112 protein-coding genes, 4 tRNA genes and 3 pseudogenes are annotated in these 109808 nt (G+C 70.7%); 66 read left to right on the top strand and 53 right to left on the bottom strand.

The features are described 5' to 3' along the window. Positions 1-400 precede the first annotated feature (400 nt). The 3 genes and pseudogenes from EIM48_RS12515 to rluB all read left to right on the top strand — a co-directional run bounded on the left by EIM48_RS12515 (position 401) and on the right by rluB (position 3562). Positions 401-1318, top strand: coding sequence for a ScpA family protein (locus EIM48_RS12515; protein WP_019397687.1), 918 nt, complete (start codon positions 401-403; stop codon positions 1316-1318). A gap of 35 nt (positions 1319-1353) precedes the next feature. Then, a pseudogene (gene scpB / locus EIM48_RS12510) lies at positions 1354-2127 on the top strand (SMC-Scp complex subunit ScpB); the annotation flags it as partial. 16 nt (positions 2128-2143) lie between these two features. After that, on the top strand, positions 2144-3562 hold the full coding sequence (rluB, locus tag EIM48_RS12505) for a 23S rRNA pseudouridine(2605) synthase RluB (RefSeq protein ID WP_019397685.1): 1419 nt from the start codon (positions 2144-2146) through the stop codon (positions 3560-3562). A gap of 230 nt (positions 3563-3792) precedes the next feature. Here rluB and EIM48_RS12500 read toward each other — a convergent pair whose 3' ends face one another. From EIM48_RS12500 to EIM48_RS12490, 3 genes are all read right to left on the bottom strand, one after another. After that, on the bottom strand, positions 3793-4242 hold the full coding sequence (locus EIM48_RS12500) for a hypothetical protein (protein ID WP_019397684.1): 450 nt from the start codon (positions 4240-4242) through the stop codon (positions 3793-3795). 89 nt (positions 4243-4331) lie between these two features. Further along, a complete protein-coding gene (locus EIM48_RS12495; protein WP_125111801.1) occupies positions 4332-5141 on the bottom strand; it encodes an amidohydrolase in 810 nt (269 codons plus the stop codon). A 122-nt stretch (positions 5142-5263) separates the two neighbouring features. Beyond that, the gene (locus EIM48_RS12490; protein ID WP_125111800.1) at positions 5264-6421 is read right to left on the bottom strand and encodes a pyridoxal phosphate-dependent aminotransferase; all 1158 of its coding nucleotides are present in this window, start codon (positions 6419-6421) and stop codon (positions 5264-5266) included. 67 nt (positions 6422-6488) lie between these two features. On the opposite strand from EIM48_RS12490, the gene EIM48_RS12485 reads away from it, so the two are divergent. The 13 genes from EIM48_RS12485 to EIM48_RS12425 all read left to right on the top strand — a co-directional run bounded on the left by EIM48_RS12485 (position 6489) and on the right by EIM48_RS12425 (position 16161). Then, on the top strand, positions 6489-6992 hold the full coding sequence (locus EIM48_RS12485; protein ID WP_125111799.1) for a DUF3293 domain-containing protein: 504 nt from the start codon (positions 6489-6491) through the stop codon (positions 6990-6992). Between the two features lie 190 nt (positions 6993-7182). Then, complete coding sequence (ccmA, locus tag EIM48_RS12480) at positions 7183-7821, top strand: heme ABC exporter ATP-binding protein CcmA (protein WP_125111798.1); 639 nt, start codon at positions 7183-7185, stop codon at positions 7819-7821. Next, complete coding sequence (gene ccmB, locus EIM48_RS12475; RefSeq protein WP_125076860.1) at positions 7818-8507, top strand: heme exporter protein CcmB; 690 nt, start codon at positions 7818-7820, stop codon at positions 8505-8507. Before ccmA ends, ccmB begins: the two co-directional genes overlap by 4 nt. 220 nt (positions 8508-8727) lie before the next feature. After that, positions 8728-9477 carry a heme ABC transporter permease gene (locus EIM48_RS12470; protein WP_125111797.1) on the top strand — a complete coding sequence of 250 codons (750 nt, stop codon included), beginning with the start codon at positions 8728-8730 and terminating at the stop codon, positions 9475-9477. Continuing rightward, positions 9474-9647 carry a heme exporter protein CcmD gene (gene ccmD, locus EIM48_RS12465; RefSeq protein WP_028915270.1) on the top strand — a complete coding sequence of 58 codons (174 nt, stop codon included), beginning with the start codon at positions 9474-9476 and terminating at the stop codon, positions 9645-9647. Before EIM48_RS12470 ends, ccmD begins: the two co-directional genes overlap by 4 nt. Continuing rightward, entirely contained in the window at positions 9644-10111 is a 468-nt protein-coding gene (gene ccmE, locus EIM48_RS12460) for a cytochrome c maturation protein CcmE (protein WP_019397676.1), read from the top strand. The genes ccmD and ccmE overlap by 4 nt, the downstream gene beginning before the upstream one ends. A 69-nt stretch (positions 10112-10180) precedes the next feature. Next, a complete protein-coding gene (locus EIM48_RS12455; RefSeq protein ID WP_125108244.1) occupies positions 10181-12103 on the top strand; it encodes a heme lyase CcmF/NrfE family subunit in 1923 nt (640 codons plus the stop codon). After that, positions 12100-12675, top strand: a complete 576-nt coding sequence (locus EIM48_RS12450; RefSeq protein WP_019397674.1) for a DsbE family thiol:disulfide interchange protein — start codon at positions 12100-12102, stop codon at positions 12673-12675. Before EIM48_RS12455 ends, EIM48_RS12450 begins: the two co-directional genes overlap by 4 nt. Before the next feature lie 5 nt (positions 12676-12680). Further along, on the top strand, positions 12681-13142 hold the full coding sequence (locus EIM48_RS12445; RefSeq protein WP_083852385.1) for a cytochrome c-type biogenesis protein: 462 nt from the start codon (positions 12681-12683) through the stop codon (positions 13140-13142). After that, entirely contained in the window at positions 13136-14158 is a 1023-nt protein-coding gene (locus EIM48_RS12440) for a hypothetical protein (RefSeq protein ID WP_019397672.1), read from the top strand. Before EIM48_RS12445 ends, EIM48_RS12440 begins: the two co-directional genes overlap by 7 nt. An 80-nt stretch (positions 14159-14238) precedes the next feature. Beyond that, entirely contained in the window at positions 14239-15384 is a 1146-nt protein-coding gene (locus EIM48_RS12435) for a homoserine O-acetyltransferase (RefSeq protein WP_125111796.1), read from the top strand. 98 nt (positions 15385-15482) lie between these two features. Continuing rightward, a complete protein-coding gene (locus tag EIM48_RS12430) occupies positions 15483-16043 on the top strand; it encodes a cysteine dioxygenase family protein (RefSeq protein WP_125111810.1) in 561 nt (186 codons plus the stop codon). A 32-nt stretch (positions 16044-16075) separates the two neighbouring features. Beyond that, a tRNA-Leu gene (locus tag EIM48_RS12425) sits at positions 16076-16161 on the top strand. A gap of 252 nt (positions 16162-16413) precedes the next feature. Here the strand turns inward: EIM48_RS12425 and EIM48_RS12420 are convergent. From EIM48_RS12420 to EIM48_RS12390, 7 genes are all read right to left on the bottom strand, one after another. Then, complete coding sequence (locus EIM48_RS12420; protein WP_037034918.1) at positions 16414-16653, bottom strand: hypothetical protein; 240 nt, start codon at positions 16651-16653, stop codon at positions 16414-16416. A 145-nt stretch (positions 16654-16798) separates the two neighbouring features. Next, positions 16799-17230 carry a hypothetical protein gene (locus tag EIM48_RS12415; RefSeq protein ID WP_125076941.1) on the bottom strand — a complete coding sequence of 144 codons (432 nt, stop codon included), beginning with the start codon at positions 17228-17230 and terminating at the stop codon, positions 16799-16801. 17 nt (positions 17231-17247) lie between these two features. After that, a complete protein-coding gene (locus EIM48_RS12410; RefSeq protein ID WP_037034920.1) occupies positions 17248-17454 on the bottom strand; it encodes a PspC domain-containing protein in 207 nt (68 codons plus the stop codon). Between the two features lie 29 nt (positions 17455-17483). Further along, a complete protein-coding gene (locus EIM48_RS12405; RefSeq protein WP_019397666.1) occupies positions 17484-17915 on the bottom strand; it encodes a DUF5329 domain-containing protein in 432 nt (143 codons plus the stop codon). A 55-nt stretch (positions 17916-17970) separates the two neighbouring features. Next, positions 17971-19044: a class III poly(R)-hydroxyalkanoic acid synthase subunit PhaC gene (locus tag EIM48_RS12400; protein ID WP_019397665.1), complete on the bottom strand. Its 1074-nt coding sequence runs from the start codon at positions 19042-19044 to the stop codon at positions 17971-17973. Further along, the gene (phaE, locus tag EIM48_RS12395; protein ID WP_125111795.1) at positions 19041-20378 is read right to left on the bottom strand and encodes a class III poly(R)-hydroxyalkanoic acid synthase subunit PhaE; all 1338 of its coding nucleotides are present in this window, start codon (positions 20376-20378) and stop codon (positions 19041-19043) included. Before phaE ends, EIM48_RS12400 begins: the two co-directional genes overlap by 4 nt. A 51-nt stretch (positions 20379-20429) precedes the next feature. Continuing rightward, on the bottom strand, positions 20430-21044 hold the full coding sequence (locus EIM48_RS12390; RefSeq protein ID WP_019398649.1) for a CDP-alcohol phosphatidyltransferase family protein: 615 nt from the start codon (positions 21042-21044) through the stop codon (positions 20430-20432). Positions 21045-21164: 120 nt separating this feature from the next. Here EIM48_RS12390 and EIM48_RS12385 point away from each other — a divergent pair, with 120 nt between their 5' ends. Continuing rightward, the gene (locus EIM48_RS12385; protein WP_019398650.1) at positions 21165-21923 is read left to right on the top strand and encodes a 3-hydroxybutyrate dehydrogenase; all 759 of its coding nucleotides are present in this window, start codon (positions 21165-21167) and stop codon (positions 21921-21923) included. A gap of 489 nt (positions 21924-22412) precedes the next feature. On the opposite strand, the gene EIM48_RS12380 is transcribed toward EIM48_RS12385, so the two are convergent. The 8 genes from EIM48_RS12380 to EIM48_RS12355 all read right to left on the bottom strand — a co-directional run bounded on the left by EIM48_RS12380 (position 22413) and on the right by EIM48_RS12355 (position 29029). After that, positions 22413-22901: an 8-oxo-dGTP diphosphatase gene (locus EIM48_RS12380; protein WP_019398651.1), complete on the bottom strand. Its 489-nt coding sequence runs from the start codon at positions 22899-22901 to the stop codon at positions 22413-22415. Between the two features lie 67 nt (positions 22902-22968). Further along, entirely contained in the window at positions 22969-24261 is a 1293-nt protein-coding gene (thrC, locus tag EIM48_RS12375; protein ID WP_199728426.1) for a threonine synthase, read from the bottom strand. Positions 24262-24343: 82 nt separating this feature from the next. Next, complete coding sequence (locus tag EIM48_RS12370) at positions 24344-25264, bottom strand: homoserine kinase (RefSeq protein WP_050992165.1); 921 nt, start codon at positions 25262-25264, stop codon at positions 24344-24346. Positions 25265-25275: 11 nt separating this feature from the next. Next, positions 25276-27795, bottom strand: a complete 2520-nt coding sequence (thrA, locus tag EIM48_RS12365) for a bifunctional aspartate kinase/homoserine dehydrogenase I (RefSeq protein ID WP_125111794.1) — start codon at positions 27793-27795, stop codon at positions 25276-25278. 86 nt (positions 27796-27881) lie between these two features. Beyond that, positions 27882-28022 (bottom strand): hypothetical protein, encoded by a 141-nt coding sequence (locus EIM48_RS15370; RefSeq protein ID WP_019398655.1) that lies wholly within the window; start codon positions 28020-28022, stop codon positions 27882-27884. 140 nt (positions 28023-28162) lie between these two features. After that, positions 28163-28339: a hypothetical protein gene (locus tag EIM48_RS15450; protein ID WP_019398656.1), complete on the bottom strand. Its 177-nt coding sequence runs from the start codon at positions 28337-28339 to the stop codon at positions 28163-28165. A 96-nt stretch (positions 28340-28435) separates the two neighbouring features. Next, positions 28436-28810: a GFA family protein gene (locus EIM48_RS12360; protein ID WP_125111793.1), complete on the bottom strand. Its 375-nt coding sequence runs from the start codon at positions 28808-28810 to the stop codon at positions 28436-28438. A 142-nt stretch (positions 28811-28952) separates the two neighbouring features. Then, a tRNA-Arg gene (locus EIM48_RS12355) sits at positions 28953-29029 on the bottom strand. 178 nt (positions 29030-29207) lie between these two features. Between EIM48_RS12355 and EIM48_RS12350 the strand changes: the two genes are divergently transcribed. From EIM48_RS12350 to EIM48_RS12310, 9 genes are all read left to right on the top strand, one after another. After that, entirely contained in the window at positions 29208-30740 is a 1533-nt protein-coding gene (locus EIM48_RS12350) for an aldehyde dehydrogenase family protein (RefSeq protein ID WP_125076867.1), read from the top strand. 89 nt (positions 30741-30829) lie between these two features. Continuing rightward, complete coding sequence (locus EIM48_RS12345) at positions 30830-31600, top strand: class I SAM-dependent methyltransferase (protein WP_233581690.1); 771 nt, start codon at positions 30830-30832, stop codon at positions 31598-31600. Between the two features lies 1 nt (position 31601). Next, on the top strand, positions 31602-32342 hold the full coding sequence (locus tag EIM48_RS12340) for a metallophosphoesterase family protein (RefSeq protein WP_125111791.1): 741 nt from the start codon (positions 31602-31604) through the stop codon (positions 32340-32342). A gap of 79 nt (positions 32343-32421) precedes the next feature. Continuing rightward, entirely contained in the window at positions 32422-32700 is a 279-nt protein-coding gene (locus EIM48_RS12335; protein ID WP_019398661.1) for a DUF4190 domain-containing protein, read from the top strand. 5 nt (positions 32701-32705) lie between these two features. Then, positions 32706-33758, top strand: a complete 1053-nt coding sequence (locus EIM48_RS12330) for a quinone-dependent dihydroorotate dehydrogenase (protein ID WP_028915281.1) — start codon at positions 32706-32708, stop codon at positions 33756-33758. Positions 33759-33768: 10 nt separating this feature from the next. Then, positions 33769-34815 (top strand): UDP-N-acetylmuramate dehydrogenase, encoded by a 1047-nt coding sequence (gene murB, locus EIM48_RS12325; RefSeq protein WP_125111790.1) that lies wholly within the window; start codon positions 33769-33771, stop codon positions 34813-34815. Continuing rightward, complete coding sequence (locus EIM48_RS12320; protein WP_019398664.1) at positions 34815-35735, top strand: DMT family transporter; 921 nt, start codon at positions 34815-34817, stop codon at positions 35733-35735. The genes murB and EIM48_RS12320 overlap by 1 nt, the downstream gene beginning before the upstream one ends. 64 nt (positions 35736-35799) lie before the next feature. Further along, positions 35800-35876, top strand: a tRNA-Pro gene (locus tag EIM48_RS12315). Positions 35877-35961: 85 nt separating this feature from the next. Next, positions 35962-37209, top strand: a complete 1248-nt coding sequence (locus tag EIM48_RS12310; protein ID WP_125111789.1) for an MFS transporter — start codon at positions 35962-35964, stop codon at positions 37207-37209. A 3-nt stretch (positions 37210-37212) separates the two neighbouring features. Here the strand turns inward: EIM48_RS12310 and EIM48_RS12305 are convergent, their stop codons facing one another. The 13 genes and pseudogenes from EIM48_RS12305 to EIM48_RS12245 form a co-directional block, all read right to left on the bottom strand. Beyond that, a complete protein-coding gene (locus tag EIM48_RS12305) occupies positions 37213-38487 on the bottom strand; it encodes a glutamate-5-semialdehyde dehydrogenase (RefSeq protein ID WP_028915284.1) in 1275 nt (424 codons plus the stop codon). A 61-nt stretch (positions 38488-38548) separates the two neighbouring features. Further along, positions 38549-39703: a glutamate 5-kinase gene (gene proB / locus EIM48_RS12300; protein WP_125111788.1), complete on the bottom strand. Its 1155-nt coding sequence runs from the start codon at positions 39701-39703 to the stop codon at positions 38549-38551. Beyond that, the gene (locus tag EIM48_RS12295; protein WP_019398668.1) at positions 39700-39978 is read right to left on the bottom strand and encodes a YciI family protein; all 279 of its coding nucleotides are present in this window, start codon (positions 39976-39978) and stop codon (positions 39700-39702) included. The genes proB and EIM48_RS12295 overlap by 4 nt, the downstream gene beginning before the upstream one ends. A gap of 84 nt (positions 39979-40062) precedes the next feature. After that, positions 40063-41355, bottom strand: a complete 1293-nt coding sequence (gene argH, locus EIM48_RS12290) for an argininosuccinate lyase (RefSeq protein ID WP_125076871.1) — start codon at positions 41353-41355, stop codon at positions 40063-40065. Beyond that, a complete protein-coding gene (gene argC / locus EIM48_RS12285; RefSeq protein ID WP_019398670.1) occupies positions 41348-42319 on the bottom strand; it encodes an N-acetyl-gamma-glutamyl-phosphate reductase in 972 nt (323 codons plus the stop codon). Before argC ends, argH begins: the two co-directional genes overlap by 8 nt. Next, positions 42316-42423: pseudogene (locus EIM48_RS15605) on the bottom strand (GNAT family N-acetyltransferase); the annotation flags it as partial. The pseudogene EIM48_RS15605 and the gene argC, both read right to left, overlap by 4 nt. Before the next feature lie 28 nt (positions 42424-42451). Then, a complete protein-coding gene (locus EIM48_RS12275; protein WP_125076873.1) occupies positions 42452-43783 on the bottom strand; it encodes an acetylglutamate kinase in 1332 nt (443 codons plus the stop codon). A 58-nt stretch (positions 43784-43841) separates the two neighbouring features. Continuing rightward, positions 43842-44945, bottom strand: coding sequence for an acetylornithine deacetylase (locus tag EIM48_RS12270; RefSeq protein ID WP_125111787.1), 1104 nt, complete (start codon positions 44943-44945; stop codon positions 43842-43844). 13 nt (positions 44946-44958) lie between these two features. After that, a complete protein-coding gene (locus EIM48_RS12265; protein ID WP_199728427.1) occupies positions 44959-45411 on the bottom strand; it encodes a GNAT family N-acetyltransferase in 453 nt (150 codons plus the stop codon). Beyond that, positions 45405-45858 (bottom strand): annotated as a pseudogene (locus tag EIM48_RS12260) (GNAT family N-acetyltransferase). Before EIM48_RS12260 ends, EIM48_RS12265 begins: the two are co-directional and overlap by 7 nt. Before the next feature lies 1 nt (position 45859). Continuing rightward, positions 45860-47104, bottom strand: coding sequence for an argininosuccinate synthase (locus EIM48_RS12255; RefSeq protein ID WP_125111785.1), 1245 nt, complete (start codon positions 47102-47104; stop codon positions 45860-45862). An 86-nt stretch (positions 47105-47190) separates the two neighbouring features. Beyond that, on the bottom strand, positions 47191-48204 hold the full coding sequence (locus tag EIM48_RS12250) for an N-acetylornithine carbamoyltransferase (RefSeq protein WP_019398677.1): 1014 nt from the start codon (positions 48202-48204) through the stop codon (positions 47191-47193). A gap of 304 nt (positions 48205-48508) precedes the next feature. Then, positions 48509-49063 (bottom strand): hypothetical protein, encoded by a 555-nt coding sequence (locus tag EIM48_RS12245; RefSeq protein WP_026010527.1) that lies wholly within the window; start codon positions 49061-49063, stop codon positions 48509-48511. A gap of 139 nt (positions 49064-49202) precedes the next feature. Here EIM48_RS12245 and cysS point away from each other — a divergent pair, with 139 nt between their 5' ends. From cysS to EIM48_RS12230, 3 genes are all read left to right on the top strand, one after another. After that, entirely contained in the window at positions 49203-50585 is a 1383-nt protein-coding gene (cysS, locus tag EIM48_RS12240) for a cysteine--tRNA ligase (protein ID WP_199728425.1), read from the top strand. Between the two features lie 95 nt (positions 50586-50680). Next, positions 50681-51118, top strand: coding sequence for a SufE family protein (locus tag EIM48_RS12235; protein WP_125111783.1), 438 nt, complete (start codon positions 50681-50683; stop codon positions 51116-51118). 1 nt (position 51119) lies between these two features. Then, positions 51120-52358, top strand: a complete 1239-nt coding sequence (locus EIM48_RS12230; RefSeq protein WP_125111782.1) for an MFS transporter — start codon at positions 51120-51122, stop codon at positions 52356-52358. Between the two features lie 347 nt (positions 52359-52705). Here EIM48_RS12230 and dksA read toward each other — a convergent pair whose 3' ends face one another. Next, positions 52706-53830: an RNA polymerase-binding protein DksA gene (gene dksA / locus EIM48_RS12225; protein ID WP_125111781.1), complete on the bottom strand. Its 1125-nt coding sequence runs from the start codon at positions 53828-53830 to the stop codon at positions 52706-52708. Between the two features lie 107 nt (positions 53831-53937). On the opposite strand from dksA, the gene yidD reads away from it, so the two are divergent. From yidD to EIM48_RS12200, 5 genes are all read left to right on the top strand, one after another. Further along, the gene (gene yidD / locus EIM48_RS12220; RefSeq protein ID WP_026010529.1) at positions 53938-54183 is read left to right on the top strand and encodes a membrane protein insertion efficiency factor YidD; all 246 of its coding nucleotides are present in this window, start codon (positions 53938-53940) and stop codon (positions 54181-54183) included. Beyond that, on the top strand, positions 54183-55535 hold the full coding sequence (locus tag EIM48_RS12215) for a dihydroorotase (protein ID WP_125111780.1): 1353 nt from the start codon (positions 54183-54185) through the stop codon (positions 55533-55535). The genes yidD and EIM48_RS12215 overlap by 1 nt, the downstream gene beginning before the upstream one ends. Continuing rightward, entirely contained in the window at positions 55535-56368 is an 834-nt protein-coding gene (locus EIM48_RS12210; protein WP_125111779.1) for a M23 family metallopeptidase, read from the top strand. Before EIM48_RS12215 ends, EIM48_RS12210 begins: the two co-directional genes overlap by 1 nt. A 179-nt stretch (positions 56369-56547) precedes the next feature. Next, positions 56548-56955 (top strand): hypothetical protein, encoded by a 408-nt coding sequence (locus EIM48_RS12205; RefSeq protein ID WP_125111778.1) that lies wholly within the window; start codon positions 56548-56550, stop codon positions 56953-56955. Between the two features lie 365 nt (positions 56956-57320). Further along, complete coding sequence (locus tag EIM48_RS12200) at positions 57321-60809, top strand: autotransporter domain-containing protein (RefSeq protein ID WP_125111777.1); 3489 nt, start codon at positions 57321-57323, stop codon at positions 60807-60809. A gap of 87 nt (positions 60810-60896) precedes the next feature. Here EIM48_RS12200 and folE2 read toward each other — a convergent pair whose 3' ends face one another. From folE2 to efp, 6 genes are all read right to left on the bottom strand, one after another. Next, positions 60897-61841, bottom strand: a complete 945-nt coding sequence (gene folE2 / locus EIM48_RS12195) for a GTP cyclohydrolase FolE2 (RefSeq protein ID WP_028915298.1) — start codon at positions 61839-61841, stop codon at positions 60897-60899. Between the two features lie 169 nt (positions 61842-62010). Next, on the bottom strand, positions 62011-62724 hold the full coding sequence (locus tag EIM48_RS12190; RefSeq protein ID WP_125111776.1) for a squalene/phytoene synthase family protein: 714 nt from the start codon (positions 62722-62724) through the stop codon (positions 62011-62013). A 58-nt stretch (positions 62725-62782) separates the two neighbouring features. Beyond that, positions 62783-63472, bottom strand: coding sequence for a phosphoglycolate phosphatase (gene gph / locus EIM48_RS12185; protein ID WP_125111775.1), 690 nt, complete (start codon positions 63470-63472; stop codon positions 62783-62785). Continuing rightward, the gene (ubiG, locus tag EIM48_RS12180; protein WP_125111774.1) at positions 63469-64191 is read right to left on the bottom strand and encodes a bifunctional 2-polyprenyl-6-hydroxyphenol methylase/3-demethylubiquinol 3-O-methyltransferase UbiG; all 723 of its coding nucleotides are present in this window, start codon (positions 64189-64191) and stop codon (positions 63469-63471) included. Before ubiG ends, gph begins: the two co-directional genes overlap by 4 nt. Positions 64192-64270: 79 nt before the next feature. Then, positions 64271-65608 (bottom strand): TRZ/ATZ family hydrolase, encoded by a 1338-nt coding sequence (locus EIM48_RS12175; RefSeq protein WP_125111773.1) that lies wholly within the window; start codon positions 65606-65608, stop codon positions 64271-64273. 456 nt (positions 65609-66064) lie between these two features. Beyond that, positions 66065-66631, bottom strand: a complete 567-nt coding sequence (gene efp / locus EIM48_RS12170; RefSeq protein ID WP_026010472.1) for an elongation factor P — start codon at positions 66629-66631, stop codon at positions 66065-66067. Positions 66632-66739: 108 nt separating this feature from the next. Between efp and epmB the strand changes: the two genes are divergently transcribed. Next, positions 66740-67786: an EF-P beta-lysylation protein EpmB gene (gene epmB, locus EIM48_RS12165; protein ID WP_026010473.1), complete on the top strand. Its 1047-nt coding sequence runs from the start codon at positions 66740-66742 to the stop codon at positions 67784-67786. Positions 67787-67799: 13 nt separating this feature from the next. On the opposite strand, the gene queA is transcribed toward epmB, so the two are convergent. Next, positions 67800-68831, bottom strand: coding sequence for a tRNA preQ1(34) S-adenosylmethionine ribosyltransferase-isomerase QueA (gene queA / locus EIM48_RS12160; RefSeq protein WP_028915301.1), 1032 nt, complete (start codon positions 68829-68831; stop codon positions 67800-67802). A 59-nt stretch (positions 68832-68890) separates the two neighbouring features. Continuing rightward, positions 68891-69322 (bottom strand): Lrp/AsnC family transcriptional regulator, encoded by a 432-nt coding sequence (locus EIM48_RS12155; RefSeq protein ID WP_019398388.1) that lies wholly within the window; start codon positions 69320-69322, stop codon positions 68891-68893. A gap of 197 nt (positions 69323-69519) precedes the next feature. On the opposite strand from EIM48_RS12155, the gene EIM48_RS12150 reads away from it, so the two are divergent. After that, on the top strand, positions 69520-71016 hold the full coding sequence (locus EIM48_RS12150) for an aminotransferase class III-fold pyridoxal phosphate-dependent enzyme (RefSeq protein ID WP_125111772.1): 1497 nt from the start codon (positions 69520-69522) through the stop codon (positions 71014-71016). 143 nt (positions 71017-71159) lie between these two features. Here EIM48_RS12150 and EIM48_RS12145 read toward each other — a convergent pair whose 3' ends face one another. From EIM48_RS12145 to EIM48_RS12135, 3 genes are read right to left on the bottom strand one after another with little or no spacing between them, the layout of a single operon-like run. Continuing rightward, the gene (locus EIM48_RS12145; RefSeq protein ID WP_125111771.1) at positions 71160-71777 is read right to left on the bottom strand and encodes an inorganic diphosphatase; all 618 of its coding nucleotides are present in this window, start codon (positions 71775-71777) and stop codon (positions 71160-71162) included. 55 nt (positions 71778-71832) lie between these two features. Continuing rightward, positions 71833-73209 carry an FN3 domain-containing metallophosphoesterase family protein gene (locus EIM48_RS12140; protein ID WP_125111770.1) on the bottom strand — a complete coding sequence of 459 codons (1377 nt, stop codon included), beginning with the start codon at positions 73207-73209 and terminating at the stop codon, positions 71833-71835. Beyond that, entirely contained in the window at positions 73197-74333 is a 1137-nt protein-coding gene (locus EIM48_RS12135; RefSeq protein ID WP_125076891.1) for a phytase, read from the bottom strand. Before EIM48_RS12135 ends, EIM48_RS12140 begins: the two co-directional genes overlap by 13 nt. Positions 74334-74497: 164 nt before the next feature. Between EIM48_RS12135 and EIM48_RS12130 the strand changes: the two genes are divergently transcribed. Further along, positions 74498-76903 (top strand): TonB-dependent receptor, encoded by a 2406-nt coding sequence (locus EIM48_RS12130; RefSeq protein ID WP_125111769.1) that lies wholly within the window; start codon positions 74498-74500, stop codon positions 76901-76903. Positions 76904-77001: 98 nt separating this feature from the next. Beyond that, positions 77002-77634 (top strand): uracil phosphoribosyltransferase, encoded by a 633-nt coding sequence (gene upp / locus EIM48_RS12125; RefSeq protein ID WP_028915305.1) that lies wholly within the window; start codon positions 77002-77004, stop codon positions 77632-77634. A 105-nt stretch (positions 77635-77739) separates the two neighbouring features. On the opposite strand, the gene EIM48_RS12120 is transcribed toward upp, so the two are convergent. The 7 genes from EIM48_RS12120 to rsmD form a co-directional block, all read right to left on the bottom strand. Beyond that, on the bottom strand, positions 77740-79467 hold the full coding sequence (locus tag EIM48_RS12120) for a glycoside hydrolase family 9 protein (RefSeq protein WP_233581691.1): 1728 nt from the start codon (positions 79465-79467) through the stop codon (positions 77740-77742). A 121-nt stretch (positions 79468-79588) separates the two neighbouring features. After that, positions 79589-80494, bottom strand: a complete 906-nt coding sequence (locus EIM48_RS12115; RefSeq protein WP_028915307.1) for an MBL fold metallo-hydrolase — start codon at positions 80492-80494, stop codon at positions 79589-79591. Between the two features lie 53 nt (positions 80495-80547). After that, a complete protein-coding gene (gene ggt, locus EIM48_RS12110) occupies positions 80548-82308 on the bottom strand; it encodes a gamma-glutamyltransferase (protein ID WP_019398483.1) in 1761 nt (586 codons plus the stop codon). After that, positions 82305-82586 carry a YfhL family 4Fe-4S dicluster ferredoxin gene (locus tag EIM48_RS12105; RefSeq protein ID WP_019398484.1) on the bottom strand — a complete coding sequence of 94 codons (282 nt, stop codon included), beginning with the start codon at positions 82584-82586 and terminating at the stop codon, positions 82305-82307. Before EIM48_RS12105 ends, ggt begins: the two co-directional genes overlap by 4 nt. Positions 82587-82697: 111 nt before the next feature. Next, positions 82698-83204 carry a hypothetical protein gene (locus tag EIM48_RS12100; RefSeq protein ID WP_019398485.1) on the bottom strand — a complete coding sequence of 169 codons (507 nt, stop codon included), beginning with the start codon at positions 83202-83204 and terminating at the stop codon, positions 82698-82700. Between the two features lie 28 nt (positions 83205-83232). Beyond that, entirely contained in the window at positions 83233-83751 is a 519-nt protein-coding gene (gene coaD, locus EIM48_RS12095; protein ID WP_037034931.1) for a pantetheine-phosphate adenylyltransferase, read from the bottom strand. Continuing rightward, entirely contained in the window at positions 83748-84389 is a 642-nt protein-coding gene (rsmD, locus tag EIM48_RS12090) for a 16S rRNA (guanine(966)-N(2))-methyltransferase RsmD (protein WP_028915308.1), read from the bottom strand. The genes coaD and rsmD overlap by 4 nt, the downstream gene beginning before the upstream one ends. An 84-nt stretch (positions 84390-84473) precedes the next feature. Here rsmD and ftsY point away from each other — a divergent pair, with 84 nt between their 5' ends. The 21 genes from ftsY to EIM48_RS11985 all read left to right on the top strand — a co-directional run bounded on the left by ftsY (position 84474) and on the right by EIM48_RS11985 (position 100559). Continuing rightward, positions 84474-85712 (top strand): signal recognition particle-docking protein FtsY, encoded by a 1239-nt coding sequence (gene ftsY / locus EIM48_RS12085; RefSeq protein ID WP_125111768.1) that lies wholly within the window; start codon positions 84474-84476, stop codon positions 85710-85712. An 84-nt stretch (positions 85713-85796) separates the two neighbouring features. Further along, complete coding sequence (gene mutY, locus EIM48_RS12080) at positions 85797-86858, top strand: A/G-specific adenine glycosylase (protein WP_019398489.1); 1062 nt, start codon at positions 85797-85799, stop codon at positions 86856-86858. Between the two features lie 14 nt (positions 86859-86872). After that, positions 86873-87148, top strand: a complete 276-nt coding sequence (locus EIM48_RS12075) for an oxidative damage protection protein (protein ID WP_019398490.1) — start codon at positions 86873-86875, stop codon at positions 87146-87148. Positions 87149-87893: 745 nt separating this feature from the next. Further along, positions 87894-89288, top strand: a complete 1395-nt coding sequence (locus EIM48_RS12065) for an integrase family protein (protein ID WP_158675216.1) — start codon at positions 87894-87896, stop codon at positions 89286-89288. A gap of 67 nt (positions 89289-89355) precedes the next feature. Further along, positions 89356-89577, top strand: a complete 222-nt coding sequence (locus EIM48_RS12060; RefSeq protein WP_125111766.1) for a hypothetical protein — start codon at positions 89356-89358, stop codon at positions 89575-89577. Positions 89578-89621: 44 nt separating this feature from the next. Then, positions 89622-89912 carry a hypothetical protein gene (locus EIM48_RS12055; protein ID WP_125111765.1) on the top strand — a complete coding sequence of 97 codons (291 nt, stop codon included), beginning with the start codon at positions 89622-89624 and terminating at the stop codon, positions 89910-89912. Positions 89913-90289: 377 nt separating this feature from the next. After that, positions 90290-90859, top strand: a complete 570-nt coding sequence (locus EIM48_RS12050) for a hypothetical protein (RefSeq protein WP_125111764.1) — start codon at positions 90290-90292, stop codon at positions 90857-90859. Positions 90860-90943: 84 nt separating this feature from the next. Then, on the top strand, positions 90944-91141 hold the full coding sequence (locus EIM48_RS12045; RefSeq protein WP_125111763.1) for a hypothetical protein: 198 nt from the start codon (positions 90944-90946) through the stop codon (positions 91139-91141). Continuing rightward, the gene (locus tag EIM48_RS12040; protein ID WP_125111762.1) at positions 91138-91371 is read left to right on the top strand and encodes a hypothetical protein; all 234 of its coding nucleotides are present in this window, start codon (positions 91138-91140) and stop codon (positions 91369-91371) included. The genes EIM48_RS12045 and EIM48_RS12040 overlap by 4 nt, the downstream gene beginning before the upstream one ends. Continuing rightward, positions 91368-91595 (top strand): hypothetical protein, encoded by a 228-nt coding sequence (locus EIM48_RS12035; protein WP_125111761.1) that lies wholly within the window; start codon positions 91368-91370, stop codon positions 91593-91595. The genes EIM48_RS12040 and EIM48_RS12035 overlap by 4 nt, the downstream gene beginning before the upstream one ends. Before the next feature lie 79 nt (positions 91596-91674). Continuing rightward, complete coding sequence (locus EIM48_RS12030; RefSeq protein WP_125111760.1) at positions 91675-92436, top strand: hypothetical protein; 762 nt, start codon at positions 91675-91677, stop codon at positions 92434-92436. Between the two features lie 200 nt (positions 92437-92636). After that, positions 92637-93152: a CHC2 zinc finger domain-containing protein gene (locus EIM48_RS12025; RefSeq protein WP_125111759.1), complete on the top strand. Its 516-nt coding sequence runs from the start codon at positions 92637-92639 to the stop codon at positions 93150-93152. After that, entirely contained in the window at positions 93142-94167 is a 1026-nt protein-coding gene (locus EIM48_RS12020; protein WP_125111758.1) for a helicase RepA family protein, read from the top strand. The genes EIM48_RS12025 and EIM48_RS12020 overlap by 11 nt, the downstream gene beginning before the upstream one ends. A gap of 338 nt (positions 94168-94505) precedes the next feature. After that, positions 94506-95321, top strand: coding sequence for a hypothetical protein (locus EIM48_RS12015; RefSeq protein WP_125111757.1), 816 nt, complete (start codon positions 94506-94508; stop codon positions 95319-95321). 9 nt (positions 95322-95330) lie between these two features. Beyond that, a complete protein-coding gene (locus tag EIM48_RS15600; protein WP_125111756.1) occupies positions 95331-95954 on the top strand; it encodes a phage tail tape measure protein in 624 nt (207 codons plus the stop codon). A gap of 11 nt (positions 95955-95965) precedes the next feature. Beyond that, positions 95966-96526, top strand: coding sequence for a hypothetical protein (locus tag EIM48_RS12005; RefSeq protein ID WP_125111755.1), 561 nt, complete (start codon positions 95966-95968; stop codon positions 96524-96526). Beyond that, positions 96513-97295, top strand: coding sequence for a terminase family protein (locus EIM48_RS12000; protein WP_125108275.1), 783 nt, complete (start codon positions 96513-96515; stop codon positions 97293-97295). Before EIM48_RS12005 ends, EIM48_RS12000 begins: the two co-directional genes overlap by 14 nt. Further along, positions 97292-97960, top strand: coding sequence for a hypothetical protein (locus EIM48_RS11995; protein WP_125108276.1), 669 nt, complete (start codon positions 97292-97294; stop codon positions 97958-97960). The genes EIM48_RS12000 and EIM48_RS11995 overlap by 4 nt, the downstream gene beginning before the upstream one ends. Further along, positions 97957-98115 (top strand): hypothetical protein, encoded by a 159-nt coding sequence (locus EIM48_RS15365; RefSeq protein ID WP_158675215.1) that lies wholly within the window; start codon positions 97957-97959, stop codon positions 98113-98115. Before EIM48_RS11995 ends, EIM48_RS15365 begins: the two co-directional genes overlap by 4 nt. Further along, a complete protein-coding gene (locus EIM48_RS11990) occupies positions 98105-99481 on the top strand; it encodes a DUF4055 domain-containing protein (RefSeq protein ID WP_125111754.1) in 1377 nt (458 codons plus the stop codon). Before EIM48_RS15365 ends, EIM48_RS11990 begins: the two co-directional genes overlap by 11 nt. Before the next feature lies 1 nt (position 99482). Then, entirely contained in the window at positions 99483-100559 is a 1077-nt protein-coding gene (locus EIM48_RS11985) for a minor capsid protein (protein ID WP_125111753.1), read from the top strand. Between the two features lie 967 nt (positions 100560-101526). Here the strand turns inward: EIM48_RS11985 and EIM48_RS11975 are convergent. Beyond that, a tRNA-Phe gene (locus EIM48_RS11975) sits at positions 101527-101602 on the bottom strand. A gap of 155 nt (positions 101603-101757) precedes the next feature. Here EIM48_RS11975 and EIM48_RS11970 point away from each other — a divergent pair. From EIM48_RS11970 to dxs, 6 genes are all read left to right on the top strand, one after another. Continuing rightward, positions 101758-102210 (top strand): DUF6491 family protein, encoded by a 453-nt coding sequence (locus EIM48_RS11970; RefSeq protein WP_125111751.1) that lies wholly within the window; start codon positions 101758-101760, stop codon positions 102208-102210. Positions 102211-102350: 140 nt separating this feature from the next. After that, a complete protein-coding gene (locus tag EIM48_RS11965; RefSeq protein WP_019398496.1) occupies positions 102351-102560 on the top strand; it encodes a hypothetical protein in 210 nt (69 codons plus the stop codon). A gap of 256 nt (positions 102561-102816) precedes the next feature. After that, positions 102817-103404, top strand: coding sequence for a lipocalin family protein (locus EIM48_RS11960; RefSeq protein ID WP_125111750.1), 588 nt, complete (start codon positions 102817-102819; stop codon positions 103402-103404). A 28-nt stretch (positions 103405-103432) separates the two neighbouring features. Then, positions 103433-103918, top strand: a complete 486-nt coding sequence (locus EIM48_RS11955) for an LEA type 2 family protein (protein ID WP_037034935.1) — start codon at positions 103433-103435, stop codon at positions 103916-103918. 45 nt (positions 103919-103963) lie between these two features. After that, the gene (locus tag EIM48_RS11950; protein ID WP_019398499.1) at positions 103964-104614 is read left to right on the top strand and encodes an HNH endonuclease; all 651 of its coding nucleotides are present in this window, start codon (positions 103964-103966) and stop codon (positions 104612-104614) included. A 99-nt stretch (positions 104615-104713) separates the two neighbouring features. Then, positions 104714-106627 carry a 1-deoxy-D-xylulose-5-phosphate synthase gene (dxs, locus tag EIM48_RS11945; protein ID WP_019398500.1) on the top strand — a complete coding sequence of 638 codons (1914 nt, stop codon included), beginning with the start codon at positions 104714-104716 and terminating at the stop codon, positions 106625-106627. Positions 106628-106708: 81 nt separating this feature from the next. On the opposite strand, the gene EIM48_RS11940 is transcribed toward dxs, so the two are convergent. Further along, positions 106709-107803, bottom strand: coding sequence for a TraB/GumN family protein (locus EIM48_RS11940; protein WP_199728424.1), 1095 nt, complete (start codon positions 107801-107803; stop codon positions 106709-106711). 178 nt (positions 107804-107981) lie between these two features. On the opposite strand from EIM48_RS11940, the gene EIM48_RS11935 reads away from it, so the two are divergent. Next, the gene (locus EIM48_RS11935; protein WP_125108282.1) at positions 107982-108326 is read left to right on the top strand and encodes a hypothetical protein; all 345 of its coding nucleotides are present in this window, start codon (positions 107982-107984) and stop codon (positions 108324-108326) included. Positions 108327-109509: 1183 nt separating this feature from the next. Here the strand turns inward: EIM48_RS11935 and EIM48_RS15360 are convergent. Then, a partial coding sequence (locus tag EIM48_RS15360; RefSeq protein WP_199728423.1) for a hypothetical protein occupies positions 109510-109808 on the bottom strand: 299 nt, incomplete at its 5' end.

The following is a 109808-nucleotide window of genomic DNA, read 5'->3' as shown; positions in this document are numbered from 1 at the left end:
CCCGCACGCGTTGGCCCGGATTGTATCTGCCGCCTGTCCGGCCATGCACCGCGGTGCTGGACACGCCGCCGGGCAGCGCTTACCCTTGGCACCACATGCGGCCGTGAAGCAGCGGCCCGTCGGCTCCAGACTGCAAGGGCTGCCAGCCCGTACAGGGGAATCCGGGCGCGGTATCCCGCTCCACACCCGGCCGACCGACGACCGATCCGCTGACCCGCGAACCGCCACGCAGACGACCTCCCCGGCACCCGGCCGCCGCCCCGCGCGACCTGGGCCTGTATTGATGTGCTTACAGGCGCCCGTCCCGTCCCCACGGCGACGTCCGCCATCCGCAGGTGGCACCGCGTTCCCGCCCCGGGGCGCTGCGTGCGCCCCTACCCGGGCATGGCTTTCCGAGCAGATGAGTTCCGAACCCGCGCAAGACGCGACCCTGCAAACGCCGCAGCAGCCGTCCGCACCGCAGCAGCAGGAAATGCCGCTGGCGATCGTGCACGGGCAGCCGCTGCTGCAGATCCCGCAGGACCTGTACATCCCGCCGGATGCGCTGGAAGTCATCCTCGACGCGTTCGAGGGCCCGCTTGACCTGCTGCTGTACCTGATCCGCCGCCAGAACCTGGACATCCTGGACATCCCGGTCGCCGAGATCACCCGGCAGTACGTGGACTACATCAACGTGATGCAGGACCTGCGCTTCGAGCTGGCCGCCGAGTACCTGGTGATGGCCGCGATCCTGGCCGAGGTGAAGTCACGGATGCTGCTGCCGCGGCCGGTGAACGAGGACGGCGAGGAAGCCGACCCGCGCGCCGAGCTGGTGCGCCGCCTGCAGGAGTACGAGCGCTTCAAGCAGGCGGCCGAGGACCTGGACGCGCTGCCGCGCATGGAACGCGACACCCTGCCGGTGCAGGCCCACGTGCCGGACCGCCAGGCCATCCGCCTACCGCCGCCGGTGGACCTGCGCGAGATGCTGCTGGCCCTGCACGACGTGCTGCGCCGGGCCGAGCTGTTCAGCGGCCACGCCATCCGGCGCGAGGCGCTGAGCGTCCGCCAGCGCATGGGCGAGGTGCTGCAGCGGCTGGACGACGGCCGCTTCCACCGCTTCGAGTCGCTGTTCACCCCCGAGGAAGGCCGCCTGGGCGTGCTGGTGACCTTCCTGGCCATGCTCGAGCTGGCCAAGGAGCAGTTGCTGGACATCGTCCAGGACGCACCGCTGGCGCCGATCTACGTCAAGTCGCTGGCGGTCGGCAACACCAACGCACCGCTCGAATTCCACAGCGAGTTCGACGAAGGCGACGACTCCTCCGCCGCGGCGGAAGAGTAAGCCCGCCCCACCCTTCAACCGATCCTGCGAGATTCATGGACCAGGCGCTGATCAACCGCATCGTCGAGGCTGCCCTGCTGGCGGCCAACCAGCCCCTGCCGCTGGCGCAGCTGCGCGGCCTGTTCCCGGAGGACGAACCGATCCCGCCGGGGGCCGTGGAAACGGCGCTGGAACAGCTACGCGAGGCCTGCGCCGACCGCGGCGTGGAGCTGGTGGAGGTTGCCTCCGGCTTCCGCTTCCAGGTCAAGGCCGAGGTCCACCCCTGGGTGGCCCGCCTGTGGACCGAGCGCAAGACCCGCTACACCCGCGCCACCCTGGAGACCCTGGCGCTGATCGCCTACCGCCAGCCGATCACCCGCGGCGAGATCGAGCAGGTGCGCGGCGTGGCGGTGAGCAGCAACATCATCCAGGCGCTGGAGGAACGGGAGTGGATCCGCGTGGTCGGCCACCGCGACGTGCCGGGCCGCCCGGCCCTGTACGGCACCACCAAGCAGTTCCTGGACTACTTCGGCCTCAAGCGGCTGGACGAACTGCCGCCATTGTCCGAACTGAAGGACATCGGCGAGCTGGAACCGGAACTGCCGCTGGATCCGGACGCAGCCCCGGCCGCGGCCGGCGTCTCCGCCAACGACGCCGGGGCGCAGCCGCAGGACGCGGACGCGAACCCCGCCGAGGGCCGGGCCGGCGCCAACGCCCAGGCGGCAACCGATGCAGGCGCGGCCGATGCCGCCGCCCAGGACACCCCCCACTCGCCGGAGGCCGCCGATACGGCCGCCGGTCCCGCAACCCAGGCCCCGGACGATACCGAAGGCCGGAGCAATACCCATGACTGAAACAACCCCACGCAAGACCCTCGGCAAGCTCTCGCTCAAGCGCAGCGAGGACGCCGCCCCGGCCGCGAAGATCGAGGAGCGCCTGCACAAGGTCCTGGCCCAGGCCGGCCTCGGCTCGCGCCGCGCGCTGGAGCAGCGCATCGCCGACGGCCTGGTGAAGGTCAACGGCGAGGTCGCGCAGGTCGGCCAGAGCATCCGCAGCGGCGACCGCGTCGAACTCGACGGCAAGGCCTTCGTGGCCTCGGCCCTGACCGAGCCGGCGCGCGTGCTGGTCTACAACAAGCCCGAAGGCGAAGTGACCACCCGCGAGGATCCCGAGGGCCGCCCGACCATCTTCGAGTCGCTGCCGCGGCTCAAGGGCGCGCGCTGGATCGCGATCGGCCGCCTGGACATCAACACCACCGGCCTGCTGCTGCTGACCACCGACGGCGAGATCGCCAACGCGATGATGCATCCCTCGCACGAGGTCGAGCGCGAGTACGTGGTGCGCGTGCGCGCACCGGAAGGCCAGGAGCGCGTGCCGGACAACGTGGTCGACCGCCTCGCCCGCGGCGTGGCCCTGGAGGACGGCCCGGCCAAGTTCGACCAGATCGAGCGCATCGGCGGCACCGACTCGCACGACTGGTTCAAGGTCGTGGTCAAGGAAGGCCGCAACCGCGAAGTGCGCCGCCTGTGGGAATCGCAGGGCTGCCAGGTCAGCCGCCTCAAGCGCGTGCGCTACGGCAACATCAGCCTGCCGCGCGAGCTGCTGCGCGGGCAGTCGCAGGAACTGCCGCAGGAGCAGGTCGACGCCCTGCGCCGCGAGCTGGGCCTGGACGCCAACGCGCCCTCCACCCTGACCCTGCAGCCGGTGATTGGCCAGCGCCGCGCGGCCAAGACCGCGCTGCACGTGCGCCAGGGCGGGCAGGCCTACGTCAACGGCCACAACACCGCCGACGAGGGCCGCGAACTGCGCCGCTTCGACCACGTGCGCGAGGACCGTCGCGGCGGCCGCGGCGGCAAGAAGCCGCACGGCGGCCTCACCGTCAGCGGCGAGATGGCGGCCAAGCAGTCGCAGAAGCCGTTCAAGCAGCGCAAGCAGAAGGGCGCGCTGAAGCCGCTGCCGGACGGCAACCCGGCCGCATTCCGCACCTGGTACGTGCCCGAGGGCGTGGCCACCGGCCCCAGCGGCCACCGCAACGCCGGCCCGGGCGGCAAGCGCTCCGGCAAGCCGGGCGCCGGCCAGGGCGCGCGCAAGGCGGCGCGTCCCTATGGCCATCCGGGCAACGCCGTGCACTTCCCCTCCGACCACGCCACCCCGGGCCAGGACCGCGGCCCACGCGGCAACGCCGGCAACCGCGCCAAGCGCCCCGGTGGCGGCGGCCGTCCGGGTGGCGGCGGCCGTGGCGGCCGCGGCCCGCGCCAGGGCTAAGCCCCGCTGGTCCGATCGCGGCTCCACGGAGCCGCACCCACCTGCCCGCCCAGCGCGGGCAGGTCCGTTTCCGGGGCCTGGAAACTCCGCTCGCGGCCGATGCGGAACCGGTTCCTGCCCGGTTATCGCCTGCGCATCACGAGCGCATCAGAAGAGCGATCGCGACCACTCCGCCAGCCCGGCGGCCCTCCGGACCCGGGCTCACCGAATCCCGAATCCCGAATCCCGAATCACTCGATCACAAACTTGCCAAACGCGACACCCAGGTCCCAGCCCTTGCCGGTGCCGGCCAGCGCCAGGGAAACATCGCCCTTGGTCATGACCTGGGCCTTGCTGGACTTGGCCGCGCCGGCGTGCACCTCGGCCGCGGCATAGGTGCCCAGGGTCTCGGCGATGCTGTTGACGCCGGAGAACTCGCCCACGCCGTTCTCGATCTTCGACTTGCCGAAGGTCAGGCCGCCGCCCTTGGCGGTGATCCTCACCGCGCGGCTGGCGCCGTTGTCGCAGGTAATGACGCCGGTGCCGGTGGCGGTCTTGTAGAACACCGACCAGCCTTCCAGGTTGAAGCGCAGCTTGCAGTCCACTTCGCCGGCCTGTGCCTGGGGCAGTGCCAGCACGCCGAGGCCAAGCGCCAGGGCGGTGGCCAGGAAACGGGAAGCGGAACGCGGACGTCGGATCATGGCAGCCTCCGGAAGGATCGTGCGCCGGAGCATATAGCAGGCTTCCGTCGCCGTGCCGTGCACCGGGGCCGCCATCCGTCGGCCGCGGTTCAGCGGGCCGGGTCGCGCAGTTCGAACGGGTCGGCGTCGAGCATGGCCGGGAAGTGCTCGCGATGCGCGGCCAGGGCCGCGGCCGAGAGCGTGGTGGTCAGCACCTGCTCGCGGCCATGGGCCTCGACCTGGTCCTGGCCGAGGAAGTCGATCACCGCGCTGTCGCCGCTGTACTCCAGGCCGTTGCCGTCGCGGCCGACGCGGTTGACCGCGGCCACGTAGCACAGGTTCTCGATCGCCCGCGCCCGCGCCAGGGTCTTCCAGGCATGCGCGCGCGGCGCGGGCCAGTTGGCGACGAACACCTGCAGGTCGAAATCCATCCCGTCCGGCCGCTCCACCCCGTAGCGGTTGCGGCAGAACACCGGGAAGCGCAGGTCGTAGCAGACCTGCGGATTGATCCGCCAGCCCTTCCACTCCACGGTCAGGCGCTGCCACCCCGGCGCATAGCGCCTGTGCTCGCCGGCGTAGCGGAACAGGTGGCGCTTGTCGTAGTGCGCCAGCGCGCCGTCGGGCGTGGCCCACAGCAGGCGGTTGAACACGCCCTCCTCCGTGCGCAGCTGCACGCTGCCGGTGACCGCCGCCCCCAGCCTGGCCGCCTGCTCCCGGATCCAGGCCACGGTCGGTCCGTCCATGCCCTCGGCGCGGTCGATCGCCTCGTTGGAGAAGCCGCTGGTGAAGGTCTCCGGCAGCACCACCAGGTCGGTGGCCCCGGCCAGCGGCGCCACCAGCGCCCCGTAGTACTCGCGGTTGGCCGCCGGATCGTGCCAGCGGGTGTCGCCCTGGACGAGGGAGATGCGCAAATCCTGCATTGCTGGGCTCGTGATTCGTAATTGGTGATTAGTGATTGGCGAAAGGGCGACTTGCTGGGGGTGTCGGACAGATAGCGATCATGTGGTTCCGCTCCTTCGAATCACGAATCACCAATCCCCAATCACAGTGCCTGGAGGCGCTCGATTGCCGCGTCCAGCGTTGCCTCGTTCTTGGCAAAGCACAGGCGGGCCAGGCGCTGGCCCGGGGGCGGGTTCTCGTAGAACGGGGACAGCGGGATCGCGGCCACGCCCTTCTCGATGGTCAGCCACTTCACGAACTCGTGGTCCGGCAGGTCGCTGACCTCCGAATAGTCCACCAGCTGGAAGTAGCCGCCCGGCACCGGCAGCGGCTTGAGCCGGGTGCCCAGCAGCTGCCCGCGGAAGCGGTCGCGCTTGGCCTGGTAGAACGCGCCCAGTTGCTGGTCGTGCTCCGGTTCGTCGCGGATCATCGCCGCGAAGGCGTGCTGGGCCGGGGCGAAGGTGCAGAACACGTTGTACTGGTGCACCTTGCGGAACTCGGCGCTCAGCGCCGGCGGGGCGATGGCGTAGCCCACCTTCCAGCCGGTGCAGTGGTAGGTCTTGCCGAAGCTGGACACGACGAAGGCGCGCTCGCGCAGCTGCGGCCAGCGCAGCACGGACTCGTGGCGGCGGCCGTCGAACACGATGTGCTCGTAGACCTCGTCGGACACCAGCAGGATGCGAGTGCCGTCCAGCAGCGCGGCCAGCTCGCGCATGTCGTCGGCGCTGAACATGGCGCCGGAGGGATTGTGCGGGCTGTTGATCATCAGCAGCCGGGTCTTCGGCGTGACCGCGGCACGCACCCGCTCCCAGTCCACGGCGAAGGTGGCCGGGTCCAGCGGCACGTGCACGCCGCGCGCACCGGCCAGCTCGATTGCCGGCTCGTAGCAGTCGTAGGCCGGGTCGAGCACGATTACTTCCTCGCCCGGGCGCACCACCGCGTGGATGGCATTGAAGATGGCTTCGGTGGCGCCGCTGGTGACGGTGATCTCGCCGTCCGGATCAACCTGCGCGCCGTAGCAGCGCAGTACCTTGGCGGCGATCGCCTGGCGCAACACCGGCGCGCCGGTCATCGGCGCGTACTGGTTGTGGCCCTCGCGCATGGCCCGGTCCAGCTCGTCCACCAGCCGCTGCGGCACCGGGAAGTCCGGGAAACCCTGGCCCAGGTTGACCGCCCCGTGCTCGGCCGCCAGCTGCGACATCACGGTGAAGATGGTGGTGCCCACCCGGGGCAGCTTGGTCGGCGGGATCTGTACTGGCATCTCGGCGTCGGGGGAGTCGCGTGGAGGGGCGAGTGTACGCAATGCGGCCGCCGGGGGATGATGGGCCATGGCGCATAAGCACATTCCCGCCACGCCGCCTGCCCCGGGGGAACTGCTGGCGGCTTACCTGGACGCCCGCTACGAGGTCCTGGCCCCGGGCGGAAGCTGCCTGCTCCGGCCCGGACACCGCGCCCCGCCGGCGCTGGCCGCGGCCCTGCCGGCCACCTGCTGGACCGTGATCACTGCCTGGAACCCCGGCTCGCGGCCGCGCCCCGAGGCGGACAACCGCCAGGCCGACGCCGCCCTGCAGGCGGAGCTGGATGCCCTCGGCCTGCGCCGCCTGCCCACCCTCGCCAGCGACGCCGAAAGCAACTGGCCGGAGCCGGGGTGGCTGGTCGCCGACCTGTCCACCGCCGACACCGATGCCCTCGCCCGCCGCTTCGGCCAGGCGGGCGTGCTGCACTGGCGGGCTGGCGAGGCAGTCAGGCTGCGGATGTACCTCGCGCCGCCGGCGGAAGGACTGGAGGGCATCGACACGGGCTGCGTGAAGTGGGTCGTCCCAGCCCCGTAGGCGCCCTCCCTCCCACTACGAGGGGATCGGAGGAGAGGGCCGGTCCCCCGGCGCAGCCCACACCCCGGCATCCCGCCCCCTGGCCTTCCTCCGTGGGTAGAGGACCGGCGGCTTGCTACCGGACGCGCCATCTCCACGCAATGCGTGCGGGCAAGTGCCACGCCAGCGCCCGCGGCTACAATGCGCAGCGATGACCGATACCGCCCACGCCCCGCTGCTGGCCGCCCATGGCCTGGCGTTCGCCCGCAACGAGGAGCCGGTGTTCGGCCCGCTGGATTTCGCCGTCGATGCCGGCGAGGCGCTGCTGGTGCAAGGCGGCAACGGCGTGGGCAAGACCACCCTGCTGCGGGTGCTGGCCGGGCTGCTCCGCGCAGACGCCGGCCAGGTCCTGGTCCAGGGCAAGCCCGCCTCGCCCGAGCTGCGCGCCCGCGCCGTGGCCTACCTGGGCCACCTCCCGGCGCTGAAGGGCGAACTGACGGTGCTGGAGAACCTGCGCTTCCTGTGCGGCCTGCACGGCCGCCGCGAGGGCCAGCAGATCGAGGCGGCGCTGGAGATCACGGGCATGGCCGGCTACGAGGACGCCCCGGCCCGGCAGCTGTCGGCCGGGCAGAAGAAGCGCGTGACCCTGGCCCGGCTGTGGCTGTCGCCGGCGCCGCTGTGGCTGCTGGACGAGCCCTACGCCAACCTCGACCTGGACGGCATCAACCTGGTCAACCGCATGATTTCCGCGCACCTGCGCGATGGCGGGGCCACCCTGGTCACCACCCACGGCGCCTATGCCGCGCCGCCGGTGCGCACCCGCATGCTGCTGCTGGGAGGCCAGGCATGAGCGCCGCGCCCGGCCTGCGCCAGTCGGCCCGCGCCCTGCTGCTGCGCGACCTGCGCCTGGTCTGGCGCCGCCGCGGCGACGCCCTGCAGCCGGCCCTGTTCGCCCTGCTGGTGGTGGTGATGTTCGCCCTGGCCATGGGCGGCGGGCGCGAGATCCTGCGCGACCACGTCGCCCCCTATGCGATCTGGGTGGCGGTACTGCTGGCCGGCCTGCTGTCGCTGGACAGCCTGTTCCGCGGCGATGCCGAGGACGGCTCGCTGGAGCAGTGGCTGCTGGCGCCGGTACCGCTGCCCTGGCTGGTGGCGGTGCGCACCTTCGGCCACTGGCTGACCACCACCGTGCCGCTGCTGCTGGTGGTGCCGGTCCTGGGCGAGTTCCTGTACCTGCCGCGGGCGCAGCTGCCGGTGTTGATGCTGACCCTGCTGCTGGGCACGCCGATCCTGAGCCTGCTGGGCGCGGTGGTCGCCGCCCTGACCGTGGGGCTGAAGCGCTCTGGCATCCTGGTCGCCCTGCTGGCGCTGCCGCTGTACGTGCCGGTCCTGGTGTTCGGCGCCGGCAGCGTGGCCGCCGCCGCGCAGGGCCTGGACCCCACCGGCGCGCTGCTGTTGATGGGCGCCGGCCTGGTCGCCAGCGCGGTGCTGGCGCCACTGGCCGCGGCCGCGGCGATCCGCATCGCCCAGGGCTGAACCGGCGCATTGCGCCTGATCAAGGCAGAATGTCGCCACGGGCCGCAGCATGGGCCGCGTACCGAACCGCCCCGCAGCGCCGGATGCGCCCGTCGGGGTGGACATTTTGTCCATGCGTCCGGCTTGGCCCATGGGGGCCAGTCTGGAAAAATGCCCTGAACGAGCCCGTCCGGCAGGCTTCCGCCCGCCGGCGCCAACTGCGAGCGATGCGACCCCTTCCATGAACCCGGTGATCCGCTGGTTCCACCTCCTCGGCTCACCGCCGTACTTCGACCGCTTCGCGGCGCGCTGGGCCCCGTGGTGCTGGGGCGCGGCGCTGCTGACCCTGGCCGTGGGCGCCTGGCTGGCGCTGTTCCAGGTGCCGGCCGACTACCAGCAGGGCGACAGCGCCCGGATCCTCTACATCCACGTGCCCTCGGCCTGGATGAGCCTGTTCGTGTTCGCGCTGATGGCCCTCTATGCGGCCATCGGCCTGGTCTGGCGGATCAAGCTGTGCGAGGTGCTGGCCATGGCCTGCGCGCCGATCGGCGCCGGCTTCACCGTGATCACCCTGGCCACCGGCTCGATCTGGGGCAAGCCGATGTGGGGTACCTGGTGGGACTGGGATCCGCGCCTGACCACCGAGCTGATCCTGCTGTTCCTGTACCTGGGCGTGATCGGCCTGTACCACGCCGGCGACGACCGCCGTGCCTCGGCCCGCGCCGCCGGACTGCTGGCCATCGTCGGCGTCGCCCTGCTGCCGATCATCCGCTACTCGGTGGAGTGGTGGGATTCGCTGCACCAGGGCCAGACCATCCGCGTGTTCGGCCAGTCCAGCATGGATCCGAGCATGATGGCGCCGCTGTGGTGGATGGTGGCCGGCACCAAGTTCTGGTTCGCCGGCTCGCTGCTGGCGCGCGCGCGCGCCGACAACCTGCGGCGCGAGGTCGGCAAGGACTGGGTGCGCAAGCTGGCCGGAGGCGACGCATGAGCTACCTGCCCTACGTGGTCGGCGCGTACGCCGTGTTCGCCGCCGTGTTCCTGTGGGATTTCCTCGCGCCGCGGCTGCAGGTCCGGCGCCAGCTGCGCGCCGCGCGCCTGCGCGCGCGCCGCGACCGCAAGTCGTCCGCCCGCCCGGTGGACGTGGAGTTGACCCGATGAATCCGCAACGCCGCCGCCGGCTGCTGCTGGTGCTGGTCGTGGTGCTGGCCTCCGGCCTGGTCACCGCCCTGGTCGCCATGGCCCTCCAGCGCAATGTCGCCTACCTGTACACCCCGGCCGAAGTGCTGCGGGGCGAGGCCGGCGAACGCGCCCGCTTCCGGCTCGGCGGCATGGTCGAGAAGGGCTCGTTCCAGCGCGCCGCCGGCTCCATGGAAGCCAGCTTCCGCGTCACCGACGGCGATGCGCAGCTGCCGGTGCGCTATACCGGCATCCTTCCCGACCTGTTCCGCGAGGGCCAGGCGGTGGTGGCCACCGGGCGCATGGAAGACGGCGTGTTCGTGGCCGAGAACGTGCTGGCCAAGCACGACGAGACCTACATGCCCAAGGAAGTGGCCGACAAGATGGGCGTGGCGCACCAGAAGCACGAGGTGCAGGTGCCGGCACCCGGGACCGAACAGCAGTGATGGCCCTGGCCCGCGTCGGGACGTCCGCCCGGGGAACGCAAGCTTCCTGTCATGCCGCAGGAGGCAGCCATGCTGCCTGAACTGGGCCAGGTGCTGATGGCCCTGGCGCTGCTGGTGGCCGCGCTGCAGGCGCTGCTGCCGCTGGCCGGCGCCCACCGCGGCGAACCGCGGCTGATGGCCGTGGCCCGCCCGGCCAGCTACGCGATGCTGGCCCTGGTCGGCGGCGCCTTCGCCCTGCTGACCTGGGCCTTCGTGTCGCAGGACTTCTCGGTCCGCTACGTGGCCACCAATTCCAACTCGCTGCTGCCCATGGTCTACCGCTACACGGCGGTGTGGGGCTCGCACGAGGGCTCGCTGCTGCTGTGGGTGCTGGTGCTGTGCGTTTGGAACGCGCTGGTGGCGGCCTTCTCCCGCGCCCTGCCGCAGGCGGTGGTGGCGCGGGTGCTGGGGGTGCTGGGCATCGTCGCCTGCGGCTTCCTCGCCTTCCTGATCTTCACCTCCAACCCGTTCGAGCGCCTGCTGCCGGCGGCGGCCGAGGGCCGCGACCTCAACCCGCTGCTGCAGGACCCCGGGATGATCATCCACCCGCCGATGCAGTACGTCGGCTGGGCCGGGTTCTCGGTGCCGTTTGCCTTCGCCATCGCCGCCCTGCTCGATGGCCACATCGATGCGCGCTGGCTGCGCTGGGTGCGGCCGTGGACCAACGTCGCCTGGGCGTTCCTGACCGTGGGCATCGCCCTGGGCAGCTGGTGGGCGTACTACGAGCTGGGCTGGGGGGGCTGGTGGTTCTGGGACCCGGTGGAGAACGCCGCGTTCATGCCCTGGCTGGTGGGCGCCGCGCTGATCCACTCGCAGGCGGTGACCGAGAAGCGCGGCAGCTTCCCCGGCTGGACCCTGCTGCTGGCCATCGCCGCGTTCTCGCTGTCGCTGATGGGCACCTTCCTGGTGCGCTCGGGCGTGCTGACCAGCGTCCATGCCTTCGCCGCCGATCCGTCCCGCGGCCTGTTCATCCTGGTGTTCCTGGGCCTGGTGATCGGCGGCTCGCTGCTGCTGTACGCGCTGCGCGCCGGGCGCCTGGACCCTGGCGCCGGCTTCCGCCCGGCCTCGCGCGAGACCCTGCTGCTACTGAACAACCTGCTGCTGGCCAGCGCCTGCGCGATGATCCTGCTGGGCACGCTGTACCCGCTGCTGGCCGATGCGCTGGAGCTGGGCAAGATCTCGGTCGGCCCGCCTTACTTCGGCCTGCTGTTCTTCGTGCTGATGGCGCCGCTGCTGGCGCTGGTGCCGCTGGGCCCGCTGGTGCGCTGGCAGCGCGACCAGGCCTCCAAGGTCGCGGCGCTGCTGCTGCCGTGGCTGGGCCTGGCCCTGGTCGCCGGCGCGGTGGCGTACTTCGCCGCGCCGCAGGGCAGCTGGAAGACCGCGGCCGGCGTCGCCGGCGCGGCCTGGGTCGGGCTGGGCACGCTGCGCTTCGTCTGGGCGCGGCTGCGCAACAGCGGCCGCCTGACCGCCGAGATGTGGGGCATGGTCCTGGCCCATCTGGGCCTGGCCGTGTTCGTGGTCGGGGCCCTGCTGGTCGAGGCGCAGAACGTGCAGCGCGAAGTGGCGCTGAAGCCGGGCCAGGCCCTGGAGCTCGGCCGCTATGCCTTCCGCTTCGAGGGCGTGGACCAGCTGCGCGGCCCCAATTACCTGGCCGACCGCGGCCACGTGCAGGTGCTGCGCGATGGCCGCCCGCTGGCGCTGCTGCACCCGGAGAAGCGCGCCTATGCCAGCGGCGGCCAGGTGATGACCGAGGCCGGCATCCGCCCCGGGCTGGCCGCCGACGTCTACGTCGCCCTGGGCGAGTCGCTCGGCGACGGCGCCTGGGCGGTGCGCGTGCACGTCAAGCCGTTCGTACGCTGGATCTGGGGCGGTGCGGCGCTGATGGCGCTCGGCGGCCTGGTGGCCGCCGGCGACCGCCGCTTCCGCCGCGCCACCAAGGAGAAGACCGCATGAACACTCCGCACAAACCGCAGGGCCTGCCGGTGGTCGCCGTGGTGATCGGCGCCCTGTTCTTCCTTGGCCTGCTGGGACTGATGCTGCACGGGGTGATGCGCTCCGGCGACGCCGACCGCGACGTGCTGCCCTCGGCCCTGATCGGCAAGCCGGCGCCGGAATTCGTGCTGCCGGTGCTGCACGACCCGTCGGTGCAGATGGGCTCGGCCGAGCTGCGCGGCGCACCCTACGTGCTCAACGTCTGGGGCAGCTGGTGCGTGGCCTGCCGCGAGGAGCACCCGGTGCTGACCCGCTTCGCCGAGACCCGCCGCGTGCGCGTGGTCGGCTACAACTGGAAGGACGAGCCGGAGGACGCGCTGCGCTGGCTGGAACAGTTCGGCAACCCGTTCTTCGTGGTGCTGGCCGACTACGAGGGCCGCTACGTGCTGGACTGGGGCGTGGCCGGCGCGCCGGAGACCTTCCTGGTCGACGGCGCCGGCGTGGTGCGCTGGAAGCACACCGGCCCGCTGACCGAGCAGGTCGTGGCCGAACGCCTGCTGCCGGCGCTGGAGCAGGTGGAGCGCGGCCGGTGAGCGCCATGGCCGCCCGCGCGCCGTGCCTGCTGCTGGCCGCGGCGCTGGCCCTGGCGCAAGCGCCGGCCGCCTTCGCCCAGGCCGCCGGCGACCAGGCACCACCGGGCTTCCGCGACGCCGCCGAGGAAACCCGCTTCCACGCCCTGACCTCCGAGCTGCGCTGCGTGATGTGCCAGAACCAGTCGCTGGCCGACTCCAACGCGCAGATCGCCCAGGACATGCGCCGCGAGGTGCTGGCGCTGATGCGCCAGGGCCGCAGCGACGCCCAGATCAAGCAGCACCTGGTCGAACGCTACGGCGAGTTCGTGCTGTACCGGCCCAGGGTGGACCGCCATACCTGGCTGCTGTGGTTCGGTCCCGGCCTGGTGCTGCTGGGTGGCGCGGCGGTGGTGTGGAGCATCGTGCGCCGCCGTGCCCAGGCCGCGCCCGCGCGCGAAGACGACGATCCCCCGGAGCAGGAATGGTGAACACCTCCGTGCTGCTGTTCGCCCTGCTGGCCGTGGCCGTGGTCCTGGCCGTGGCGCTGTGGGTACTGCGGCCGCTGGGCCGGCCGCTGGCGGTCGCGGTCGGCGCGCTGGCCCTGTGCGCCGGCACCGGCGGGCTATACCTGGCGGTAGGCACGCCGGCGGCGCTGCGCGCGCCGGTGGCCGCGGCGGACGCGCCGCAAAGCCTGGAGGACGCGGTGGCGCAGCTGGCCGCCGAACTGGAACGCAATCCGGCCCAGCCCGAGGGCTGGGTGCTGCTGGGCCGCTCCCAGGCCGCCCTGGGCAATGCCGCCGCCGCGCGCGACGCCTATGCCCGCGCCCTGGACTACGCGCCCGACGAACCCGACCTGCTGGTCGACGCCGCCGAGGCCCGCGCCCTGGCCCATCCGCAACGCCTGTTCGACGAACAGGCCGTGGCCTGGCTGCAGCGCGCGCGCCAGCTGGTGCCCGGGCATGCCCGCGCCGGCTGGTTCATCGGCGTGGCCCAGCGCCAGGCCGGCCAGGCCGCCGCGGCCGCGCGCACCTGGGAAGCGCTGCTGCCGGGCGTGGACGAGGCCACCGCGCGCAGCCTGCGGCTGCAGATCGACGCGGCGCGCGCCGATGCCGGCCTGCCGCCGCTGGATGCGCCGGCCGCGCCGGCGCCCGGCACCGGCCTGACCGTGAAGGTGGCGCTGGATCCGGAATACGCCGCACGCGCGCAGCCGGACGGCGAGGCGGTGGTGTTCGTGCTGGCGCGCGTGCCCGGCGGCCCGCCGATGCCGGTGGCGGTGGAGCGCCACCGCGTGCGCGACCTGCCGCTGGAGGTGGTGCTGGACGACCGCGACAGCCCGATGCCGACGCAGAAGCTGTCGGCGCTGCAGGAGGTCGAGGTGCTGGCGCGGATTTCCGCCGCCGGCAGCGCCAGCCGCGGCGAGGGCGACGTGGAATCGGCCCCGGTGCGGGTACGCCTGCCGGCCGGCGAGGCGGTCGAACTGGTCATCGGCGCGCCGGCACCCTGAGCGCCGCGCGGCCGCGCGGATCGTTTCAGCCGTCACCGGCGCCAGCGGCGCGCGGGCGATGCCGTTACACTGCGCCGCCTATGGCATCGGCGTCCGCATACGAGTTCATCCCGCCCGGCAGCCGCTTCCATGCGCTGCCCTCGCCCTTCCCGATGAAGCGCGGCGGCGTGCTGCACGGCGCACGCGTGGCCTACGAAACCTGGGGCACCCTGGCGCCCGGCCGCGACAACGCGGTGCTGATCCTCACCGGCCTGTCGCCGGACGCGCATGCCGCCTCCGGCCCGCACGATCCCGCGCCGGGCTGGTGGGAAGCCATGCTCGGCCCCGGCAAGCCGATCGATACCAGGCGCTGGTTCGTCATCTGCGTCAACGCGCTGGGCAGCTGCAAGGGCTCCACCGGCCCGGCCTCGCTGGATCCGGCCACCGGCCAGCCCTACCGACTGGCGTTCCCGGAGCTGTCGATCGAGGACGTGGCCGATGCCGCGGCCGCGGTGGTGCGCGGCCTGGGCATCGGCCAGCTGGCCTGCGTGATCGGCAATTCGATGGGCGGCATGACCGCGCTCGGGCTGCTGCTGCTCCACCCGGGCATCGCCCGCAGCCACATCAACATCTCCGGCAGCGCGCGCGCCCTGCCCTTCTCCATCGCCGTGCGCTCGCTGCAGCGCGAGGCCATCCGCCTGGACCCGAACTGGAACGGCGGCAACTACGACCACGACACCTGGCCCGAGTCGGGCATGCGCATCGCCCGCAAGCTGGGCGTGATCACCTACCGCTCGGCGCTGGAATGGGACGGCCGCTTCGGCCGCGTGCGCCTGGACCAGAGCTCGCCGTTCGCCAACGGCAATGGCGAGGAAGACCCGTTCGGCCTGGAATTCCAGGTCGAAAGCTACCTGGAAGGCCATGCCCGGCGCTTCGTGCGCCGCTACGACCCCAATTGCTACCTGTACCTGAGCCGCTCGATGGACTGGTTCGACGTGGCCGAGTACGGCAACGGCGACGTGCTGGCCGGGCTGGCCACGGTCCGCATCGAGCGCGCGCTGGCGATCGGCGCCAGCACCGACATCCTGTTCCCGGTGCAGCAGCAGCAGGAAGTGGCCGAGGGCCTGGCCCGCGGCGGCGCCGATGCACAGTTCCTGGGCATGGACTCGCCGCAGGGCCACGATGCCTTCCTGGTGGATTTCGGGCGCTTCGGCCCGGCGGTCCGCGGCTTCCTCGATCGGCTATGATCGTTTCCTTCGAAACATACTTCTAACGTCCGCGCCGCTACCCTGCCGCCGCGTACGTTCCGGCAGGCGATGGCGTGGACTTCCCGGGCAAGCACAAGATGGTGGCCGCGCTGGACGCGGCCGTGGCGCTGGGCGAATGCCAGGCGGTGACCGCGGCCCTGCGCCGCACCCTGGTCGCGCTGTTCGCCGACCGCGAGGTCGGCCTGCCGCCGCAGGTGCTGCAGCCGATCTCCGACCACTACGCCCGGCGCGAGCTCTACACCAGCCCGGACCTGGGCTACAGCGTGGTGGCGATGACCTGGGGGCCCGGCCAGGGCACCCATATCCACGACCACGACGGCGCCTGGTGCGTGGAGGGCGTGTGGCACGGGCGCCTGGCCATCACCCGCTACGAACCGGCCGAACGCGACGGCGAGCGCTGGCGCTTCGAGGCGGTGGACGACATCGAGGCCGCGCCCGGCTCGGCCGGTAGCCTGATCCCGCCGCACGAATACCACGCCATCCGCAATCCGCAGGCCGACGCGGTGGCCGTGTCGCTGCACGTCTACCAGCACCCGCTGCTGCGCTGCCACGTATTCGTGCCGGAGGACGGGGCCAGCGGCCCGGCAGGCTGGACCCGGCGCGAGGAACGCCGGCTGTGTACCGATCCGGCCGCTTAGCCGCCCCGCGGTCCGCTATACTGCGCGCCCGCGCCGAAGTGGCGGAATGGTAGACGCAGCGGACTCAAAATCCGCCGGCCTTAAAACCGTGTGGGTTCGAGTCCCACCTTCGGCACCAGATACGCGACGCCCCGGTCCGACGGCCGGGGCGTCCTCGTTTCCGCGCGCGAACCATGTCGCGGCCCACTCCCGACCGGCACCAGCGCCGCGCAGCCCCCGCCCCACCTTGCGCCACGCCAGGCCGGAACCCGGCCCGGCCGTGCCGTCAGGACCCTGCCCCCAACGAAAAGGGCCCGCTTGCGCGGGCCCTCCGGTTTCCCTGCCGCCGGGGGCGGCGGCCTTCGCGGGGCCGCCGCCCCCCTGGCCGAGGTCAGGCCGCCTGGGCGGCCGCCTCGAAATGCCTTCCGGCCAGCCGTGCGACCAGGTCTTCGCACAGGCTCTCCAGCGCCATGATCCGCACCGTCCCGTAGCGGGCCAGGCGCACCATCCGCTCGACGTAGATCTCGCGTCCATGTTCGGCGGTCTCCAGCATGGACTTGGTGAAGCCGTTGGGCACGAAGCCCCGCTTCCCGTCCTTGCTTCCGCCCACGTAAAGCACTATCGACGACATGGCCTTTCCTCTTCTTCTTGTTCTTGTCCGACCAGGCCGGGGAGTGTGGACACCTGGGCGTTAGGAACACGTGCAACAAACGTAGCCAGACCGTGTTTCCACCCGGGGACACGGTGGTTGCAGGCAGGGGACAGTCAGCCGGCGTTTAGCGGCGCCACGGCCACCAGCCATGGCCATGCAGGGCGTAGTGGTCGGCGGCGCGCTCCAGCGGGTTGCGCACCGAAATCCCGCCGCAGAGGAAATAGACCGGTACGAACAGCGGCCCCAGCAGCATGTACTGGTAGACGTGGGCGCGTTCGTGGTCGCCAAGGCGCACCTGCCGCTGGCGGCAGCGGCCGGCGCGGTGCTCGTAGGTGGCGCAGCTGGCGTCGAGGTCGGGTCCGGTGGACAGGATGACGTTGCCCAGGGTCATCGCCCCGCCCGGTCCCCATGGGTAGCCGGCAAACAGCAGCGCCCGTTCGCGTCGGGCAAGGCGGAGGCGCGCGCCCAGCGGCAGCCCCGCCAGCCCCGCCAGCAGTCCCAGCAGCGTCCAGGGCGAGGCCCACACCACGCCCAGCACCAGGGCAAGCCCACGCAGGACGCGGGCGGCGCGGCTCAATCGGACTCGTTCGGGATCAGCAGCCACAGGATCAGGTAGACCAGCACGCCCGGGAAGGCGGCGGATACGACCGAACCGACCACGTAGATGATCCGCAGCCAGGTCGAACTCCAGCCGAAACGGCGGGCAATGCCGCCCAGCACGCCGGCGATCATGCGGTCGTTGAGTGAGCGGGCCAGGCCGCTCGTGGACGTTGCACTCATGGCCGACTCCGATGGTACCTGGCCGGAGTCTAGCGCTGCCCCGCGTCGCCGCGCAGTCGTTGCAGGCGCTGCCGCAGCCACTCGCCTGCCGGGCGTTCAGGCTCGCCCGGGCAGGCCACCCGGTACGGGCGTCCGGTCAGGCTGCTACGGCTGCCGGCACGCTCGATGAACTCCTCGGCCGTACCCTCCAGGCCGCGGCGGCGGGCATGCTCGTACTTGCGCTGCAGGTGCTCGCGCGCGGCAGCGGCCTCGTGCCAGCGGCCGTTGCGCTGGAAGCGGCAGCCGGAGTCGCCCAGCGCCGCGATCAGGGCGCGGATTTCGGCATCGCTGCCGGCATTGGCCAGCGCGGCTGGCACCAGGGCCAGGGCCAGCAGGCAGGCGCTGGCCCGTGCCCGTCCGGGGGCACGGCGCGCGGCCCGCGGGAAGTGCTTGGTGAGGTCGGGATGGCCGGTGGCGCTCATGGTCGGCTTCCGGGGATGGCGCGAAGTCTGGCCGGGCGGCGCCGGGCGGCGGGACTCAGCCCTGCCGCGCCGCCAGCCAGCGCTGGATCGCCGCCGGCACCTCGCGCTGGGCACGGCTGGAGACGTACAGGCCGATGTGCCCGCCGCGGAAGCCCAGCTCGGTGTAGTCGTCGGTGCCGACCAGGCCGCCCAGCGCGCGCGAGGCCGAGGGCGGCACCAGGTGGTCCTGCTCGGCGTAGATGTTCAGCACCGGCATGTCGACGAAGCCCAGGTCCACCGGCTGCCCGCCGATGCGCGCGTTGCGGTTGATGAAGGCATTGCCCTGGTAGAACTGCTTGATGAACTCGCGGAAGGCCTCGCCGGCCTGGTCGGGCGAGTCGAAGATCCACTTCTCCATGCGCAGGAAGTCCTCGACCGCCTTCGGATCCTCCAGCGCGTCCACCAGGCCCACGTACTTCTGCAGGTTCAGGCGGAACGGCTTGAGCATCAGGTAGCTGGCGTTCATCAGGTCGGCGGGGATGTTGCCCAGCGCGTCCACGAACAGGTCCACGTCCAGCCCGCGCACCCAGCCGGAGAGCATGTTGTCCGGGGTCTGGAAATCCACCGGGGTGACCATGGTGACCAGGTTGCGCACCTTCTCCGGGTGCAGCGCCGCGTAGCACAGCGAGAACGCGCCACCCTGGCACACGCCCAACAGGTTGACCGGGCCGCCGATGGCTTCGACCAGGTGGTCCACCGCACCGTCGATGAAGCGGTTGATGTAGTCGTCGAGGGTGAGGTAGCGGTCGGAGCGGTCCGGGTAGCCCCAGTCCAGCACGTACACGTCCAGGCCCAGCTCCAGCAGCCCGCGCACCAGCGAGCGGTCGGCCTGCAGGTCGACCATGTACGGGCGGTTGACCAGGGCGTAGACGATCAGCAGCGCCGGCCCGCTGGGCTCGCGCTCGCCGACGAAGCGGTAGAGCACGGTCTTGCCGTCGCGCCAGACCTCCTCGCGCCGGGTGGCCCCGTAGTCCACTTCGCCCACCCGTGCCAGCACCTGCAGGCCTTGGGCCAGCCGGCGCTGGAACTGCATGGCTTCCTGCGCCAGCGCCAGCGGGTCGAACCGGAAGGGACCACCCTGCCCGCTCATCCGCCACGGCCTCCGCGGCTACCTCCCGCCTTGCCGGTGGCGAGGTTGCGGTTGACCCAGTCCTTGATCGAGACCACCTGCGCGCCGCCGGCCGGCTGCGCCTTGCGCGCGCGTGCCTGGGCCGGCCGGGGCGACGCGGCCGCGGGGGCCGGCGTCCGTGTCGCGGCGGCCTTGCGTGCGGCCGGTTTCTTCGGCGTCGCGACAGCCTTCTTCGCCGCGGCTTTCTTTGCCACGGCCGGCTTCGCCCTGGCGGAGGCCCTGGCCTTGGGCGCTGCAGCGGACCTGGCGGCAACAGCCTTCTTCGCCGCCGCCGGCCTGGCGGAGCGGGTTGCCTTGGCGGCGGCCTTGGCGGCTGCCTTGGGGGGCTGCGCGCTGCGCGCCCTGGCGTCGCCCCCGGCTTTGGCGCCGGTGGCTGTGGCCTTGCGCGCGGCTGGCCTGCCCGCGCCTGCCGGCGCCGCGGCGGCCTTTTCCTTGCGCGGCGCACGCGGCGTGGCGCCGGGCACCGCAGCGGCGTTGCGCGCCAGTCCCGCGGCGCGGCGCAGTTCGCGCACGCTGCGCTCCAGCTCGGCGACCTTGCGGTGCACCGCGTCCACCTCGCTGCGCCCGGGCAGGCCAAGCAGCGCGCCCAGGCGCTCGACTTCCTGCTGCAGGCCCTGGCGCACACGCATCAGCGCATTGGTCAGCGCCGCGTACTGCTGCTGGTATTCCTCCGAGAGCGCAGCCTCGGCCCAGGCCTCCTCGGCGGCGTCGATCCACAGGTCGAACAGCGCCCGCGCGCTGGCCAGCTGCTGCTCGGCGTTCTCCTGCCGCTGCTCCAGCAGGCGCTCGAAGCGGGCGAAGGCGTCCTGGCCGATGCGCGACAGCAGCGCGGTGAACGCCTCGTTGCGCTCTTCCCACTCCTGCCAGGCCGCGGCCAGCGCCTGCAGGCGCTGCTGGTGCTCGCGCGCCGGGCCCAGGCCGGGACGGCCAAACCATTCGGAAGCCTGCTGCCGCAGCGGGCGCAGCACGGCCTCGACGAACGGGCGCACCTGGTCGGGCCAGCCGGCCACGGCCGCGCCCATGCCGCCGGGCAGGCCCTGGAACACGCCGGCGAAGGGACTGCCGTCCTGCCCGCCCAGCATCTGCCTCCAGGCCGCGGCGATCTCGGCGGCGCTGCCGCCGCCCTCGGCGAACTGCGCGGCCAGCTGCTGCATGCGCGCGTACCAGTCGAACGCGGCCGGCGCGGGCTCCTCCGCCGCTTCCGGCCGCAGGCCAACGCCGAGCAGTCCGCTCCAGGTATCCCAGTACTGGCGCGCCAGCGAATCGAGGTCGCCGGGCGAAGATGCGTTGGCCATGAGCCTCTCCGGTGTCGCCGCCGATTCTAGCAGCGGCGGCGCGCAGGGCCCTTACGGCTTGGGAATATGGATGGTCTTGCTGATCATGAGCGAGCCGGACAGGGCGAACAGCAGCACCAGCGGGTGCAGCTGCCACGGCCCCAGCTGCCACTGGCCCCACCACAGGTCGGCGCCGATCCGGCCCTGCCAGGCGGCCACCGCCAGCACCACCACCAGCACCAGGCTGGTCGGGATCGGCGTGCCCTCGAAGTACTTCACCTTGCCCTCCTCGCCGGCCAGCTGCTCGGCGGTGACGTTGTAGCGCGCCAGGCGGCTGACGCCGCAGCCGACGAAGTACGACAGCACCAGCCAGTCCCAGCCGCCCTGCATGCCGCAGGCGTAGGCCAGCGCCGCCGGGGCCAGGCCGAAGGAGATCACATCGGCCAGCGAGTCAAGCTCCCGGCCCAGGGTCGAGGACGACTTGCGCCAGCGCGCCACGCGCCCGTCCAGGGCATCGAAGATGAAGGCCGCGGGGATCAGCGCCATGCCGGCCAGCAGGTCGCCCACCCGGCCGTCCTGGAGGAAGCGCATCGCCGCGAACACCGCGCCGGTGCCGCAGAAGGCGTTGGCCAGGGTGAACCAGTCGGCGAGCTGGAAGTCGCGCAGCATCGAGAAGTGGCGGGACATGCGTAAGGCCTGCGTGGGAGGCGCACAGGATACGCCCGCGGCGGTCGAAGCCGGGTGCGCGGCGGGGCTTCCGCCGCCGCGGGCGCTTGCTAAAGTCGTGGCGAGCCACCGGAGACGCCCATGCGCAACATCCTCATCACCGGCGCGGCCAGCGGCATCGGCGCCGGCATCGCCCGCGAGCTGGCGGCCGCGGGCCACCACCTGGTCGTCAGCGACCTGTCGGCCGAGGCGGCCGCCGTGGTCGCCGCGGAGATCCGCGCCGCCGGCGGTTCGGCCGAGGCGGTGGCGCTGGATGTGACCTCCGACGCCAGCGTGGCCCAGGCCCTGGCCTCGATCTCCTGCCCGGTGGAGGTGCTGGTCAACAACGCCGGGCTGCAGCACGTCGCGCCGCTGGAAGAGTTCCCGCCGGAGAAGTGGGACTTCCTGGTGCAGGTGATGCTGGTCGGCGTGGCCCGCCTGACCCGCGCGGTGCTGCCGGGCATGCGCGAGCGCGGCTACGGCCGCATCGTCAACATCGGCAGCATCCACGCCCTGGTCGCCAGCCCGTTCAAGAGCGCCTACGTGGCGGCCAAGCACGGCCTGGTCGGCTTCTCCAAGGTCATCGCCCTGGAGACCGCGGACACCGACATCACCATCAACACCATCTGCCCCAGCTATGTGAAGACCCCGCTGGTGGACAGCCAGATCGCGGCGCAGGCGCGCACCCGCGGCATCTCCGAGGAGGAGGTGGTGTCGCAGGTGATGCTCAAGCCCATGCCCAAGGGCGTGTTCATCGGCATGGACGAACTGGCCGGCACCACCGCGTTCCTGATCTCGCCGGCCGCGCGCAACATCACGGGCCAGTGCCTGGTGCTGGACGGCGGCTGGACCGCGCAGTAGCCGCGCGCCGTCGCCCATAAACCCGCCCTGCCCGCGCACCGTTTACGCTGCGCGGGCACGCAACCATGCGCGCCTGGCCGCACGCACCCACCACGCCACATCGGTAAACCCGCCGCGCCTGCGCGCTTTACCGCGCGCCGCACGGATGCAGCGGTTGCCGCGCGTGATCGAACACATGCCCACCCACCGCCTGGCGATCCGTGGAACACCGGAACCATCGATCCGCACACCGCGGGACAGTGGCGAATTTTTCGCCAGGGATCTTGACGAGTCCGTCACACAAGGCGTCGCGGTGGTTATCCACATACTTGTCCGCGAACCATCCACAGGCGGTGTGGAAAACCGCGTCCCCGACCCCGCGGGGGCTGGCGAAAATTTCGCCACCCATCTTGACATGCTTGTGCCGCAAGCGCGCGCCGCGCTTATCCACACGCTTTTCCCGCTGCTTTCCACATCCGGTGTGGAAAACGGCGCGGGGCGTGGAACATCTCACATGCGCGACCAGTTCCAGGACTGCATGCGCCCGTCGCGGTACGGCATCACCCCGTGGAATGGCCGCGGGTCGCCGTCGAACACCAGCGGCAGGAAGTTGCGGTCGCCTTCCCACATCGGCAGCTCGTCCAGGCGTTCGATTTCCACCCACTCCAGCGTGCCCTCGGGATTGGACTGCAGTGGCGTGCCGGTCCAGCCGTCGATCACGAACACGAAGCCCAGCCAGTCCTCGCCGTGCTTGCCGAAGCCCGGCCAGCTGATGGTCCCGCGCAGCTGCATCGAGGTGCACTCGATGCCGGCCTCCTCGCGGATCTCGCGGCGCATGCCGGCAAGCACGTCCTCGTCGCGCTCGATCTTGCCGCCCAGGCCGTTGTACTTGCCCAGCTGGTGGTCGTCCGGGCGCGCGTTGCGGTGGATCATCAGGACCTTCGAGCGGTCCGGCGAAAGCACGTAGCCGAGCGTGGCCACGATCGGGGTGTACGGCATGCAGTTCGGCCCCTGGCGGAAAGCGGCATTCTAGCCAGCGGCCCGCGCCGGGCCGCCGGCCGTCGTGTCAGCGCAGCAGGTGCGCGCGCAGGGCCTCGTACTCCGGCGGCACCGGCTCGGCCTGGGCCGGGCGCGCCAGCAGCTCGGCCAGGGCCGGCGGCACCTCCACCGGATGCCCGACCAGCGGCTCGACCACCGATTCGAACTTGGCCGGGTGCGCGGTGGCGGCAACCGCCCAGTCGCCATCGGTGCCGTCGGCGCGCAGCTCCTGCAGCACGTGCACCGCGGTGGCGGTATGCGGGCAGAACACCTCGCCGTGCTTCTGGCTGCGGGCCTGGATGGTGGCGCGGATGGTGTCGTCGCCGACCGAGATCGCGGTGAAGCCCTCGCGCAGCGCGACCTCGTCGCCGCCGTAAAGCCACAGCAGGCGCTCGAAGTTGCTGGGCGCGCCCACGTCCATGGCGTTGGCGAGGGTGGCCACGCTGGGCCGCGGGCTGTAGGCGTCGCCGGCGAAGAACTCCGGCAGGACCCGGTTGGCATTGGTCGCCAGCACGATCCGCCCCAGCGGCGCGCCCAGCGCGCGCGCCAGGATCCCGGCCAGGGCGTTGCCGAGGTTGCCGGTGGGCACCACGAAGTTGAGCTCGCGCCCGGTCGCCGCGTGGTGGCTGAGCGATGCGTGCGCGTAGTAGCTCATCTGCGGCAGCAGCCGGCCCAGGCTGATGCTGTTGGCCGAACTCAGCGGCACCTGCGCCTGCAGTTCGGCGTCATTGAGTGCGCGCTTGACCAGGGCCTGGCAGTCGTCGAACGAACCGGCCACCCGCAGCGCCGAGACGTTGCCGCCGAAGCAGCCGAGCTGGTGCGCCTGGCGCGGCGAGACCCGGCCGTCCGGGTACAGCACCACCACGCGCAGGCCCGGCTGGCCATGGAACGCGGCGGCCACCGCGGCGCCGGTGTCGCCGGAGGTGGCCACCAGGATGGTCAGCGGACGGTCCGCGCCGCGGCGGATGCGCGCCAGGCAGGCGGCGAGGAAGCGCGCGCCGACGTCCTTGAACGCCGCCGTGGGGCCATGGAACAGCTCCAGCACGTGGTCGCCCGGGGTGGCCAGCGGCACCAGCGGCACCGGGAAATCGAGCGCCTCGGCGCAGATCGCCGCCAGCTCCGGCTCCAGCGCGTCGCCGGCGAAAAACGGCGCCAGCAGCGCGGTGGTGGTCTCGGCCAGGCTGGCGCCAGGGCGCAGCTGGCGCGGCGCCGGCAGCGCCTGCGGCACGTACAGGCCGCCGTCGGGCGCGAGGCCGGCGGCAATGGCCTGGCTGAGGTTGACGGCGGGAGCGGCGTTGCGGGTGGAAACGAAGTTCATCATGGATCCGTCGGGGCCTGGGGCGACCGCGGCGCGGCCGGCGGTGGATGGGGGACGCGCGGCCGGCGCCGGCCGCGCGTGGCGGTTACAGCAGGGTAGCGCCGGGGCTGTCCAGCGGCGCCACCCAGGCCTGGCTGTCCAGGCCGGCGGCGGCGAACGCCGCCTGCACCGCCGGGGCCGCGGCCTCGGCACTGGCGCGGCTTTCGAACCAGCCGAACACGCTGGGACCGGCGCCGGAAATGCTCGCACCCATCGCCCCGCCGTCCAGCATCGCCGCCTTGGCCGCGGCAAAGCCCGGGATCAGCGCGGCGCGGCGCGGCTCGACCAGCACGTCGCGCAGGCCGGCGCGCACCAGCGCGGCGTCGCCGGCATGGCAGCCGGCCAGCACCAGTGCCAGGTTCGCGCTCTGCGCCACGAACTCCGGCAGCGCATAGCTGCCGGCCAGGGCTTCGCGTGCCTTGCGCGTCTCCAGCACCGCTTCCGGATGCACCAGCAGGCTGTGCCACGCCTCCGGCACCGGGATCCGCACCAGGCGGTCGGCGGTGGCCAGCACCAGCCCGCCCAGCAGCATCGGGCCGATGTTGTCGCCATGCCGGCCGCCGCTGGCCACCGCCTCGCCTTCCAGCGCGAACGGGTACAGCGCGTGCCGGGTCAGCGGCCGGTCCAGCAGTGCGTTGGCGGCCACCAGCGCGCCCACGCACGAGGCGGCCGAACCGCCCATGCCCGAGCCCAGGGCGATGCCCTTGTCGATCTCGACCTCGAAGCCGAACGGCAGCTGCAGCGCCCGGCGCATCGCCTCCAGGGCGACGCCGGCGGTGTTGCGCGAGGCTTCCAGCGGCAGCGGATGGGCGGCACCGCGGATCTGGCGGATGCGCACCTGCGGCTCGGCGATCCGGCGCACGGTGACCGTGTCGCCGGCGCCGGCCAGGGCGAAGCCGAGGATGTCGAAGCCCACCGCGGCGTTGCCGGCCGAGGCCGGGGCGAAGGCCGTGGCCTGGCGCTGCATCGCGTCGCCGCTCACAGGCGCGCCCCGCGGCCGGCGGCCACCCGCAGCAGGTCGGCGAACACGCCGGCGGCGGTCACCTCCGGGCCGGCGCCGGGGCCCTGCACCACCAGCGGGTTCTCGCAGTAGCGGCGGGTGGTGAACTGGACGATGTTGTCGGTCAGGCGCAGGTTGGCGAAGGCGTGGTCGCGCGGCACCTCGACCAGGCCGACCGAGGCCTTGCCCTGGGCATCCAGGCGCGCGACGTAGCGCAGCACGCTGTTGTTGGCCTGCGCCTGCGCCAGCCGCGCGGCGAAGCCGGCATCGACCTCGTGCAGGCGCGCCATGAAGTCGTCCACGCTGGACTCGCGCAGCGCGGCCGGGACCAGGCTCTCCACCTGCACGTCCTCGATGCTCAGCTCGCAGCCGGCCTCGCGCGCCAGGATCACCAGCTTGCGGCCGACGTCGGTGCCGGACAGGTCGTCGCGCGGGTCCGGCTCGGTGTAGCCCAGCGAACGCGCCTCGGCCACCAGCCTGGAGAACGGCACGCTGCCGTCGTAGCGGTTGAACAGCCAAGCCAGGGTGCCGGAGAAGATGCCCTCGATCGAGATGACCTTGTCGCCTGTGTCCAGCAGGTCGCGCAGGGTGGAGATCACCGGCAGGCCGGCGCCGACCGTGGCCTCGTAGCGGAAGCGCGCGCCGCTGGCCTGGGCGGCGGCGCGGATCTCGCGCCAGCGCTGCAGCGGGCCGGAGCCGGCCTGCTTGTTCGGGGTGACCACGTGGATGCCGGCGGCCAGCCACTGCGCGTAGCGGTCGGCCACCTGCGGGCTGCCGCTGCAGTCGACGATCACCATGTGCGGCAGGTGCGAATCCAGCAGGTGCGCGGTGAAGCGGTCCAGGTCCAGCGGCTCGCGAGCGGCGGCGTAGGCCTCGCGCCAGTCGCCCTCGATCCCGCGCGGATCCAGCAGCTGGCGGCTGCGCGAGGCGATCGCGCGCAGGCGCAGGTCCAGCCGCGCCCTATCCAGCAGCTTGCCGCGCGCGGCCATCAGCTGGTCCAGCAGGGCACTGCCGACGTTGCCCGGCCCGATCACGCCCACCGCGAAGGTCTGCGGCGACAGCCAGAACCCGGCATGCGCCGCGCGCAGGGCGCGGGTGGCCTGCTCGCTGTCGATCGCCACCGAGATGTTGCGCTCGGACGAGCCCTGGGCGATGGCGCGGATGTTGACCTGGGCGCGGCCCAGCGCGCCGAACAGGCGCGCGGCGATGCCCGGCTGCCCGGCCATGCCGTCGCCGACCGCGGCCAGCACGCTGATGCCCGGCACGTGCTGCACGCGCTGCACCTGGCCGATCGCCAGCTCGTGGGCGAAGGCGTTGAGCAGCGCCGCCTGGGCGCGCTCGGCGTCGTCCTGGCGGACCACGCAGCAGATCGAGTGCTCGGACGAGCCCTGCGAGATCATCACCACCGACACCCGCGCGTTGCGCAGCGCGGCGAACACGCGCTCGGCGGTGCCGGGCACGCCGATCAGGCCGGTGCCTTCGAGGTTCACCAGGGCCAGGTTCGGGCTCAGGGTCAGGCCCTTCACCGGCCGGGTCGGATCGCGCCCGGCGCTGATCCGGGTGCCCGGGTGCTCGGGCTGGAAGGTGTTGCGGATGACGATCGGCAGGCCGCGCTCGATCGCCGGGTACATGGTCTGCGGATGCACGACCTTGGCGCCGAAGTAGGCCAGCTCGCAGGCCTCGTCGTAGCTCAGCGACTCCAGCTGCACCGCCTCCGGCACCACCCGCGGGTCGGCCGAAAGCACGCCGTCCACGTCGGTCCAGATGTGCAGCTCGTCGGCCTCGAACAGGGCGGCGAAGATCGCGCCGGAGAAGTCGCTGCCGTTGCGGCCGAGTGTGGTGACGCGGCCGTTGCGGTCGCGCGCCACGAAGCCGGTGGCCACCACCCGCCGCTGCGGGTTGGCCTGGCGCCAACGCGCCAGTTTCTCCGCGCTGCTCGCCCAGTCCACGTCCACGCCCAGTTCGCCGTGGGTGACCACCAGCACCTCGCGCGCGTCCAGCACCGCGCAGTCCTCGCCCAGCGCGCGCAGGTGCATGCCCAGCAGCTGCGCCGAGTACACCTCGCCCAGGCCCTGCACCCGCTGCAGCACTTCCTCCGGCAGGCTGCCGAGCACGTGCACCGCCTCCAGCACCCGCGCCAGCTCGTCGAAGCGCTGGTCGATCCACTCCACCGCGTCGCCGGCGTGCTCGGCCAGCAGGGCCACGGCCGCGCTGCGGTGGCGCGCGCGCAGGTCGTGCCAGGCGTCGTGCCAGTCCGGCTCGCCCTCGCCCGCCGCCGCGGAGGCATGGGCCAGGGCGATCAGCGCGTCGGTGACGCCCTTCATCGCCGAGACCACGGTGACCTGGATGTCCTCGTCGCGCGCCAGCAGCAGCCGGGCGACGTGGCGGTAGCGCTCGGCATCGGCCACGGAAGTGCCGCCGAACTTGTGCACGACGGTGCGGACGGCGGACGGGCGCGGGAGGGATTCGGACGGACTTGCGACTGCGGCAGACGACATCGGAGACCTCGGTTGTGAGGCCCAGCGCGCGTATCGGTGCGGGTCGCCCCGCGCCTGATCCAGGTGCGGGGCCGTGGGTTTCGCAGTTACACGAACACGACGGGCCGCACCGGGCGGGTAATACCGGTGGCGGTGGTAATCGCGGTGGTAATGCCGGTGACCGGCGCGCACGCACGCATCCGCCGCGGCGGCGGAAGGAGGACGGCGGTGGCGTTGCGGTTCGACATGGCCGTCAAGAGGACACGATGCACAGGGGCCGTGTCAAGTGCTGCAACGCCACATCCGCGGAAAAATTTCCGTTGCCAAAGAAACAGTTAGCGCGCATGGCCGGGTACGGCACCAGCGTCGGCAACGCCTGCCAGACGATTCACGGCTGCGCTTTCGCCACCGGATCCAGTACCACCACCAGCAACGTCGCCAGCGGCCCCAGCAGCAGCGACGCCAGCCACCATCCCAGGCCGCTGCGGCCCTTGGCCTGCGCCAGGCCCGCGTTGATCAGCGACAGGGTGCCCCACCCCACGAAGAACTCCGAACTGGCCTGCATGCATCTTCCTCCTTGCGTTTGCCCCTGTTTCCGGGCGCATGCCGCACGCGCGGCGCGGCTGGCCCGCCTGCGCCGGCAGCGCCCCGCCCGGGACCGCTACCTGCGGTCCTCCTCGTACAGCTCGGCCCCGGGCACCGGTGCCAGCCACGGCTCGCGGCGCTTGACCCACAGCTCGTAGCCCGGCACCAGGCCGGACGGGGCCTGCGCCAGCACGCCGAGCTTGATCTCCGCTTCCTTCGCGTCGAGCGAGAACACCGGCGAGGCGCAGGCCTTGCAGGCGCGCTGCCCGCGGAATTCCGTGGTCTGCCTCGCGTGTTCGAAGCGCTCGGCCGGCCACACCCCGTACCAGGTGAACGCCGAACCGCTCTCCCGGCGGCAGTTGGCGCAGTGGCAGATGCCCACGCGCAACGGCTCCCCGCGCGCGAGCACGCGGACCTGGCCGCACAGGCAGGTGCCCTCGTAGGTCTTCATCGCATCGGCGCCGGCTGGAGGGAGACACAGCTTGCTACATGCGCTGCGCGGCGTGCCAGCCCGGCGGTGATGCAATGGCGGAGGCCGCGGGCGCAGCGGTGCGGGTTCCGCAGGCCAGGGCCCATGGCGCGGGCGGGAAGGATGGCAGCCCCGACACGATTCGAACGTGCGACCTTCCCCTTAGGAGGGGGACGCTCTATCCAGCTGAGCTACGGGGCCAGGACGGCGGATTGTCGCATGGCGCATGCGCGCGGCCAATCCACCCGGGCAGGGGCGCATTGCACGCCGCGGTGCACCAGGGTGCGCCTGCCGCCATTGCTAGAATCGGCCCACGCAATCCGGCCGGTGCGCGCCAGCGTGGCGCGCACCGGCCTGCATCCACCTTCCAGGAGATTCCATGTCCGCATCGCTGCTCCAGGCCCTGGGCCTTGGCGCCACCAATTCCGGCACCTACCTCGGCGACGGCCGCTGGTCCGACGCCACCGGCGCGGGCGTGCTGCGCCCGGCCAACCCGACCACCGGCGAGGTGATCGCCGAGGTCCACGCCACCACCGAGGTCGACTACGAGGCGGTGATCGCCCGCGCCCAGGAAGCCTTCAAGGCCTGGCGCACCACCCCGGCGCCGCGCCGCGGCGAGGCCATCCGCCTGTGCGGCGAGGCCCTGCGCCGGAACAAGGACGCGCTGGGCTCGCTGGTCGCGCTGGAGATGGGCAAGTCCAAGGCCGAAGGCGACGGCGAGGTGCAGGAGATGATCGACATCGCCGACTTCGCCGTGGGCCAGAGCCGCATGCTCTACGGCTACACCATGCATTCGGAGCGCCCCGGCCACCGCATGTACGAGCAGTACCACCCGCTGGGCCTGGTCGGCATCATCTCGGCCTTCAACTTCCCGGTCGCGGTGTGGAGCTGGAACTCGTTCCTGGCCGCGATCTGCGGCGACGTCTGCATCTGGAAGCCGTCCAACAAGACCCCGCTGACCGCCATCGCGGCGATGAAGATCTGCAACGAGGCGCTCAAGGCCGGCGGCTTCCCGGACATCTTCTTCCTGATCAACGACGCCGGCACCGCGCTGTCGGAGAAGCTGGTCGAGGACCGCCGCGTGCCGCTGATCAGCTTCACCGGCTCCACCCAGGTCGGCCGCATCGTCAACGAGAAGGTCGCCCGCCGCCTGGGCCGCTGCCTGCTGGAGCTGGGCGGCAACAACGCCATCATCCTGGACGAGAGCGCGGACCTGAAGCTGGCGATCCCGGGCATCGTGTTCGGCGCGGTCGGCACCGCCGGCCAGCGCTGCACCACCACCCGCCGCCTGATCGTGCACGAATCCATCTACGACACCGTGCTCGACACCCTGGTCAAGGCCTACAAGCAGGTCGAAGGCAAGATCGGCGATCCGCTGGATACCAACCACCTGATGGGCCCGCTCAACAGCGCCGAGGCCGTGCAGCAGTACCTGGCCACGATCGAGAAGGCCAAGGCCGCCGGCGGCACCGTGGTCACCGGCGGGCGCAAGCTGGACCGCCCCGGCCACTTCGTGCTGCCGACCATCATCACCGGCCTGGACAACAGCGATCCGGTGGTGCAGCACGAGACCTTCGCCCCGATCCTGTACGTGATGAAGTACGGCTCGCTGGAGGAGGCCATCGAGATGCAGAACGGCGTGCCCCAGGGCCTGTCCTCGGCGATCTTCACCCAGGACCTGAAGGCGGCGGAGAAGTTCCTGTCCGCGGCCGGCAGCGACTGCGGCATCGCCAACGTCAACATTGGCACCTCCGGCGCCGAGATCGGCGGCGCGTTCGGCGGCGAGAAGGACACCGGCGGCGGCCGCGAGTCCGGCTCGGATGCGTGGAAGGTCTACATGCGCCGGCAGACCAACACCATCAACTACTCCGACGCCCTGCCGCTGGCCCAGGGCATCAAGTTCGACCTGTAAGCGGCACCCGCGCCGCGCGGCTCCGGCATTCCGGCCGGGCCGCGCCCCGCAACCGGCACGTGGCCGTTGCAGCCGGCATGGAGGTTCCAGTGGCGGAAGACCTCAGCCCCACCACCCGCCTCAGCGACCGCGTCGCCGACTACGTCCGCTACCGGCCTGGCTATCCGCCGGCGCTGCTGCAATGGCTGCGCGAGGAACACGGCGTGGACGCTGGCTGGCCGGTGGCCGACATCGGCGCCGGCACCGGCATTTCCGCGAAACTGTTCCTCGATGCAGGCCACCCGGTGGTCGCGGTGGAGCCCAACGCCGCCATGCGCCAGGCGGCGGTCGACTGGCTGGGCAAGCATCCGCGCTTCCGCGCGGTCGATGGCCGCGCCGAGGCCACCACCCTGGACGATGACAGCGTCGGCCTGGTCTCGGCGGCGCAGGCCTTCCACTGGTTCGACCAACAGGCGGTGAAGCCGGAATGGCGCCGCATCCTGCGCCCGGGCGGGCTGGTGGCGGTGTACTGGAACTCGCGCCGGCTGGCCGGCACGCCCTTCCTGGAAGGCTACGAGCGCCTGCTGCGCGAGTACGGGCTGGACTACACCAGCGTGTCCGAGCGCTACGGCGACGACGCGCACATGCGCCGCTGGTTCGGCCGCGGCCTGCGCGGCCTGGCCCGCTTCCCGCATTCGCAGCGGCTGGACCTGGAGGCGCTGCGCGGGCGCCTGCTGTCCTCCTCCTACGCCCCGCGCCCCGGCCATCCCCGGCACGCGCCGATGATGGCCGCGCTGGACGGACTGTTTGCCGCCACCGCGGTGGACGGCCGCGTCGATTTCGATTACGACACGCGCATCTTCGTCGGCACCCCGGACTGAGATGCGCATCGCCGCCATTTCCGACATCCATGGCAACCTGCCCGCGCTGGAGGCGGTGCTGGCCGACATCGCCCGCCGCGGCTGCGACCTCACCGTGAACCTCGGCGACATCGTCTCCGGCCCGCTGTGGCCGCGCGAGACCCTGGAGCGGCTGGTCCCCCTGGACCTGCCCACCATCGCCGGCAACCACGAGCGCCAGCTGCTGGGCGACCCGGCCGGGCTGGCCCCCTCCGACGCCCACGCCCGCCAGGCGCTCACCGCCGCGCAGCTGGACTGGATCCGCGCCCTGCCCCCGCGCCTGCGCCTGGACGAGGTGCTGCTGTGCCATGGCACCCCGGGCAGCGACCTGCAGTACCTGCTGGACGACATCGCCCCACCGGTGCTGGTCGCGGCCAGCACCCACGCCGTGGCCGCGCGCCTGGACCACCCCGACGCCGCCGGCGCGGCGGTGGTGCTGTGCGGGCATTCGCATACCCCGCGCCAGCTGCGCCTGGACGACGGCCGCCTGGCCTGCAATCCCGGCAGCGTCGGCCTGCCGGCATTCGATACGGAGTACCCGGTGCGCCACCAGTCCGGCACCGGCACCCCGCACGCCCGCTACGCCGTGCTGGAGCGGCGCGGGGGCGGCTGGCACGCCGACCTGGTGGCCGTGGAGTACGACCACCAGGCCGCTGCGCACCGGGCCGCGGAGCTGGGCCGCGCGGACTGGGCCCATGCCCTGCGCACCGGGCGCATGCCCTGAACCGCGGCGGCGCCGCGGGTTTCTGGAATAATCGCCCCTGCGCGCCGCCACGGCCGCCCCGAACCCCCCAGGAAACCGAATGAACCAGATCCCCAAGACCAGCCCCCTGGCCGTCACCAGCCTCGTCACTGGCCTGCTCGGCTGGACGCTGCTGCCGCTGCTGGGTTCGCTGGTGGCCATCGTCACCGGGCACATGGCCCGTTCCGAGATCCGCCGTTCCGGCGGCACCCTCGACGGCGACGGCATGGCCCTGGTCGGCCTGGCCCTGGGCTGGGCGCCGGTGGTGCTGGGCCTGCTCGGCCTGATGGTGGTGTTCCTGTTCCTGGGCGGCGTGGCCTGGCTGGCCTCGGTGGGCTGATGTCGATCTATTCCCTGGCCCGGCCCTTCCTGTTCGGCGCCGACGCCGAGCGCGCCCATGGCCTGGGCCTGAAGGCGCTGGAGCTGGCCCATGCCAGCGGCACCATCGCCTTGCTGGCGCGCCGCAGCGCACCGCTGCCGACCCGCGTGCTGGGCCTGACCTTCCCCAATCCCGTCGGCCTGGCCGCCGGCCTGGACAAGAACGGCGCCCACATCGACGCGCTGCTGGCGCTGGGCTTCGGCTTCGTCGAGGTCGGCACCGTGACCCCGCGCCCGCAGCCCGGCAACCCGAAGCCGCGCATGTTCCGCCTGCCGGCGGCGCAGGCGGTGATCAACCGCCTGGGCTTCAACAACGACGGCGTGGACGTGCTGGTGCGCAACGTCGAGCGCGCGCAACGCAAGGGCGGCCTGCTGGGCATCAACATCGGCAAGAACAAGGACACCGCCAACGAGGACGCCGCCAGCGACTACCTGTACTGCCTGGAACGCGTCTACCCGCTGGCCGACTACGTCACCGTCAACATCTCCTCGCCCAACACCGCCGGCCTGCGCGAGCTGCAGGAGGAACAGGCGCTGCGGCGCCTGGTCGGCACCCTGCGCGAGGCGCAGGAGCGGCTGGCCGCGCAGCACGGCAAGCGCGTGCCGGTGCTGGTCAAGATCGCCCCGGACCTGAGCGACAACGACATCGACGCCGCCGCGCGGGTGCTCTCCGACCTGGCCGTGGACGGCGTGATCGCCACCAACACCACGGTCGACCGCGCCCGGGTCCAGGGCCTGCCGCATGCGCAGGAGGCCGGCGGCCTGTCCGGCGCGCCGCTGATGGACCAGGCCACCTTCGTGCTGCGCCGCCTGCGCGCGCGCCTGCCCGAGTCGATCCCGCTGGTGGGCGTGGGCGGCATCCTCTCCGGGGCCGACGCGGTGGCCAAGATGGCCGCCGGCGCGGTCCTGGTGCAGTGCTACACCGGGCTGGTCTACCGCGGCCCGGAGCTGGTGGCCGAATGCGTGGAGGCGATGCGCCGGCGCAAGGAAGCCCCCAGCCGCGGCACCGCCGACGCATGATCCCGCCGGCATGACTGCTCTCTACCAGCTGGTCCGCGACGCGGACCTCACCGCGCGCAACACCTTCCGCGTGCCCGCTCGCGCGCCCTGGCTGCTGCAGGTCAACGACAGCACCACCCTGCCCGACGCGCTGGTCCTGGACCAGCTGCGCGGCCTGCCGCTGCTGCCGCTGGGCGGCGGCAGCAACCTGCTGTTCGCCGGCGACGCGCCTGGCGCGGTGCTGGTGATGGGCGGCCGCCGGGTGGAACTGCTGCACGACGACGGCGGGCGCGTGCGCGTGCGCGCCGAGGCCGGCGCGGAGTGGCACGGCCTGGTGATGTGGTCGGTGGAGCAAGGCCTGCGCGGCCTGGAGAACCTGGCCCTGATCCCCGGCAGCGTCGGCGCCGCGCCGATCCAGAACATCGGCGCCTATGGCGTGGAGGTCGGCGAGCACATCGCCGCGGTGGAGGCCTGGGACCTGCAGGCCGGTGGCTGGGTGCGGCTGGACCGCACCGCCTGCGCCTTCGGCTACCGCGACAGCGCGTTCAAGCGCCAGCCCGGGCGCTGGATCGTGGCCGCGGTGGAATTCGAGCTGTCGCGCACCGCCGCGCCGCGCCTGGACTACGCCGGACTGGCCGACGAGCTGGCCGCCATGGGCGCCTCCGCGCCCGGCCCGCGCGAGGTGGCCGAGGCGGTGATCCGCATCCGCCGGCGCAAGCTGCCGGACCCGGCACGGGTCGGCAACGCCGGCAGCTTCTTCAAGAACCCGATCGTGCCGCAGGCGCTGGCCGAGGCGCTGCGCGCCGCGCACCCGGCGCTGCCGGTATTCCCCGGCGACGCGGCCGGTACCCGCAAGCTGTCGGCCGGCTGGCTGATCGACGCCTGTGGCTGGAAGGGCTTCCGCGACGGCGACGCCGGGGTGTCCGCCGGCCACGCCCTGGTGCTGGTCAACCACGGCCGCGCCACCGGCCTGCAGCTGCTGGACCTGGCCCGGCGCATCGCCGCCTCGGTGCGGGAACGCTTCGGGGTGGCACTGGAACCGGAGCCACGCCTGGTCGGCGCGGACTGGGGAAGCTGATGTCTTCCGCGCGCCGCCCGCTTCCGGTACCGCTGCGTGCCGCGCTGCTGATGCTGGGCAGCACCGCGCTGTTCGGACTGATGGTGGTGGCGATCCGGCTGGCCTCGGCCAGCCTGCACACCTTCGAGGTGGCGTTCTTCCGCAACTTCTTCGGCCTGCTGGCGGCGCTGCCGCTGCTGCTGCGCCACGGCCCCGGGCTGCTGCGCACGCAGCACTTCCCGCGCTACCTGTTCCGCTGCCTGGTCGGCATCTGCTCGATGCTGGCCGGATTCTGGGCGATCGGCCACCTGCCGCTGGCGCAGGCGATCTCGCTGTCCTACTCCACCCCGCTGTTCGCCACCATCGCCGCGGCGGCGATGCTGGGCGAGCGCGTGCGCGCGCGGCGCTGGGCCGCGGTGGTGCTGGGCTTCATCGGCGTGCTGCTGATCGTGCGCCCCGGCACCACCGGCTTCAGCACCGGCACCCTGGTGGCGGTGATGGCGGCGCTGCTGTCGGCGATCGTCGCCATCCAGATCAAGCAGCTGTCGGCCACCGAGCCGGCCGACCGCATCGTGATCTGGACCACCCTGTTGTGGGTGCCGATGTCGCTGGTGCCGGCGCTGGGCGTGTGGACCTGGCCGCAGGGCACCGCCTGGCTGTGGGTGGTGGCCGCCGGCATGTTCGGCACCGGCGGGCACATGCTGTGGACGCGCGCACTGAAGCTGGGCGAGGTCTCGGCGCTGACCCCGATCGGCTTCATGCAGCTGCCGATCGTGGCGGTGTTCGGCTGGCTGCTGTTCGACGAGGCGATCGATGCCTGGACCCTGGCCGGCGCGCTGGTGATCCTGGCCGCCAACGCCTACATCGCGCACCGCGAGGCGGTGCTCGCGCGGCGCGCGGCGACCGGCGCCCCGACCACCGCGGCCAAGCCCGGCGAGTGAGGTGAAAAATTTTCGGGAAATCCTTGCCCAGCCGCTTCGATATCCAGTATGATGCGCGCCCTGTCGGGGTGTAGCTCAGGCTGGTAGAGCGCTACGTTCGGGACGTAGAGGTCGCAGGTTCGAATCCTGTCTCCCCGACCAATCTTCAAGCGGTACGCAGACCGGCCTCGCGCCGGTTTTTGCTTTCCGGGATCCGGAAAAACCGCAGCCGCCGCGAGGCCATCGCATGCATGCATCCCCTTCCGCAGGCGCGGCCAGGACTTCCGGGCGCGCGCTGGTGCTGGCCGGCATCGTGCTGGCCGCGTTCAACCTGCGTACCGCGGTCACCTCGCTGACCCCGCTGCTGGACGTGCTGGGCCGCGAGTTCGGCTTCGGCCCGGCCTTCGCCGGCCTGCTGGGCATGGTCCCCACCGCCGCCTTCGCCGCCGCCGGCGTCGGCACCCCGCGCCTGGCGCACCGGCTGGGCCTGGAACGCACCGCGGCGCTGTCCATGGGCCTGGCCAGCGCCGGCCTGCTGTGGCGCGCCCTGGGCGGCTCCAGCGCCGCCCTGCTGGCCGCCTCGGCCGTGGCCCTGGCCGGCATGGGCATCGGCAACGTGATCCTGCCGCCACTGGTCAAGCGCTACTTCCCCGAGCGCGTGGGCACGCTCAGCTCGCTGTACATCACCGTGCTGCAGGTCGGCACCATCCTGCCGGCGCTGCTGGCGGTGCCGGTGGCCACCGCGGCCGGCTGGCGGGCGTCGCTGGGCCTGTGGACGCTGCTGGCGCTGGCCGCGCTGCTGCCGTGGCTGCTGGTGCTGCGCCGCGAACGCGAGCCCGGCAGCGAACTGGCGCGGGTGCACGAGGCGGCGGTGCGGCCCGGCGACGCGGCGCCGGAACTGCCGGCGGCCGCCCGCGGCCGGGTCTGGCGCACCGCCCTGGGCTGGGGCATGGCGCTGATGTTCGGCATGACCTCGCTGGTGACCTATGCACTGTTCACCTGGCTGCCGGGGCTGATGGTCGAGGCCGGCGCCAGCGCCGCGTTCGGCGGCACCATGCTGGCGCTGTTCTCGGCCCTGGGCCTGGCCAGCGCGCTGGTGATGCCGGCGCTGGCCGCGCGCCTGCGCAATCCCTACCCCATCGCCCTGCTGTGCGCGGGCTGCCACCTGGCCGGCTTCGCCGGGCTGTACTGGGCGCCGCTGGCCGCGCCGGTGCTGTGGGTGTCGCTGCTGGGCCTGGGCCCGGGCACCTTCCCGCTGGCGCTGACCATGGTGAACCTGCGCACGCGCTCGCCGGCCGGCTCGGCGGCGCTGTCCGGCTTCACCCAGGGCGTGGGCTACGCGCTCAGCTGCCTGGGCCCGCTGCTGTTCGGCCTGCTGCACGCGCGCAGCCACGGCTGGGGCGCCTCGTTCGCGTTCCTGGCCGGGTGCGTGCTGCTGATGCTGTGCGGCGCCTGGGCGGCGTGCCGCCCGGGCCACCTCGAGGACCGCTGGTAAGGCCTACTCGTCCGCCTGCGCCAGCAGGTCCGGGTGCCGCACCTGGCCCTCGCCGCGGACCACGAAGCGCTCCACGGTCAGCGCCTCCAGGCCCATCGGGCCGTAGCTGTGCAGGCGCGTGGTGGAGATGCCGATCTCCGCGCCCAGGCCCAGCTCGCCGCCGTCGGAGAAGCGCGAGGAGGCGTTGACCATCACCACCGCCGAGCGCAGCGCCTGCACGAAGCGCTCGGCGTGGCTGGCGTCGGCGGTGACGATCACCTCGGTGTGGTCGGAGGTGTAGCGCTGGATGTGCTCGATGGCTTGCTCCAGGCCGTCGACCACGCGCACCGCCAGGATCAGGTCCAGGTATTCGGCGGCGTAGTCGTCCTCGGTGGCCTCGACCATGTCCGGCACGATCGCGCGGCTGCGCTCGCAGCCGCGCAGCTCGACCCCGCGCCCGCGCAGTTCGCGCGCCGCGCGCGGCAGGAACGAGGCGGCCACGTCGGCGTGCACCAGCAGGGTTTCCAGCGAGTTGCACGCGGCCGGGCGCGAGACCTTGCCGTCGACCAGCAGTTCCAGGGCGATGCCCAGGTCGGCCGGCGCGTCCACGTACTGGTGGCACACGCCCTTGTAGTGCTTGATCACCGGCACCCGCGCGTGCTCGGCCACGAACCGGATCAGGCCCTCGCCGCCGCGCGGGATCACCAGGTCGACGATGTCGTTGAGCTGGATCAGCTCGAGGATGGTTTCCCGGCGCAGGTCCTCGACCAGGGTGACCACCGCCTCCGGCAGCCCGGCCTCGCGCAGGGCGCGCTTGAGCGCGGCGGCGATGGCGGTGTTGGAATGGATCGCCTCCGAGCCGCCTCGCAGGATCACCGCGTTGCCGGCCTTCAGGCACAGCGCGGCGGCGTCGGCGGTCACGTTGGGGCGGGCCTCGTAGATCATCGCGATCACGCCCAGCGGCACGCGCACGCGCTCGACGTGGATGCCGTTGGGGCGGTCGTAGGCGCGGGTCACCTGGGCCACCGGGTCCGGCAGTTCCGCCACCTCGCGCAGCGCGTTGGCCACGCCCTGCAGGCGCTTGTCGTCCAGGCGCAGGCGGTCCTGCATGGCAGCGCCCACGCCCTTGGCCACCGCCGCCTCGATGTCGCGCGCGTTGGCCTCCAGGATCGCGGCCGCGTCGGCCTCCAGCGCATCGGCCATCGCCCGCAGCAGCGCGTTCTTGCCTTCCGTGGACAGTTGGGCGATGGCCAGCGCGGCTTCGCGCGCCTGCAGTGCCTGGGTCTTGATGTCGCTCATGGTCGTTCCCTGCTCCTGGTTCGGTCCGGGCCATGCCGCGCCGGCCGGGGCTGGCGCCGGCTCAGGCCGGCAGCAGCACCAGGTCGTCGCGGTGGATCACGTTGCCGCCGTAGTTGTAGCCCAGGATCGACTCGATGTCGCGCGAGTGGCGGCCGGCGATGCGGGCCACGTCCACCGCCGAGTACTGGCTGATGCCGCGGGCCACGGCGCGCACGCCGCCGTCCCCGCGCACCACCACCTCGACCATGTCGCCGCGGCGGAACTCGCCCTCGGCCGCGACCACGCCGCCGGGCAGCAGCGAGGCGCCCTTGGCCGCCAGCGCGGCGGCGGCGCCGGCGTCGACCACGATCCGCGCCCCCCGCTCCACCGGCGCGTGCCGCAGCCAGTACTTGCGCGCGGCGATGCGGCTGCGCGCGGCGCGGATGCGGGTGCCATGCAGGCGGTCGTGGACCAGCTCGCGCACCACCTCCGGGCGGCGGCCGTTGAACAGCACGGTGTCGATGCCGGCCGCGCCGGCCTTGGCCGCGGCCTCCAGCTTGGTGCGCATGCCGCCGGTGCCCACGGCGCTGCCGCTGCCGCCGGCCATGGCCAGCACTTCCGCGGTCAACTCGGCCACCTCGGGCACCAGCCGGGCCTGCGGGTTGCCGCGCGGATTGGCGTCGTACAGGCCGTCGATGTCGGTGGCGATGAACAGCACGTCGGCATCGATCAGGGCCGCGACGATCGCCGCCAGGTTGTCGTTGTCGCCCAGCTTGAGCTCGTCCACCGAGACGGTGTCGTTCTCGTTGACCACCGGCAGCGTGCCCAGCGCCAGCAGCTCCTTGAGGGTGGCGCGGGCGTTGAGGTAGCGGCGGCGGTTGCGCAGGTCGTCGTGGGTCAGCAGCACCTGCGCCACCGGGCGCTCGAAGAAGCGCTGCCACAGCTCGATCAGGCGTGCCTGGCCCAGCGCGGCCAGCGCCTGGCGCTGGGCGATGGCGGCGCCGGCCTCGGCCGCGCGCGGCAGGATGGCGCGGCCGGCGGCGACCGCGCCGGAGGACACGACCACCACCTCGCGCCCGGCCAGCACCGAGGAGGACACGAACTGTGCCAGGCCCAGGGCGAAGCGCGGCGACAGCCCGTCGCCATCGGCGGCCAGCAGGCTGCTGCCGACCTTCAGCACGGCACGGCGCCAGGCCGGCAGCGGTTGCAGGTGCAGGGACAGGGCCGCGTCGCTCATGCCAGGCCCTTGCCCCGCGCGGCCAGGGTCCACTCGCGCGCCTCCAGGCTGGAACTGCCGGTCAGCGCCAGCGGATCGGCGGCGGCGACGGCCTGGGCCTCGCCAAGGCTGGCGAGGCCGCGCAGCACATAGGCGCCGCCGCTGCCGTCGGCGAACGGACCGGAAGCGGCCAGCAGGCCGCGCGCGTCCAGGTCGTCCAGGTACGCCAGGTGCGGCGCGACCACGGCCGGGTCGAAGCCCGGGCGGCGCATGGCGATGACGAGGTAGTGCTTCATGGTGCGTCCTTCCTGTCGGCAAACCGTCGTTGCACTTCCGCGGACGGCACGCCGCCCGCGTCTACCACTGCGCCAGCCGGCCCCTTACAGGGCGGCCCAGCGCGCTTCCAGCTCGGCCAGGCGCAGGTCCGCGGCCGCGCCGGGCGAGGTGCGCGCGGCCAGGCTGCCTTCCGGCGTGCGCCCCTGCCCCGCGGTGTCGGCGCTGGCCGCGGCGGCCTTGTAGGCCTCGCGGAACGGCACGCCGGCGATCGCGGCCTCGACCGCCACGTCGGTGGCATACATGCCCGAGTCGATCGCCGCGCGCAGCTTGTCCCCGCGCCACTCCAGGTTGGCCAGCAGCGCCGGCAGCAGTTCCAGCGCGGCCAGGCCGCGGGCGAAGCCGTGCACGATCGCGCCCTTGGAGGACTGCAGGTCGCGCTGGTAGCCGGAGGGCAGCGACAGCAGCTGCTCGATCTCGGTGCGCGCGGCGGCCACGCTGGCGTGGGTGGCGCGCATCAGCTCGATCACGTCCGGGTTGCGCTTGTTGGGCATGATCGAGCTGCCGGTGGTGTACTGCGGCGGCAGCGCGACGAAGCCGAACTCGGCGGTGGTGTACAGCGACAGGTCCCAGGCCAGGCGGCGCAGGTCCAGGGTCGCGCTGCCGAGGGCCTCCAGCGCGGCCAGCTCGAACTTGCCGCGCGACAGCTGCGCGTACACCGGGCTGACCTGCATGCGCGCGAAGCCCAGCGCGGCGGTGGTGTGTTCGCGGTCCAGCCTGAGGTTGACGCCGTAGCCGGCAGCCGTGCCCAGCGGGTTGCAGTCCACCAGCTTCAGCGTGTCGGCGGCGCGGATGGCGTCGTCGATGAAGGCCTCGGCCCAGCCGGCCCACCACATGCCGGCCGAGGACACCACGGCGCGCTGGATGTGGGTGTAGCCCGGGATCGGCAGGTCCTTCTCGGCGACGGCGCGGTCCAACGCCACCCGCGCGACCTCGCGCGACAGCTGCGCCACCCGCGCCAGCTTCTCCTTCAGCCACAGCCGGGTGGCGACCAGGATCTGGTCGTTGCGGCTGCGGCCGGTGTGGATCTTGCGACCTGCATCGCCCAGGCGCTCGGTCAGGCGCGACTCGATCGCCGAGTGGCAGTCCTCGTAGCGCTCGTCGAGCACGAAGGCGCCGCTGCGGAAGTCCTCGGCCAGGATCGCCAGTTCGCGCTTGAGCCCTTCCAGCTCTTCGGCCGAGAGGATGCCGATGCGCTGCAGTCCCTCGGCGTGCGCGGTGCTGGCGGCGATGTCGTGCAGGAAGAACTCGCGGTCCAGGACCACGTCGTCGCCGGCGAGGAAACGCTGGATCTGCGCGTCCACCGCCACGCCGGGCTTCTGCCACAGCAGCTCAGCCATGGGCACTCTCCTTGAAGGCCGGGATCGACGCCAGCTCGGGCAGTCCCAGCGCGATGTTGATGTTCTGCATGGCCTGGGTGGCCGCGCCCTTGAGCAGGTTGTCGAGGGTGGCCACCACCACCAGGCGCTTGCCGCCCGGGGCCACGGTGAAGCCGCCGATCTCCACGCCGTGGCGGCCGGCGATGCGGCTCACCCACGGCGCATGCTCCAGCACCTGCACCAGCGGCTCGCCGGCGTAGCGCTGCTCGTAGCGCGCGCGCACCCAGTCGGCCTTGAGCGGCTCGGCCAGCCACATGTTCACGGTCATGGTGATGCCGCGGAAGTGCGGGGCCACGTGCGGCATGAACTCCACCGGGACCCGCAGCTGCGCGGAGACCTCGCGCTCGTGGATGTGGTCGGCCAGCGCGTACGGCATCAGGTTGTCGCGCAGCAGCTCGGGGTTGTTGCGGTCCGAGGGCGTGGTGCCGGCGCCGGAGTAGCCGGACACGCCGAAGCACTGCGGCGGGCCGGCCAGGTACTCGAGCATCGGCCAGATCGCCAGCTGCATCGCGGTGGCGTAGCAGCCGGGATTGCTGATCCGCTTCTGGCCCTGGTAGCCGCCGCGGGTGATCTCCGGCAGGCCGTAGTACCAGGCCGGGTCGAAGCGGTGGTCGGCCGACAGGTCGACCACCAGCGTGTCCGGGGCCTGGGCATCGATGCCGGCGACGATCTCGCCGGACTTGCCGTTGGGCAGCGCCAGCACCACCACGTCCGCGCCCTTGGCCGCGACCTGTTCGTGGGCCAGGTTCTCGAAGCGCAGTTCGCCCTGGTAGGCGTCGTTGTGGTCGGCCACGCGCTGGCCGTCCAGCTCGCGCGAGGACACGAACGCCAGCTCCAGCTGCGGGTGGGCCGCCACCAGGCGGATCAGCTCGGCGCCGGTATGCCCGCGGGCGCCGACGATGCCGATGGAATACTTCCTGCTCATGCGTGCGAATCCAGTCGGAACCGGAGGTGGCTGCGCACCCCCGGCCATTCGGTGTCGATGATGGAGAACACGACGGAATCGCGCAGCGTTCCGTCGGCGTGGCGCCAGGCCTGGGGGGATGGCGCGGCCATGTCAGCCGACCAGGGTGGGCTGGCGCGTGCCGCAGTGGGCCACGCAACGCTCGATCCGGTCGAAGCCACCGATGCCGTACCAGAACACTTTCCACTTCTCCTGCTTGATGCAGCCGTCGGACTCGGCGTAGTAGAAGATGTTGACCTGGTTGTTGTGGCGCGAGCGCCAGAACAGCTCCGGCGTTTCCTCGCGCATCACGTTCCACACCGCCCGGCCCAGGCCCTCGCCCTGGGCGTCGTCCAGCACCGCGAACTTGTCCAGGTAGGTGCCGGCCTCGGTGCGCACCAGGACCACCGCCGCGCGGTAGTTCTCGCTGACGTAGGCGCGCAGCAGGTCGGTGCGCTCGAAGTAGTCCGGCACCAGCTCGCGGCCGAAGCTGGACTCGATCAGCGCCTTCATCCGCGCCAGGTCCAGGTCGCGCCACGACTCCACCCGCAGCACGCGCTCGCCGCGGCGCACCAGGGTGCCGGAGCCCTTGTGGGTGAACAGCTCCTTGGCCAGGTCGGCCGGGCGGGTGATCGACACCGAGGACTCCAGCGGCAGGCTGTCCAGCAGGTCCTTGATCTGCTCGATCTTGACCTTCATGCCGCCGTGGATCCACGGCTGCTGGATCAGGTGCTCGTATTCGGTGGACAGGTTGATCGAGTCGATCACCTTGCCCTTCTCGTCGAGCAGGCCGCCGGTGCCGGTGAGGAAGATGATCTTGTACGGCTGCAGTTCGCGCACCAGCTCGTTGGCGGCGAAGTCGGCGTTGATGTTGAGGATCTGGCCGCTGGGGGTCTCGCCCAGGCTGGTGATCACCGGGATCGAGCCGGCGTTGAGGCTGGCCTCGATCGGCGCCAGGTTGACCTTCCTCACCTCGCCCACCAGGCCGTAGGTGGCCTGGTCGAGGTAGTCGGCCTCGAACACGCCGCCGGTGATCGAGGTGGCGCGCACGCCGTTGCGCTGCAGCGCCTCGACCAGCTTGAGGTTGGAGGCCTGGAACACGCGGCGCACGATCGCCAGCGCTTCCGGCGAGGTCACGCGCAGGCCGTTGACGGTCTGCTTCTCGATCCCCGCCGCCGCCAGCTCGGCGTCCAGCTGCGGGCCGGCGCCGTGCAGCACGATCGGGGTCAGGCCGACCTCCTGCAGGAACGCCAGCGAGGAAGTCAGGTCCTCCAGCTCGTCGCGCAGCACCGCGCCGCCGACCTTCACCACCGCGAAGCGCTTGGCGTCGACCTGGGAGAAGCGCTTGAGGTACTGGCTGATCTCCTTGGCGCTGGCCATGCTCGACAGCAGGCGGACGATGGTCTGGCGGGTCTGGATCTGGGTCGGGGTGGCGGGAACGTTCACGGTCGGATGTCGGAGGGAAGGAAGGGCCGGCCCGGGGCCGGCGCGGAAAGGGGTTCGCTCAGCGCGGGCCGTTGATGATGCGGTGGACCGACTCGGCGTAGCCGCGCAGCTGGTCCAGGGTCACGAACTCGTCGGCGGTGTGCGCCTGGGCGATGTCGCCGGGGCCGTACACCAGCGCGGTGTAGCCGCCGGCCGAGAACAGCGAGGCCTCGGTCCAGAAGTCCACGGCGTTGCCGATCGGCAGGCCCAGGGCGTCGGCCACGTCGCGCGCGGCCAGGCGGCGCTCCTCGGCGCGGGCGATGTCGCCGGAGGGCAGGCTCGGGCCGCGGAAGGTCTCCTCGAAGTGCGCCGCGGCCGGCTCGGCGAAGCCGGCGAAAGTGGCCAGCAGCTGGTCCACGTCCATCGACGGCAGCGGACGGAAGCCGAAGCGCAGCTCGGCTTCCGGCGCGATCATGTTGGCCTTGATCCCGCCCTCGATGCGGCCGATGTTGAAGCGCAGGCCGGTGAGGCCGCCGAAACGCGCGTGCGCCAGCGACTGCACGTGGTCCAGCGCGCGGTCGCCCCAGCGCACGGCCTGGTGCAATGCGCTGGCGGCCGCGTCCTGCTGGCCGGAGGCGTGTCCGGCGCGGCCCTTGAAGCGCACCAGCACCGACGAAATGCCACGGTGCGCCAGCACCGCCTGGCCCATGGTCGGCTCGGCCACCAGCACCGCCTCGTAGGGGATGCCGCGCCCGAGGAAGGCGGCGATGCAGCGCGGGTCGTTGGCTTCCTCGTCGGAGGAGAACAGGAACGCGGCGTCGCCGTCGCCGGCATTGGCCGCGGCCACCAGGGCGGCGGCGGCGCCCTTGATGTCGCACACGCCCAGGCCGAGCACGCGGTCGTCCAGGCGGCGCATGACGTGCGGGTCGGCGCTCCAGTGCGGCGAGTCCGGCACCGTGTCCAGGTGCACGTTGAACAGGTACTTCGGCCTGCCGCGCACCGCGTACAGGCTGACAGCGCCGGCGCCGTGGTCCACCACCTGCAGCACCTGGAAGCCGGGCAGGTTCGCGCGCAGGTAGTCGAAGATGCCGCCCTCGGCGGCAATCGCGCGCGGCGGGTTGCGGGTGTCGAAGGACACCAGCTTTTCCAGGTGCGCGAGGGTGGATTGGAGCAGGTCGGTCATGGGGTCCGGTGTGTCAGGCGGAAGCGGCCGCGGACTGGTAGATGTCCGGGCGGAGGAGTTCCATCAGGGTCTGCGGCCGCGCCAGCGCGGCGAAACCGAACTGCGCGTACAGGCCGTGCGCGTCGGAGGTGGCCAGCAGGAAGCGGCGCAGGCCCCGCAGCTGCGGATGCTCCATCACCGCGGCCACCAGCTGCTTGCCGTGGCCGCGCCCGCGGTGCCCGGGCAGCACGAACACGTCGGCCAGGTAGCCGAAGGTGGCGCCGTCGGTGACCACGCGGGCGAAGGCCACCTGGCCGGCGTCCCCGAGGTAGCCGCCGAAGCACAGCGAGCCGGCGATCGCCCGCTCCACCGTCTCCCGCGGGATGCCGCGGCTCCAGTACGCCTCCCGTGACAGGAAACGGTGGATCAGGTCGAGGTCCAGTTCGCTGCGGTCGTTGCTGATGCGCAGTCGGGTCATCGTCACAATCCCTTGCTGAACCCGATGAAGCCGTCCGCACGCGCCCAGCCTTCGCTGGCGTAAAGCGCCTGGGCGGTGGCGTTGCCGACCGTGGTCTGCAGCTCGAGCCGCACCGCCCCGTGCTTGCGCGCGTCCTCGGCGGCCCTGCGCAGCAGCGCCCGGCCCACGCCCCGCCCGCGCGCCTGCGGCGCGACGAACAGGTCGTTGGGGCGCGGTGCCGACCGAGGTGAACAGCGGATACAGCTGGGTGAAGCCCAGGGCGTTGCCTTGCGCGTCCACCGCCAGCAGCAGGTGCGAGTCGCCGCGCTCCAGGCGCTGGCGCAGGAACGCCGCCGCGCGCGTCGGGTCCGACGGCTGCCCGTAGAACACGCGGTAGCCGTCGAACAGCGCCGCCAGCGCCGGCAGGTCGTCCATGCCGGCGCTGCGTACCAGGATGCGGGCGGCCGCTTCGCTCACGTCAGCGGTTGACCTCGGCCCACAGGGTGCTGCTCATGCCGAACAGCTTGATGAAGCCCTCGGCCTCCTCCACGCCCCAGTCGGCCGACTGGGCGTAGGTGGCGCCCTTGGCGTTGAGGATGTGCGGCGAGCGCACGGCCACCGCGTCGACGCGGCCGCCGCGGGTCTCCAGCACCACCTCGCCGTTGACCTTGGCCTGCGAGGACTTGAGGAAGGCCTCCAGGTCGGTCTTCAGCGGGTCGTGGTAGAAGCCCTCGTACACCAGCTCGATCCACTTGCGCGCCACTTCCGGCTTGAAGCGGTTCTGGTGCTTGGACAGCACCGCCTCCTCCAGCGCGCGGTGCGCGGCCAGCAGCGCGGTCAGGCCCGGGGCCTCGAACACGATGCGGCCCTTCAGGCCGATCACGGTGTCGCCGGTGTACATGCCGCGGCCGACGCCGTACTGGGCGAACATGGTGTTCAGCCGGGCCAGGATCTTCGCGCCCTCCAGCGGCTTGCCGTCCAGCTCCACCGCCTCGCCCTCGACGAACTTCAGGGTCACCCGCAGCGGCTCGGCCGGCCACGCGCTGCGCGGCGCGCACCAGGCGCGGGCGCCCTCGCCCGGGGCTTCCCACTTGTCGATCTCGCCGCCGGACATGGTCACGCCCAGCAGGTTCTCGTTGATGGTGTAGCTCTTCTGCTTGGCGCGCACCTCGAAGCCGTGCTCCTCCAGGTACTTCTGCTCGTAGGCGCGGGTCTGAGTGTGTTCCTTCTGGATCTCGCGGATCGGGGCGACGATGCGGTAGTCGCCCTGGGCCTTGACCGCCAGGTCGAAGCGGACCTGGTCGTTGCCCATGCCGGTGCAGCCGTGGGCGATGGCGTTGGTGCCCAGCTCGGCGGCGCGCCTGAGCGCGGCGTCGACGATCAGGTAGCGGTCGGAGACCAGCAGCGGGTACTGGCCCTGGTAGCCCTCGCCCGCCCACACGAACGGCTTGACGAAGCCGTTCCAGATCGCGGCCCCGCCGTCGACGGTGACATGGCTGGCCACGCCCAGCTCCGCGGCGCGCTGCTCGATGTAGGCGCGCTCCTCGGCATCCACGCCGCCGGTGTCGGCGAACACGGTGTGCACGTTCCAGCCCTGCTCCTTCAGGTAGGGCACGCAGAAGCTGGTATCCAGGCCGCCGGAGAAGGCCAGGACGATGTCGCGGCTGGCTGCCGCGGGATTCGGGATTCGGGATTCGGGATTGGTGGAAGCAGCTTGTGACATGGGGGCGTCTCTCTCAGAAATCAGTAGTAGGCAATGGAGGGGGGATCCGGTCCCGCTCTTTCGAATCACGAATCCCCAATCCCGAATCACCGGCCGCGCACCAGCGCGGCCATCACCGCCTTCTGCACGTGCAGGCGGTTCTCGGCCTCTTCGATGGCGATGCAGTTGGGCGAGTCCATGACCGCGTCGGTGGCCTTGACGTTGCGGCGCAGCGGCAGGCAGTGGCTGAACACGCCGTTGTTGGTCAGGGCCATCTTGGCCTCGTCGACGATGAAGTGCTTGTACTGGTCGCGGATCGGCTTTTCCGGCTCCCAGTTGCCGAAGTACGGCAGCGCGCCCCAGCTCTTGGCATAGACCACGTCGGCGCCGCGGTAGGCGTCCTCGATGTCGTGGCTGATGCGGAAGGAGCCGCCGCTCTCGGCCACGTTCTGGTTGGCCCAGCCGATGTAGCGCTCGTCGAGGATGTACTCCGGGGTCGGGCACAGCAGGGTCACGTCCATGCCCAGGCGGGTGGCGATGGTCAGGGCGGAGTTGGCCACCGCGGTGTTCAGCGGCTTGGGGTGGTAGGTCCAGGTCAGGACGTACTTCTTGCCGCGCAGGTCGGTGGTGCCGAAGTGCTCCTGCAGGGCGAGGGCGTGGGCCAGCTCCTGGCACGGGTGGGTGATCGTCTCCATGTTGATCACCGGCACCGTCGAGTACTTCGCGAAGGCCTTGAGCACGCGGTCCTCGCGGTCGTAGCTCCAGTCCTTGAACTTGGGGAAGGCGCGCACGCCGATCAGGTCCACGTAGCGAGCCAGCACGCGCGCCACCTCGGCGATGTGCTCCTCGGTGTCGCCGTCCATCACCGTGCCCAGGTCGAACTCGATCGGCCACGCGTCCTTGCCCGGCTGCAGCACGATGGCGTGGCCGCCGAGCTGGAAGGCGCCCAGCTCGAAGCTGGTGCGGGTGCGCATGGACGGGTTGAAGAACACCAGCGCGATCGAGCGTCCCTTGAGCTCGCTGCCCAGCTTGTTGCGCTTGAACGCGGCGGCTTCGGCGAGCAGCGCATCCAGGTCCGGGCGGCTCCAGTCCTGGGTGTTGAGGAAGTGCTTGAGAGACATCGATCGATCCCTTGCGGTGGTGGCCGGCGGGCCGGCGTGGGGTGATGCTTTAGCTGGAAAAAGTCCTTTGCGCATGAAACCGTTGCCGTGCCAGAAACGAAAAAACCCAGCCTGGGGCTGGGTTCTCGAACGGACAGCACGACACTCCGGTCACCCAGCGGAAAAGTGGGATTCCGGTCGGCGCGCACGCGAGGTCATCCCGGAGGCCATCCGGGCGGCGCTCGCAGCGTGCGGCTGAAGGTCGGTATTCATGGGCCGGCGATGGTCGCACGCACCTGCGGCGCGTGCAAGTCCGCAGGGCGCCTCAGGGGGAATGCGCGGGCTCGCCCACCCAGGGGGTCACCGAGACCCGGATCCGCAGCCGGTTGCCGGGGTCCTCAGCCAGGCGCGAGCGGTACTTGGTGCCCTTGTAGACGTAGTCCACGTCGTAGGCGATCGGCCGCTGGAACTGGCGCTCGACCTGGACCAGGCGGCAGTTGGCGCCGCCGCGGGGCGTGGCCGAGACCGGGGCCGGGTCCGGCTTGGCGCGCGGCGTCTCCTCGCGGAACATGCCCTTGACCGACTCCACCATCCGCTCCAGCACCCCCGGGGATTCAGCGCCGGCCTTGCTCGCCCGCGAACGCACCTCCACCACCGGGACGTCGTCGCAGCGCTCCTCGGTGCGGGTGGCGCGCAGGGTCTGGTAGACCGGCTCCACCCGCAGCACCTGGGCGTAATCGAAGCGGACGTTCTCGGCGGGAACGACCCGGACCGGTGCTTCGGGCTGTTCGCCCTTGCGGCTGTCCGGCTCCTGGGCCCCCGCAGCCAGCCCGAACGAGCAGGCCAGGCACAGCACGGGGATTTGCAACGACAGTCGCATTGGTACCAGTGGGGGGCGAACGGAGGCTCCAGTGTAGGGATCGCGCCTTGAACGCCGCTGAACCGCCGCGCCCCCGCGGCGGCCGCGGGCCGGCCACCCGGTCCGCAGGCTAGAATGCGCGGCTCGTCCCCGGTATCCCGTGCCGATGTCCCTGCGCCTGTACAACAGCCTGACGCGCCAGGTCGAAGCCTTCCAGCCGCTCGACCCCGCCTGCCCCACCATGTACGTGTGCGGGCCCACGGTCTACAACTACGTGCACATCGGCAACGCCCGCGGCCCGGTGGTGTTCGGCGTGCTGGCCGCGCTGCTGCGCCGGCGGCATGGCGCCCTGAAGTACGCGCGCAACATCACCGACGTGGACGACAAGATCAATGCCGCCGCGGCCGAACAGGGCGTGCCGATCTCGGCGATCACCGAGCGCTTCGCCGCCGCCTACCGCGAGGACATGGCCGCGCTGGGCGTGGCCGGCGACTTCGCCCCGGACATCGAGCCCACCGCCACCGGCCACATCGCGCACATGATCGCGATGATCCAGGGCCTGATCGAGGCCGGCCATGCCTACGCCGCCGAGGGCCACGTGCTGTTCTCGGTGGCCAGCTTCGCCGACTACGGCCGCCTCTCGCGCCGCGACACCGAGGAGATGCTGGCCGGCGCCCGGGTCGAGGTGGCCCCGTACAAGCGCGACCCGGGCGACTTCGTGCTGTGGAAGCCCTCCAGCGACGACCTGCCCGGCTGGGATTCGCCCTGGGGCCGCGGCCGCCCGGGCTGGCACATCGAGTGCTCGGCCATGGCCGAGGCCCACCTGGGCACGACCATCGACATCCACGCCGGCGGCATCGACCTGCAGTTCCCGCACCACGAGAACGAGATCGCGCAGAGCCAGTGCGCCCACGGCGGCGCGCCGTTCGCCCGCTTCTGGCTGCACAACGGCATGCTCAACTTCGGCGGCGCCAAGATGAGCAAGTCGCTGGGCAACATCGAGAAGGTCCACGACCTGGTGCGCGCGCACCCGCCGGAGGCACTGCGCTACGCGCTGATGTCGGCCCACTACCGGCAGCCGCTGGAGTGGTCCGACGCCCTGGTCGAGCAGTCGGTGCGCACCCTGGACCGGCTGTACGGCACCCTGCGCGACCTGGCCGGCGTGGACGCACAGCCGGCGATCCCCGCCGCGGTCGAGGCGGCGCTGGACGACGACATCAACACCCCGCTGGCGCTGGCCGAGCTGGCCCGCATCGCCGGCGAGGCGCGCAAGGCGACCGACGCCGGCGAGCGTGCGCGGCTGAAGTCCGAGCTGCTGGGCGCCGGCCTGGCCCTGGGCCTGCTGCAGCAGGCGCCGGAAGCCTGGTTCAACCGCGGCGCCTCCGGCGAGGACGACGCCCGGATCCAGGCCCTGGTGGACGAGCGCAGCGCGGCCAAGAAGGCGCACGACTTCGCCCGCGCCGACGCCATCCGCGACCAGCTGGCGGCCGAAGGCATCCTGCTGGAGGACACGCCCCAGGGGCCGCGCTGGAAGCGGGCCTGACCCGCTTCCTGGTGCCCGGGCAGGACTGCCCCGGGCTGGCGGCCGGAATCCCCCGGCCGCGCCAGGGACGGCCCGCCACAACCACAGAGAAACCCGTGACCACTTCCCCCTTCCCGCTCGAACCCACCGCCGCCGAGGCGCAGACCGCCATCCGCGACGAGTTCGCGTTCTTCGCCGACTGGGCCGAGCGCTACCAGTACCTGATCGACCTGGGCCGCAAGCTGCCGCCGTTCCCGGAGGAATGGAAGACCGAGGAACACCGCCTGCACGGCTGCCAGTCGATGGTCTGGATCGTGCCGCAGGGCAACCGCGAACGACTCGAGTTCCATGCGATCAGCGACTCGGCCATCGTCTCCGGCCTGATCTACCTGGCCCTGCGGGTTTACTCCGGCCGTCCGGCGGAGGAAATCCTGGCCACCGAGCCGGACTACATCGCCGACATCGGGCTGGCCAGGCACCTCTCGCCGACCCGCAGCAACGGCCTGGCCTCGCTGCTGGCCTTCATCCGCGACACCGCGCGCGCCCAGGCCTGAGGTGGAAGCGGCTCCGGAAAGCCTGCTCCGTTCGCCGCTGCGCGAAGGCAGCTTCCGGATCCTGCTCGGCTACCGCCTGTTCGCGATCCTGTCCTACCAGATCGTCGCGGTCACCGTCGGCTGGCACGTCTACGAGCTGACCCGCGACACCTTCGCCCTGGGCCTGGTCGGCCTGGCCGAGGTGCTGCCGTACATCGGCATGGCCCTGTTCGCCGGCTACCTGGTCGACCACCTGCCCAAGCGCCGGCTGGGTGCGCTGGCCACCGCCGGGCTGTGCGCCACGGCCGTGCTGCTGATGCTGGTCGCCGCCGGCCGCATCGCGCCGGGCGCCACCTGGCCGATCTACGCGGCCATCGTGCTGACCGGCCTGGTCCGCGCCTTCCTCACCCCGGTGTACACCGCGCTGTTCGCGCGGGTGCTGCCGCGCGCCCAGTTCGCGCGCGGCGCCAGCATCGGCAGCGTGGTGTTCCAGGGCGGACTGGTGTGCGGCCCGGCGCTGGGCGGCGTGCTGGTCGGGCTGGCCGGCAAGACGGTGGCCTACGGCGTGGCCGCAGTGCTGGCAATGGCCGCCGGCGCGGTGCTGCTGGCGCTGCGGGTGGACGAGCCGCCGGCGGAAGGGCCGCGCGCGCCGGTGTTCGCCAGCATCGGCGAGGGCCTGCGCTTCGTGTTCGGCAACCAGGTGATGCTCGGCGCGCAGGCGCTGGACCTGTTCGCGGTGCTGTTCGGCGGGGCGATCTCGCTGGCGCCGGCCTTCATCCGCGAGATCCTGCACTACGGCCCGGAAGGCCTGGGCATCCTGCGCGCGGCCCCGGCCCTGGGCGCGGTGGCGGTGGGCCTGGTGCTGGCGCGGCACGTGCCCGGGCGCAACGCCGGGCGCCTGTTGCTGTGGGCGGTAGCCGGGTTCGGGCTTTGCATCATCGGCTTCGGCCTGTCGCGGCACTTCTGGCTGTCGGCGTTCTTCCTGCTGCTGTCCGGCGCCTGCGATGGCGTGTCGGTGGTGCTGCGCTCGACCATCATGCAGCTGGTCACCCCCGACGGCATGCGCGGGCGGGTGGCCTCGATCAACGGCATCTTCATCGGCTCGTCCAACGAGCTGGGCGCGTTCTACGCCGGCTCCATGGCGCGCCTGCTGGGCCTGGTCCCGGCGGTGGTACTGGGCGGCTGCGTCACCCTGGGCGTGGTCGCCACCACCGCGGTAAAGGCGCCGCGGCTGCGGCGGCTGGATCTGCGCAAGCTCTGACCTACCCGCACCCCGCATGGCCCGACAGGACCGACGGCCTTGCCGGGCCGCCGTCAGGTGACGCGCGGCGGTGGCGGAGACGACCGCTGTGGGGTGCCGCGGACTCCGGACGGAGCCGCACCGCACCGGGGCATGGCATCGCGCGACTCCGCGTCCGGCTCCAGGGCGGAGGTGAGGGTCGTGGTGCCAGCGGCGTTGGAGAAGCGCCGGCCCGCGTCCCCGGACGCGGGCGTCCGGCGGCATGGGCGCAGTGGCGCGCGCACATGCCGGCCCACCCCGTCGGCGAGGACTGGAAAAACAAAGCCCGCCGTGAGGCGGGCCTTGTCGCCATGCTTGCGGGAGCGGGCTTACTCGCCCTGCTGCTTCTGCAGGTGCTCCCAGCGCTCCTGGGCATCGATGGTGCGCTCGGCGGTCAGGCGCGCCTCCAGGCGCTCCAGGCCGATTTCCTCGCCGGTGTCGACGCAGTAGCCGTAGTCGCCGGCCTCCAGGCGCTTGAGCGTGCTGTCGATCTTGCCGATCAGCTTGCGGTAGCGGTCGCGGGTGCGCAGCTCCAGCGAGTTCTCGGTCTCGCGGGTGGCACGTTCGGCTTCGTCGCCGATGTCGCGCACTTCGTCCTTGAGGTTCTCGATGGTCTGCTTGGACTCCTCGACCAGGTCGGCGCGCCACTGCAGCAGCCGCTGCCGGAAGTACTCCAGCTGCAGCGGGTTCATGTACTCCTCGTCGGGCGAGGGCTTGTAGCCTTCCGGAAGGATGGGACGTCCGGTGGCTTCGTCGATCTTGTATTCCACGACCTTCCTGCGGGTGGGGGCCGGGCTCACATTCTCGGGCTTTTTGGACACCACGGCGACGGCGACCTTGCCCGGGGTACCCGGGGGAGTCGGGACCGGCTTGGCCGGAGCGTTGGAACTGGGGGATTTCGGTGCGGGCACTGGCTTGTCTTGCGGAGTTGCGGCGACCGGCGCCTGGTGGACCTTGCGGGTTTCCGGCTGGGCGGTCGCGGTAACGGGTGCGGTCGTCCTGGCGGACTTGGCGGCGGGGGTTTTGGTCTTGCTGGCCGGCTTGGGAGCAGCCGGGGTGGCGACCTTGCGGGGGGCCTGCTTGGCAGCCTTGGCCGGGGTCGCCTGCCGGGCGGTGGTCTTCGCCGCCGCGGCCTTGGTGGTGGGCTTGCTGGTCCGGGTTGCCGCCGCCTTCTTCGCGGGCGCGGCCTTGCTGGCAGCCACCTTCTTCGCCGGAGCCTTCTTCGCCGGCGCCGCGGCCTTCTTCACCGCAGCCACCTTGGCGGGCTTCTTCGCCGCCGGCTTGGCGGCCTTGGTCGCCTTGGCCACCGCCACCGCCTTCTTGGCGGGCTTGGCGACCTTGCCGGCCGCCACCTTCTTGGCGGCAGGCTTGGCGGTCTTCCCTGTCGCCTTGGCAACGGGGGAAGGCTTCTTGGCCGGCTTGGCGGCCTTCTTCACGGGTTTCTTGGCAGCCACGTACGAAGGTTCCTCCGAAGTTTTCCCCGCCTCAGCGGGAAAGCGCGCCTTTATAGCCCACCCCATCCCGGGCGGCAACCTCACGGGGTGGCGGGTATCATGCGGCGGTGATCACACGCCTGCTCATCATGATGCTGCGCTTTTACAAGCGCTTCATCAGTCCCATGCTGGGGCCGCGTTGCCGGTTCGTGCCCAGCTGTTCTGAATACGCGATGCAGGCGATCGAGCGGCATGGCCCGCTGCGCGGCAGCTGGCTGGCCGCCCGCCGCATCGGCCGTTGCCACCCCCTCCATCCGGGCGGCTACGACCCCGTCCCTGACCGCCCGCACGATTCCTGCCAAGGACACCACTGATGCCCTCCATCCTCATCACCAATGCCCGCCTGGTCAACGAAGGCCGCCAGACCGAGGGCGACCTGCGCATCGAGGACGGCCGCATCGCGGCCATCGGCAGCGGCCTGCAGGCGCGCGCCGGCGAGCAGGTGGTGGACGCGGCCGGCCGCTGGCTGCTGCCGGGCATGATCGACGACCAGGTCCACTTCCGCGAGCCGGGCCTGACCCACAAGGGCGACATCGCCAGCGAGTCGGCCGCGGCCGTGGCCGGCGGCCTGACCAGCTTCATGGACATGCCCAACACCAACCCGCCGACCCTGGACGCGGCGGCGCTGGAAGCCAAGTACGCCGCGGCCGCCGGCCGCGCCTGGGGCAACCACGGCTTCTACCTGGGCGCCAGCAACGACAACCTCGAGGCGGTGCGCTCGCTGGACCCGAAGGCCGCGTCGGGCATCAAGGTGTTCATGGGCGCCTCCACCGGCAACATGCTGGTGGACGACCCGGAGACCCTGGACGGGATCTTCCGCGAGGCCCCGACCCCGATCATCACCCACTGCGAGGACACCCCGACCATCGACCGCACGATGGCCGAGTTCAAGGAAAAGTACGGCGCCGACGGCCTGACCGCCGCCATGCACCCGGACATCCGTTCGCGCGAGGCCTGCATCAAGTCCACCCGCCTGGCCATGGAGCTGGCGCGCCGGCACGGCACCCGCCTGCACGTGCTGCACATCTCCACCGCCGACGAGCTGGCCCTGTTCGAGCGCGGCCCGCTGCTGGGCGCCGACGGCAAGGTGCGCAAGAAGATCACCGCCGAAACCTGCATCCACTTCCTGCGCTTCGACCGCGCCGACTACGCGCGGCTGGGCAACTTCATCAAGTGCAATCCGGCGATCAAGGACGCCTCCGACCGCCAGGCCCTGGTCCAGGCCCTGGTGGACGACGTGATCGACGTGCTGGCCACCGACCACGCCCCGCACACCCTGGAGGAGAAGCAGAAGCCCTACCTGCAGGCGCCTTCCGGCCTGCCGCTGGTGCAGTACGCGCTGCTGGCGGCGATCGAGCTGGTGCACGAGGGCAGGCTGGACATCACCCGGGTAGTGGAGAAGGCCAGCCATGCCCCGGCGCGGCTGTTCGACGTCGCCGAGCGCGGCTTCCTGCGCGAGGGCTACTGGGCCGACCTGGTGCTGGTCGAGGACAGCCCGCTGTCCGTGCGCCGCGAGGACGTGCTGTCCAAGTGCGGCTGGTCGCCGTTCGAGGGCACCACCTTCCGCTCGCGCATCGCCTCGACCTGGGTCAACGGCCAGCTGGCGTGGAACGGCCGCGAGCTGGTCGGCGCCCCCGCCGGCCGCCGCCTGGAGTTCGAGCGCTGATGCGGCCGGTCCTGCGTGCCGCACGGCGGGCGCTGCTGGCCGCGCTGCTCCTGCTTGCCCTGCCCGCCCCCGCCCGGGACGACACCCGGGTGGTGTTCCCGGCCAGCGTGCCGCAGGGCGCGATGGTGATCGGCAAGGTGCCGCCGGGCAGCCGGGTCGAGTACGCCGGACGGGTCCTGCGCACCACCGGCTACGGCACCGTGGTGTTTGGCATCGGCCGCGACGAGGCCGGGCAGGTCGAGGTCGCGGTGGTGCGCCCGGATGGCGTGCGCAGCGTCGAGCGGATCGCGGTCAGCCCGCGTGACTGGCCGGTGCAGCGGGTGGACGGAGTGCCACCGAAGACGGTCGAGCCGCCGCCGGAGATCGCCGCGCGCATCGCCCGCGAGCAGGCCCAGGTCACCGCCGCGCGCCAGCGCGACGACGACCGCGCCGACTTCGCCCAGCGTTTCATCTGGCCGGTACAGGGCCGCATCAGCGGCCGCTTCGGCCACCAGCGCGTGTACAACGGCAAGCCCGGCTCGCCGCATTCGGGGATGGACATCGCCGCCCCCAACGGCACCCCGGTCAAGGCCCCGGCCGCCGGCGTGGTGACCTTCGCCGCCCCGGACCTGTACCTGACCGGCGGCACCGTGCTGCTGGACCACGGCTTTGGCATCAGCTCCAACTTCCTGCACCTGTCGCGGATCGACGTGAAGGTCGGCGACCGGGTCGAACAGGGCCAGGTGATCGGCGCGGTCGGCGCCACCGGGCGGGCGACGGGGCCGCATCTGCATTGGGGGATGAACTGGTTCGACGTGCGCATCGACCCCCTGCTTGTCCTGGAGCGGCCGTAACGCGGGTGGTTCACCCGCGTCGCGCGCGGCGGCGCGTTCGTCGGCATCGAAGCATCAGGCGCGCCGCGGCGCGACGTGCATCCGTGCCCGGGCGGATGCGCCAATCCGACTGACGGGGGCGACATGGCGGCGGATTCGACGTACGTTTCGCCTCCAAGACCATCGCTGGTGTCCGCGCCTTGGACCTGTTCCGCCGCCGTTTCGCCATGTGGTTCGCGTTTTCTGCCGCAATCGGCACCGGCAGCTGCGCGGCCTCCTCCCCGGCCACCGCCCCCACTCCGTCCGCCCCCGCAGGCGGTGCTCCACTTCCTGCGCATCGCCACCCGATACCGCCCCGTTCGTCCCCCGGCGAGCTGGTACCCAATACCGGGATGCGGGTGCCCCGTACAGCCACGGCCGGCGAGACCTTCACCGTCAGCGTCCCGGTCGGCGCGGTAGTCGAAGCCTTTGGCGAGCATGTGGAAGCCCAGGCCGGAGGGGAAATCAGTCTCCAGGCCCCGGAAGCACCGGGCGTCCATGTCATCCGTGTCAGGCAATCCGGTCGCGCAAGCACGGTGCTGTTCCGGATCACGATCACGCCGCGCTGAGCAGCCCTGATCCAGGCTCGCGTACCACCGGCGCGTCGCAGGAGCCCGTCTTCACACACGCATGCCTACGCGATGTGCGCCCGCCCCCGCGGCGATACCCCCGTGGCACTGCCGAACGATGGACCGCCAGTGTCGCCAGGCTGGATACCACGGCCGGCCAGGGCCGCGGCTCCGACACCATGGCCCCATCCTGCCCTCCGTGGGCTGCCACTCATACTTCATTCCCATTCCGGCGTCAGGGATACAAGTCCATTTTTTGTGATCAATTTCACAAAGAACAGATCCGTGTCATTGACTGAACCGGACCTGAAGCTAATTTCGCCTCGTGGCCGGTCACTGGCCAGGCGACTTCCACAGAGGCCTTAATGGACACGACGTTCTCCTCCCGCGGGCGCAGGGCCCGTGGACACTCGGCGCTGGCCCTTGCCATCGCCACTGGCCTCGCCTCCCTTGCCTCGGTTCCCGCCACTGCTGCCGGACCGGATACGCTGCAGCAGCAGGCCGCCAAGGCCGCGATCGCCAGCGCTTTCCGTGCCTCGAACCCGGCCGTGGCCGTGGCGCCCGCCCAGGCCCCGCTGCCGGGCGACGCCTTCAGCCGCCGCTGGACCGCGGTTGCGCCCTCCAACCCGTCCGACCCCGATGGCTGGGTCGACGATGAATTCGAGGCCGACTGGGGCTTGGCCGCCATCAACGCGCAGTACGCCTATGCGCGCGGCCTCAGCGGCGCCGGCGTGCGCCTGGGCCTGGTCGACTCCGGCACCGCGTTCCATCACTCCGAATTCGCCGGCAAGGACCATCGCGCCCTGGTGATGGCCGACCTGCTGGGCGACGGCACCCGTTGCGCGGAGGCCGTGGTGTGGAACAGCGCCGGCGCGTGCTTCTACTCGGAAGGCGACACGCCGGCGATCACGGGCACGTACTACGCCCCGGACCTGGCCCCCTACCTCAATCCGGGGTACGAGCATCTTGCGGGCAACACCCTGTTCGAGTTCGATACCCACGGCACGCACGTGGCCGGCACCATCGCCGCCAATCGTGACGGCAGCGGCATGCACGGCGTCGCCTTCGGCGCCGACCTCAGCGCCGCCCGCCTGTTCGGCGATACGCTGACCCAGCTCACCTATGCCTGCATCTTCGGCACCGATGAATGCTTCGAAGGCGGCACCTCGCCCAGCGCCAGCGCGATCGCCTACGCCTACGACCAGGCCATCGCCCAGGGCGTGCGCGCCATGAACAACAGCTGGGGCTACACCTACCATGTCTACACCCCGGGGGACGCCCTGCTTTACACCGAGCTGCTCATGCAGAGCGAGGAAGGCGAGTTCCTCCAGGCCATCGCGGATGCCTCGCTCCGTTCGGGCATGATCCAGGTGTTCTCAGCGGGCAACACCAGCTACACCGTCGCCGTCCCCGGCGTGGCCAGCCCGCACGCGACCGCGCCGGCCACCCTTCCGGCGATCCTCCCGGAGATCGAGCAGTACTGGGTCAGCGTGGTCAACCTCAATGACCAGCTCCAGCTGAGCAACCGCTCGATGAAGTGCGGCATCACCGCCGAGTGGTGCATCGCGGCCCCGGGCAGCGACATCTACTCGACCGTGCTGTCCGAGGGCGTGGACCCGAACAACAACGCCGACTCCCTGCCCGGCGACTGGGTGGTCGACTCCGACGGCAACCTGCGCTTCGAACTCGAGGACCGTACCGGCTACGAGGCGTACCAGTACAGTTCCGGCACCTCCATGGCCGCCCCGCACGTGACCGGCGCCCTGGGCCTGCTGCTGGAGCGCTTCCCGTACCTCACCGCCGCCCAGGTACGCGACGTCATGCTGACCACCGCCACCGACCTGGGCGCGCCTGGCGTGGACGAGGTCTATGGTTGGGGCCTGCTGGACCTGCGCAAGGCGATCGAAGGCTACGGCCAGCTGCGCGTGGACACCGAGGTGGTGATGAACGCCGCCGCCGGTGGCATCAAGACCTGGGAAGGCGGCGCATGGGATGACTGGACCAACGACATCGGCGGCCCGGGCCGGCTGACCAAGTCCGGCGCCGGCTGGCTGCGCCTGTCCGGTGACAACAGCTTCGGCGGCGCCACCGTCACCTCGGGCATCCTCGAGTTCGACGGCGACAACCACCTCACCTCCAACGTGCGCGTCGAAGGCGGCACCCTGCTGCTCAACGGCAGCCTCAACGACAGCCCGCTGGACGTGGCCGGCGGCGAGGCCGTGGTGAACGGCACCATTTCCGGCGCCGCCGCGAACGTGCGGGTCGGAGCCGGCATGCTGCGAATCAACGGCAGCGGCAGGCTCGACGGCAGCCCGCTCGAGGTGGTCGGCGGCATGGCCGTGGTGAACGGCACCGTCTCCGGCGCCCCCACCTACGTCGGGCCCAACGGCACCCTGGGCGGCAGCGGCACCCTCGGCGACACCCGCGTGGCCGGCACCATCGCCCCGGGCAACTCGATCGGCACCCTGACCATCGACGGCAACTACGTGCACGAAGCCGGTGCGCGCTTCGTGGCCGAACTGCTGCCGCCGGACCAGGCCGACCTGCTGCGCGTCACCGGCACCGCCACCCTCAACGGCGGCACCCTGGTGCTCAGCTCCGAGGCGGGCCAGCCCTTCGTGCTCGGCCAGCAGTACCAGCTGCTGACCGCCGATGGCGGCATCGTCGGCAACTTCGCCTCGGTCGACAACTCGAACCTGTCGCCGTTCCTGTCGGTCTCGCTGCTGCAGGGCGCGGGCACCTTTGGCGTGGACGTGATCCGCGGCGCGGCCTTGGCCACCGCCGCCGGCACCCCGAACCAGTCGGCCATCGCCGCCTCGCTCGACGTGCTGCCGGACAGCAGCAGCCTGCTGCGTGCCACCACCCAGCTGTCGGCCGCCGAGGCCCGTGGCGCGTTCGACGGCCTCTCCGGCGAAATCCACGCCAGCGCCCAGCAGGTCCTGCTGGAAGGCAGCCGCCTGGTCCGCGATGCGGCCCTGGGCCGGGCCGGCGGCAACGCGTTCGACGTGGAAGCCGGACGGGATACCGGCGCCTGGGTGGAGATCCAGCACCAGGGCGGCGAGATCGCCGCCGACGGCAACGCGGCGCGGGCCAGGTACAGCGGCAACGCCGTGCTGGTGGGCATCGACCACGCCTTTGACGCCGGCTGGCGCATCGGCGTGTTCGGCGGCACCGGCGACACCGACTTCAACGTGCGTGGCCGCGGCTCGCGCGGCGAGGCCAGCAGCACCCACGTCGGCGTCTATGCCGGCACCTCGTGGGGCAGCTTCGGCCTGTCGCTGGGCCATGCCCGCAGCCAGAACGAAGTCGAGATCAACCGCACGGTCGCCTTCCGGGGCTACTCCGACGCCCTGGCCAGCCGCTACGACGCCGACAGCAGCCAGACGTTCGTCGATGTCGGCTACCGCTTCGCCAGGGGCCGGCTGGAACTGGAGCCGTACGTCCAGTACGCCCATGTCGAAGTCGACACCGACGGCTTCAGCGAGCGTGGCGGCGCGGCGGCCCTGGCCGGCCGTGGCGCCGAGGCCCGTGCGGACCTGTCCACCGTCGGCCTGCGCCTGGCCACCCACCTGGCCGGCAGCGAGCAGTCCGATGCCTGGCTGAGCCTGCGCGCGAACCTGGGCTACCGCCATGCCAGCGGCGACCAGGTCCGGCACGCCCGGCTGGGCCTGGTCGACGGTGGCGAGGCGTTCGACGTGGCCAGCCCGGCCATCCGCGACGAGGCCCTGCTGCTCCAGATCGGCGCGGCCGCGCGCCTCTCGGCCAACAGCCAGCTGGACCTGGGCCTGAGCCATGTCGATGCCGACGTGGCCAACGACACCGGCATCAACGCCCGGTTTACGGTCAACTTCTGACCCGCTGGACGAAAAAGGGCGCGGCCTCGGCCGCGCCCTTTTTCTTTGCGTGCGGCCCTGACGCAGGCCGCGGCGTGCCGGCGAGGCTTACGCGGCCGGGCCGCTGCCGCTCACGCTGGCCACCGCGTCGTGCGGATGCAGGCTCTCGAAGTGCGAGACCGTGGCTTCGTAGCGCTCGATCCGCGGGTCGGCGGACAGCACCGAGGCCACGCGCCGGGCGGCGTCCTCGCAGAACATCAGGTTGGCGGCGTTGAGCTCGGCGAAGGCCTGCTCGTCCTCGCGCTTGACCGCGGTCTGCACCGGGGTGCCCAGCGAGGCCTCCAGGGCGTCGATCAGGGCCACCAGCGGCAGTTCGTCGAACTGCGGGCGCAGCTCCACGCGGACCCTGGCCTCGCTGCGCTGCGCATGCGGGGTGGCCGCCATGCCGCGCTCGGACGACAGCCACTGCGCGATCTCCTCCACCCGCAGCGCCTCGGCATCGCCGAAGTCGGCACGCAGGCGCGCGGCATTGGCCTGGCGCGACAGCGCCGCCGAGCACGGGCAGGTGCTGGAGTACTCCAGGGAGAATCCGAGCACCAGCTTCAGGTGACCATCCTCCAGCAGCGCCTCGATCTCCACCGGGTAGCGCTTCCAGCCGGCGTTGTCGCTGCGCAGGGCGCGGCGCAGCAGCAGCGCCTCGTAGCGCAGGCGCAGGCGCGCGCGGGTGGCCAGGCCGGCCTGGGACTCGACGCTGTCCTGCAGGATGTGGCGCAGGCCGGCCGGGGTGACCTCGTGCCGGGCCAGCTCCTGCTGCAGGCGCAGGTACAGCCGCGACATGTGGATGCCGCGCTCGCCGGCGCGGTGCAGGTTCACCGACAGGTCGGCCTGGGCCGCGACCTGGACATGGCCGCCGGCGCCGTCGGGCACGCGCACCGGGATGGCGATGCCTTCCATGCCAACCCAGTCCAGCGGACGGGCCAGCGCGGCCGGCTGGTAGGCGACGTCCGGCAGCAGGTCGCCGGCGCGGGAGAGATCGGGAGCGGGAAGGGACATGGGAGGGCTGGGGAAGTTCGGGGAAGCATCCGGCCTGGCCGCGGCGGCAGCCGTCGAATGGCCGTGGAAGCGGGAAGGACCGGACTGTCGTTGCCGTGCATTGTAACGGCTGGGGCCGGCCGGCCCGGCCGCGGCGGCGGGACGGAGTGTGCCGGCCGGTACCGCCGGTTCAGCCGCGTGCGGCGCGCCAGGAATCCCAGAGGATGCGCAGCGGATGCGCCTGGGCGCGGCGCCCGGCTGCCTGCGGCCGCAGCCGGCCGCGGGCCAGCACCGCCCAGATCCGGCGCGGCGCGGCACCGGCCACCCGTGCCGGCCAGTCCTGCAGCAGGGCCGCGGCCCATTGCCGCTGGGCGCGCTCGGCCTCCGCCGTGCCCTCCCCGCCCAGCAGGCTCAGCGGCACCGCCGCCTGCCCGACCTCGGCCAGGCGCGAGGCCAGCACCTGCGCCGCCAGCTGCTGCGGACGCGCGGCCGGCCCGCCCAGCACCACCGCCTCCACTTCCGCCACCGCCGCGGTATAGCCCTGCAGCGCGGCCAGCGCGGCCTGCGGATCGGCGGCGCGGGCACGGGCGGCGACCAGGTCCGGCAGCGCCGCGGCCAGTCGCTCCCAGGGTGCCGGCAGCGGCTCCAGCATCCGCCCGAGCGGATGCCGCGAGCGGTGCCCGGCCCAGTCGGCCAGCTCGGTGGCCCACCAGCCCAGCTTGGCGTCGGCCGGCAGCGGGTCGCCGGCGATGTTGAGGATGTCGTCGAATTCCTGCAGCAGGGCGAACCAGGCCAGCACGCGCCCGCGCTCGGCCTGCGGCACGAACACCTCGGCCACGGCCCACTCCGGCCAGCGCTGCCGCCATTTGTCCAGGAAACTGTCGAGGGCCGAGGGTGTGCTCATGGGAGTTCTTCGGTGGACGCGTGGCCCGCAAGCCGATCGTGCCGGCAGGAGACGGGAATCAGCGGCGCGGCCAGGCGGCCGGTTGGACCAGTTCGTGCGGCCGGGTGGCCACACGGTCGGCCTGCCAGGTGAGCGGATCGTCGCCGTCGAGGCGGTAGCCCCACAGCACCGCGATCGAGGACATGCCGGCTCCCTTGGCGGCCAGCACGTCGCGCTCGTCGTCGCCGACGTAGACGCAGTCGGAAGGATCGGCGCCGAGGGTGCGCGCGGCCTCCAGCAGCGGCAGCGGATGCGGCTTGCGCTCGGCATAGGTGTCGCCGCCGACCAGCACCGCGCAGCGTTCCTGCCACCCCAGTCCGGCGACCACGTCGCGGGCCAGGTATTCGGCCTTGTTGGTGATGATGCCCCAGCGCGAGCCAGCGGCTTCCAGCGCCTCCAGCATCGCGGCGATGCCGTCGAACAGGCGGCTGTGCCGGCCCAGCTCCTGCTGGTAGACCTCGAGGAACTCGGCCACCAGCGCGGCATGAGCCTCGCCCTCGGCCTCGGCGAACACGAAGGACACCATCGCCCGCGCGCCCTTGGACACGTGCTTGCGCAGTGCGTCCGCATCCACCGGGCCGAGGCCGCGGGCGGCCAGCATGCGGTTGGCGGTGGCGACCATGTCCGGTGCGCTGTCCAGCAGGGTGCCGTCCAGGTCGAACAGCGCCACCGGCGGGAACCCGCCGCCCTGCCCCACCGCAGCCGTCACGGCTTCACCGCGCAGGCCAGGTAGTTGACCGAGGTCTGCCGCGACGGCCGCGCGCGTTGGCGCAGCGGGTCGTAGAACAGGCCGCTGACGTCCTCCAGCTGCAGGCCGGCATCGCGCAGCCAGGCCGCCAGTTCGGAGGGCTTGATGAAGTCGGCATAGCGGTGGGTGCCCTTGGGCAGCAGCCGCGCCACGTACTCGGCGCCGACGATGGCCAGCGCGAACGCGGCCGGGGTGCGGTTGAGCGTGGACAGGAACAGGCGGCCACCGGGCCGCAGCAGCCTGGCGCAGGCGGCGATGATGGCACCTGGGTCCGGCACGTGCTCGAGCATCTCCATGCAGGTCACCGCGTCGAAGCTGCCCGGGCGTTCCCCGGCCAGCGCCTCCACCGACTGCACCAGGTATTCGACCTGCACGCCCGATTCCAGCGAGTGCAGGCGCGCGACCTTGACCAGCTCCGGGGCCAGGTCGGCGGCGGTCACGCGCGCGCCGGCGCGGGCCAGGGCTTCGCTGAGGATGCCGCCGCCGCAGCCCACGTCCAGCACCGTGCTGCCGGCCAGCGGCACGCGGCTGGCGACATAGTCCAGGCGCACCGGGTTGAGCACGTGCAGGGCCCGCTGCGGGCCGTCCGGGTCCCACCAGCGGTTGGCCAGCGCGGCGAACTTGTCCAGCTCGGCCTGGTGGTAGTTGGCGCTGGTGGCGGCTTCGGCGTGGGTCGTCATCGTCATTCCTCCGCGAGGCGGCCATTGTAGGCCAGCCGGCCGCGACGGCCGCGCGAGGCGCGGCCGCGGTTTGCAGGATTCAGCGGCCGAGCGCGGCGATGCGCTGGCGCCACTGGCGGGCGTTGGCGATCAGGGCCGCGGTGTCGATGTCCACCAGCTCGCGCGCGTCCAGCTTGCGGCGGCCGGCGATCCACACGTCGCTCACCTGCTGGCGGCCGACCGCGTAGACCAGCTGCGACAGCACGTGGTGCAGCGGCTGGGCCTCCAGCGCCGACAGGTCCACGCACACCAGGTCGGCCTCCTTGCCCGGTTCGATCGAGCCGATGCGCTCGCCGAAACCCAGCGCGCGGGCGCCGCCGAGGGTGGCGGCGCGCAGCGTGGTGGCTGCGTCCAGGGCGGTGGCGTCGTTGGCCACGGCCTTGGCCAGCAGGGCCGCGGTGCGCAGCTCGCCGAACATGTCCAGGTCGTTGTTGCTGGCGCAGCCGTCGGTGCCGATCGCCAGGTTCACGCCTGCGCGCTGCAGGGCGCAGGCCGGGCAGAAGCCGGAGGCCAGCTTGAGGTTGGACTCGGGGCAGTGGGCCACGTGCACGCCGCGCTCGGCGCACAGGTGGATCTCGGCCTCGGTCAGCTGGGTCATGTGCACCGCGATCAGGCGGTCGTTGACCAGGCCCAGGCGGTCCAGCCGCGCCAGCGGGCGCTGGCCGTATTCCTTCAGCGAGTCGGCGATTTCCTGCGCGGTCTCGTGGGTGTGCAGGTGGACCTGGGTGTCGAGCTGGTCGGACAGCATCCGCACCCGCTCGAAGTTGGCGTCGCTGACGGTGTACGGCGCGTGCGGGGCGAACGCGGTGGCGATCAGCGGATCGTCGCGCCACTGGTCGTGGACCTCGCCGGCCTTGTCGAAGTACTCGTCGTCGCTGCGCGCCCAGGCGGTGGGGAAATTGATCACCGGCAGGCCGACCAGGGCGCGGAAGCCGTGCTTCCTGTAGACCGCGGCCTGCACGTCCGGGAAGAAGTAGTTCTCGTTGGCGCAGGTGGTGCCGCCGCGCAGCATCTCGGCGATGGCCAGGGCCATGCCGTCGGCGACGAAGTCCGGCCCGATCACCGCGGCCTCCACCGGCCAGATGTGCTGCTGCAGCCAGGTCATCAGCGGCAGGTCGTCGGCGACGCCGCGCAGCAGGGTCATCGGGTTGTGGGTGTGGGCGTTGACCAGGCCCGGGATCAGCGCCGCGTCCGGGCGCTGCACCACCTCGGCCGCGGCGAAGCGCGCGCGCGCCTCGGCGGTCGGCAGCACGGCCACGATCCTGCCGCCGGATACGGCGACGGCGTGGTCTTCCAGGACCACGCCGTGCGGTTCGACCGGGACGACCCAGCCGGCTTCGATGAGAAGGTCGCAGGCCTGGGGGGAAATATCGGTCATGCGCTCCTGCTCACTCATTCCTGTTGCGGGTGGACATCATCCCAGCGCGGGCGGGATGCGTCACTACGTCGCTTCACGCTGGCGAAGGGCCCCACGGCAGCCGGACGGCTGTGAGACCCGGGCCCATTGGCTTTCAAAGGACTGGCGCCCGTCGGGCAGCTGCGCAGCCGATCCGCAAGCCACCGTCGGTGCCTGATTGCGCGCCTGGTGCCAGCCAGGACCACTGGCTCCGGCTTGCGCCGGGACGACGGGAACCTGGGGTTCCCGCGTCGCAGGGCCCCGGGAAGGCACGGGAATCCCGCTGCCTAAGCCATCCGCCTGCGGCGGCGCCGTTCGCGGGGAAGACGATACGGGGCCCGCGTCGCGGGCGCCTGGCGAGAGGCGCCGGATGCGGCCTTCGCCGGGATGACGATCCGGCAAGCCCGCGGCCGCCGGCGGCGGCCACGGGCCGGATCGTCACTTCACGCGGGAGACGTACTCGCCGGAGCGGGTGTCAACCTTGATCACCTCGTCCTGGCCGACGAACAGCGGCACGCGGACCACGGCGCCGGTCTCCAGGGTGGCCGGCTTGCCGCCGCCGCCGGAGGTATCGCCGCGCACGCCCGGGTCGGTCTCGACGATCTTCAGTTCGACGAAGTTCGGCGGGGTCACCTGGATCGGGGTGCCGTTCCACAGGGTCACCACGCACTGCTCCTCGCCCTTGAGCCACTTGGCGGCATCGCCCACGCCGTTCTTGTCGGCCTGGACCTGCTCGAAGGTCTCCGGCTGCATGAAGTGCCAGTACTCGCCGTCGTTGTACAGGTACTGCATGTCGGTATCGACGACGTCCGCGGCCTCGACCGAATCGGTCGACTTCATGGTGATTTCCTGCACGCGGCCGGTGCGGATCTGGCGGTACTTCACGCGGGTGAAGGCCTGGCCCTTGCCCGGCTTGACGTACTCGGTGTCGGTGATGATCGCGGGTTCGTTGTTGACCAGGATCTTCATCCCGTTCTTGACGTCGTTCATGCCGTAAGAGGCCATGGGAACTCCTTGGGTATGGCGAGGCCGCCACCTGGCGGCCGGCAGTTGGAAGCGGCGGTTAGAATGTAGGCGCCCGCCGTCGCCGGCGGGCCGTCCTCCAGACCGCACATGATACCCGCAGCCCCCACGCCCATGCAGCCGGACCCCGCGCCGGCGCCTGCCCCCGCCGCCGTTCCCGCCACCCCACGCTGGCAGCGCCTGTGGCGCGAGGCGGTGCGCGACCCGCGCGAGCTGCTGGCGATGCTCGGACTGGACGCGGTCGCGGCCGGGATTTCCGACGCCGCCGCGGCGCAGTTCGCCATGCGCGTGCCGCGCGGGTTCGCTGCCCGCATGCGCCCCGGTGACCTGCACGACCCGCTGCTGCGCCAGGTCCTGCCGGTGGTGGACGAGGAGCGGATCGTGCCCGGCTTCGCCCTGGACGCGGTCGGCGACGGCGCGGCCAAGAAGGCCGACGGCGTGATCCAGAAATACCGCGGCCGCGCCCTGCTGGTGGCCACCGGCAGCTGCGCGGTCAACTGCCGCTACTGCTTCCGCCGCCATTTCCCCTACGCCGACGAGACCGCCGCGCGCGACGGCTGGGCCGGCGCGGTGGCGGCGATCGCGGCCGATCCGGGCATCGACGAGGTGATCCTGTCCGGCGGCGACCCGCTGTCGCTGGCCACGCCCAAGCTGGCCGAACTGAGCGCGCAGCTGGCGGCAATCCCGCACATCCGCCGCCTGCGCATCCACAGCCGCCTGCCGGTGGTGCTGCCGGAGCGCGTCGACGAGGCCTTCGTGGAGTGGATGTCGGCCCTGCCCTGGCCGGTGGCGTTCGTGGTCCACGCCAACCACGCCAACGAGTTCGACGCCTCGGTGGACCAGGCCCTGGCGCGCCTGCGCCGCGCCGGCGCCCAGCTGCTCAACCAGGCGGTGCTGCTGCGCGGGGTGAACGATTCGGTCGACGCCCTGGCCGAGCTGTGCGAGCGCGGCTACGCCGCCGGGGTGCTGCCGTACTACCTGCACCAGCTGGACCGGATCCAGGGCGCGGCCCACTTCGAGGTCGACGACGAGCGCGCCCGCGCGCTGCACCGGCAGCTGGCGGCGCGCCTGTCCGGCTACCTGGTGCCGAAACTGGTGCGCGAGGTCCAGGGCGACCCGGGCAAGCGCCCGCTGTGACCCCGGCGCCACCTCAGTCCTTCAGGCCCCACAGCAGCATCGCGTCGCCGTAGGAGAAGAAGCGGTAGCGCCGTTCCACCGCGTGGCGGTAGGCGGCGAAGATCCGCTCCTTGCCGGCGAAGGCCGAGACCAGCATCAGCAGGGTGCTCTCCGGCAGGTGGAAGTTGGTCACCAGCGCGTCCACGCTGCGCACCTTGTAGCCTGGGAAGATGAAGATCCGGGTCTCGCCCGCGAACGGCTGCAGCTGTCCATCGCGCATGGCACTTTCCAGCGCGCGCACCACGGTCGTGCCCACCGCGATCACCCGGCCGCCGGCGGCGCGGGTGCGGCGCACCTGGGCCACCAGCTCGGCGCCGACGTTCAGCCACTCGCTGTGCATGGTGTGCTCGCGCACGTCCTCCACCCGCATCGGCTGGAAGGTGCCGGCGCCCACGTGCAGGGTGACGTGGCCGAACTCCACCCCGCGCTCGCGCAGGCGCTGCAGCAGGGCGTGGTCGAAGTGCAGGCCGGCGGTGGGCGCGGCCACGGCGCCGACCTCGCGCGCGAACACGGTCTGGTAGCGCTCGGCGTCGGCCGCGTCCGGCTCGCGCTGGATGTACGGCGGCAGCGGCAGGCGCCCGACCCGGGCCAGCCACTGCTCCAGCGGCTCGCCGACCTCGAAGCGCACGACGAAGAACGCGTCCTCGCGCCCCAGCACCTCGGCCTGGCCGCCGCCGTCCAGCACGATCCGCGAACCCGGCTTGGGCGACTTGCTGGCGCGCATCTGCACCCGCGCCTGCGCGTCCGGCAGCAGGCGCTCGATCAGGATCTCGACCCGGCCGCCGCTTTCCTTCTGTCCGAACAGGCGCGCCGGGATCACCCGGGTGTCGTTGAACACCAGCAGGTCGCCGGGCTGTAGCAGGTCCGGCAGGTCGCGCACGTGCAGGTCGGCGAAGTCGCCCTCGCCGGGCGGCACCACCAGCATCCGGCTGGCCGAGCGCTCGGCCAGGGGCGCCTGCGCGATCAGTTCCTCGGGCAGGTCGTAGTGGAAATCGGACTTCTTCAAGGCAGTGCCGGCGCTTGGGGGGCCGGTATTGTACGGCCGCGCGCCCGCCCGGCCGGCCTTCAGCGCTCGAACTTGGTCGACAGGATGATCGAGGACGAGGTGCGCTCCACGCCTTCCAGCGCGCCTATGCGGTCGGTCAGCTCGTCCATCGCGCCCACGTCGGCGGCCACGCCCAGCGCCACCAGGTCGTGGGCGCCGCTGACCGAATGCAGCGCGCGCACCTCGGGCATGTCGGCCAGGGCCTTGACCACCGCCGGCATGCGCTTGGGCGAGACGGTGATGAGGATGTGGGCGCGGATGCGGTCGCGCTCGTAGCCGTCGTCCAGCCGCACCGAATAGCCGCGGATGACCCCCTGCTTCTCCAGCCGCTCGATCCGGCTCTGCACCGTGGTCCGCGACAGCCCCAGCCGGCGCGCCAGCTCGGCGGTGGACTGGCGTGCGTTCTCGCGCAGCAGGGACAGCAGGCGCTCGTCGGCGGCAGATAGTTTCATGTCGACAGCATTTTTCGTCGGATCGACGAAATCCTACCGCTTATTCGCCTGATCAGCGCTGCCAAGTGACGATACGGCCCCCTTAAGATGGGGGTGAACGCGCCCCGCGCATCCTGCCGGGCGACCACCGCCCCGCCGGGGCCGGCTCCAGCGACAGCCTGTCGCCCTGCCGTCCCGGCCCGAACCGGAGGCCTGCCATGTCCGTTCTCGCCCCCCTTGCCCCGCTGCGCGCCCATGCCGGCGCCCGCCTGACCGCCGGCCTGGATGACGCCACCCTGGAACGCCTGGCCGCCGGGCATCCGGACCTGGTCGCGGCGATCGAGGCCGCCGGCGCCGCCTACGCCCGCCAGCGCCAGGACCTGGCCGACCTGCTGGACCTGGACGAGGAAGCGCAGATCGCCGCCCTGCAGGAAGGCTTCGTCAACTTCTACGCCGATGACTGCGTGACTCCGTACATCGCCCTGGCCGCGCGCGGCCCGTGGGTGGTGACCCTCAAGGGCGCGGTGCTGTACGACGCCGGTGGCTACGGCATGCTCGGCTTCGGCCACGCGCCGCCGGAGGTGCTGGAGGCGATGGGCCGGCCGCAGGTCATGGCCAACATCATGACCCCGAGCCCTTCGCAGCGCCGCTTCGTCCAGGCGCTGCGCGCCGAGATCGGGCACAGCCGCGGCGGCTGCCCGTTCGAGCGCTTCATGTGCCTCAACTCCGGCTCCGAGGCCGTGGGCCTGGCCTGCCGCATCGTCGACATCAACGCCAAGCTGCAGACCGATCCGGGCGCGCGCCACGCCGGCGCCACCATCAAGCGCCTGGTGGTCAAGGGCAGCTTCCACGGCCGCACCGACCGCCCGGCGCTGTATTCGGACTCCACCCGCCGCACCTACCGCCAGCACCTGGCCAGCTACCGCAACGAGGATTCGGTGCTGGTGGTGCCGCCGTACGACATCGCCGCCCTGCGCAAGGCCTTCGCCGACGCCCAGGCCAACGGCTGGTTCATCGAGGCGGTGTTCCTGGAGCCTGTCATGGGCGAAGGCGACCCGGGCCGCGCCGTGCCGGTGGACTTCTACAACGCCGCCCGCGAACTGACCCGCGCCCACGGCAGCCTGCTGCTGGTGGACTCGATCCAGGCCGGCCTGCGCGTGCACGGCGTGCTCTCGATCATCGACTACCCCGGTTTCGAGGGCATCGATCCGCCGGACATGGAGACCTACTCCAAGGCGCTCAACGCCGCCCAGTTCCCGCTGTCGGTGCTGGCGGTGACCGCGCATGCCGCGGGCCTGTACCGCAAGGGCGTGTACGGCAACACCATGACCACCAACCCGCGTGCGCTGGACGTGGCCTGCGCCACCCTCGGCATGCTCACGCCGCAGGTCCGCCGCAACATCCGCGAGCGTGGCGCCCAGGCAGTGCAGAAGCTGGAAGCGCTCAAGGCCGAGCTGGGCGGACTGATCACCAAGGTCCAGGGCACCGGCCTGCTGTTCTCCTGCGAGCTGGCCCCGCAGTTCAAGTGCTACGGCGCCAACTCGACCGAGGAGTGGCTCCGCATGCACGGGGTCAACGTGATCCACGGCGGCGAGAACTCGCTGCGCTTCACCCCGCACTTCGCGATGGACGAGGAAGAGCTGGACCTGCTGGTCTCGCTGGTCGGCCGCGCCCTGCGCGAGGGGCCGCGTCGGGAGCAGGTGGCGGCCGCCTGAGGGCGCGAGTCGCTTGAAGGGCTAAAACGAGGCTCAAGCGCTGACTTCGGGCAGGGGCCGCCGTGCCTTGGGCATGCGGCGCGCCCCTCGGGACGGCGGACTCCCTCCGAAGTCATGCAACCGGAAGCCCTGCCGTTGCCGCCTCACTCCCCTCGGTACCGCTCCAGCGCCCGGCCGATCAGCGCCCTGGCCTCGGCCGCATCGCCCCAGCCCGACAGCTGCACCGGGTTGCTGCCTTCCGGCAGGTCTTTGTAGATCCGGAAGAACGCCTCGATCCTTTGCCGCTCGATCTCCGGCAGGTCGGCCAGGTCGCGGATCCGCGCATAGGTCGGATCGACCTTGTCGACCGGCACCCCGACGATCTTCTCGTCGCGCTCGCCCTTGTCGAGCATGCGCAGCACCCCGATCGGGCGGAAGCGGACCAGCACGCCCGGATGCAGGGGCTCGCGGGTCAGCACCAGCGCGTCCAGCGGATCGCCGTCGCCGGCCAGGGTCCGCGGCATGGAGCCGTAGTTGGCCGGGTAGACCACCGGCATCGACTGGAAACGGTCGACGAACAGCAGGCCCTCCTGATTGATCTCGTACTTGGTGAAACTCCCGGCCGGGATCTCCACCGCCAGCAGCACCTCCTCCGGCGCCTGCCTGGGCTGGGCCGCCTGCAACGGATGACGGACGGGCGCCTGCTCCTGCCCGGCGAGAGCCGGCCAGGACAGGCAGGAAAGCAGCGCCACCGCGGCGACGCGACGGATCAGCACGTGCATGGGTTCGGCTCCTGGGGAAACGGGTGGATTCGACCGGCGGCGAAGCGGCGGCGCATCACTCCCAGCACCGGTCGGCACGCCCCTTGAGGGTCCGCGCGCGGCCGCAGGCGCGCTCCCCTATGCGGCCGTCGGCCTGCTCGACCAGCCGGGTCGCCCGGCCCTCGCGCACCAGTTCGAAGGCGTCGTACAGGCGACCGGTCGCGGTGCGCGACTCGTAGCGCAGGCGTGCGCCGTCGATCCGGATCACCTGGAACAGCTGGGTGTCCTCGGCCACCGGCGCCATCGTCGCGCGCGCCTCGGGCGAGAGCCGGTACTGCTTGGCGCCGGCCACCGAAACCAGGTACTGCGGCGTCGCCTGGCCGGCCCGCAGCCCGCCGCGACGGCCGTAGACGTGGTCGTGGCCCTGCAGCACCAGGTCGACCCGGCGCCGCTCCAGCACCGGCAGCACGTGTTCGCGCAGCAAGGCGTTGTCGCGGTCCTGGCGCGGCGAGAACATCGGCTGGTGGACCATGACGATGCTCCAGCGTCGCGGGCTGTCGGCCAGCACCGCGTCCAGCCAGCGCGCCTGGTCCCGGGCCGTGCCCAGGTCGAGGGCGGAGGTGCCGTCGAGCACCGCCACCCGCACGTCCTGGTAGTCGAACCAGTAGCTGGTGCCGCGCGCACCCGGCGCGCCGTTGCCGGGCAGGGCGAACACGACCGGCCAGTGCGCGCCGAGCACGCGACGTTCCTGCGGCGTGTCCTCGAACTCCTCGAAGTACTCGTGGTTGCCCGGCGCCGGAGCGACCACCATCGAAGTCGGCAGCGCGCCGAGGGAGGCGAACCATTCGCCCCATTCGTTGTCGTCCTCGCCGTCGCCGCCGTTGACCAGGTCGCCGGCGAACAGCGCCAGGCGCGCGTCGGGGGCGTGGCGCATGGCCTCGCGCAGCACTCGCGTGCCCAGGCTCAGGTTCTTGTTCTGGGTGTCGCCGAAGTACAACAGGGTCAGCGGCGCATCCGCGGCCGCGGCGGTGCGGGTGTGGAACCAGGCGCTCCAGCTGCGGTCGCCCTGCACCCGCCAGGCATACAGGGTGTCGGGCTGCAGCCCGCCAACCTCGGCCCGGTGCTGGTGCGCAAGCCCGTTCTCGGTCCGCAAGGGGGTGCTGCTCGCCAGCAGCCGGCGCGGGCTGCCCATGTCGGGCGAATCGCCGGCGACCACGATCTCCAGCGCGGGCGAGCGTACCGAGGCGTCGGTGCGCCAGGCCACCGCGAAGCCGGTAGCCGCCTGCTGCAGGGGCGAGGCGACGATCCGGTCCGGCGCGCCGGTCGGTGCGTGCCAGGCGGCGCCTTTCGGGACCTGGGTGTTCGGCTCGGGCGCGGCGTCGCGGGCCTGCAGCGATGCGCAGGCGGCGGCCAGCAGCAGCCCGGCGGCAATGCAGCGGATCAGCGGGCGCATGCCGGCAGCTTCAGCGCGGCGGCGATGTCGCGCCAGTCGAACGCGGCCACCCCCAGGTCCAGGTGCGAGGCGTACAGCACGCCCTGCGGGAAGCGCGCATCGCCGCGCTCGTCCAGCCAGATGCCATCGGTCAGGCCGGTGACCTCGCCCGCGAATGAGCCCGCGTGCGCCAGGCTGCGGCGGTCGAACAGGTGGAACACGGTGCGGTCGGCGAACTGGTCGCTGCCCACCCACCAGCCGCTGCCATCCGCACAGCGCAGCAGGGCGATACCCTCGGCCTGGGCCCGGTACTGGCTGGCGCCCACGTCGCGGCCGCGGTAGCGGCCCTGCAGGTCGTACTCGCGCAGGCGGGTGCCGGTGGGCACGTCCTCCTCGGCCACCAGCAGGCGGTCGTGGGCTTCGTCGCCGAACAGCGACTCCGGCACCCGGATCGCGCCGGCGGCGCTGGTGTCGCCGAAGGTCCCGGCGGCGCGCGCGCTCCAGCCGTCCGCGGCCTGGACCACCTCGTAGCGGCGGAAGCGCCGGTCCAGCTGGTCCAGCGGCGGCACGATGTCGTCGCCCTGCGCGTCCTCGCCGGCCATGTAGGCGTCGCTGACCAGTACCTCGTAGCCCTGGCCGCGGTGGCGCACCCATAGGCCGTAGGGCTGCTGCAGCCCGTCCTGGCCGAAGCTCAGCAGGGGCGCGAAGTCCGGCAGGGAGAACATCTGCACCCGCCGGTTGTCGCGCTCGACCACGAACAGGTAGCGGTCGTCGATCGTGGCCACGCCGTTGGGCCTGCGCAGCTGGCCCGGGCCCGTGCCCGGACCACCGACGGTACGCAGGCGCCGGCCGTTGTCGCCGTCGTAGACCACCAGCCGGTCGGTGGCCTTGGCGCTGGCGACCAGCATCCGCTTGCCGTCCTGGATCCAGCTGGCCGGCGAATCGATGTTGTCCTCCGGCGTGGGCGGGGTCAGGAAGGCTTCCTTCACCACCACATGCGGTACCTGGTGGTCGCGCAGCAGGACGTCGTCGGCATCGTACTGGTCGGGTTCGCGGTCCGGCACGGCGGCGGTCGGCGTAGTCGAGCAGGCGGCCAGCGGCAGCATGGCAGCCAGCCAAAGGCAGGAAGACAGGCGCAACTTCATGGTTTCCCCAGCATGGTTCCAAGGCAGGTGCCGCATCGTATGAAGCGATTGTGACAATCCGGAGAACCGACACGCCGCTGTCATCGCCCGCCCACGTGTCACACCGGTGCCATATCCGGCGGTGAAAGTTCCGTTCATTTACCACCCCACGGAACTTCCTTTCGATGAAACGCAACACGCTCGCCATCTGCCTTTCGCGCGCCCTCGCCTGCGCGGTCCTGCTGCCCCCATGCGCCGCGCTCGCCGCCCCGGCCCCGGCACCGGCACCGGGGCCGGCCGCCGCCGCCGCGGGCGAGCCCAAGCAGTTGGACGCGGTCGTGGTCCAGGGCGAGATCGCCTACCGCAACCGCGCCCCCGACATCGAACCGACCCTGGTGTACGACCTGGAGTATTTCCAGCGTTTCGAGCCCAACACCGTCGGCGACATGCTCAAGCGGGTGCCCGGCGTGGGCTTCGTCGGCAGCGACATCATGGAGTACGACGGCGCCCAGCTGCGCGGCCTGGGCGGCGGCTACACCCAGGTGCTGATCAACGGCAAGAAGGTGCCCGGCGCCGGCGACGACCGCTCGTTCTACGTCGACCGCATCCCGGCGGAGATGGTCGACCACATCGAGATCAAGCGCAGCGCCAGCGCCAACCGCAGCGGCGACGCGATGGCCGGCGCGATCAACATCGTCCTGCGCGACGCCTACGTGTTCGACGGCAGCTACGTGCGGATCGGCGCCAACCGCTGGGACGACGGCGAGGTGAACCCGACCTTCGGCGCGGTGACCTCGTTCGAGGCGCTCGGCGGGCGGCTGCTGGCCGGGGTCAACGTCCAGGACCGCTACCGCTCCAAGTTCAAGCGCTCCGACCGCTTCACCGACGACACGATGGAGGAGAAGGTCAGCTGGGAGGACCAGACCGAGGTCAAGGACGGCCGCGACTACTCGGCCAACCTGAGCTACACCGCCGAGGTCGGCGAGACCGGCCGCTTCGGCGTCGACGCCTTCTACGTCAAGACCGACCGCGACGTGACCGAGGTGTCGTTCGAGGAGGAAGTGGACGACGACGAGGTCGAGAACAAGCGGGTGCCGGGCCTGAATCCCTACGACCAGAAGAACTACGGCATCGGCCTGGACTACCGCTTCGACATGGCTGGCGGCACCACCCGGCTGAGCCTGGACCACGCCCGTTTCGAGGATTACGAAGGCACCACCGAGGGCGAGCACGTCTACGTCGGCGATGCGGCCGGCTGGGACGAGACCTGGAGCATCGACGGCGCCGAGTGGGACGAGACCGTCTACGAGGCCGAGGCCATCGACGCCAAGGACAGCGAGACCGGCTTCACCCTGGCGCATACCCGTCCGCTCGGCCGGGCCGAGCTGCAGTTCGGCATCGACGTGCGCAACAAGAAGCGCGAAAGCCTGGTCACCAGCTACGAATGGGAGGCCGACGAGGAAGGCCAGGCCGCGCCGGCCTTCCCGGCCGACTACGCCCTGGACGGCAGCGTGGCCTCGGTGATCGAGGAGAAGCGCGTGGACCCGTACGTCATGCTCAGCGGCCGCGGCGAGGTCTTCGCCTGGGAAGCCGGCCTGCGCTACGAGACCACCCGGGGCCAGGTCGAGTACATCGAGGACGAGGAAAGCGAGGGCCGCATCGACAAGGACTACGACCAGTTGCTGCCCTCGGTGAACCTGCGCTGGGACGTGACCGATGCCGACCGCATCAGCCTGTCGCTGGCCAAGACGGTCAAGCGCCCGAACTTCAACGAGCTGATCCCGGCCCTGCTGGACGGCGAGTTCGGCGACAACGACTACATCGGCAACCCGGAACTGGAGCCGGAGACCGCCAATGGCATCGACCTGGGCTTCGAGCACCGCCTGGGCCGGCGCGGCGTGGTGGGCCTGAACTTCTTCTACCGCGACGTCAAGGACCTGATCGAGCTGGTCAACACCGGCGCGCCCAGCGAGGCGGCGGTCGAGGACTACGAGGACGACATCGCCGACATGGTCGACGACGGCGACTACGCCAGCGAGGCCGAAGCCATCGCCGCCAACCCGTTCGAGGCCGAGAGCTGGTTGTTCACCTCGGCCAATGTCGGCGACGGCAAGGTCTACGGCTTCGAGTTCGACCTCTCCACCCCGCTGTCCGCGTTCGGCATGGACGACACCGGCGTGTTCCTGAACTACTCATGGGTCGACTCCCGGGTCGATGACTTCATGGGCCGGCGGCGCTTCAACGACCAGGCCAAGAGCACCTTCAACATCGGCTTCATCCAGGACCTGCCGGCCCTGGCCGCCAGCTTCGGCCTGACCTACCGCAAGCAGGGCGACGCCTACGCCCGGTTCCTCGGCGAGGAAGCCATCATCCGGTACGGCGGGGAACTGGACGCCTTCGTCGAGAAGCGCTTCGGCCGGAACTTCTCGGTGCGGCTGTCGGCCAACAACCTGCTCGACGCGAGCAAGGACGAGTTCTTCGACAAGTTCAACACCCTCGAGGACCAGCTCGACCGCGACTACGACGAGTACGAGCTCGAGACCGAGGAAGCCGGGCCCAGCTACCAGCTGGTGATGCGCATGGCGTTCTGAGCCGCGCACCGGGTGGAGCCGGCGCAGCGCCGGCTTCGCCTTTCCGCATCGACGCGTTTGCTGCAGACTTTCCAGGCCCCCATACCTGCAGGCCCGCCATGAAAGCCGTCGAAGTCCACCATCCGCTGGTCCAGCACAAGATCGGACTGCTGCGCTCGGCCGAACTGAGTACCAAGGGCTTCCGCGAACTGGTCACCGAGCTGGCAACCCTGCTGGCATACGAGGCCACGGCGGACCTGGCCACCGAGGAGGCGACGCTCCAGGGCTGGGCCGGCCCGGTGCAGGTGCGACGCATCGCCGGCGCCAAGATCAGCCTGGTGCCGATCCTGCGGGCCGGGCTGGGCATGCTGCCTGGGGTTCTCGCCCTGATTCCTGCCGCGCGCGTGAGCGTGGTCGGGCTGCAGCGCGACGAGGAAACCCTGCAACCGGTCCCCTACTTCGAACGCCTGACCGGCCGGCTGGACGAGCGCGACGTGCTGATCCTGGACCCGATGCTGGCCACCGGCGGCTCGCTCATCGCCACCATCGACATGCTCAAGCGCGCCGGCGCGCGCCGGATCAAGGGCATCTTCCTGGTGGCCGCGCCCGAGGGCCTGGCGGCGGTGGAAGCCGCGCACCCGGACGTGCAGATCTACACCGCCGCCATCGACGAGCGGCTCAACGACAAGGGCTACATCCTGCCCGGCCTGGGCGACGCCGGCGACCGCATCTTCGGCACCCGGGTCGACTGATCCGGCGTCCGGATCCGGCGGCTTCGCGCGCCACTCCCCGGCCCGTCGCGGGCCATGCAGCAAACCCGGGACGGCGGCCACCAGGCCGCCGTCCGCGCATCCGCCCTACTCTTCCACCGGCGTCAGCGCCTGCACCGCCGCGGCCACGTAGACCAGCGGCGCGTTCCAGTTGATCGCCACCTCGTTGCTGGCATAGCTGCACTCGTGGTCGAGCCACGACAGCGCCGGCAGCTTCGACGGATACGACACCGGGCAGTCGCGGCGGTCCTGCTGCGCCGGGTTCGGGCCGCCGGACAGCCAGCCCGGCACCGGCTCGCGCACGCCGTCGGCCGCCGACAGGCGGTCATGCACGTGCATCGGCGTGCGCAGGCCGAAACCGGTGACGAAGGACACGCCCAGCGGGTTGCGCCCCAGCACCCAGTCCAGGTGGGACTGGGCGGCGTCCAGCAATTCGCGCCCGCCGCCCAGGCGGTAGCCCTGCAGCATCAGCAGCGCCTGGTTGAGCACCACCGCGTTGCTGCCCCAGACGAAATCCTCGCCGCGCATGGCCAGCTTCCACGGCGACTGCGCCTCCCGCTCCTGCAGCCCGCGCGCGACCTGCAGCAGGCCCTCGCGCACCTGTCCGCGGGCAGCGTCGTCCGGCAGCCGCGGCAGGTGCTGGGCCAGCGAGATCCAGCCCAGCGCGCGCACGTCGGCCCAGCCGGGCACGCCCGGCACGCCGGCGCGTTGGTGGAATGCCTCCCAGTAGCCGGGCTCGCCGGTCAGCAGGTACAGCTCGGCCGCGGCCCAGGCGAACTCGTCCTCCAGGTAGGCATCGCCATAGGCGCCGGTACCGACGTCCGCCGGCTGCCGGTACTCGACCTGCGGATTGGCCAGGGCCCAGGCCCAGGCCTGCTGCGCGGCATCGGCCATGCGCCGCGCCAGGCCCGGGAACTGCGCTTCGTACGGCGCGTAGATGCGGCTGGCCATGGCCATCACCGCGGCGAAGTCCAGGGTCGCGGCGGTGCTCTTGGCCATCACGTAGCGCGGCGCGGTGTCCTGGTGCGGCATCACCATGGCGGAGAACTGCAGCGTGGTCAGCTTGTGGTACACGCCGCCGTCGGCCGGGTCCTGCATGGCCAGCATCCACTGCAGGTTCCACAGCGCTTCGTCGAGGATGTCCGGCACCGCATCGCCGCTTTCCGGGATGCCGGCGTCGCGGCCGCGGAAGAATTCCGGGTAGTGCTCCCACGCCGCCAGCAGGGTCCACAGGGTGATGCCGGAATTGACCACGTACTTGCCGTAGTCGCCGGCGTCGTACCAGCCGCGCGGGGCCGTGATGCGGCTGCCGGCCTTGCGCCCGGGCGAGGCCGCGGAGGCATGCACCAGCACCTTGTCGTCCGGATGCCCGGCCTTGCGCGCCCAGCGCCCGGCATGCCCGCGCGCCAGCGGCGTGCTGGCGCGGTGGAAATAGAACCCCTTCAGCGCGCCCATGGCCACGCCGGCATAGGCCCCGGCGTCGACCACGATCGGGTCGGACGGCGCCATGCCATCGACCAGCAGGCGGTAGCGGCCCGGCGTGGCGAGCGCGCTGAGGTCGGCCAGGGCCACGTCGCGCGCGGCCGGTTCCCAGTGCCCGGCCGGCTGCAGCTGCCCCTGCAGCAGCGGTTCGTCCCGGCCTTCGGCCACCACCCGGAACCGCGCCGGCGCGGAGGTTTCCACCACCACCAGCTTGCGGGCCGCCGGCGGATAGCCGAGCTGGTTGGCGCGCACCGGCGCCTGCGCCGCGCCCGGACCGGCCGCGTCGCAGCCGATCCCCAACGCCAGCAGTGTCGTGGCCAGCAAGGCCTGCATCCACTGCCGCGAAGCCGTTACCTCCATCGTTCCCCCTTTGCCTTGCGGCGTTTCTCCCGGGCGGAAAGGTAGCGGCAATGCGCGCGCGGCGGTAGACCGCCGGCGGATGCGGCGCGGCGGCTCAGGCTGCCAGGCTGTGCGCGCCCAGCGGCCGCGCGACCAGTTCGGCGACCTCGTGGATGGTGCGGTAGCGGCCCTTCTCGTCGCGCGCCACCTGGGCCAGGGCACAGCCCGGGTCGTGGGTAAAGAACAGGTGCACGTTGCGCGCCAGCTTGTCCTCGAGGAAGGCGCGCTTCTCGTCGATCAGCAGCTCGGCGTTGCGGTCGTAGCCCATGGTGATGGGCAGGTGCACCCAGGAACGGCCGGGGATCAGGTCGGCGCAGAACACCACGCCGCCGTGCGGCTGGCCGTCGACCAGTTCCGGGCCGAGGATCTCGGCCAGCATCAGGCCCGGGGTGTGGCCGTCGCTGAAGCTGAAGCGCACCGCCTGGCCCAGCGCCTGCGAGTGCGGCCCGTCGACGATCTCCAGGCGGCCGCTGGCCTCCAGCAGCGCCGGCAGTTCGGGGATGAAGCTGGCGCGGTCGCGCGGGTGCGGGTTGCGCGCGCGCTCCCAGTGCGCGGCGCCGACCAGGTAGGTGGCGTTGGGGAACAGCAGTTCCGGCGCCCTGCCCTCGGTCCACGGCGCCAGCAGGCCGCCGGCGTGGTCGAAGTGCAGGTGGCTGAGCACCACCGCGTCCACGTCCTCGTGCTCGAAACCGGCCGCGCGCAGCGATTCCACCAGCACGTGGCGGTCTTCCTGCACGCCGTAACGCTCGCGCAGCTTCGGCTCGAAGAACGCGCCGATGCCGGTCTCGAACAGCACCGTCTTGCCGTTCAGCGGGCTGGCCAGCAGCGCGCGGCAGGCCAGGTCGATGCGATTGTGCTCGTCGGGGCGGGCCCACTTCTCCCACATCGCCTTCGGCGCGTTGCCGAACATGGAGCCGCCGTCGAGTTTTTGCGAATTGCCGCGGATGGACCAGAGTTTCATGAACGAATGCTAGCGCTGCATCCGTTAAGAATCCGGAACCCGGCCGCGCCCGCTCAAGGCACGGCTTCGGCCGCGCGCACCAGGCGCACCTCGGCCTTGCCCACCGGGTTGCGCGGGTCGGTTCCGCCCTGCAGCGCGTTGCCGCGGCGATCCCACATCACCGTCTGCAGGTTGCCCCAGAAGTGGCTGGAGGCGCCGCTGGAGACCTCGCCGTCCGGCAGGTCCAGGGTGTGGCCCATGGCGCGCAGGCGCGCGGCCACCTCCGGGCTGAAGGCGCCGGTCTCGGCCTCGACCACGTCCGGCTGCCACTGGTGGTGGTAGCGCGGCAGCGCCGCCACCGCCTGCGCGTCCAGGCCGTCGGCGTAGCCGAGCACGCCCAGCAGGACCATGGTGATGATGCGGCTGCCGCCCGGGGTGCCCAGCACCGCCACGCGGTCCGGCGAAACCATGAAAGTCGGGGTCATCGAGCTGAGCGGGCGCTTGCCCGGCTCCGGCGCGTTGGCCTCGTAGCCCATCACGCCGAAGGCGTTGGGCTGGCCCGGCAGCAGGGCGAAGTCGTCCATCTCGTTGTTCAGCAGCACGCCGGTGCCCGGCGGCACCAGGCCCGAGCCGAACAGCAGGTTCACCGTCTGCGTGACCGCGGCGCGGTTGCCCTCGGCGTCGATGATCGAGAAGTGGGTGGTCTCCTCGTCCTCCAGCGGCGTGGGCAGGCCGGAGAACACGTCGCTGGGGGTGGCCTTCTGCGGATTGATGGTGGAGCGCAGGCCGGCGGCGTAGTCGCGGCTGGCCAGCACTTCCACCGGCACGTGCACGAAGCCAGGATCGCCCAGGTAGAAGGTGCGGTCGCGGAAGGCGCGGCGCATCGACTCGATGGTCAGGTGGGCGCGCTGCGCCGGGTCCAGGCTGGACAGGTTCCAGCCGGCCAGCACCTGCAGCATCTGCGCCAGGGCCACGCCGCCGGAGGACGGCGGCGGCGCGGTCACGATCTCCCAGCCGCGGTACCAGAAGCGCAGCGGCTCGCGCTCGTGCACCTGGTAGCTGGCCAGCTCCTCGGCGGTCCACTGCCCGCCCTCGGCGCGCACGCCGGCCAGCAGCTTCTTCGCCACCGGGCCGCGGTAGAAACCGTCGAAGCCGCGCTCGGCCAGCGCCTCCAGGGTGCGCGCCAGGTCGGGCTGGCGCAGCAGCTGGCCCTCCACCGGCGGCTTGCCGCCGGCCAGGAACACGGCGCGGGTGCCAGGATAGCGCTCCATCACCTGGCGCCGCGCGGCGTATCCACGCTCCAGCCGCGCGTACACCGGGAAGCCCTCGCGCGCCAGGCGGATCGCCGGCGCCAGGCTGGTCTTCAGCGGCAGCCGGCCGTACTTCTCCGCCACGTGCACCAGGCCCGCCGGCAGGCCGGGGATGGCGGCCGACCACGGACCGTTCTGGGAACGGTCGCGGTCGAGCTTGCCGTTGGCGTCGCGGTAGCGCTCGGGGGTGGCCGCCGCCGGCGCGGTCTCGCGCGCGTCGACGAACACGTCGCGGCCGCTGGCCGCGTCGTGCAGCAGGAAGAAGCCGCCTCCGCCGAGGCCGGAACTGATCGGCTCGACCACCGACAGCGCGGCCGAGACCGCGACCGCCGCGTCGAACGCGTTGCCACCCTGCTCCAGCACCTCGAAGCCGGCGGCGGTGGCCAGCTCGTGCGCGCTGGCGATGGCCGCGCCCGGCGGGCGCGCCGCCTGCGGCGCGTCGCCGCCATCGGCGGCCAGGAGCGCGGCCGGGGCCGCGGACAGGAACAGGAACGCCAGTGCCAGCAGGCGCGCGCTCAGCCTCATGGTGCAGCCTCCGGGGCATACAGTTCCGGATGCTCGCGCTGCAGGCGCCGCAGCTTCTCCAGCAGCGCCTCCTGGCTTTCCGGATGGTCGGGGTCTGGGTCGATGCACTCGACCGGGCATACCGCCACGCACTGCGGCTCGTCGAAATGGCCGACGCACTCGGTGCAGCGCGCCGGGTCGATCACGTAGATCGTCTCGCCCATCGAGATGGCCTGGTTGGGGCAGGCCGGCTCGCAGACATCGCAGTTGACGCAGAATTCGTTGATCTTCAGTGACATCGCACAGCGGTCCGGGTCATGGCCGGGGTACCTGGCGGCACCGGCCCCGCGTGGGCGGGGAGACCTTCCCGCCGGCGCCCGGCCGCGTGGCCGCGGCCGGGCTCGGGGAAATTACTTGGCCTCGACGAAGACGTAATCGGCACCGGTCGGCGCGACCACGGCATGCACGCGCGGGTTGTCCGAGGCGTCGCCGATGAACACGATGCGCACGCCCTTCAGCGAGTCCGGCTGCACGTCGGCGAACGCGGTCTCGATCAGGCCGGCCATGCGCGAGGACGCCGGCGAGCCGAAGGCCAGCAGGTTGCCCTTCTGCACGCCGCGCTTCATCGCGGTGGTGGCGGCCTCGACCTGGCGCTCGTACTTGGCCTCGAACTCCGGATCCGACTCCGGCGGCAGGTAGTACAGGAACGGGTTGTTGGTGATGGTGCCCATGTTCTCCTGCACCACCTGCGGCAGGTAGGCCTTCCAGCCGGCGTCGTCGTCGCGGGCCGGGGCGGCCAGCTTCTTCGCCTCGGTGGCCTCGTTGGCCACCGCCTCTTCCTTGTTGCCGCAGCCGGCCAGCAGCAGCGGGGACGCCACCAGGCTGGCGAGCAGGAGCGCGCGCATCGTCTTGTTCATCAGGAAATCCTCCCTTGGGTTCGTAAAGTCACTGGGAACCATCGCCCCGCCGTGCCGCCTTCAGCGCCGCGGCCACAGCCGGGGTCACGAAGCCCGAGACGTCTCCGCCCAGACGGGCGATCTCGCGCACCAGCGACGAGGAAATGAAGCTGTATTGCTCGGCCGGGGTCAGGAACAGGGTCTCGACCTCCGGGATCAGGTGGCGGTTCATGCTCGCCATCTGGAATTCGTACTCGAAGTCCGACACCGCGCGCAGGCCGCGCAGGAGCACGCCGGCGCCGACCTCGCGCACGAAGTGCGCCAGCAGGGTGTCGAAGCCGCGCACCTCCACGTTGGGGTGCCGCGCCAGCGCCTCGCGCGCCAGCCCCACCCGCAGCTCCAGCGGCAGGGTCGGGCCCTTGGCCTGGCTTTCGGCCACGCCGACGATGACTTTCTCGAACAGCGGCGCGGCGCGGTCGACCAGGTCGATGTGGCCGTTGGTGATCGGATCGAAGGTGCCGGGATAGACGGCAATGCGGCGATGGGCCACGGTTCGGGTCGTCTTCAGGGGGCCGGATTGGCGCCGCCGAGTGTATCAGCGCCCCCGGCGCCTCGGCCACGATACAGCGCCGCGCGGGCCTGCGAGGTGCGCAGCTCGCGGTGCAGGTGCCAGCCCGGCGGTGGCGCCGGTTCGCTGCCCGCGGGGCTTTCCACGTAGAGCCATGCATCCGGCGCCATCAGCGGGGGCAGCACGCGCAACACGGCGTCCCACAGGCCGGCCGAAAACGGCGGGTCGACGAACACGATGTCCACCGGGCCGGCGCCGGCCGCATCGGTGGACCCCAGCCACTGCAGGGCATCGGCCTCGACCACCCGTGCCTGCGCCCCAAGCCGCGCGACGTTCGCGCGCAGCGCGGCCGCGGCGCCGCGGTCGCGCTCCACCAGCACCGCGCTGGAGGCGCCACGCGAGAGCGCCTCCAGTCCCAGTGCGCCGCTGCCGGCGAACAGGTCCAGCACCCGCGCACCGGGCAGCGCCGGCATCAGCCAGTTGAACAGGGTCTCGCGGACGCGATCGGAGGTCGGACGCAGGCCGGCGACGTCGGCCACCGGCAGGCGCGTGCCGCGCCAGCGGCCGCCGATGATCCGCACCACCCCGGGAGCGGCGGCGGCACGGGTACCCGGACGCGGCGGCATGCGGCGGCTCATGGACGGGGCCGGCGGCGGCCGGTTTCAGAAGCTGTGACGGGTTGCGGTGCTAGCATGTGCGCCATTCTCCGATATCCCTGCGAAATGGTCAGTTTCTTCCGCCGAAAGAAGCCCGAAAGCGCCCCTGCCACGCCATCCGGAAGCCGCTTCAGCGCCGAAGAGCTCGCCGCCGCGTTCCCCCAGGCCCCGAACGCCGCCACTCCGGCAGCCCCCGCCGAGGTCCCGGCACCCGTGCCCGCCGCGCCGGAGGCGACCGGCGGCGATGCCGTCGACCCGGCGGCTGGCGCCACCCCGGTGGACCCTGCAGTGGTGGAACAGGCGCCGGCCGGCGAGGCCGTCGTGGTGCCCGCCGAAGCCGGCACGCCGGTGGACGGCGGCGCCGCCGTGCAGCCGGCGGCCGCGCCCGGGCGCATGGGTTGGCGCGAGCGCCTGCGCAACAGCGCCTTTGCGCGCAGCATCGGCGGCCTGTTCTCGCGCAACCCGAAGCTCGACGACGACCTGCTGGACGAGATCGAGACCGCCCTGCTCACCGCCGACGTCGGCGTCACCGCCACCACCGCACTGGTGGAGGGGCTGCGCAAGCGCATGAAGGCGCGTGAGTTCGCCGACTCGGCCGCGCTGCTGGCGGCGCTGCGCGCCGAGCTGGTGGCGATGCTGAAGCCGGTGTCGGTGCCGCTGCAGATCGACCCGGCCACCCGCCCGTTCGTGCTGCTGACCGTGGGCGTCAATGGCGTGGGCAAGACCACCACCATCGGCAAGCTCGCCCGCCGCTTCAAGGACGAAGGCCGCAGCCTGATGCTGGCTGCCGGCGACACCTTCCGCGCCGCGGCCGTGGCCCAGCTGCAGGCCTGGGGCGAGCGCAACGGCGTGACCGTGATCGCGCAAGGCCAGAACGCCGATGCCGCCTCGGTGGCCTACGACGCACTGCAGGCGGCGAAGGCGCGCGGCACCCAGGTGCTGATCGCCGATACCGCCGGCCGCCTGCACACCCAGGTCGGACTGATGAACGAGCTAGGCAAGATCAAGCGCGTGCTGCAGAAGCTGGACCCGGCCGCGCCGCACGAGGTGCTGATGGTGATCGACGGCACCACCGGCCAGAACGCGCTCAACCAGCTGCGCCAGTTCAATGCCGCCGTCGGCGTGACCGGCCTGGTGGTGACCAAGCTCGACGGCACCGCCAAGGGCGGCGTGGTGTTCGCCCTGGCGCGCGAGTTCGGCATCCCGATCCGCTTCGCCGGCATCGGCGAGCGCCCGGAGGACCTGCGCGTGTTCGATCCGGACGCCTTCGTCGACGCGCTGCTGCCCGAGGCGCTGGGCGCCTGAGCCCGCGCATGCACGCTGCGACCACGAGCGCGGGACGGGCGCCTGCCTGCCCCGCCGTGCGCGCCATCGCGCAGGAGCCGCGCCGTGGCCGCTGAGACGCCCGACCGCTTCGTCGCACCGCTGCTGGCCTGGTTCGACCGCCACGGCCGCCACGACCTGCCCTGGCAGCACCCGCGCACGCCCTACCGGGTGTGGCTGTCGGAAATCATGCTGCAGCAGACCCAGGTGGCCACGGTCATCCCGTACTTCCTGCGCTTCGTCGACAGCTTCCCCACCCTGCCCGACCTGGCCGCCGCCTCCACCGACCAGGTGATGGCGCACTGGGCCGGCCTGGGCTACTACGCCCGCGCCCGCAACCTGCACGCAGCCGCGCAGCGTTGCGTCGAACTGCATGGCGGCGACCTGCCGCGCGACTTCGAGGCCCTGCTGGCCCTGCCCGGGATCGGCCGCAGCACCGCCGGCGCGATCCTGGCCCAGGCCTGGGGCGATCCGTTCCCGATCCTGGACGGCAACGTCAAGCGCGTGCTGGCGCGCTGGCACGGCATCCACGGCTGGCCCGGCACGCCGGCGGTGGAGAAACGGATGTGGGCGCTGGCCGCCGACCACGTGCGCCACGTCCCGGCCGGACGCATGGCCGACTACACCCAGGCGCAGATGGATTTCGGCGCCACCCAGTGCACCCGCGCCGCTCCGGCCTGCCTGGCCTGTCCGCTGGCCGGCGGCTGCACCGCCCTGCGCGAAGGCCTGGTCGACGCCCTGCCCACCCCGCGCCCGGGCAAGACCCTGCCCGAACGCGAGGCAATCGCCCTGCTGCTGGAGGATGCCGAGGGCCGCCTGCTGCTGCAGCGGCGCCCGTCCACCGGGATCTGGGCCTCGCTGTGGACCCTGCCGCAGGCGGAAACCGAGGCCGAGCTGCGCGAATGGTTCGGGCGCGAGCTGGACGGCGACTTTGACGCCGCCGAGGCCCTGCCGGCCATCGTCCACACCTTCAGCCACTACCGCCTGCACCTGCAGCCGATGCGCCTGCGCAAGGTCGCCCCGCGCGCCCGCGTGGGCGACAATGAGGCCCAGCGCTGGGTGGCGTGGGCGGAACTGGCCGGACTCGGCCTGCCCGCGCCCATCCGCAAGCTGCTCGACTCACTCTGAAGCGACCAACGCCCATGTCCCGCACGATCTTCTGCCAGTACGAACAACGCGAGGCCGAGGGCCTGGATTTCATCCCCTGGCCTGGCGAGCTGGGCAAGCGCATCCACGCCCACATCGGCAAGAACGCCTGGAACGCCTGGCTGGCGCACCAGACCATGCTGATCAACGAGAACCGGCTGTCGCCGCGCGACCCGCAGCACCGCGCCTTCCTCGAGCAGCAGATGGAGAAGTTCCTGTTCGGTGGCGATGCCGAGAAGCCGGCCGGCTACGTGCCGCCTTCGGCAGGCTGAGCGCCCGCTCCGCGTCGCGCGGGGCCATGCGGCGACACAAACAAAAACCGCGCCCTGGCGGCGCGGATCCTGTTAATGCCCCGGCCCGGCGTCCTGCCGGTGGCCTGGTCCTTGCAGAGCGGTCATCCTGTCCTTCGCATGCCGTAACTGCCGGGGCACGCGAAGGATGCCAAATCCGGCAAAGCCTGTAAGTCGGGAAACCTTGCGTCGTGGGGTAGGAAAAAACCTACACGCGCGGCAACGCGCTCGGCATTCCAGGGTACCGGGCGGTACGGACGGGCGCCATCTGCAGCCCGCGGACCCGATGCTCGCGCGCAGCCCATGAAGAATGCGTCGGCAACCGCGGGCACATGCGTGGCCGTCGGTGGACAGTCCGCTTACCGGGATAGCGACGCGCGGAGCGATTCCTTTAACCGCGGCGCGAGGCGTGCGTGGCGGCCGGGCCATCGGCGCGGCCTGGCGGAAGCCGGAAACAGAAAACGGACCCGAAGGTCCGTTTGCGGCGAAGCCCATGCAGGCTTCCGAAGGATGGTGGCCGGGGAGGGAATCGAACCCCCGACACGGGGATTTTCAATCCCCTTCTGCGCCACTTAGAAATGTGCGGCTTTGTGCCAATTTGTATAGCCGGATCGACCGTAACTGGCTGTTACGTAGGATTTTTCCTATTGCGCACACGGGGACAGGCTGGTAGCGTTCCGCACAACCCGTCAACACTCAGGCTATGCCAAACGCTATGCCAAGCAATTTGGACAAGCGCCGCAGGTTGGATCAGGCAGGGCTAACCGCCCTCCTTTCTGAGCCCCTTCCCCCTGTCGGAAAAACCAGAACGGTCTTCGATTCGGAGATTCCCTCTTTCGCGGTGCGCATCAGCCCCCAGGGGGCCGCCACGTTCTGCATGGTCTACAGCCATAGCGGGCAGATCCGGCGGTTCACCATTGGGCGCTTCCGAACCCCTGACTCGGCCAAGCAGACCTCCGGGCGTGGCTTAACCGCAGCGGACGCGCGCCGGAAGGCCATCGTCCTTCGCAGCCGGATCGAGGAAGGCGAAGACATCGCCGCCGAGAAGGCAGCCGCCAAGGCTGAGGAGAAGGCCGCTAGGGCCGCTCTGGCAGCCAAGGCCGAGCAGGACCGCCGCAAGACCCAATTCACCCTCCAGGCGCTTCTAGATGCCTACGTCGATCACCTGCGCAATGCAGGTAAGCCGTCCGCTGACGGCGTGGCACGCACCATCAAGCGCGCCCTCTCGACCCCCTTCCCCAAGCTCGCCAACACCCCCGCCGACGAGGTTTCCGTCGAGGCTGTCATGCCGGTCTTCCACCGTCTGACCAAGGCCGGCAAGTTCCGCGAAGCCGAGAAGCTGCGCGCCTACCTCCGTGCGGCATACACGGCAGCCCGAAAGGCACGGACTGACGCGGCCATGCACGCCTTCACGGGCTTCCAGATCCGCTACAACCCGCTGGACGAACTCTCCGTTACCCGCCCCAAGGAAGCCGCTCAGGAGGCCGCCACGGCGGCCAAGGAGCGCAAGTGGGCACTATCGGAGGCGCAGCTGGCGGCCTACTGGAACCGGATCAGCGCCCTGCCCGCTCCACACGGGGCCATGCTCCGCTTCCACCTCCTGACGGGTGGGCAGCGAGTGGAGCAGCTGTCCAGGCTGACGGCTTCCGACTACGACCCGGACGCCAAGACCGTGACCCTGTATGACACCAAGGGTCGGCGGCAGGTGGCCCATGAGCACATCGTCCCCCTCCTCCCGGAAGCCGAGAAAGCCTTGGCGGACATGCGGGGACCCAATGGGCCGTACCTGTTCACCCTGTCAGGCGGCAAGGAGGGCGCGGTCTATCACACGATCCGGGACGCAATCCTCCAGGTCGCTAAGGACATGGTCGCGGCGGGCGAGATAGACCGGACCTTTACCCCCGGCATCCTGCGCAAGACCGTCGAGACCCGTCTGGCTGCCATTGGCGTACCCAAGGAGATCCGGGGCCGGCTCCAGTCCCACGGCATCGGAGGCGTCCAGGACAAGCACTACGACGCCCACGACTACGACCAGGAAAAGCGCAACGCCCTGCGCAGGCTTCGCCAAATTTGCGAAGGCAAAACGGGCACGGTGGTTCACATGCGCCGCGAGGCGTCTTAAGCGGTGCGACCGGGGAGGCGGAATCTCCCCGGCGCACCTTCCACAAACCTTCGATAGGAGAACGATCATGGCAACCGAAAGTGTAGCAATCGAGGCCTTCGCCGGTTATGAGAGCGGCGTCTTCCTGGGCTGGATCGAGGCCGTAGGCGATGTAATGCTCAACCGCGGGGAGGTGGCAGACTCTGTCACCGCGGAGAACCTTGGCGGACTGCTGATGGCCCTCTCGCGGGCTGCCAATGAGCTGCAGCAGCGCGAGCTTGAACAGGCGCGGGAGCGCCAGCCGCGATAGCCACGAGTACGACAGCCCGCCTTCACGGAGAAAGGAGTCAAGACGTGACCACCGAACACCTTCGCAGTCTTGCAGCAGATCCGCAGCTAATGCCTTACCTCCTGCACGAGACCAGAAAGATGGCGGCGGAGTCGGACTCCGTGACTGAGCTTCGTGGCGCGCTGGAGGCGCTGCAGCTGGCCAAGTCGAACCTTGCCCCATCTGTCCGCTACTTCACCCCTGGGGGCGAGGCAGAGTTGCTGGTAGACCGGACGGGGCTTATGGCCGAACTGGAAGAAGCAGAGCGCATGGTGACGGAGGCTATCGCCCGCCGTTCCAAGGGGGGTGCCTCCTGATGGCGCTTATTACGTGCCATGAGTGCAAGAACAAGCTGAGCAGCGAGGCAGCAACATGCCCAACTTGTGGCGCACCCAATCGCTGGTATGAGAGCCCCTCCAGCCGACTGCTGAAATTAGCCGGCTGGGGGGCACTCGCAGTCGTCGCATTGCTCGCTGGGTTCCTTTTTTGGGGCTATACCCTGTCCTCAACACCAGAGGGTAAGGAGCGTTCCAAGCTTCGCGATGCCATCTGGTACTGCGATAAGGAGTACGACCGAATGGCGAGGAATCCATCCACCACACCGGGCATGCTCGTAATGCACCGTGCCGCTTGCGAGAAGCTCAAAGATGACTTCCGCCAGGAATGGGGACGCGATCCCTAGGGAGCTGAGGCAATGCGATGGCAGCTGACCACATTGGAAGTCCCTCCACAGCCCCTGAGGTTCAAAGTCCCACTTGTCGAGGATTTCGACGAATGGTGCGCGCTATTCAATCAGCACAACCAGGACCCAGAAACCCCCAGCATCCATGACTGGATCGAGAGGCACTCTGCCTACTACGTCGCGCTCCCTTACGCCCGGGAGCAGTACGAAGCGGGACATATGGATGCGGTCCTTTTTGCGCTATCGAGGTGCTATCGCTACGACCTTGAGGTGCCGGATTGGGCTAGGGAAGGCCTCCTTAGAATCACCGACAGCATTGAGCTTTCCCAGGCGCGAGGATGGGATGAGGTATTGGGTCGCCCCATTCCGAAAGGCACGCATATCGCATCGGTCCGAAAGCGCCATCGACTGAGGCCAGCAGTGTTCAACGAGGTGCTGGCCGAGCTTGAGAAGGGATCCCCGATCGACGAGGCCCTCTTTGAGCGGGTGGGCCAGAAGCTCGGCGCCGGGAAGTCCCTCGTCGCGGAGCTTTACTACGAGGAGAAGAAGCGCGCGACAGAGGATTGGCCCGGATTCTTCTAATTCTGAAAACTTGCGGAAATACTCCGCCGCTCGCCGCTGACAACCTGATCGCACCCGCCACACATTGGCGCATTGGTGCGAAGAATGGATAGCAACAACACTCCCGCCCTTGAAAGGCACTACACCAGCCGAGAGGCCGCCAAGCTCATCGGCTTCACCACCTCCAGCCTGCGCAACATGCGGCTGGTCAACAAAGGCCCCCGGTGGATCGTGACCGCAGACGGCACGATCCGCTACCCGGAGAGCGCACTGCGCGACTACCTCAACGGGGTGGCGGCATGAGCGCCCCCTGTAGGTTCCACGAGCTGCCCGAGTTCAGCCTTGATCGGATGCAGGCCGAGCTGGATGCCGGTTTCCGCGACGAACTCTTGGCGCGACGCGACCGCCTGCGGCATCAGCTGAGGCCCAAAGCCCTGGCGAACCTGCACCTCGCTCAGACAACACTTGAAGACCTGGACGTTGTCATCCAGCGGCTGGAGTTTCTGCTGGCGTCTGAGGGAGGTGCCGCATGAGCACCATCCATCAACTGCGCGCCCTTTACCGCCCCTCTGCTGAGGCCCAAGCCGCCGCCCTGCCGGACATGGGCGACGGGCTGGCTGCCCAGCTGGCGAACCTTTCCCGTGATCCGAACCCGGCAGCCTGCGAGGTCATGGCTGCAAACCTTGAGGGTGCCCGGCAAGCGGTCCTGAGGCTACGCGAAGCCTTGATGGCAAGTCCGCCACCGGACGCCGCCTAAGCGCGAAGTACCGCCGCCCTTGGCAGGGCTGGCTCTCCGAAAGCTTCCAGAGCCGCGCGTCGCGTGGCGAGGGGTAAGTGTGGGCATCAATTTCTCACCGCAGATCGAGCGAGCCGTCGAGGCCCTCCAGGGCTGGGACGCGCCCTGCTACAGCTGGTTCCACGTAGATGGGGACTGGCACGGCGGGAGGCTGGGTGATGACGACCCAAGCGACCGCGATCCCGGCGCAACGCAGGCTCAGAACGGCCTCAAGGTCCGTTGGCGCGGCAGCGTGGAGGAACAAGCCGGCGTAAAGGTCGAGGGAGCAGCCGTCGGGGAGTTTCACCGCTGGTCATGCCTCAAGGGGGGCATCGTTTACATGCCCTCTTGGCGGCCCGCGATGGACGCGGCAATGGCGCTCTCGCTTATGACAATCCCCCGCCAGGAACGAAAGCCGAAGCGAGACGCAAACGGACGTGCGCTAGCCCATTGCGAGCCGAACCACCGGCATCTGCATCCCAACCTGCTGATGCTCTTTGCCCGGGAGGACGTGCCCCGCTGGCGGATCGTGAAACCGCAGCTCATGCAGGAATGGGACGGACACCCGGCGGTGCTGGATCACGCAATGGCATCCCTGATGCGACCACTGAGGCGGACCCGCGTAAGTGCGCACGAGCTGGCTCTGATGATCGGGATCCGCAAGAGGACTTACCTGGAACAGAGGAGATGCGCGGAAGCGCTGATCCTCGAACACCTGGAGATCGCAGCGCGCGAGTTTCTCTATGCGCTCGGGAACCAGAGTTTCCCTGAGAAAGCCCTAAATATTGAGGGAAACGGAATATCGCTGCCTTGCGCAGCGTGACCGCTTCACACCCTTGGCAGGGTGCTCAACTTCCAACGCGTAAGGCGCGTTGCGACACAGAATTCGACCGGGCCGTCCGCCTCCGGTCAATCGCGGGTCCCCTGCGTCAACGGAGACAGCCCTGCCACGCCTGTCCGCGTCAAAGACAACCGCTGGCCCCCCGGTCAAAGGGGGCCGTCCTTTCCGTGGCAGGAAACCCGATGCACTCCCACACCCATTCCCGAGAGAGCGCCGCCGCCCGTGTGTCCGCTCCTCTTTCCCTCGACGCCTTCCTCGCGCCATTGCGGAAGGTGCGCCGGCTTGGCGCAGACAAGGCTATCGCCTGCTGCCCCGCCCATGAGGACAAGTCCCCGTCACTCTCTGTTACGCAAGCGGGAGACCGGATCCTCCTGAAGTGCTTTGGCGGTTGCCGCACAGAGGACGTGCTGGCAGCGATGGGCCTGACCTGGGCCGATGTCATGCCCCCGCGCAACATGCCCGAGACCCCGGAGGAACGCCGCAAGGTTCGCCAGCTGATGCGCGAAGCGAACTGGGCCGCCGCGCTGGAGGTGTTGGCGCTGGAGTCCAAGATTGTGCTGCTTGCCGGGCAGACGTATGCGCCGCTGAAGCTGTTAGCTGAGGACGATCAAGCGCGACTTGAAAAGGCGGTTCATCTGATTGACGGCGCAGCCGCTGTTTTCTGCGAGGGAAGGAAATGGAGGCCGCATGGGCATTGAGGCCACAGCGCAGGCAGAGCTGGAGCGCCGCTGCCTGCGTTTCATCCCTGCCGGGCAGTTCCTCGGTCCGATCACCCCGCCCGATTGGGTTCTGGATGGGGTGGCCGAATCGGACAACCTCTCTGTCCTGTTTGGCGATCCGGGCACCGGCAAGTCTTTCCTGGCGATGGACTGGGCGGCGTGTGTTGCGACGGGAACACCCTGGCACGGTCGCCGGGTCAAAGCCGGGCCGGTCCTCTACATCAATGGCGAGGGCCGGAACGGCATCAATCGCCGCTTTACGGCTTGGGGCCTCTCGCACGGGTTGGACCTGCGGAAGTTCCCCCTGTTCCTCTCCAGTACCACCACCGCCCTGACAGATGAGACGGGGCGCGTGGAGCTGGAGGCGGTCATCTCGGACTTCATGGCCGATCACGGCCCGCCGGTCATGGTTGTGGTGGACACCCTCTCCCGCAACTTTGGCCCCGGAGACGAGAACAGCACTCAGGAGATGACCCGGGCAGTTGCGGCATTGGACGCGATCAAGGACATGACCCGTGCGTGGGTGCTTGTGGTGCACCACTCCAGCCACGCCGACAAGGGCCGAGGTCGCGGATCAATCGCCCTTCCGGCTGCAGCGGACTCGGTCTACCGCCTCACCAAGGTGGACGAGGCTGCCCGGCTGGACTGCACCAAGATCAAGGACGGCGTGATGCCTGATCCGGTCGGGCTAAAGCTCCAGGACGTTGGCTTGGACACCTACGACGCACAGGGCCGGGAGATTTGCTCTGCCGTCCTGGTGCCGATAGACCCGCCCCAGGCGAACCGGACCAAGCCCAAGGGAAAGAACCAGCTGATCGCCCTGGATCACCTACGGGAGCTGGAAGCCATGCACGGCGAGGTCCAACTGGATCTATGGAAGGCAATGCTGACCGACGAGGGACTCAACAGGAACCGAGTCCACGAGGTCATCCAGTCGCTGGAGGCTTGCGGCGCTATCAAGCTCTGCAATGGGCTTGTGTCCGAGGTCCGATAGCCCACGCAAGCGTCCGTCCGATCCGCCGGTGTATAGAACACCGGACGGACGGACGACGGCTCGGACTTGCCAGTTCGGACGTTTCGGATGCGTTTCGGACGTAGTTCGGACAGGGAATCGGACGGGGGGAGTGAAGCACTCGCCGTATTCCGTAAGTCATTGATTCATATAGGCGCGACTCGATCACGGGGATTCGCTATCCCCGATGATCGCCTCAAATATACGCGTAAGTCATTGATTCCATTGGATCAATGACGCGACCCAATGAAACCAGAACCGCTTGTCCTAGCGCTTGGACGAGCCATTAGCGCGTGCGCGACCTGCACGCAGGAGACCCGATGCACACCCCCACTAAGGAATCCCCGTCCGCTTTCATGCGGGCAGTACCCGACGGCACCCAGGACGGAATCGACCTGACCAACGGAGCGGAGCTGCCCAACAAGCTCAGCCTCATGTTCGGGCGCTGGCTGGACCAACCGCAGTTCGACGGCGACGGCGCACCCATGGACCTGACGGGTCTGGATGACGACGAGGACCTGGGCGCGCTCCGCCAGCTCCACGAGCTGAGCCTGACCCGCTACCGGGACATAACCCGTGTCCTGGCGCAGGTGCGCGACGACCCCGACCCCAGCCTCAACAAAGACGCCCGCCTCAAGCTGGCAGCCAAGGTCATCCAGCCCAAGCTCGACGAGATCGGGGAGACCGCCGCGCGGGAGCTTGCCCGAACGGAAGCCGCTATCGAGGCGGAGATGGACGCCGTAGCCGCAGAGGTGCGCCGTGCCCCGCCCGACGAGCTGGCAGTCCACCCGGACGTGCGCGCCCACTTCAAGGCCCTTGATGAGCGCGAGCGTGGCAAGCAGCTGGACCAGGCCATCGCCACCGGGGACCGCGTGACCCTGCAGGCCCTCACCGCAGGCCCGGCATACCTCGGAGGCCTCACGGCAGCCCAGCACGAGCGCGCCCGCTATGCCCTCGCCCGTCTGGTGTCCCCGGATCGCGTGCGCCGTGTGGAGGCGCTCAGGGCCGGCCAGAAGGTCGCCAGAGGAGCGGTCCACCGGCTGCAGAAGCAGGCCGCCAAGTTCATTGACTTCAACCGTGCCCGGGAACTCCTGGCCCACGACGCAAGGCGTCAGGCGCAGCTGTCCGAGGGCTAAGGAATCCAGATGACCCTTTCCATTGCCAGCCTCGGCATCAAAGTCACCACCGATGGCGTCCAGCAGGCCGCGTCTGACTTGGACAAGCTGGGCAAGTCCAGCACCACCGCAGCCAGCACCGTCGGCAAGGTTGCCCCCCAGATGGAGCGAGCCGCCCTCTCGGCCAAGCAGCTCCTCCAGCAGTTCACCGCTACGTCCGGGTCCACCGGCATCGTGGGCGACCTGATCGGCCTGTTCCGTGGCGGCTGGGGCTATGCGGACGGCGGCTACACCGGCAACGGCGGCAAGTACCAGCCAGCCGGCGTGGTGCACAAGGGCGAGGTTGTCTGGTCGCAGAGCGACGTGGCACGTGCCGGCGGTGTTGGCGTCGTGGAAGCCATGCGACGCGGCCTGAGGGGTTACGCCAACGGCGGACCGGTCGGCATTCGCGCGCCCACAGCTGGCGGCCCGAGCGTTGAGATCAACATCGAGAACAAGAGCGGCACGCGCATGGAAGCGCAGACCTCGGATCTCCGGTTCGACGGCAAGAAGTGGGTGACGAGCATCGTCCTGGAAGCCATCGGCAGCGGTCAGGCGGATTCAGTCGCCGGGCAGCGTTGGGGCGTGCGGCCCAGGGGATACGCCAATGGCTAAAGGAGAAGCTCATGCCTGCCTGTAGAACCTGCACCCATCCGGAGCGGGAACGGATCGAGTTCGCCATCGCCAATTGCATTAAGGGCCAGCACGGAGCGATGTCGGGGATTGCCGCCAAGTACGGCATCCCCCGCGCCTCCCTGGAGCGCCACCGGGACCGGCACATGACGCAGGACCAGATGGCCCGACTCCGGTTCAACGCACCCGATGCGACGGACCAGAAGATCGAGGATGTCATTCGCCAGGAAGGCGAGAACGCGATCCTCGGCCTTCGGGCGCAGCGCGAGCGGCTCCTACTCCTCCTGGACGAGCTTGAGAAGTCCGGGAGCCATGACAAGTGCGTCCCGGTGCACCGGGAGCTGCGCGGCGTCTACGAGCTTCTGGCGAAGTACGCGGGCATGGTCCCGGGCCGGAAGACCGTCACCAATAACAACCTGCTGCTTGGCGACATCACCACGTTTATGGATTTGGTGACTGAGGTCCTCAAGCCCTTCCCCGAAGCCCGCAAGGCGGTCGCGGCGGCGTTCGCCTCGCAGCAGGTCCTGGAGCATAAGCCTGATGACGACGAGTGACAGGGTCCGCCGCGCGATCTCCTGGCGGCTGGACCCGGTGCTAATGATGCGGGATGCCGGTTTCGAGCCGGACCCGCACCAGATCGAGCTTCTGGAGTGCGAGGACCCGCAGACCCTAGTGGTATGGCCCCGACAGTCCGGCAAGTCGCAGACCTGCGCAGTAAAGCTGCTGCATGGCTCCTGCTTCGACCCGGGAGACACGGTGATCCTTGCCGGCGAGAAGCAACAGCAGGCGCAGGAAGTCTTTGAGAAGGCCTACGCCATGCACTCGGAGCTTTCCAAGATTGGCGACCTGCCCAACGTGACCCGGTCGGGCGATGAGCTGATCTTTAGCAACGGGTCTCGCATCCTCGCCAAGCCCTCGACCGTGGAATCCGTCCGCGGCTACTCCGCCAAGCGGGCCTTGATCGACGAGGCGGCGTTCACCGGGGATGACACGCTGGCGAAGATCGCACCGATGCTCTCGGCCACTAACGGCCAGCTCATTTGCGCCTCCACGCCCAACGGTGCACGCGGGTGGTTCCACGACGCATGGCACCACGGCGGAGACGCATGGCGTCGCCTCACGGTGTCCGTCGACAAGCTGCCCCGGCTTTCCCAGCGCGAGCTGGCCCGCCAGCGAACCCTGCTTACGGATATCCAGTTCCGACAGGAGTTCCTCCTGGAGTGGCTGGACGCGGAACAACAGTTCTTCCCGACGGAGGTGATTCTGGCCGCGAGGCGTCCGGACATCGTGCCCCTGTTCAAGCGATTGAAGGAGGCCGCGTGAGCCTGATTGAATTCAAACACGACTTCTTTGCAGGGATCGACGTGGGCCAGGTCAATGACTGGACCGCCATCTCTGTAATAGAGCGCATTAGGGCCGTGCCCCGTCCGGACGTGCATCGGACGGTGGTGGAGGAAGCCCGGCAGGAAGCCCGTGCGACTCCGACCCGCCTGGACCTTGTCCACCTGCAACGTATCCCGCTGGGCACGTACTACCCCAAGCAGGTGGAGATCATCGCCAACCTGCTACAGCAGCCGATCCTCTCCGGCGTCACGTCTTACATGGACATCACCGGCGTGGGCCGTGGCCCCTTCGACATGCTCAAGGCGGCGAAGGTCCGGAACCTCCACGGCGTGATGATTACCGGATCGCGCGGCGAGGCTAAACAACAGCCCTACGGTTGGAGCGTCGGCAAGGCCGAGCTGGTCAACCGGGTGCAGATCGAGATGCAGACCGGACGCCTTGGCTTCGCCCAGGAGCTGGAGCTGGCCGACACGCTGGAGCGCGAGCTGATGGAGTTCCGCGTCCAGATCAATTCGCACGGAAACCAAGAGTTCAAGGCCCGCGAGGGTCAGAACGATGACCTCGTGTTGTCCGTGTCCTACGCCGTGTTCGGTGCCCTGCGCCCGATCCCGGTGCATTCAATGGATATGAGGTTCGTCGCATGAACCTGGAAGCAAAGGTAGCCGAGGCCCTGGAGGCGTTCGGCCTGACAGATCAGTCCGCGAAGGTGGACTTCTTCCGCGTGGAGTTCGGAAACGAGCAGGTCACGCTGGAAATCAAAATCAGCAAGGGGCTTTGGAATACTAGCGATGACCACTGATTACACACATCCGGACTACGACAAGTTCAAGCCGCTCTGGGATAAGGTCCGCGATGCGTGCGCTGGAGAGGACGAGGTCAAGGCCAAGGGCAAGACCTACCTCCCCGACCCTGACGAGACGGGCGAGGATGCCCCGCGACGTTATGAGGCGTACAAGCGCCGGGCGACCTATCTGAACGCTACGGGCCGCACCCTGGAGGGCCTGATCGGCGTGGCTTACGCCAACTGGCCCCAGATCGAGTGCAAGTATCCGATCCTGCTGGAGGATGCCGACGGCTCCGGCGTGGGCCTCATCGGGCAGAGTCAGGCGGTCCTGTCTGACGTACTGCAGACCGCCCGAGCGGGCCTGCTGGCGGACTGGACCCGAGGGGATGGCATCCGCCGCAGCCGAACCGTGGCCGAGCTGGAGCGCCTCGGAAGGCGTCCGTTCGTGGCCGCCTACAAAGCGGAGCAGATCCTGACGTGGGAGCGCCAGGGAACGGCCCTCACCCGCGTTGTGCTGGCGGAACAGGAGGAGTCCCACGAGGACGGCAAGGTGGTCTTCTACCCCCGCCTGCGCGAGCTGCTGCTGACGGCCAAGGGCTACACGATCCAAGTGTGGGTGAAGTACACCTCGGCCCAGTACACCCTGAAAGACACAATCGAGGTCGGGCTGCCGTATATCCCCTTCACCTTCGTGGGCGCTGTCAGCAACGACGCCAATCCCGGCAAGCCCCCGCTGCTGGACTTGGCGAACCTCAACTTCGCCCATTACCGGAACAGCGCGGACTATGAGGAAAGCGCCTTCCTGATGGGGCAGCCGCAGCTGGTGATTAGCGGTGTCACGGACGAATGGAAGGAGCAGACCGGCCCCGTTACGTTCGGCTCCCGCAAGGCCCTCGTCCTGCCCGTCGGTGGCTCTGCCACCCTCCTCCAGGCCGAGGCAAACACCCTCGCCAAGGAAGCCATGGCGGACAAGGAACGACTCATGGCAATGCTGGGTGCCCGACTGGTCGCGCCGGGTGAAGCGCCCAAGACCGCCGCACAGAGCAATGCAGAAACCAAGGCCGCGTACAGCGTCCTATCCCTGGCTTGCGACAACGTCAGCGAGGCTTACACCCGCGTCCTGCGCTGGCTGGAGACCTGGGGCACCAACGGGCAGTCCAAGGCGTCCTTTGCCATCGACACCCGCTTTAACGACCTGAGCCTCGACGCCAACGCCATCCGGGAGACCGTTGCGGCTTGGCAGGCGGGCATCATCCCGCAGTCCGACGCCTGGGCCGTCCTCCGCCGCTTGGGGGTTATCGACCAGGGCAAGACCGACGAGCAGCTGGCCGGGGAGATCGAGGCGCAAGGTCCCGGCCTGAACCTGGACGAGGTGGCCTGAGATGGCCGCCCGTCCCGACCTGACGGATGACGCCATCCGATTGCAGGTGCTGCTGGAGCGGGTAAAGGCGGGGGAGGACCGGCTGATCGACCAGTTCCTCCGAGAAGTGGCTGAGGAGCTGACCCGACGGCTCCGGAGCGCCAATCTGACGCCTGCCCAGACTGCCCGCCTGGAGTCCCTGCTGGCTGAGGTAGATGCCGCCTTACGCGGCCTGTATGGCGGCTACGTGGCCGGCCTGCAGCAGCGCGCGCTGGGTACTGCCGAGGTGCTGACCGAGGCCGAGATTCGCGCTCTGGCGCTTCAGGGCGTCGAGGCGAGCACTCCCACCGCTGCGGCCCTCCGGGCGGCTGTTACGGCTGCCCCGCTGGGTCTGCGGGGTGCGGGTGGCGGCCTGCTGCTGGAGCCGTTCCTACGCGGCTGGGCTGAGGCTGACATTGCCCGGGTACTGGGAGTGGTCCGCCGGGGCTACTTCGAGGGCCGGACCACGGAACAGGTGGTGCGGGACGTGATCGGCACCAAGGCGGCCCGATACCAGGACGGCATTGTGGCGGTCAGCCGACGGACGGCCCGGACGGTCGCGCATACTGCGCTCCAGCACACTGCGAGCGTGGCCCGTATGGACTGGTTCAAGGGGAACGAGGACATCATCACCGGGTATCGGTGGGTCTCGACCCTCGACGGGCGAACCACAGAGACCTGCCGCGCGCTGGATGGCCGTGTCTTCAAGGTTGGCGAAGGCCCGCTTCCGCCCCTGCATCCCAACTGCCGGTCCACCATCGTCCCGGTCACTAAGACATGGCGAGAGCTGGGGATCGACGCACCCGAGATGCCGGTAGGGACCCGGGCCTCGATGAATGGGCAGGTTCCAGCGGACCTCACCTACTACCAGTGGCTCAAGCTGCAGCCGCCGGGCTTCGTGGAGGACGTGCTGGGACCGACCAAGGCGGCCCTGTTCCTGCGAGGCGGGCTGACCCCGGAGGAGTTCGCCCGCCTGCAGCTAAACCGGACCTTCCAGCCCCTTACCCTTGAGGAGCTGCGCCAGAAGGTGCCGAAGGCGTTTGATAGGGCGGGGGTATGACGCGAGGGGGCTGCGGCGGGCCAGAAATCTCGCTAATTGCGCGGGCGAAGCAGTAAGGGATGACCGCTACGCCAACTGCAATGGCCGCAAAAGCTGCCTCTTGCGGAGCGCCATTGGCCGTCGCTACGCCAAGAACCAAGATTAGGCCTGCCAAGACGCAGGACAGCATGGCGATGACCCAAAAGAACGTCCTCATGTCTCTCTCCGTAGTCCAGGCTAGGCCCAGTAAATTCGCTGGGCCAGTTGAGGTTCCCGTATAGGCGCGCGTTACTTCTCGGTCTTCGTGGTGACGACGGCAAGCACAGCGGCAATTACGGCGACCAACACGAATGGAAGCGCGCCCATGACTCGCCCTATTGCTCCTGGCGGCGCCTGGAACAACGCGAAAAAGCAGCCGACGACGGACAGCAAGATTACGCCCCAGCAGACCCTATTCAGCAGCGGCATGTGACCCCCATTCAGTGACCCCGACGCCAATCGGTCGCAACGTCTGCGACTCCCCCGCCGCATCGTTACCCCATGGACGACCAAACGCAACCGCCCGACGCATCCCACCCCTTCGGCCACCTATGCCTGCGAGACACTCGCTCCCAAAAGGAGCGGATGATCGCGGAGTTCAATGAGCGCCAGAGGCGTCGGGGCAGTAGGAAACGCTGGCACGACTACTACCCGGAAGATGCCGCGAATGATGACCAGCAGCGCCCCCATCCCTGAGGGCGCCCGTGCGGCTGGATGGCACAGCAGGCCAAGGAAGTGCAGCCCAGGGGGATGGCTGCTGGCCTACGCGCACCGCACGTTGCTGGCAAAGCGGAAGATGCCTCGACGTTTTGGCTGAGGCAGTCAGGGATCTTTGGCACTTCGTGTAGGGAAAGCCCGACGGCTATTCCAACGCTATGCCAAGGCCTGAAACGAAAAACGAGCCTTTCGGCCCGTTGTCGTGAAAACCTAGCGTTTTCAATTACTTAGATGGTGGCCGGGGAGGGAATCGAACCCCCGACACGGGGATTTTCAATCCCCTGCTCTACCAACTGAGCTACCCGGCCATCTGCGCTGCGGCTTGGCCGCTGCGAGGGGCGGCATCATAACGGGCCTTTCGCGATCCGACAAGCATCCCGTTCGATGAACGTGCATCGGCCCCGCCCTTGCCGCATCCGCGGCCTGCGCCATGATGGGGTTACGTCCACTTGCGGAGCTTGCAATGAAACGGAAACGGACATGCCTTGCGGCCCTGCTGGCCACGGCCCCGCTTTCCGCCTGCGCCGGCACCCCGCGCATGAGCGACGCCGAACGCCTGCAACTGCACCGTTCGCACGCGGGCGAGCCGGTGCCCGGCTTCCACCTGCCCGGCCAGCTCAACGGCTGGACCGCGCTGGGCGACGAGGCGCTGGTGGTCTGGACCCGGCCGCGCGAGGCCTGGCTGCTGGAGCTGGCCGGCCCGTGCAACGACCTGCGCCATGCCACCGCGTTGTCCCTCACCAGCACCGGCTCGCGCGTGCAGGCGCGCTTCGACAGTGTCCTGCCGCTGGGCCCGATGGTCGGCCAGGTGGGCCGGGTCCCGTGCCGGATCGAAACCATCCGCCCGCTGGACACCGCCGCGCTCCGGCAGGCCGGGGACGCCCTGCGCGAGGCGCGGATCGAGGCGCGGGACTAGCGCCACCAGGATGGCGGCGCGTGGCCGCTTTTCCTATACGCCGCCTCGCCGATCCCTGATTGCCAGGCCCACGGCGAGGCGGCAAAGTGCGCCGGTGCAGGGGACGGCAAGACCGCGGGGAGCGGAGGGGGCCCTGTCGCATGGACTGCAGACGACTGACCGTTCAGAAGGACCATAGGGGGTGCGTCCTGTTCGACGGCGACCACCCCATTACTTCCTTTCCATCCATCGGCAAGGCGCTGGAACTGGCGCGCACCCTCGCCGTGGCCCACCACCTGCGCGCCGGGCCTCCGCTGGTAGTGGAGGTCCGCCACTACGGCCGGCACCCGCGGCGGGTCCGCCTCGACTGAGGCCAGCGCATCCGCCCGGGAGGGCAGCGCGGCGCCCTGCGCCACGGCCTGCGCGCACCTGCCCGCGCAGGGCTTCGCCGACGCCGGCCCGGGCCGGCGTGCCCCCGGCAACCACCACGGCATGGGGACGTGCGCCCACGCGCCCGGCAGCGGCGCCGAATGCGCCGCGCGAGGCACCTCCGCGCCCGGCAGCGCAACAACGGCCTCTTGCGGCGTCGGTGCTAGCATCCGGCCCAGCCGCGCCCCAGGAGACCGCATGCGCTTCCTCGTCCTGACCACGCTGCTGCTGTGCGCCGGCCTGGTGCCCACCCTGGCCCAGGAACGTCCACGGGTGGTGCCGGTCGAGACCCTGGACCTGACCCGCTACGCCGGCCACTGGCACGAGATCGCGCGCTTGCCGGTCTCGCACCAGCGCCGCTGTGCCAGCGACGCCACCGCGCACTACACCCTGCGCAGCGATGGCCGCATCGGCGTGCGCAACGCCTGCCGCACCCGGGAAGGCGAATACCTGGCGGCCGATGGCGTGGCGCGCCAGGTCGAGGGCCACCCGGCACGGCTGCAGGTGCGCTTCGCCCCGGACTGGCTGGGCTGGCTGCCGCTGGTCTGGGCCGACTACTGGGTGCTGGCGCTGGATCCGGACTACCAGTGGGCGATGGTCGGTGAGCCCGGGCGCAGGTACCTGTGGATCCTGGCGCGGGAGCCGTCGATGGACGCGATGCTGTTCGCGCGGCTGAAGGCGGCGGCCGAACGGATGGGCTACGACCTCTCCGAGCTGCTGGTGGCCGCGCCGCTGCATGGCGGCCAGGCCCCGGGGGACAGCGAAGACGATGCGCAAACCCCGTAATATCAGCCGCCCACACGATGGAGGCGGCATGAATTTCCCGCGACGGTTCCTTCCGGTCCTTGCCCTGGCCTTGGCCATGGCCCTGCTCGCCGGCTGCGGCGGCAAGGTCAAGCGCGTGTCCGCGCCGGCCGCCTCGATCCAGCAGCTGACGGTGGAGAGCGACGGCAGCTGGACCGTGGACCTGCGCCTGCACAACTACAGCAGCATGTCCATGCGCTTCGAGCGGGTTTCGCTGGCGGTCAGCGTGGACGAGCACGAGGCCGGCACCCTCGAGGCCACGCCCGCCATCTCCATCGGCCCCTCCGCCGCGGACACGGTGCGCGCCACCCTGCGCCCGCAACCGATGGCGCGCCTGGCGGTGGCCGATGCGCTGGCCGGGCGCCGCGCCCTGTCCTACCGCCTGCAGGGCAATGTCAGCGCCACGCCCGAGGAGGCCAGCAAGCCGCGCAGCTTCGAGCTGGATGCGCGCAGTTCGCTCAATCCCGCGCCCGGCCTGCAGGGCGTGCTGCGCTGAGGGCTTGACCCCGACCGTCATCTTTCGGGTATAAGCTGGAACCCGATGGAGACGGATACGGCGATGCTTGATCCGATCTTCGCCGGGACCCCGGTACCGGCGGACGCGTCCCCTTCGCTCCGCGGCCTGGCCAACGCGCCGCGCGTGCTCTCGCTGGACGCCCACGGCCGGGCCATGGACTGGATCCACTGGCAGGACGCGACCTGCCTCTACGCACGCGGCGCGGTCGCCTGGACCCTGGGCCAGCCGTGCATGCGCGTGCACGGCGGCGTCAACCGCGACACCGGCAGCCGCAGCGTGATCGAGCTGCACCCGATCATCGCCACCCGCGGCCATGCCCGGGCGCGAGCGCTGGATCCCACCCCGGCGCTGTCCAACGCCGCCCTGTTCGCGCGCGATTCCTACCTGTGCCTGTACTGCGGCCAGCAGTTCCCGCGGCCGCAGCTGACCCGCGACCACGTCATCCCCCTTTCGCGCGGCGGGCTGGACATCTGGGAGAACGTGGTCAGCGCCTGCTTCCAGTGCAACTCGCGCAAGGGCAACCGCACTCCGCACCAGGCCAACATGCCGCTGCTGGCCGTGCCCTACCGCCCGAGCTGGATCGAGCACCTGATCCTGTCCAACCGCAACATCCTGGCCGACCAGATGGCCTTCCTGCGCGCGCAGCTGCCGCGCCGTTCGCGGCGTCCGGTCTAGTCCCGCCCGGACCACCACCGGGGGCCGCGGCGCAAGCCTTGCTTGCCCCGTCACGTCCCCGGGGAGGAAAATGGGCCACCGTACGGTTTTCCGGCCCCGATGATCGACTCCCAACGCTACCCGCGCCTCGCGCGCATCGACTCGCCCGCGGACCTGCGCCGCTTCGACGAGGCCGAGCTGCCGGCAGTCGCCCAGGAACTGCGCGCCTACCTGATCGAGTCGGTCGGCCGCAGCGGCGGCCACTTCGGCGCCGGCCTGGGCGTGGTCGAGCTGACCGTGGCCCTGCACTACCTGTACCAGACGCCGGTGGACCAGCTGGTGTGGGACGTGGGCCACCAGACCTATCCGCACAAGATCCTCACCGGCCGCCGCGACCGCATCCACACGGTCAAGCAGAAGGACGGCATCGCGCCGTTCCCCAAGCGCGAGGAAAGCGAGTACGACACCTTCGGCGTCGGCCATTCCTCCACCTCGATCTCCGCCGCCCTGGGCATGGCCATCGCCCTGCAGCAGGCCGGCGACGACCGCAAGGTGGTGGCGGTGATCGGCGACGGCGCGATGACTGCCGGCATGGCCTACGAGGCCCTCAACCACGCCGGCGGCATGGACGAGGAGCCGAACCTGCTGGTGATCCTCAACGACAACCGCATGTCGATCTCCGAGGCGGTGGGCGGCTTGACCAAGATGCTGGGCCGGATGACCGGCAGCGCCACCTTCAACCGGATCCGCGAGGGCGGCAAGAAGCTGCTGGGCGACAAGAACAAGCCGCCGGCGCGCTTCGTCAAGCGCTGGGAAGAGCACTGGAAGGGCATGTTCGTGCCCTCCACCCTGTTCGAGGAAATGGGCTTCCACTACACCGGCCCGATCGACGGCCACGACCTGCCCACCCTGCTCGGCGCGCTGCGCACGCTCAAGACCCTCAAGGGCCCGCAGCTGCTGCACGTGATCACCACCAAGGGCAAGGGCTACGAGCTGGCCGAGGGCGACCAGATCGGCTACCACGCGGTCGGCCCGTTCGACCCGGCCAAGGGCCTGGTCGCCAAGCCCGGCGCGAAGAAGCCCACCTACACCGACGTCTTCAGCGACTGGCTGTGCGACATGGCCGCCGCCGAGCCGCGGCTGATGGGCATCACCCCGGCCATGCGCGAGGGCTCGGGCCTGGTGCGCTTCTCGAAGGAATACCCGCAGCGCTACTTCGACGTGGCCATCGCCGAGCAGCACGCGGTGACCCTGGCCGCCGGCATGGCCACCCAGGGCGCCAAGCCGGTGGTGGCGATCTACTCCACCTTCCTGCAGCGCGCCTACGACCAGCTGGTGCACGACGTGGCCACCCAGAACCTGGACGTGCTGTTCGCGATCGACCGGGGCGGCGTGGTCGGGCCCGACGGCGCCACCCACGCCGGCAACCTGGACCTCAGCTACCTGCGCTGCGTGCCGAACATGGTGGTCATGGCCCCGGCCGACGAGAACGAGTGCCGGCAGATGCTCACCACCGGCCTGCGCCACCCCGGCCCGGCCGCGGTGCGCTACCCGCGCGGCACCGGCCCCGGGGTGGCGGTGGAGCCGGCCCTGGAGACCCTGCCGATCGGCCGCGGCCAGCTGCGCCGCAAGGGCAAGAAGGTGGCCTTGCTGGCGTTCGGCGCCACCGTGCCGGCCGCCGAGGAGGTGGCCGCGGAGCTGGACCTGACCGTGGCCAACATGCGCTTCATCAAGCCGCTGGACCGCGACCTGGTGCTGGAACTGGCGCGCAGCCACGACGGCCTGGTGACGATCGAGGACAACGTGGTCGCCGGCGGCGCCGGCTCGGCCGTGGCCGAGCTGCTCAACGCCGAAGGCATCGCCATGGCGGTGCTGCAGCTGGGCCTGCCGGACGCGTTCCAGCACCACGCCAGCCGCGAGGACCTGCTGGCCGAGGCCGGCATCGACGCCGCCGGCATCCGCGCCTCGGTGCTGCGCCGTTGGCCGCAGCTGGCCGCGGGCGCGGGCATCCTGCCGCTGGCAGCGGGCGGCTGATCCCGGAAGGGGCCCCGCCCCCCTGGCCTTCCCGATGCCGGTCGGGTGCCGACGACGGCCGCGAAAGCGGCCGTTGCCGTATCAGCGGGTGGCCGCAGCCTCCGGCGCCTCTTCCGACGGCGATTCCCCGTCACCCTCCACCAGCTCGTCCGGCGCCTGGATGCGGTAGCCCTTCGCGGCAAGCGCTGCCAGATAGCCCTCGCGGTCGTACAGCAGGGTGTCGATGCTCATCGTGGCGAACGAGACCCTGTGCCCGGCCAGCGCCTTCTCCACCGCGGCCAGCCAGCGCTCGCGGATCCGGGCCTCGATGTCGGTGAAACCACGCTTGCGCGCGGCCTCGGCCTGCACCCAGGCATCCATGCAGTCGGCCAGCTGCCGGCGGTTGCGCGGCATCGCCCGCAGCGCGGCCACGTCACCCACCGCCCAGGCGTTGGCACGCGCCGCGATCCGCGGCAGGTCCTGCTCGATCACGTCGAGCGTGGCGGCAAAGCACTCCAGGTCCTGCGGCTTGAGCGCCTCGCCGCGGAAGTCGGCCAGGGCCTGGCGCGGGTCCTCGATCTTCAGCTCGAGCACGGTCGAGCTGGACTCCAGGCCGCGCGCCTTCAACTCCTTGGCCAGCACCGGGCCCACCACACCACCCTGGCGCAGCCGGCTGTGGTCCAGCGCGGCCTTGTAGAGCTCATATACGGCAATCAGCGGGCGCTTCTTCTCCACCCCGCGGTCGCGCCCCATGTACTGCTGCTTCAATGGCAACCAGCGCGCGTACAGCTCCGGCGGCAGCACCTTGTCGAGCGTGGCGCCGCCGGGATTGCGCATCGCCTTCATCGCCGATGGCACCAGGGTGAGGCCGCGGAAGAAACCGACATCGGCGTCGACCGACAGGCCCGGCGAGCCCAGCACCGCGCCGGCTTCGTCCAGTACCTCGCGCACCTCGCGCGCGTCCCAGTCGATGTCGCGCGGCAGCGGCGACTGCGTACCGAGGATGTAGAGCACATGGTCGTCCTTGCTGACCCGCCACAGCCCCGGACCGGGCTGGACACCGGCGACCAGCACCGGAGCCATGTCCACCACCTCCCCGTCGCCATCCAGCGGCACGGGTGGTTCGGCCTGCGCCATCGCCGCGCCGGGCACCGCCCCCAGCAGGAATGACATCCACCAGCCCAGCATGCATCGCATCCGAATCCCTCCATGGTTGAACTTCGAAAACCCGCCCGGCCGCGGCCATGCGCCATGCCGGGATACCGTCCACGCCGCCCAGCAGCACTTGAGTCACGCACCGGCACCCACGCTCATGCGCGGTCGGCCCTCGCGGCGGCCGCCGCGGTCGGCGCCCAACCACCGACATGGAGGATCGATGCAGCAGTCCGTCGCGCAGCTGCCCGCACAGAACCGCCTGCCCAGGCGCTGCCTGGCCGCCACGACCGTGGTCGCCGTCGCCGTGGCGCTCACTGGCGCATCAGACCGCAAGGGCAAGGCCGGGTTCACCGGGATCACCGTGGAACGGATCAACATGGTCAACGCCGATGGGTCGCGTACCCTGGTGCCGGCCAACGGCGAGTGCCTGCCGGCCCCGGTAGCCACCGGAGGAAGCCTCCAGCAGGCTGCCACCCGGGCCGGAGCGCGACGCGCTGGCTGCAAAGTGGCGCCAGGCCGGCGGCCACCAGAGCCGACGGCTGTTCGTCGGCCGCACCCCGGGTGACTCTTCCCCGGTGGCCCTTGCCGACAAGCAGGGCCGCCCGCGGATCAGGATGCAACCCGGTCCCGACGCAGCGCCCTCGCTCGAGTTCCTGGACGAGGATGGCAAGGTGCCGCAGGGCTTCCCTGCCACCACAGGGACCGCCCGCGCTCCTGATCGCGCCTGGCCCCCGGCCCCTGCCGTGGCGCGGCGGGGGCCACGACGAAAAGCGGCTGCCGTTACCGGCAGCCGCTTTTCGGGTACCTGAATTTGGTCGGGGTAGCCGGATTCGAACTGGCTACATTCCATTTAAATTCAATTGCTTACGCGAGCGCTCGGTCAGTCCTTACGTAGCACCTCACGCAGCCCACGCAATCAAGGACTTAGCGCCGGCGGAAGCGACGCACCCGTAACTGATTGCCGTGAAGAGACATGTAACTTACATGCTCGTTTTCGGACCTTCAATCGTCTCATCCATTGATGAGATCTCTCGTCTGAGATATCAATGCCTCTGCTAGGATGAACCGACGCGGAACGGGGACCGCACGGATGCACCATTCCAGACGTGGCAAAGGGTTTTGGATCTCTATCTGGCACCTGCTGGGGCATCTGGCTGGCACTGCGTTCATCTTCTCTGTTCTAATGTTGATCTCATGGTCGGTGGGGTATTTCGCGGACCTTCTACACAGCCATCATGAGTTCCCGCCTAGCATCTACTCTGCCGTATTGAAGATCAAACTTGTGGTCTTCTGGTTTGACGTCGCCATTAGCTCAGTCGTTCTGATCTTTGGCGGATGGCGGTTCATTACTGATCTATGGGAGTACTAACAATGCATTCGATAACGTCTCCGTTTGCGGAAGGCTTCCGTGATGCATGGGTGCTTGCCTTTGTGCTGACAGCTGCATTCAGTCGCGGCGTCTATAGAGTTCTCCGCCGCCTCGCCGCTGACTTCGTTCATCATCGACCGCTCCATGTTCGGCCGGAAGATCCGCGCCGAGCGCTCATCAAGTAGGCAAGATCCATCGACCCCAGTGACTTTTCGAATATGTCACTTGGGGCGACGTGGGTCCCCTATTAGTTCGCGGATCCTATGCGTCCTGTATAGGGCACAGATGCTGATGTATGCGAAGCATCCATTTCCGGACGGGAACTAGATCCGAGGTAGAACGCTGGCTGGCGGGCGCGCAGGATCAGATCAGGCATCCGTTACCGATCATCCACCTCCAGGATTTCACCGACCTCATCCTCGTGACTGGCGAGGAAGGCAACTAGGTTTAGCAACGAGATCGCACGAAGTCCGTTGACCTCTGTAGCGTAGTTGCTATCGATTCCATGTAGGACGGCGTGACGATTCAGACCGTCGAACCCTTGAGGAAGCTCGTCTGTATTACGGATGACGACATTCGCTTTCTCATAGAAAGCCGAAATCAAGGCCAGTCGCAGCGTGCCAGTTGCTCGTGCGTTGGGCCGCTCGGCCTTTGAGAAGAGCTTGAGCCCCATGACAT

This window comes from Pseudoxanthomonas sp. SGNA-20 (genome assembly GCF_003931635.1).
GTDB lineage: Bacteria > Pseudomonadota > Gammaproteobacteria > Xanthomonadales > Xanthomonadaceae > Pseudoxanthomonas.
Note: the sequence above shows the minus strand (reverse complement) of the source record. Positions and strands in the feature narration are given on the sequence as shown.

Bases quoted from the DNA above. Each gene is read 5' to 3' on its own strand.
- EIM48_RS12515 (WP_019397687.1), top strand. From the start codon at position 401: ATGAGTTCCGAACCCGCGCAAGACGCGACCCTGCAAACGCCGCAGCAG.
- rluB (WP_019397685.1), top strand. From the start codon at position 2,144: ATGACTGAAACAACCCCACGCAAGACCCTCGGCAAGCTCTCGCTCAAG.
- EIM48_RS12500 (WP_019397684.1), bottom strand. From the start codon at position 4,242: ATGATCCGACGTCCGCGTTCCGCTTCCCGTTTCCTGGCCACCGCCCTG.
- EIM48_RS12495 (WP_125111801.1), bottom strand. From the start codon at position 5,141: ATGCAGGATTTGCGCATCTCCCTCGTCCAGGGCGACACCCGCTGGCAC.
- EIM48_RS12490 (WP_125111800.1), bottom strand. From the start codon at position 6,421: ATGCCAGTACAGATCCCGCCGACCAAGCTGCCCCGGGTGGGCACCACC.
- EIM48_RS12485 (WP_125111799.1), top strand. From the start codon at position 6,489: ATGGCGCATAAGCACATTCCCGCCACGCCGCCTGCCCCGGGGGAACTG.
- ccmA (WP_125111798.1), top strand. From the start codon at position 7,183: ATGACCGATACCGCCCACGCCCCGCTGCTGGCCGCCCATGGCCTGGCG.
- ccmB (WP_125076860.1), top strand. From the start codon at position 7,818: ATGAGCGCCGCGCCCGGCCTGCGCCAGTCGGCCCGCGCCCTGCTGCTG.
- EIM48_RS12470 (WP_125111797.1), top strand. From the start codon at position 8,728: ATGAACCCGGTGATCCGCTGGTTCCACCTCCTCGGCTCACCGCCGTAC.
- ccmD (WP_028915270.1), top strand. From the start codon at position 9,474: ATGAGCTACCTGCCCTACGTGGTCGGCGCGTACGCCGTGTTCGCCGCC.
- ccmE (WP_019397676.1), top strand. From the start codon at position 9,644: ATGAATCCGCAACGCCGCCGCCGGCTGCTGCTGGTGCTGGTCGTGGTG.
- EIM48_RS12455 (WP_125108244.1), top strand. From the start codon at position 10,181: ATGCTGCCTGAACTGGGCCAGGTGCTGATGGCCCTGGCGCTGCTGGTG.
- EIM48_RS12450 (WP_019397674.1), top strand. From the start codon at position 12,100: ATGAACACTCCGCACAAACCGCAGGGCCTGCCGGTGGTCGCCGTGGTG.
- EIM48_RS12445 (WP_083852385.1), top strand. From the start codon at position 12,681: ATGGCCGCCCGCGCGCCGTGCCTGCTGCTGGCCGCGGCGCTGGCCCTG.
- EIM48_RS12440 (WP_019397672.1), top strand. From the start codon at position 13,136: ATGGTGAACACCTCCGTGCTGCTGTTCGCCCTGCTGGCCGTGGCCGTG.
- EIM48_RS12435 (WP_125111796.1), top strand. From the start codon at position 14,239: ATGGCATCGGCGTCCGCATACGAGTTCATCCCGCCCGGCAGCCGCTTC.
- EIM48_RS12430 (WP_125111810.1), top strand. From the start codon at position 15,483: ATGGTGGCCGCGCTGGACGCGGCCGTGGCGCTGGGCGAATGCCAGGCG.
- EIM48_RS12420 (WP_037034918.1), bottom strand. From the start codon at position 16,653: ATGTCGTCGATAGTGCTTTACGTGGGCGGAAGCAAGGACGGGAAGCGG.
- EIM48_RS12410 (WP_037034920.1), bottom strand. From the start codon at position 17,454: ATGAGTGCAACGTCCACGAGCGGCCTGGCCCGCTCACTCAACGACCGC.
- EIM48_RS12405 (WP_019397666.1), bottom strand. From the start codon at position 17,915: ATGAGCGCCACCGGCCATCCCGACCTCACCAAGCACTTCCCGCGGGCC.
- EIM48_RS12400 (WP_019397665.1), bottom strand. From the start codon at position 19,044: ATGAGCGGGCAGGGTGGTCCCTTCCGGTTCGACCCGCTGGCGCTGGCG.
- phaE (WP_125111795.1), bottom strand. From the start codon at position 20,378: ATGGCCAACGCATCTTCGCCCGGCGACCTCGATTCGCTGGCGCGCCAG.
- EIM48_RS12390 (WP_019398649.1), bottom strand. From the start codon at position 21,044: ATGTCCCGCCACTTCTCGATGCTGCGCGACTTCCAGCTCGCCGACTGG.
- EIM48_RS12385 (WP_019398650.1), top strand. From the start codon at position 21,165: ATGCGCAACATCCTCATCACCGGCGCGGCCAGCGGCATCGGCGCCGGC.
- EIM48_RS12380 (WP_019398651.1), bottom strand. From the start codon at position 22,901: ATGCCGTACACCCCGATCGTGGCCACGCTCGGCTACGTGCTTTCGCCG.
- thrC (WP_199728426.1), bottom strand. From the start codon at position 24,261: ATGATGAACTTCGTTTCCACCCGCAACGCCGCTCCCGCCGTCAACCTC.
- EIM48_RS12370 (WP_050992165.1), bottom strand. From the start codon at position 25,264: ATGCAGCGCCAGGCCACGGCCTTCGCCCCGGCCTCGGCCGGCAACGCC.
- thrA (WP_125111794.1), bottom strand. From the start codon at position 27,795: ATGTCGTCTGCCGCAGTCGCAAGTCCGTCCGAATCCCTCCCGCGCCCG.
- EIM48_RS15370 (WP_019398655.1), bottom strand. From the start codon at position 28,022: ATGTCGAACCGCAACGCCACCGCCGTCCTCCTTCCGCCGCCGCGGCGG.
- EIM48_RS15450 (WP_019398656.1), bottom strand. From the start codon at position 28,339: ATGCAGGCCAGTTCGGAGTTCTTCGTGGGGTGGGGCACCCTGTCGCTG.
- EIM48_RS12360 (WP_125111793.1), bottom strand. From the start codon at position 28,810: ATGAAGACCTACGAGGGCACCTGCCTGTGCGGCCAGGTCCGCGTGCTC.
- EIM48_RS12350 (WP_125076867.1), top strand. From the start codon at position 29,208: ATGTCCGCATCGCTGCTCCAGGCCCTGGGCCTTGGCGCCACCAATTCC.
- EIM48_RS12340 (WP_125111791.1), top strand. From the start codon at position 31,602: ATGCGCATCGCCGCCATTTCCGACATCCATGGCAACCTGCCCGCGCTG.
- EIM48_RS12335 (WP_019398661.1), top strand. From the start codon at position 32,422: ATGAACCAGATCCCCAAGACCAGCCCCCTGGCCGTCACCAGCCTCGTC.
- murB (WP_125111790.1), top strand. From the start codon at position 33,769: ATGACTGCTCTCTACCAGCTGGTCCGCGACGCGGACCTCACCGCGCGC.
- EIM48_RS12320 (WP_019398664.1), top strand. From the start codon at position 34,815: ATGTCTTCCGCGCGCCGCCCGCTTCCGGTACCGCTGCGTGCCGCGCTG.
- EIM48_RS12310 (WP_125111789.1), top strand. From the start codon at position 35,962: ATGCATGCATCCCCTTCCGCAGGCGCGGCCAGGACTTCCGGGCGCGCG.
- EIM48_RS12305 (WP_028915284.1), bottom strand. From the start codon at position 38,487: ATGAGCGACATCAAGACCCAGGCACTGCAGGCGCGCGAAGCCGCGCTG.
- proB (WP_125111788.1), bottom strand. From the start codon at position 39,703: ATGAGCGACGCGGCCCTGTCCCTGCACCTGCAACCGCTGCCGGCCTGG.
- EIM48_RS12295 (WP_019398668.1), bottom strand. From the start codon at position 39,978: ATGAAGCACTACCTCGTCATCGCCATGCGCCGCCCGGGCTTCGACCCG.
- argH (WP_125076871.1), bottom strand. From the start codon at position 41,355: ATGGCTGAGCTGCTGTGGCAGAAGCCCGGCGTGGCGGTGGACGCGCAG.
- argC (WP_019398670.1), bottom strand. From the start codon at position 42,319: ATGAGCAGGAAGTATTCCATCGGCATCGTCGGCGCCCGCGGGCATACC.
- EIM48_RS12270 (WP_125111787.1), bottom strand. From the start codon at position 44,945: ATGACCGACCTGCTCCAATCCACCCTCGCGCACCTGGAAAAGCTGGTG.
- EIM48_RS12255 (WP_125111785.1), bottom strand. From the start codon at position 47,104: ATGTCACAAGCTGCTTCCACCAATCCCGAATCCCGAATCCCGAATCCC.
- EIM48_RS12250 (WP_019398677.1), bottom strand. From the start codon at position 48,204: ATGTCTCTCAAGCACTTCCTCAACACCCAGGACTGGAGCCGCCCGGAC.
- EIM48_RS12245 (WP_026010527.1), bottom strand. From the start codon at position 49,063: ATGCGACTGTCGTTGCAAATCCCCGTGCTGTGCCTGGCCTGCTCGTTC.
- EIM48_RS12215 (WP_125111780.1), top strand. From the start codon at position 54,183: ATGCCCTCCATCCTCATCACCAATGCCCGCCTGGTCAACGAAGGCCGC.
- EIM48_RS12210 (WP_125111779.1), top strand. From the start codon at position 55,535: ATGCGGCCGGTCCTGCGTGCCGCACGGCGGGCGCTGCTGGCCGCGCTG.
- EIM48_RS12200 (WP_125111777.1), top strand. From the start codon at position 57,321: ATGGACACGACGTTCTCCTCCCGCGGGCGCAGGGCCCGTGGACACTCG.
- folE2 (WP_028915298.1), bottom strand. From the start codon at position 61,841: ATGTCCCTTCCCGCTCCCGATCTCTCCCGCGCCGGCGACCTGCTGCCG.
- EIM48_RS12190 (WP_125111776.1), bottom strand. From the start codon at position 62,724: ATGAGCACACCCTCGGCCCTCGACAGTTTCCTGGACAAATGGCGGCAG.
- ubiG (WP_125111774.1), bottom strand. From the start codon at position 64,191: ATGACGACCCACGCCGAAGCCGCCACCAGCGCCAACTACCACCAGGCC.
- EIM48_RS12175 (WP_125111773.1), bottom strand. From the start codon at position 65,608: ATGACCGATATTTCCCCCCAGGCCTGCGACCTTCTCATCGAAGCCGGC.
- efp (WP_026010472.1), bottom strand. From the start codon at position 66,631: ATGGCCTCTTACGGCATGAACGACGTCAAGAACGGGATGAAGATCCTG.
- epmB (WP_026010473.1), top strand. From the start codon at position 66,740: ATGATACCCGCAGCCCCCACGCCCATGCAGCCGGACCCCGCGCCGGCG.
- EIM48_RS12155 (WP_019398388.1), bottom strand. From the start codon at position 69,322: ATGAAACTATCTGCCGCCGACGAGCGCCTGCTGTCCCTGCTGCGCGAG.
- EIM48_RS12150 (WP_125111772.1), top strand. From the start codon at position 69,520: ATGTCCGTTCTCGCCCCCCTTGCCCCGCTGCGCGCCCATGCCGGCGCC.
- EIM48_RS12145 (WP_125111771.1), bottom strand. From the start codon at position 71,777: ATGCACGTGCTGATCCGTCGCGTCGCCGCGGTGGCGCTGCTTTCCTGC.
- EIM48_RS12140 (WP_125111770.1), bottom strand. From the start codon at position 73,209: ATGCGCCCGCTGATCCGCTGCATTGCCGCCGGGCTGCTGCTGGCCGCC.
- EIM48_RS12135 (WP_125076891.1), bottom strand. From the start codon at position 74,333: ATGAAGTTGCGCCTGTCTTCCTGCCTTTGGCTGGCTGCCATGCTGCCG.
- EIM48_RS12130 (WP_125111769.1), top strand. From the start codon at position 74,498: ATGAAACGCAACACGCTCGCCATCTGCCTTTCGCGCGCCCTCGCCTGC.
- upp (WP_028915305.1), top strand. From the start codon at position 77,002: ATGAAAGCCGTCGAAGTCCACCATCCGCTGGTCCAGCACAAGATCGGA.
- EIM48_RS12120 (WP_233581691.1), bottom strand. From the start codon at position 79,467: ATGCAGGCCTTGCTGGCCACGACACTGCTGGCGTTGGGGATCGGCTGC.
- EIM48_RS12115 (WP_028915307.1), bottom strand. From the start codon at position 80,494: ATGAAACTCTGGTCCATCCGCGGCAATTCGCAAAAACTCGACGGCGGC.
- ggt (WP_019398483.1), bottom strand. From the start codon at position 82,308: ATGAGGCTGAGCGCGCGCCTGCTGGCACTGGCGTTCCTGTTCCTGTCC.
- EIM48_RS12105 (WP_019398484.1), bottom strand. From the start codon at position 82,586: ATGTCACTGAAGATCAACGAATTCTGCGTCAACTGCGATGTCTGCGAG.
- EIM48_RS12100 (WP_019398485.1), bottom strand. From the start codon at position 83,204: ATGAACAAGACGATGCGCGCGCTCCTGCTCGCCAGCCTGGTGGCGTCC.
- rsmD (WP_028915308.1), bottom strand. From the start codon at position 84,389: ATGAGCCGCCGCATGCCGCCGCGTCCGGGTACCCGTGCCGCCGCCGCT.
- ftsY (WP_125111768.1), top strand. From the start codon at position 84,474: ATGGTCAGTTTCTTCCGCCGAAAGAAGCCCGAAAGCGCCCCTGCCACG.
- EIM48_RS12075 (WP_019398490.1), top strand. From the start codon at position 86,873: ATGTCCCGCACGATCTTCTGCCAGTACGAACAACGCGAGGCCGAGGGC.
- EIM48_RS12060 (WP_125111766.1), top strand. From the start codon at position 89,356: ATGGCAACCGAAAGTGTAGCAATCGAGGCCTTCGCCGGTTATGAGAGC.
- EIM48_RS12050 (WP_125111764.1), top strand. From the start codon at position 90,290: ATGCGATGGCAGCTGACCACATTGGAAGTCCCTCCACAGCCCCTGAGG.
- EIM48_RS12045 (WP_125111763.1), top strand. From the start codon at position 90,944: ATGGATAGCAACAACACTCCCGCCCTTGAAAGGCACTACACCAGCCGA.
- EIM48_RS12040 (WP_125111762.1), top strand. From the start codon at position 91,138: ATGAGCGCCCCCTGTAGGTTCCACGAGCTGCCCGAGTTCAGCCTTGAT.
- EIM48_RS12035 (WP_125111761.1), top strand. From the start codon at position 91,368: ATGAGCACCATCCATCAACTGCGCGCCCTTTACCGCCCCTCTGCTGAG.
- EIM48_RS12025 (WP_125111759.1), top strand. From the start codon at position 92,637: ATGCACTCCCACACCCATTCCCGAGAGAGCGCCGCCGCCCGTGTGTCC.
- EIM48_RS12020 (WP_125111758.1), top strand. From the start codon at position 93,142: ATGGGCATTGAGGCCACAGCGCAGGCAGAGCTGGAGCGCCGCTGCCTG.
- EIM48_RS12015 (WP_125111757.1), top strand. From the start codon at position 94,506: ATGCACACCCCCACTAAGGAATCCCCGTCCGCTTTCATGCGGGCAGTA.
- EIM48_RS15600 (WP_125111756.1), top strand. From the start codon at position 95,331: ATGACCCTTTCCATTGCCAGCCTCGGCATCAAAGTCACCACCGATGGC.
- EIM48_RS12005 (WP_125111755.1), top strand. From the start codon at position 95,966: ATGCCTGCCTGTAGAACCTGCACCCATCCGGAGCGGGAACGGATCGAG.
- EIM48_RS12000 (WP_125108275.1), top strand. From the start codon at position 96,513: ATGACGACGAGTGACAGGGTCCGCCGCGCGATCTCCTGGCGGCTGGAC.
- EIM48_RS15365 (WP_158675215.1), top strand. From the start codon at position 97,957: ATGAACCTGGAAGCAAAGGTAGCCGAGGCCCTGGAGGCGTTCGGCCTG.
- EIM48_RS11990 (WP_125111754.1), top strand. From the start codon at position 98,105: ATGACCACTGATTACACACATCCGGACTACGACAAGTTCAAGCCGCTC.
- EIM48_RS11985 (WP_125111753.1), top strand. From the start codon at position 99,483: ATGGCCGCCCGTCCCGACCTGACGGATGACGCCATCCGATTGCAGGTG.
- EIM48_RS11970 (WP_125111751.1), top strand. From the start codon at position 101,758: ATGAAACGGAAACGGACATGCCTTGCGGCCCTGCTGGCCACGGCCCCG.
- EIM48_RS11965 (WP_019398496.1), top strand. From the start codon at position 102,351: ATGGACTGCAGACGACTGACCGTTCAGAAGGACCATAGGGGGTGCGTC.
- EIM48_RS11960 (WP_125111750.1), top strand. From the start codon at position 102,817: ATGCGCTTCCTCGTCCTGACCACGCTGCTGCTGTGCGCCGGCCTGGTG.
- EIM48_RS11955 (WP_037034935.1), top strand. From the start codon at position 103,433: ATGAATTTCCCGCGACGGTTCCTTCCGGTCCTTGCCCTGGCCTTGGCC.
- EIM48_RS11950 (WP_019398499.1), top strand. From the start codon at position 103,964: ATGGAGACGGATACGGCGATGCTTGATCCGATCTTCGCCGGGACCCCG.
- dxs (WP_019398500.1), top strand. From the start codon at position 104,714: ATGATCGACTCCCAACGCTACCCGCGCCTCGCGCGCATCGACTCGCCC.
- EIM48_RS11940 (WP_199728424.1), bottom strand. From the start codon at position 107,803: ATGCGATGCATGCTGGGCTGGTGGATGTCATTCCTGCTGGGGGCGGTG.
- EIM48_RS11935 (WP_125108282.1), top strand. From the start codon at position 107,982: ATGCAGCAGTCCGTCGCGCAGCTGCCCGCACAGAACCGCCTGCCCAGG.